This is a genomic window from Bacteroides reticulotermitis JCM 10512, assembly GCF_000517545.1.
In the GTDB taxonomy this organism is placed as follows: domain Bacteria; phylum Bacteroidota; class Bacteroidia; order Bacteroidales; family Bacteroidaceae; genus Bacteroides; species Bacteroides reticulotermitis.
Genome location: NZ_BAIV01000004.1, coordinates 1 through 115,343 on the forward strand (window position 1 = coordinate 1; position 115,343 = coordinate 115,343).

Consider the following 115,343-nt stretch of genomic DNA (forward strand, 5'->3'; position numbering starts at 1 on the left):
GTTTGAATCCACCTTCTCCGCGTGGTTTAAAGTCCCGGTCACCTCTCGGTTTGAATCCACCTTCTCCGCGTGGTTTAAATTCACGGTCACCTCTCGGTTTGAATTCCCGATCACTGCGTGGCTTGAATTCACGGTCTCCACGTGGTTTGCCTTCGGTATCCGATTCATTCTCAGCTCCTTCTTCCTGACTTTTGAATTCTTTGTATTTTCCGTCGAAGATCTCGTATTTGCGGAATTCACACTCCAGCGGACCATTGAACAGTGGAACGCGTTGGCTGGCTTTCAAACCAATCTGGTCGAAGCATTCGTCGCGGTAGGAGAGTACCCAGGCTTCATTGCCGACAAAAGCGTGCTTGAGACGCTCGCCGATCATCTGGTAAAGTCCTAATAAGTCGTTTGTGGAAATACGCTCTCCATAAGGAGGATTGGTGATGAGGACGGATTTCTCTGTCGGCTGTTCAAACTGTTGGAACGGCTGTAGTTTTAAGATTACGTCTTTGGATACACCGGCAGCTTTCACATTGTGTGTTGCTATCTCATTGGCTTTCTGGTTGTTGTCATAGCCAAATATCTTATGCTCGAATTCACGTTCTTGTGAATCGTCGTTGTAGATTTCGTCAAACAGATCGGAATCGTAATCCACCCATTTCTCGAAAGCAAATCCTTTGCGGAATACTCCCGGAGCAATGTTGCGGGCAATCAGTGCTGCTTCAACGGGGATGGTTCCCGAACCACACATCGGGTCGATCAGGTTGCACTCTCCACGCCAGCCGCTCATCAGGATCATGCCTGCAGCCAACACTTCGTTCAGCGGAGCTTCTACCGCTTCCTGACGGTAGCCACGACGGTGGAGTGATTCACCGGAAGAGTCCAGCGATAGGGTACAAGTGGTCTGTGCGATGTGAATATTGAGCAAAACGTCCGGATTGTTGATGCGGACTGACGGACGCTTGCCGGTCTTTTCACGGAAATAATCCACAATCGCGTCTTTTACTTTATACGAGACGAACTTCGAGTGGCGAAACTCTTCGCTGAATACCACGGCGTCTATGGCGAAGGTCTTGTTTTCATCCAAATGCTTCTCCCAAGGAATTGCCTGGATCTGCGCATATACTTCATCTGCGTTTTTGGCTGTGAAGTGTTTGATCGGCTTCAGAATACGGATTGCTGTACGCAGGCAGAAGTTGGCTCTGTACATCATCCGCTTATCTCCGGTGAAGGATACCATGCGGCGTCCTATCTGGATATCGTTGGCTCCTAATGCGGTAAGTTCCTCTGCAAGTATCTCCTCCAGTCCCTGGAAGGTCTTGGCAATCATTTCGAAATGTTCACTCATATATTTAAACTTGATTTTATTTCTTTGCTTTTGTTTGTACTATTCTGCCTCCGGAAGGGACGTCTTCAGTTACCCAGATATTGCCTCCTACCGTTGCGTCGCGACCAATTGTGATTCTTCCCAAGATGGTGGCGTTGGAGTAGACAATGACGTTGTCTTCCAATATCGGATGGCGAAGGTTTCCTTTGATAGGTTTACCGTCAGCGTCGAGGGGGAAGCTTTTGGCTCCCAATGTGACACCTTGGTAGAGTTTGACATTGTTACCGATGATGCTGGTGGCTCCGATAACGACGCCTGTCCCATGGTCGATGGTGAAATAACTGCCGATCTTCGCTCCGGGATGGATGTCTATACCGGTTTCGCTATGTGCCATTTCGGTGATAATGCGGGGAATCAGGGGAACGCCAAGCTCCAGTAATTCGTGTGCGATGCGGTAGTTGCTGATGGCTCTGATAGCCGGATAACAGCAGATTACTTCACCGTAGCTTTCGGCTGCCGGATCTCCGTTGTAAGCAGCTTCTACATCCGTAGCCAATATCATTCTCATGGAGGGTAATCCGCTGATGAACTTGGCTGCCAGGTGCGCAGCTCTTTCTCGCCTTTTTTCTGTACTAGGTGTGCACGCTTCTTTCGGTGTCCCAAAGCAGAGTCCGGCAAGAATCTGATCAGAGAGGAGGTCGAACAGTTTCTCAATATTTACACCGATATGGTATTTTACTGTGCGACTGTTGATGGTTGAATTTCCAAAATATCCGGGAAAAAGAATAGAGCGTGTCAGCTCGATTATTTCGTGCAAGACTTTAGCAGAAGGCAGTGGTTCGCCATCTTTGTGTTGATGAAACAGCCCTTTGTATGATTCGCTTTCCGATAGCTCATCGACTGCCTGTGTCAGGATGTGGGTGAAGTTCAGTGGACTCATTGATAGATTCCTTATATTATGTGGCTGCAAAGGTAGAAAAAAACGTTTATATAGCAAGACGATTTAGTTGATAAAGTGGAAGATGGAGCATGTAGAGTGGAAACTTTATTATTGAAGGAGAAAACAGTTTCGAAAAGAGGGCGTAGAAATCGGTGTTTCACGTGGCACAAATATTCCTATTTTTTTAATCGGAAGCTACGATCTCGTCGGTAGAGAGTCTTTCTTTTGCCCCGGGCTTTTTAAATTTTGCCCGGCTCTATGGCTCCTCTTCCCCTGGGCTCTTGCCCCCTTTGCCCCGGGCTATTGTTTTGCTTTCCCCTTTCTTTCGTTTGCACAGTTCCGGGGGGCTTCTTCATCTCTACAAATTGGGAGCTACGCATGGGTGTAATGGTATCAGACGAAATCCAGCCTGATCCCTCGTTAATACCTTCTGAAAATCTCTCTATATTATGTTTCCTTTTTGGCTTTCAGCCCTTCAGTTTCTGATTTAATTAGTTGGTAGCTAGTGTGATAATCCTGAAATCAAGGACCTGAAAGTACAGTATATAGCCTTCAGCGCTTTCATTCGATGCGCGCTGCATACTAGCTGCTGAATTTGCTGCGGTATGGAAACAGCCTCCATGGTTGTATGAAGCAGACTCATGCGTAAGTCTTAGGCAATCTAATTGGTTGCAACCGGGAAGAACTGAAAGCTGAACCCTTCTTTGAAGTGTTGCTTTCAGCCTAAAAGTGTTGTTTATCAGCATTATATGTTCGAAACTGAAACCTGAAAGCAAAAACTCAAACCTTATTTACTGGCTGTTTGAACCGGAATTTTCAAGTAGTTTAAGTGCTTGGTTGCCTGATCAGAACAAAAAAACGAGAAGCTACTTGAAATGGTAGCTTCTCGTTGGTTTAGTAAGATTGTAAGGTAATTAAAGATTTGCTTCTAGCGTTGTTTCTTTGATTATAGATAATCAGGGTGTGTTTTTCTATATAAGTTGCATTGAATCAGGGTATCAATACTAAGAACTCATCACTCGGACAATAACGTTTTATCACCCGAGTGATGAGCTGAGACAGAAGCTGTTTTGCTGTGAAGCAATTAATTCCTTTCCTTCCACAAGCGGTGCTCTTCACTGAGCCAGAGACTTCTGTTCTTACCCTTTGTGTGTGCTCTCTTTGTGTGAGAGTAGGTTGTTATACCCGAAAGGTGTTCGCTGTTACCGGCTTTGGATGCATACATTGTTGGCAGTAACTCGCAACAGCTTCTTCTTCAAACTGAAATTATGAGAGTCGAGAGATCTTATAAGTTTGGATCGTCCATTGTTACAGTCATTTCGGGTACGATCACGTATTCTTTCTTTTTATTGTTCCACTTATAATAGTTAGTGGTAACGGTTTTACCCTCATAGGTGTACTTAACAAGCAAGTCATTGTTCCATGTACTCTTATTGCTATTCCATTTTAGCGTTTCACTTTCGGTCATTCGCTTGTTTGCATCGTACTTGTAATTGTACTTCATATAATTGGTAAGTGTGGCACCGTCTTTCTTGAAGACAGTCTGTCCTACCATTACTCCATTTTCCTCTATTGGATTGTAGATTAACTGCCCGTCGTTACTTCGTGCAAAAGTAGAGAGGGATATGGCAAACATAAATACGATGGATAATACGATCTTGGTTAAAGAAACTTTTGTTTTCATGGCTATCTGGTTTTTAAATTATACTTTCTATTTGCTAACTCTAGGATTGATTTCCTAGTACAAACATACATAATAAATTGGAATCTACATAGTAATCTATTAAAAATATATCATAATGTCAAAAACGTAGGCTTTCCGAAGTTTCTTTTTGGCAACTTATTCGATAAAAAAATATCCGGCAGATCATTTGCCGGATATTGGAGGATTCACTTAGCGTACAAACTGCATATTTTGCTTTCTTCGTGTACGCGTAGTTAAATAATGTTAGGGCGTTTATTTGTCCTTATGTCGCTGGTCCCTAGTAGGTTAATGAGCCTCTAGCCAGTTCTTTCCCCAGCCGCAATCAGCCTTTAGGGGGACGTGCATGCGGTAGGCATTTTCCATTTCGGTGATAACAATTTCTTCTACCCGCTCTTTTTCATTCATGGGGACGCTGAAGTTCAATTCATCATGTACCTGAAGGATCATTTTGGCCTGTATGCCTTCCGCCTGGAACCGTTGATAGATGCGTGCCATCGCTACTTTAATGATGTCGGCGGCACTTCCCTGAATCGGAGCGTTGATGGCATTTCGCTCTGCATATCCACGTACGACTGCGTTGCGTGAATTGATGTCGGGCAGGTAGCGCTTGCGGTGGAAGATGGTTTCTACATATCCCTTCTCTTGGGCTACCTCCACACTTTTGTCCATATAGGTTTTCACACCCGGGTAGGTTGTGAAATAGCCGTCGATTAGTTCTTTGGCTTCTTTGCGGTCTACGTTCATGCGTTCGGCGAGCCCAAAGACTGATATGCCGTAGATTATGCCGAAGTTAGCGGTTTTAGCTTTGCGGCGCATGTCGGCGTCTACGGTTTTCAGATCAATCTGGTATATCTTCGCAGCTGTGGCAGCGTGGATATCGTGATTGCTGAGGAACGCGTCGATCATATTTTTATCTTCGCTCAGGTGTGCCATGATGCGCAACTCGATCTGCGAGTAGTCGGCCGAGAAGAAGAGACATCCTTCATCGGGGATAAATGCTTTCCGGATCTCTTTTCCGTTTTCGTCACGGATCGGGATGTTTTGTAGGTTCGGATTACTCGAACTAAGCCGTCCCGTGGCGGTTACTGTCTGGTTGAAAGAGGTGTGTACACGGCCTGTGCGCGGGTTGATCAACTGAGGAAGCGCATCGATATAGGTGCCCAACAGTTTTTTAAGTCCCCGGTGCTCGAGTATCTTTTCTACAACGGGATGTTTGTGGCGGAGGCTCTCAAGTACTTCCTCGGAGGTGACGTACTGGCCGGTCTTGGTCTTCTTTGCCTTTTCTACGATTTTAAGTTGATCGAAGAGTACTTCGCCTACTTGTTTGGGCGAGGCGATATTGAACTCGGTCTCGGCCAGCGTATAGATCTCTTGTTCGATCTGCTCCATCTTTGCGGTGAAGTGAGCGGACGATTGCTTAAGTGCTTCTGTGTCGAGTAGCACGCCGTTTCGCTCAATGTTAACCAACACGGGGACGAGTGGCATTTCGATATCGTAGAATAAGCTCTCCGTATCGTTCTCTTTCAGTTCTTTTTCCAATACGTTCTTTAGCTTCAGCGTTATATCGGCATCTTCACATGCATAGAGGTATACGTCCTTCGGATCAAGGTCGCGCATGTTCTTCTGATTTTTTCCTTTCGGGCCGATAAGCTCTTCAATTGGGACGGTTCGGTAACGGAGATAAATCTCTGCCAGGTAATCCATCCCGTGACGAAGTTCGGGTTGCAATACATAGTGTGCTACCATCGTATCGAAAAGAGGACCTTTCACTTCGACTCCGTAATTTTGGAGAATGATCATGTCGTATTTGATATTCTGTCCGACTTTCATCGATTTCTCATTTTCGAAGACCGGACGAAACTCATTCACAATTTTTAAGGCTTCTTCTCTTTCGGGAGGAACCGGAATATAGAAAGCTTCGTTTTCCTGTGTGGAGAAACTCATTCCGACCAATTCGGCTACCATGGGTTCGGTTCCGGTGGTTTCTGTGTCTAGCGCAAGAATTTCGGCTGTAAGCAACTTTTGAATGATTTTGTGTCTTTTTGTTTCATTATCAATGAGTTGATAGTTTGCATTCAGCGTTTCTAAGCTCTCTAGATTTGAATTTTTAGCTTCATCTGCCCCGTTGCCCGCAAATTCTGCAAACAAATCGCCTTGAGTTGGAGTTGTTTCTTCTGCGAAGAGTGGGAGAGGAGGAAGCGCGGCTTTTGTCTGTGTAAACGATCCCGGCTGATTTTCATTTTTCAAAACCCGGTCGATTAAAGTCCGAAATTCCAGTTCTTCAAAAATTGCCCGAAGTGATTCCGCATCCGCTTTTTCGCGAACAAGTGAATTCATATCAAGTTTGATAGGAACATCAATTTTGATTGTTGCCAAGAATTTGGAGAAAACAATTTGTTCCTTGTTGGATTCTACTTTTGTTTTCAGAGCTCCTTTTAATTGGTCGGTATGTTCCAGTAAGTTTTCGGTGCTTCCAAATTCGGCGATTAATTTCTGGGCTGTCTTTTCTCCCACACCGGGACATCCCGGAATATTGTCCGATGAGTCGCCCATCAATCCGAGTAAGTCAATCACCTGGTCGGGCGATTGGATGTTGTACTTGGCTTTGATTTCTTCCACACCCATCACTTCAAATCCTCCGGTGTGCTTGGGGCGATACATGAATACGTTGTCGGTGACTAGTTGTCCATAGTCTTTGTCCGGCGTCATCATATACGTTATAATGCCTTGTTGTCCGGCTTCGGTCGCGAGGGTTCCGATAACATCATCGGCTTCATAGCCCGGAACTTCCAGAATCGGAATTCGATAGGCACGGATTATATCTTTGATGATAGGTACGGAGAGGCGGATTGCTTCCGGCGTCTCTTCGCGTTGTGCCTTATATTGTTCGTATGCTTCGTGACGAAATGTAGGGCCGGCGGGATCGAAAGCAACTCCCAAGTGACTGGGGTTCTCTTTCTTCAATAGTTCCTCCAGCGTATTGACAAACCCCAGTATAGCGGACGTATTAAATCCTTTTGAGTTGATTCTGGGGTTTTTGATGAAAGCGTAATAAGCACGGTATATCAATGCATATGCATCTAAAAGAAACAATTTATTGTTTGGATCCATAGAATTTATTAATTTTTCATGGTAAAAGTACAAAAAAATACGGTATTAATCGTTTTATTATTACTTTTGTGCCCAAATTGTGTATACATGGATCGTTTATCTCTTATAAGGTTTCCGATTGCGGCTGAACTAGAAGAATTTAAGAGACTTTTTGATAGTTCTCTTACCTCTTCCAATCCATTGCTCGACAGCGTAATATCTCATATACGTCAGAGGAATGGTAAGATGATGCGTCCAATTCTAGTGCTTTTGGTTGCCCGGCTTGCCGGAACTATCGGCCCTTCAACCCTCTACGCGGCTGTTTCTCTGGAACTTCTTCATACGGCAAGTTTAGTGCATGATGATGTAGTAGACGAAAGTACGGAACGTCGGGGACAGCTCTCTGTGAATGCTATCTATAATAATAAGGTATCAGTGTTGTCGGGCGACTATCTGTTGGCTACAAGTCTGATATATGCCGGACGGACGAAGAACCTGGATATTATTCAGGTTGTCTCTAGGCTGGGGCAGGACTTGGCTGACGGCGAATTGCTACAGCTTTCCAACGTAAGTAATCATAGTTTCTCCGAAGACGTTTACTTCGATGTAATTCGTAAAAAAACGGCTGCGCTTTTTGCTGCTTGTACGCATTCTGCTGCCCTTTCGGCAGGGATGGGTGTGCCGCATGCCGACGCTGCTCGTTTGTTGGGCGAATATATTGGAGTTTGCTTCCAGATTAAGGATGATATCTTCGATTATTTTGATAGTGAAAAGATTGGTAAGCCGACCGGAAATGACATGATGGAAGGTAAATTGACTCTTCCCGTTCTGTATGCGCTGAATACCTATGGTGATGAGCAGGCGAAATCCGTGGCTATTAAAGTTAAGGATGGGTTGGCTACTCCCGATGAAATCGGCTATTTAATAGAATACGCTAAAGAAAAAGGTGGCATTGAGTATGCAGCTAAGGTTATGGGTGAGTACAAGCAGAAAGCGCTGAACATTTTGGCGGAATTGCCGACCTCAGAAATCCGAAGCTCGTTGGAAGCTTATTTGCATTATGTTACCGATCGCGAAATCTAATTTCTTTCTACGCTCATAATTCTCCGCTGGTATTGGCCCCCGTGTTTATAATCCGTGTTTCGAACTGCTCTTATTTTTTATATCCTTACTATTCGCTAATCCCGATTCATTAATCCCCATTTCTTCGCTAACGATGGAGTAATGCACTGTGTCATTTGCCGGGTAGCTTGTAACCGGAATTGAAAAGTTTGTACTAAAGGTATACGGAATTGCTCTGCCTTCCGGATTCTCTATTAAAACAATACCTGCAAGTTCTCTGCCTGGAAAGGCAAGATCTTGCAGGTATCGCTACCTATAATCAGGACCTTCTTTCGTTGAAAAGGCCATTTGTTGACGGTTCGGTATTTAGAAGAACTTGATTTCTTCGCCTTTGATTTCGGATAATAGGAGGTTAGCCAATCGGCTCGTACCTAAACGGAATAGTTTATTGTTCAACCACTCTTCGCCTAATATCTCTTTGACGATGGTATAATAAACGAGCGCGTCGTTTACGGTATTAATTCCTCCGGCTGGTTTGAAGCCGATCTTATTGCCTGTCTTTTGATGATACTCTTTGATGGCTTCGCACATCACATAAGCAGCTTCCGGGGTAGCAGCGGGTTGTTGCTTTCCGGTAGATGTTTTGATGAAATCAGCTCCCGCATACATCGATAGAATGGATGCTTTTTTAATATTCGAAGCCGTTTGAAGTGCTCCTGTTTCGAGGATAACTTTCAGGTGATGGTCGTGGCAAGTCTCTTTGATTTCCTGAATGTCGTCACACATAGTTTCGTAGTCGTTGTTCAGGAACTGGCCAACTGAGATAACAATATCTATTTCGTCGGCTCCATCGACAATTGCTAGTGCGGTTTCGGCTATTTTTATTTCGGTGAAGGTCTGCGAAGAGGGGAACCCACCTGCTACGCAAGCAATATTGACACCTTCTACTTCGAGCGTATTCTTAACGATTGCAGCGAAATTGGGATATACACAAATGGCTGCTACATTCTTTAAATCGGGGAATTCATCGTCGAACTGATTCACTTTTTCAGTGAAACGCATTACACTCTCATCACTGTCGGTGGTGTTGAGTGTTGTCAGGTCAATACAATTGAATAGAAGTTTCTTTACTTCTTCGGTATTGTTTTCGGGAACTTTTTTCTCGATTAAAGTAGCTACCTGAGCTTGTATGTCTGCATCATTCAGATTCGTTTTGTACTTAGCCAATGTGGTTTTGTACTTGTTTCTTGTAGAGTTATTCTCTTCCATGATCGTTCAGTTTTGGGTTATTGATATGTCTTTTATTATCTCGTTCAGTTTTTTTCTCTAAGCTTTTCCGGAACGCACTGGTTACGTCTACGCCTGTTTGGTTGGCTATGCATAAAAGCACCCAGAGCACATCGGCTATTTCTTCTTCCACATTGTCTTTCTCGCCGGCTTTGAATGACTGGTCACCGTATTTGCGTGCCATGACCCGTGCCAATTCTCCAACCTCTTCAGTAAGCACCGCCATATTGGTTAGCTCGCTGAAATAACGCACTCCGTACTGTTTGATCCATTGATCCACCTGCTTTTGGGCTTCTTCAATTGTGATTTTATCCGATTCCATCGTTCCTATTTCCTTTCTACTCTTTGTTTTTTGAATCTATGCAAATGGTTACGGGGCCATCATTTAAGAGTTCAACTTTCATATCCGCTCCGAATTCGCCTGTACCTATCGCTTTCCCCAGTGCGCGACTCAACTCTTGGCAGAACTGCTTATAAAGTGGAATGGCGATTGCCGGACCGGCGGCTTTTATATAGGAAGGACGGTTGCCTTTCTTGGTCGAGGCGTGTAGTGTGAATTGGCTGATTGCTAAAATCTCCCCTTCAATGTCTTTCACCGACTTGTTCATTACCCCGTTTTCATCGTCGAATATGCGAAGATTAATCGCCTTTTTGCAAAGCCATTCTATGTCTTCGGGAGTGTCTGCCTCTTCGATTCCTACCAGAATTAGCAACCCTTTTTGAATGGCTGCCTTGCATTGTCCGTTGATGGTAACTGAAGCGTGGCTTACGCGTTGTATAACTATTCTCATTGTTACTCTTTTGAGTCATTATATTCTTTGGATAGGCAAATTTACAAAATTCGAAAGAGATTCCATCTGTTTTTTGCAGATAAATAATGGATTGGCTCTTCGTCTGTGTAAGAGTTGCTTGGATATTCCTTGTCTTATTCGCTTGTATTGAATCATCCTTCTTTTGTTTGTTGCCTGTTTGTTTTGTGATTTACCCGGCTGCTAGTTGCTGTTTTTGGGCTATAACAAGTCAGCCGACGGGGAGTTGGGGGACTCATTGTGTTTCGCTGCTCTTTGCATAGCACAGGCTGTGTCGTAAATAAACCGTTTTATGGCTGTTTTATTCGATTAATACATTGATTGTCAATTGAGTATGCTTTTGGGGATTGATGGGTTTATTGATTTCGCTGCACGAAGAGCAGCCAAGTATAGGCAAACTTGATTGCATCTATTCTATTTTTGCTTTATTTAAATCAAGTGTCTGATAACCAGGATGATATAGTCGTATTTGTCGCTTAGAAAGAGGCTTTCAATTCTGTTATGCTACTCACTCTTACAGCTTTTCGCCTCTTTGCTGCATTAGATCGCAATTCCGGTACTTGCCAGTCATGTGCATATCGTACTCTTTATCGTAAGCGAATTGGCAAAATTAGCTTTTCGAAAGTTCCTCTTTGAGCATTTGAGCTTTGGCCGGACCGATGATTGCGGCAATATCTTCTACGGATGCTTCCTGAATGCGTTTGACGCTTTTGAACTCTTTCAGTAAGGCTGTCTTTGTCTTTTCTCCAATGCCTTTGATGGAGTCCAATGCCGATGCGACCTGACGTTTGCTACGTTTATCACGATGGAAACTAATCGCAAATCGGTGCACCTCGTCCTGTATCTGAGTTAGCAAGCGGAATAGCTGACTTTGCTGCTTGATACCGATCGTTTGCGGAGGGAAGCCGAAGAGTAGCTCCGACGTGCGGTGGCGTCCATCTTTAGCAAGTCCGGCAATAGGTATATCCAAGTGGAGTTCATCTTCTATTACTTGTCTGACAACTTCCATTTGTCCCTTTCCACCGTCAGTAATAATCAAGTCGGGCAGGGGAGTCTGTTCTTCGATTGCTCGTTGGTAGCGACGTCGAACGATTTCTTTCATCGATGCATAATCGTCCGGTCCTACTACCGTTTTAATGTTATACTTCCGGTAATCTTTCTTCGAGGGTTTCGCCTTTTTGAAGACTACACAGGCGGCTACCGCATCCGAACCTTGAATGTTTGAGTTGTCGAAGCACTCGATCTGCATGGGGAGTCTGTCGAGATGAAGTTCTTGCTGTATTTCCTTCATCAATCGCATGCTGCGTTGTTCCGGATTTAGCTTTTCCGCCTGTTTCATCCGGTCCGCTTTGTATTGCTTGACATTTAGGATCGAAAGTTCCAGAAGCTTCTTCTTATCTCCCCGTTGAGGTACGGTGAATACGACGTTATTCAACTCAAAATCCACTTCAAACGGCACAATGATTTCGCGCGAAAGACTCTTATATCGCTCCCTCATTTCGATAATACCCAGTTCCAATAGCTCTTCTTTCGATTCGTTTAATCGCTTTTTATATTCAAAGGTGAATGCTTGCGTGATGGCACCGTTGGTGATATGCAGATAGTTGATGAAAGCAGAGTTCGAGTCATCTTCTTCGATTGAAAAGACGTCGATATTATGCAAAATAGCGCTCACAACTTCCGATCTGGAACGGTAATTCTCTATCAGCAAGTATTTTTCTTTAACTTTCTGTGCCTCTTCAAACTTCATATCTTCAGCCAGTTCCTCCATCTTCTGTTGAAGCAGCCGGCTTATATCCTGCGTATTTCCCTTTAATATTTCCTTGATTTCATCGATGTTTCTTGCATAATCCTCCTGTGTCTGGAGTCCGATGCAAGGGCCGGCGCAGTTCTTTATATGATATTCCAGACATACATTGAACTTGCCCGCATTGATGTTCTCCGGCGTTAAATTCAAGTTGCACGTGCGTAACGGATAGAGATGTTTGATCAGGTCGAGTACTGCCTGCATGGAAGGGGCATGGCTGTAGGGGCCATAGTAGGCCGAACCGTTTCGTATAATCCGTCTGGTTTTGAATACCCGTGGAAAGTATTCGTTCTGTACGCAGATAGAAGGATAGGTCTTGTCATCCTTCAGTAGTACATTATAGCGTGGCTTGTATTTCTTGATTAAGTTGTTCTCGAGCAGCAGTGCATCCTCTTCCGTGTTTACTACAATGTAGCGAATGTCGGCAATCTTACTAACCAGCACCCTGGTTTTGCCTGGTTCGTGCTCTTTGCTGAAGTAGGAATAAACCCTTTTCTTGAGATTTTTAGCCTTTCCAACGTATATAATAGTCCCTTCCGTATTTAAATACTGGTATATTCCAGGTTTTTCCGGGAGGTTGGAAACGATACCTTTCAGGTAATCATCGCCTTTTAAATCTGTATTTTCATTCATGGCCATACGAATCATTCAGGAATAAAAAAGGGTGTAGCATTAACTACACCCTGCAAATATAAGCATTTAGTTTATAAACTCAATATAGATTCTACTTCTACATCATCTCCGAATAATGCTTTTCCATTCAGGTCTTTTAGTTCGATGATAAAGTTCACATAAACCTTCTTCGGATTCAACCTTTTCACAAGTTCACAGGCTGCTTTCATGGTTCCTCCGGTTGCCAGTAGATCGTCGTGAAGCAATACGATGTCGTTCTCATCGAGCGCGTCTTTGTGAATTTGTACGGTATCTTGGCCATACTCTTTATCATAGCTTTCTTCAATTGTCTCAGCGGGTAGTTTACCCGGTTTGCGAATTGGGATAAAGCCGGCATTGAGTCGGGTAGCCAGAATAGGGCCCATGATGAATCCACGGGATTCGATTCCTATAACCTTCGTGATACCTTTTTCTTTATAGGTTTCAAACATAATATTCGAAAGCTCTTGTAGGCACCAAGGATCTTTGAATAGCGTGGTAACATCGTAGAATAAAATTCCGGGGATTGGAAAATCCGGTACTTCTCGGATGCTTTTTATTAATGTTTCTTTGCTCATAATCATATCTTTATATTGTTTTTCTAAATGTTTTGTTTCACGTGAAACGTTGCCTCTCTAGCGGCCGCAAAGGACCAGTAGCACGTTGATGTCGCTCGGGGATACTCCGGGGATTCGGCTCGCTTGTGCGATTGTTTCCGGGTCTATTTGCGTTAGCTTTTGTCTGGCTTCGATCGAAAGAGATTGGAGCGAGGAGTAATTGAACTTACCTCTAATCTTAATGCTTTCGAGACGAGCTAGCTTTTCGGCAATCATTCGTTCGCGATCGATGTAGCCTTGATACTTCAGAAGAATTTCCGCTGCTTCAAGTACTTCTTCTTCACGCCCCGGAGTTGCGCTTGTTGCTTTCGCCAGCAATTCTTGGAATGCGGGAATATGCTTGGTTATGTTGTCGAACGTAACTTGTGGACGATTGAGTATCTCGATCAGTTTGCATCCCTGACGAAGGGGCGTAGTGCCTATCTGTTCGAGAGCACCGTTTATTAAGTCCGGTTTCATCGAGTAGTTTTGAGCGAATGCAATAATCTGCTCTACGGCTTCTTGCTTCGTCTTCAGTAGATCGTAGCGTTCGCGAGTTGCCAATCCGAGTTGATAGGCTCGTTCCGTCAGGCGAACATCGGCGTCATCCATTCGCAATAGTATGCGGTACTCGGCGCGTGATGTGAACATACGGTAGGGTTCGTCGACTCCTTTGATAACTAAATCATCGATCAATACGCCGATATAGGCTTCATCGCGTGCCAGCGTGAATGGTTGTCCTCCGTGACAGTTGATGTGTGCATTGACACCCGCCACGAGTCCTTGTCCTCCAGCTTCTTCATATCCGGTGGTTCCATTCATCTGTCCGGCAAAGAATAGGTTCTTGATAATCTTCGATTCCAAGGTATGCGTAAGTTGTGTAGGGTCGAAATAATCGTATTCGATCGCATAACCGGGGCGATAGAGTACCAAGTCTTTGAATGCCGGTATTTTCTTTAAAGCGGCAATCTGTATATCCATCGGGAGTGACGATGAGAACCCGTTTAAGTATAGCTCGTTGGTGGTTTCACCTTCCGGCTCCAGGAAAAGCTGATGTTGGTTCTTATCGGGGAAGGTGACGATCTTCGTTTCCACACTTGGGCAATAGCGAGGCCCTATACTGGTGATCTGTCCATTGTACATGGGGGAGTCAGCAAGTCCGCTCCGTAAAACCTGATGCGATTCTTCGGTGGTGTAACATGTCCAGCAATCAAGTTGTTTGAGTTGCCGCACCTTATTATTCATAAACGAGAACTTATGAAAGTCGATTTCTCCCGCTTGATTTTCCATGAGGTCGAAGTTTACACTCCGTTTGTCTACCCGGGCAGGCGTACCGGTCTTCATGCGTCCGTACGTGATTCCGTGGCGTGCGATCGATTCGGTAAGGTGATACGATGCCGGTTCAGCCATTCTTCCTCCGGGAAGCTGGTTGCGTCCAATGTGCATCAAGCCATTCAAGAAAGTTCCTGCGGTCATAATAACGCATTTCGCATGGAAGGTTACCCCCCAAAGTGTGATGAGTCCTACCACTTCTCCATTCTCTACAAGCAACTCGCGTACGGTGTCTTGCCAGATATGAAGATTGGGTGTATGGTCAAGTTTCTCTCTCCAGGCCCAGATAAACTTTTCCCGGTCGCATTGAGCACGCGGACTCCACATGGCCGGCCCTTTCGAGCGATTCAGTATGCGGAACTGGATTGCTGTTTGGTCTGTCACTAAGCCATCTGTCCGCCCAGTGCATCTATCTCTCGTACTATTTGTCCTTTGGCGATTCCTCCCACAGCGGGATTGCAGCTTATTTGCGCAATCTTGTTCATATCCATGGTGATGAGGCAAGTCTTCGAACCTAAGTTTGCCGCTGCCACTGCTGCTTCACAGCCTGCATGTCCGGCACCGATTACAATAACGTCGTACTTAAAATCCATCCTATTTTATTTATTATCAAAACGGTGCAAAGTTACGGAAAAGTTGCGAGAGTTGTCGATGTCTGATGCTTTTTGCTTTAGAAAATCACGTAGAAGGGGCTGGAAGGGGCTTAAAATCGCAAGGAATTCGCCTTACGTTTTGAGTGTTTGTCTAGTGGATGTCTTTTTGTTGTGCCTAATTGTTGCTGAAAGAGTGTCGGTACTCTCTATTTGTTACTTAATATTTGAGTGGGGTGGCTATCTGTTGTTTTCGATTTGGCCGCTTTCTGCGAGCAGCTAGGCCTGAAACTTGATTTACATCAATAAATAAGCGAGAAATATGTTTTTTAGCATACAAACTATTGTGTTTCTCTAAAACAGCTTTACCTTTGTATCGTAGTTGTGAAACTACTTAGATTTTTAGATATTAGAAAAAGGTAAAAGAAAGATTTCAAGGTATTAGTTTAAAAAATAGGAATCAGTTTCAATTAGGTTAGTTTTTAGGAAAAGATTGTTTCATTTAGGTATTAGTAAAAAGTAGTTTTCAGGAAATGAAGTAGAGATGAAAGGGAATCCCATTGGGGGATTCTTCTTAAGAAGTAGGGGCGGAGAGATTCGCTCTTTTTTTGTGTCTCTACATCTGGGTTTACTCCGCAATGTATTTCATTCAGTTCCTTCTTTTATATAATCGCTCGCTTGGTTCATTGCTTGATTTAAGGGCAACTGCAAAGATCGACTTCTTTCGGGTTGCAACAAACTCCCTGCAGAATTTTACGTTGCTCTTGAAAGTTGGACGCTGACGTGATTTAATTCGCACTACCGGGTATGCGGAGTTGGGATGAATCGAACGATCGTTTTAAGTCAATCGAGAACTTGGATGAAGTAGCTTGAGTACTTGATTCGGGTTACTTACATACTTGCTCAAGGCAACCGAAGCGCTTGAGTAAGGTAAGTTGATTGCTGATGTATTAATACTTGTCCGGTGGACTATTAATACGTAAGATGCGGGACGTTAATACTTGGTAACTTGACTAAAATAGACTGAGTGCCCGGTAATGTCAGACATAGGAGCTCTTCATTGCCACTAAAAAAGAAAGAGAATCAAGAGCGGGTTATTTAAAATGAAAGCGTTGCGCTGGCACAGTTTAGCTTGCACTACTCTTCTTTCAGGAAGTGGAGTAGATGAGTGTAAGTTCCGCGGCATGCAGGGTGAAGAAGATTGAAACGCTATACCTATTTCTGGACAATTAGTGGACGTGTTCGGTAGAAACGCTGATTGAAATGGGCATAAAGGTGGCGATTGTCAGTAAACTGCTCTTTTTATTTAATGGGTTCGGGCGTAGTGTGTTGGCAGTCAGCGAGTAAGGACGATTTTACTCATGGGGATATGCTTAGATTCCGCAATTTCCACTGACACAAGAAACGTTCATGTTTTTCAAACGAAGGGCGATTGCGTTTCTACCCGAAATGCTAGCCGCCCAAAGATTTTGCTCTTTGGGTAGCGTGTAGTAACTCTAGCTCTATGGAGGTTGATTTATATTTGGGTTCTTAACGCAAGAGCTTTGTTTTCCGCTGCTTCCATGATTTCACGTTCACCCGGCCCCTTGTCGTTAATGCCGCAGAGATGCAGAATTCCATGAATGATGACCCGGTGCAGTTCGTCGGCATATAGCGTACCGAACTGTTCGGCATTTGTCCGGATGGTGTCCAGGCTGATAAATAGATCACCCGATAAGCGGTCGCCTTCGCAATAGTCGAATGTGATGATATCCGTGTAATAATCGTGTTGCAGGTACTCCCGGTTTACTTCCAGAATCTTTTCGTCCGAACAAAAGATATAGGCAATCTCGCCCAACCGTTTTCCGTGCGAAGAAGCTACTGCTTTGATCCATTCCGTTGTTTCCCGTTTCTTTATATCAGGCATTTTCACGCCTTCCGTCTGATAAGTTACTGCCATAATTGATGCGTTCTGTTTTTAAAAGAAAAATAAATAGCTGACTAAGATTGCGGCTATGATACCGGAGAAGTCTGCGATCAGTCCGCAAGTAACCGCATTCCGTGTTTTCGAGATACCGACGCTGCCGAAATATACGGCTAGTATGTAGAAAGTCGTATCCGACGCTCCGCGTACAACACAACTTGTCCGTCCCACAAAAGAGTCGGGTCCCATCTCTTTCATCGTATCGATCATTAATCCGTTCGCGCCACTGCCACTGAGTGATTTCATCAGTGCCGTAGGAAGCGCACCTACAAAACCTGTGTCGAGTCCACATAAGCCTACCAGGTAACCGATTCCTCCTACAAGATAATCCATGGCTCCCGAGGTGCGGAATACGGCAATACCCACCAGAAAAGCGACCAGATAAGGTATGATTCGCACAGCAGTCGTAAAGCCCTCCTTGGCACCCTCTACAAATGAGTCGTATACATTGATCCGCTTGCGTATTCCGGTTAGGATAAAGACGATGATAACTCCGAACAGGAGGACGTTGGCTATCAGCGTAGAATAAACGCCCATTTCCTCACGCGGGATGTGCAGAAATAGATAAATGAGTCCGGTGAAGAACAGAGAGATAGAGCCTATGAGTATGAGGATCGGTTTGTTGATCAGGTTGATTCGCTGGGCAATGCTGACCGCGATAACTCCCACCAGCGTAGATACAAACGAACTCAGCAGGATGGGGATGAATACATCCGTCGGTTGCGCCGCCCCCATCTGCGCCCGGTAGACCATGATGCTGATCGGGATGATAATCAGTCCCGAAGTATTGATGACCAAAAACATGATCATCGGATTGGAAGCGGTATCTTTCTTCGGGTTTAGTTCCTGAAGTTCCTTCATCGCTTTGAGTCCCATGGGAGTAGCCGCGTTGTCCAAGCCAAGCATATTGGCGGACATATTCATAAAGATGGCTCCCAGCGCCGGATGTCCTTTCGGAATATCGGGAAAGAGTCGGCAAAGCACCGGCTCAGAAAGCGGGCCAGCGCGTTGATCAGCCACTGTTTTCACCGATCTTCATGATTCCCAACCAGAGCGACAATACACCTGTAAGCCCCAAGGATATTTCAAAAGCCGTTTTAGACGAGTCGAATGTGGAGTTCATGATGGCGGTAAATATTTCCATATCTCCGAAGAAGATCACCTTGACAAGGGCAATGATGAAAGCTATCAGAAAGAAAGCTATCCAGATGTAATTTAGAACCATAAGTGACGTATTATACGATAAACGTGACGCAAATGTAGTTATAAGTTTCGGTTTCGCGGATGTTTTTATTCGGTTTTACAATAAAAGCGACACATCTTATCTCTTTCGAGTGAAAATCCTTATCTTTGCCCGACGGTATGAACGTATACACTCATCATGGAACAAGAAGATTTTAATATACGCGATCATCAGCTTACTTCCCGGGAACGTGACTTTGAAAATGCGCTCCGTCCGTTAAGTTTCGAAGACTTTAGCGGGCAGGATAAGGTGGTGGAGAACCTTCGCATCTTTGTGAAGGCCGCTCGCCTGCGGGGTGAGGCACTTGATCACGTCTTGCTACACGGCCCTCCCGGGCTGGGGAAGACAACGTTGTCGAATATCATAGCCAACGAATTGAATGTGGGATTTAAAGTTACATCCGGGCCTGTGCTCGACAAACCCGGCGATCTGGCCGGTGTGTTGACCAGCCTGGAACCAAGTGACGTGCTCTTCATCGACGAGATCCATCGGCTTTCGCCTATCGTTGAAGAGTACCTGTATTCGGCTATGGAGGATTACCGGATTGATATTATGATCGACAAAGGCCCGTCCGCCCGTAGCATTCAGATCGACTTGAATCCGTTTACGTTGGTGGGGGCAACAACCCGAAGCGGTTTGTTAACAGCACCTCTCCGGGCACGTTTCGGTATCAATCTACACTTAGAATATTACGACGACGACGTGCTGAGTAATATCATCCGTCGTTCCGCCGCTATCATGGACATACCGTGCTCTATAAGGGCAGCAGCGGAGATCGCTTCCCGTAGTCGGGGAACCCCACGTATTGCCAACGCTTTGCTGCGCCGTGTGCGCGACTTTGCCCAGGTGAAAGGAAGTGGCTCTATCGATACGGAGATCGCTCAGTTTGCCCTTGAAGCGTTGAACATCGATAAGTACGGATTGGATGAGATAGACAACAAGATACTCTGCACCATCATCGATAAGTTTGGCGGTGGCCTGTCGGGTTGACTACCATCTCTACCGCCTTGGGTGAGGATGCGGGAACGATTGAAGAGGTTTACGAACCTTTCCTGATCAAGGAAGGCTTCCTGAAGCGGACGCCTCGTGGACGTGAAGTGACCGAACTGGCTTACAAGCATTTGGGAAGGAGCATTTATAACAGTCAGAAGACTTTGTTCAATGATTAACGTGGAACGAAAATATGCGTATGGAGAAGGGCGATAGACGGAGATTTCGGGCAATCTTATGGTTGTTCTTGAGCCTCACGATCTCAGTCTGTGCACAAAACGCCTATGAGAAGCGAGTCTTTGTTTCTCTCGAAGGAGATTCTTTACCTTACCGCTTCCTACGTCCTGACTCCGAAAAGTCCGGCGAGAAATATCCGTTGGTGCTCTTTCTACACGGAGGAGGTGAGCGGGGAGAGGATAATGAGAAACAGTTGACGCATGGAGCGCAGATGTTCCTCAATCCGGTGAACCGGGAGAAGTATCCGGCTTTCGTGCTATTTCCTCAATGTCCGTCGGAAGGTTATTGGGCGTATGCCACTCGTCCGTCCTCATTCACCCCTGCCGGAATGCCTGTCGGCCAATCGGAAAGTCCACTCTTTCGTTCGCTGAAACAGTTACTTGACTCCTGTATGAAAATGCCGAATATCGATTCCCGCCGGATCTATATAATCGGGCTTTCAATGGGCGCTATGGGAACGTATGATCTGGTCGTCCGTTACCCTCAACTATTCGCGGCTGCCATTCCAATTTGCGGAACAGTGAACTCTATACGCCTGCAAAATGTTAAGGAAGTGTCTTTCCGTATATTTCACGGAGATGCCGATCCGATTGTGCAGGTTGACGGTTCGCGTGAAGCTTATAAAGCTCTGAAAGAAAAGGGGGGAAGTGTTGAATATATCGAGTTTCCCGGCTGTGGACATGATAGCTGGACACCCGCTTTTAATTATCCCGGATTTATGGACTGGCTGTTTAAACAGCGTAAGAATCCGTAACCCGGCATCTCGTTAGCAAATAATAAAATAAATGGCTGGATTAAAATCATTAGCAAAAGATACTGCGATCTATGGAGCGAGCAGTATTATCGGCAAGTTTCTCAACTATCTTCTGGTACCCATATATACCATTTCACTGCCTGCATCCAGCGGAGGATACGGCGTAATAACCAATATGTACGCGATTGTGGCACTTCTGTTGGTGCTGCTTACCTTCGGCATGGAAACAGGCTTTTTTCGTTTTGCCAATAAAGGCGACGACGATCCCGGGCGGGTCTATTCCGTTTCCCTGCTCATGGTGGGCGGTATTTCAATCGCCTTTCTGGTCCTTTGCCTGCTGTTTCTTGACCCGATAGCCAACCTGTTCGGTTATGGCGAATACCCTTGGTATTTGGGTATGATGCTGATTGTAATTGCGATGGATGCCATTCAGGCCATCCCGTTTGCCTACCTGCGTTATAAGAAACGTCCAATCAAGTTTGCCGGACTGAAACTTTTATTCATCTTCATCAGCATCGCGTTGAACATTCTTTATTTCGTGGTGCTGAAAGGAACCGATGTCGGAGCCGCCTTCCTCATTAATCTGATCTGTTCGTTTGTGGTGATGCTCGGTCTTATCCCGGAGTTCCGGGAATTCCGCTATTGCCTGGATCGTCCGTTGATGAAACGGATGATGCGCTATTCATTTCCGATCCTGATCCTCGGCATTGCCGGCATTTTGAATCAGGTAGCCGATAAAATCATCTTCCCGTTTGTCTACCCCGACAAAGTGGAAGCGTCCGTCCAACTGGGTATTTATGGAGCTACGAGTAAGATTGCCATGATTATGGCCATGTTCACGCAGGCTTTCCGCTTTGCCTACGAACCATTCGTCTTTGGCAAGAGTAAGGAGAAAGACAACCGGCAGGTGTATGCGCAGGCGATGAAGTTCTTCATCATCTTTACCCTACTTGCTTTCCTGGCGGTGATGTTCTATCTCGATATTCTGCGTTACGTCATCGGACGCGATTATTGGGAAGGCTTGCGGGTTGTTCCCATTGTAATGATTGCCGAGATGTTTATGGGGGTCTATTTCAACCTGTCGTTCTGGTACAAACTGACCGACGAAACGAAATGGGGGGCTTACTTCTCCCTAGTCGCTTGTTCGATTGTGATCCTGATGAATATATTCCTGATACCTATTTACGGCTATATGGCTTGTGCGTGGGCGGGATTCACCGGTTATGCGGTAGCGATGCTTCTGTCTTACGTAGTCGGTCAGAAGAAATATCCGATTGCCTACGATCTTCGTGGCATAGGCTTGTATGTAGGGTTGGCAGCTCTCCTATATGTCGTTGGTGAATGGACACCGATCGAACATCTGGGACTTCGAATGGCATTCCGTACCGCACTTTTATTGCTGTTTGTTGTTTATATCATGAAAAATGATTTACCTTTAAGGCATATTCCTTATATAAACCGGATGATAAAGAAGAAATAGCCATGAAAACAGACAGCCGAAACCTTTTTGCTATTAAGTCTTTCCTGAAAGAATACTTAGACTTGAAGAAAGACAAGGAGAATGAACTGGAAACCGTAGAAAACATTCGCAGGGGAGTAGAGTTCAAAGGAGCCAGTTTGTGGATTCTGATTTTTGCGGTCTTTATGGCTTCGTTGGGATTGAATGTGAATTCCACTGCGTGATTATCGGAGCGATGCTCATCTCCCCACTTATGGGGCCGATCATGGGCGTAGGGCTTTCGGTCGGGTTGAACGATTTCGAACTGATGAAACGTTCGCTGAAAAGCTTCCTCATCACGACTGCCTTCAGCGTGATAACCGCTACAATCTATTTCCTGTTTACTCCCATAGCCGAAGCTCAGTCGGAGCTGTTGGCACGTACTTCGCCAACCATTTACGACGTATTCATCGCCTTGTTTGGCGGTTTGGCGGGAGTCGTGGCGTTATCCACCAAAGAGAAAGGGAATGTGATACCAGGTGTTGCCATTGCCACTGCCCTCGTGCCACCGCTTTGTACGGCCGGTTACGGATTGGCTACGGGCAATCTGATTTATTTCCTCGGAGCGTTCTATCTTTATTTCATCAACTCAGTCTTTATCAGTCTGGCTACCTTTATCGGCGTACGGCTGATGAACTTCAAGCGCAACGAATTTGTTGATAAGACGCGTGAGAAAACGGTACGCAAATACATTATCCTGATTGTGGTGCTGACCATGTGTCCGGCCATCTATCTGACGGTGGGCATTATCCGCAGCACGTTCTACGAGTCGGCTGCCAACCGCTTCATCAGTGAGCAGCTGAACTTTGAGAACACCCAAGTGATTGATCGGAAAATCAGTTACGAGCAGAAAGAAATGCGAGTTATCCTGTTGGGCCCGGAGGTCTCGGATACTGCTATCAGCATAGCCCGTGATAAGCTGAAAGAATACAAACTGGATGATACCCAACTGACCATACTTCAGGGGATGAATAATGAAGCGGTGGACGTTTCCTCGATCCGTGCCCTGGTCATGGAGGACTTTTATAAAAACAGCGAGCAACGTTTGCTGGAGCAGCAGAAGAAGATCGGTGAGATGGAAAAGAACCTGCAACGCTATATCGCTTATGATGAGTTAGGGCGTACGTTGGCTCCCGAATTGAAGGTGCTTTACCCCACCGTCACTTCACTTTCTATTGCCCATTCGCTCGAGACCCGGATCGACTCGATGAAGACGGATACCGTGACGCTGGCCGTGATGAAGTTTGCCAAAAACCCGTCGTCGACGGAGAAAGAGAAGATAAGCGACTGGCTGAAAGCGCGTATCGGAACAACGAAACTAAGGCTGATAACCGAATAAGAATAAATGTCCTAAGCATTTCAGATGAAAGGATACGTTTCCTTTCATAAAGCGTTATAGGGCGAACTTGAATAAATAACAAACAAAAGAATGAGAATCAAACTGGCTGCAACCATCTTCTTCGCTGCCTGCATGGCAGTGGCGCATGCCGATGAAGGGATGTGGATGATTGGGAACCTCAACAAGAATAAGCAAGCGAAGCAGGTCATGAAAGAACTTGGTTTGCGAATGCCCGTGCAGAAACTGTATAATCCGAAGAAACCCGCACTTACCGATGCCGTGGTAAGTTTTGGCGGCTTCTGTTCCGGGGTAGTCGTTTCCGAAGACGGGCTGGTATTTACCAACCATCATTGTGGTTTTAGCAGCATACAGCAGCACTCATCCGTTGAGCACGATTATTTGAAAAACGGGTTTATTGCCCGTAGCCTTGCCGAAGAACTACCCAATCCCGAACTCTTTGTCCGCTTCCTGCTTCGTACGGAAGACGTCTCCAAACGTGTGTTGGCGGCTACTACCCCTGTCATGAAGGAGAGCGAACGACGGATGGCAGTCGATTCGATGATGCACGTTATCGGCATGGAGGTCTCCGATAAAGACTCTACGCTCGTTGGAGTGGTGGATGCTTATTACGGTGGAAATGAGTTCTGGCTCTCTGTTTACCGCGATTTTACCGATGTCCGGTTAGTCTTTGCGCCGCCTTCTTCCATTGGGAAGTTCGGATGGGATACTGACAATTGGATGTGGCCCCGTCATACAGGCGATTTTAGCGTCTTTCGCATCTACTCCGACAAACAGAACGCTCCGGCCGATTACTCGCCGGAAAACGTCCCGTATCACCCTAAATACGTAGCTCCGATTTCCCTGGATGGTTACCAAGAAGGTTCGTTCTCGATGACGTTGGGTTATCCCGGTAGTACGGAGCGTTATCTCTCGTCTTACGGCATTGAAGAGATGATGAACGGGCTTAATCAGGCGATGATCGATGTACGCGGAGTCAAACAGGCTATCTGGAAGCGGGAAATGGATCGGCGTCCCGATATACGGATCAAGTATGCTTCCAAGTATGATGAAAGCTCCAATTATTGGAAAAACAGTATCGGTACTAATAAAGCGATCCGCCACCTGAAGGTTCTGGAGAAGAAAAGGGAAGCGGAATCCTCACTTCGCGATTGGATACAATCGACTCCCGGTGAACGGGAAAAGCTATTGCGTCTCTTCTCATCCCTCGAATTGAATTACAACAAACGGAAAGAGACCAATCGGGCTTTAGCCTATTTTGGCGAATCGTTTATCAATGGCCCGGAGTTGGTGCAACTCTCTTTGGAGGTGCTGAACTTTGATTTTGAAGCGGAGGAGAAGCAGGTTGTCGCCCGCTTGAAGAAGTTATTGGCCAAATACGAAGGCTTGGATCTGGCTATCGACAAGGAGGTGTATGCTGCTTTGCTCAAAGAGTATAAAACGAAGGTTACATCCCGGTACCTTCCTGCCACGTATGCGAAGATAGATACCCTTTATCACGGAGATATACAGGCGTATGTCGATACACTCTATAAAACCTCGGCACTGACGTCTCCCATGGGGCTAAAACGCTTTCTGGAACGTGACTCGACCTTCAACATCTTTGAAGATCCGGCTGTTTCACTTTGCCTGGACCTTATCGTGAAGTATTATGATATGAATCAGGAGATGGTGGAATCTTCCGAGCAAATAGAACAAGGAGAACGTATGTTTAATGCGGCTATGCGACGGATGTATGCCGATCGTAACTTCTATCCGGATGCCAATGCCACCATGCGTCTCAGCTTTGGTTCCGTACGCAGCTATGCCCCTTTCGACGGTGCACGCTACGACTACTATACAACGGTTAAGGGGATCTTTGAGAAAGTGCGGGAGCATGCCGGAGATCCTGACTTTGAAGTACAACCGGAGCTACTGAATCTTTTCTCTTCCCGTGATTTTGGAAGATATGCCAATGCAGAGGGCGACATGAACGTTTGTTTCATCTCCGACAACGATATAACCGGGGGGAACTCGGGTAGCGCCATGTTCAATGGGAAAGGGGAGTTGCTGGGACTTGCCTTCGACGGTAACTGGGAAGCGATGAGTAGTGATGTCGTTTTTGAGCCTCAACTACAACGTTGCATCGGGGTAGATATTCGTTATGTGCTCTTTATGATCGATAAATACGGGAAGGCCGGCAATATCATGAAGGAGTTGCAGATTGCGCGTTAAGCACGCATTATTTAAGAAATAGCATTTCTCTTCCTGAGAACTCGGGAAGTACGCAAATGTACAAGACGGAAGGTGGTCCCTAAAAAAGATCACCTTCTGTCTTGTATGGGGGCGATCTACCCTCATGCTTGCTGAGTACTAGCTAAATTTCGACACCTTTTGCAACTCGTATAATATCCCTGCCTCCGATCTACGTCAATATTTTCATCTCTGCACAATAATACAACACTTTCATGTCATAGTCACTTTTTTGCATATCATTCAGTATATCAATAAATTACAATGCGCCTTCTTTTTGGGGATCATTTTATTCCGGTGAACGATAGCTATTGCTTACTTTCCTCCGGAACAGAGCCTTCAATTCACCAAACAAGTCCTTTCTTGAACCGTATTGTGCGGAACTATTCGTGGATTTAAGCAGTCTTTTTTCAGGTTTATTCCCTTCTATTTCCTGTTTCACATTATGTGCGACGCCTGTTCCACATTATGTGCAACAGCTGTTCCACAATAGTGAGTCAGCCGTTCCACAGATGTGGAACAGGAAATGTAATGGACAAAAATGTCTTTAACTAGTTGTTTACTACTAGCTAATGGGAGGTTTTTGCTAAGTACACAGCCTTCGGAAAAAGGTATTATCTATTGAGTAGATCAGTCTGAGAAAAGAAGGCGCATTGTATCGGATTGTCAATCAACTGTTTACGGCAAAAAGTGACTATGACGAGATGTCGTTTGCATTTTGTCGCTCGCTTCAGTTTCATGTTTTACCGGTTGATTAGTTTATAGATGCAGGCTATCGCCCTAGATACTACTGATCTTAGCTAAGGGAAGAAATGGGCACTCTCTGATTCCTGCATGGCTTAGCGAAGACTGAAGTACAGTCCCCATACTTTTGCAGGTGATCCCTAAGAGACCACCTGCAGTCCTATTCAAAAAGGAAAGGGGCTGCCCGATAACTCGGATAGCCCCTTTGTCTTATAATTTACTGAATAGTCTCTTTTACCCAGCGATTGAGTAATATTCAATCGGTAGTTAAGAGATTAATCTTTTTTCGGTTTTCTACGTGCCCATCCTTCTTCGCTGAAGTCAGGTTCGACATCTTTGAAGAACTTCTGCCAGTCTTCTTTCTTCTTAGGACCGCGTGTATCGGTATACCCACGTTCTGCACGGCTCGGCTTCTCGGATTTGCCTCCTCTTGGAGAGAAATTGTTACTTTCGCTTCTTGGCTTATCGTTGCTGTTGCCATAACGAGAAGGGCGATCTTCGCTTCTACCGTATTTTCTGCCTTCTTTATTATATCCTTTGGATGGGCCATTGTCGCGGCTTCTGCCACTCTCTTCACCGGCAACTTCAACTACGACCTTGCGTCCGTTCCATTTGGCGTTGTTCAGTGACTTAAGAACGTTGTTAGCCTCTTTCTCCGGTACTTCGAAGAAGGAGAAGTTCTGCATCAGGTCGATGCGTCCCAAGTCTACACGTCCGCGTGTATTGTTATTTAGTAGTCCGATAAGTTCGCTCGGGAAGAAGCTGTCTGTTTTTCCCAAATTGATGAACAAACGGGTAAAACCGGCAGATGCTTTACGGCTTCTTTTATCTTGGTTCCCTTCCCGGGGGTTGCGACTGTCGGCTGCTGTTGGCTGCTCAATCTCCGGACGGTTGTGATAATACTCCTCAAAGCGGTTGAATTCATGCGAAACCATTCGCTTGATCAGGTCTTCTTTGCTCAACCATTCCAGTTTACGATAAATTTCGGGCATAAAGGAGGCGATTTCTTCTTCATTAACCTTCACCTTTTCCAGCTCATCGATCACTTTCATCAATTGTTTCTGGCAGATACCTGCTGCGGTAGGCATTTCTCCTACAATAAACTTCTTGCTGATGATGCGTTCGATCTCTCGCAATTTACCTCTCTCACGGAGGTTGATAATGGCGATCGATGTTCCTGTCTTACCGGCACGTCCGGTACGACCGCTACGGTGCGTATAGCTTTCCGTATCGTCCGGCAAGCCGTAGTTGATGACATGGGTCAGATCGTCAACATCAAGTCCACGGGCTGCTACGTCTGTGGCTACCAATAACTGGATGTTGCGGATACGGAACTTCTGCATCACAGTGTCTCGTTGAGCCTGCGACAGTTCTCCGTGCAAGGAGTCGGCACTGTAGCCTTCCTGCATCAGCTTGTCGGCTATCTCTTGCGTCTCTTTACGTGTACGGCAGAAGATGATTCCGTAAACTTGCGGATAATAGTCTACGATACGCTTCAACGCTTCGTATTTATCTCTGGCTTGTACGGTATAGACCACGTGTTTAACGTTGCTTGTACTCTCGTTCTTACGTCCGATGGTAATCTCTTTCGCATTGTTGAGGTACTTTTTGGATATCCGCGCGATTTCCGGGCTCATTGTAGCCGAGAATAACAGGGTGTTACGCTCTTTGGGTACATCGGCCAGAATGGCGTTAATACTGTCAGTAAATCCCATATTTAGCATTTCGTCTGCCTCATCCATCACTACATTGTGAATGGTTGATAATGAAACAGTCCTTCTCTCCATCAAGTCGAGCAATCGACCGGGAGTAGCTACAATGATATGTACACCGCGTTTCAAGCTACGTATCTGGCTGTCAATCGAGGACCCACCATATACCGGCAGTACTTTTAAACCGTCAATGTATTTGGAATAATCGTTTAGATCGCCTGCGATCTGTAGACAAAGCTCACGTGTGGGGCAGAGAATCAATGATTGGGGGATTCGGTTCTTTATATCAACCTGCTGCAACAAAGGCAATCCAAATGCGGCTGTTTTACCTGTTCCCGTCTGTGCAAGAGCTACCACGTCATTATTTTCTCCTAAAAGGTACGGAATCACTTCCTCTTGTACCGGCATGGGATTCTCATATCCCATTTCTTCAATTGCTCTACGTATCTCCGGAGAAACGCCAAGCTCTTCAAATGTCTTCATTAAATCTCTGTATATCTTTTAATTCGGGTGCAAAGATATAGATTTCCTGTGGAATATGAATTACGAATGACTAATTATTCGAGTAGGATATTACGTAAATGTTTGATCTCATCGTCCGACAGTCCGATTGCTTTTCTCAGATATGTTCTGGTGTCGTCGTATCTTTTTTCGATTTCGTCTTTAGCAGCGTTCAGGTAGCTTTTTCTGGCCGAATAAATGGTTGTGATTGCTACTTGTGCGCTGGTAGGCAACCCGTAGGCGTATTTGGATGCTCGAGGGATGTTGAAGTAATCGTTGGTGAGGCAGTAATCTTCCATAATTACGTCTTCGTTTACTCCCAATGAGGCTAGAATAAGCGCGGAGATAATGCCCGTGCGATCTTTTCCTGTCGTACATTGAATAACTACCGGATAATTCTTCTCATCGAGTAACAGGGTAAACACCTCTTTGATTTCTTTTTGGTATTTCAGCACGATATCTCGGTTGATACGCTCTACCATGCGGTAGATTGTGTCGGTCGTGATCTTTTCCTCCAGTACATTTTTCAGGATTGTATCGAGTTTGGCAGAGGCGATGGGAATGTGTACGGTATGGAATTTATCGTCCAACCGGGGAAGGTTAAGACGTTCATCTGCGGTACGGAGGTCGATAATGGTTTTATATCCATGTTGCCAAGCTCGTGATAGGTGTTTGGCGCGATACTGTCTATCTGCGCCGATCGGTAGAGCATTCCCCAGCGAATGCTTTTGCCATTTTTAGAGGATTTGTATCCACCGAGATCACGGAAGTTCTGAATACCCGTAATATTCAGGTTGCGTGAAGCTACTTTGATGCGGTATTTGTTGTCAAATACCATTAGATAATAGTTACGACGGAGCGGGTCACGATTTAAAATCGTGATCATGCCATCCGAAATGTTAGCCAGTGCTACGGGGGAGTCTTCCCGGATTGCATTCGGTTGGATGGAAGCATACACTTTAACCTGACCCTCCATGGAAGGAGCCGTTTCCCATTTAATAATGTAGTTCTCCTGGCTGTTTTCTTCGCAAACCACGGATATATTGGGAGGGGTACTAGTACATGACGGGAGTACTAATAGGAAAGTCAGCCAATTTAAAAGGTTCTTACACATAGTTTCTTCGTCTATAAACACTATATGCAAAGATAGGAAATCTCAGCAGATGCGGTAATTCCTTTGCGATAATTAGTCAATGTTAATATTAGTTTGTAAGTAACGGGCAGCGAAGTCCTTCGATATCGAGTTGTTGAGGCTTGTACAGACTGTAGCGGCAAAATCTTTTCCACACTGGATCACCTTGTCCCAAACCTCTTCACTCAATGAATCCAAGTCCCGGTAGCGTACATCATATTTCAGTAGGCCGTAGATGATGCCTGCGTTGAAGTTATCGCCGGCACCAATAGTGCTGACAGCTTTCAATGGCTCAACCGGATAGTCTTTGTTGGTATTATTGGTGCGTAAAGCCACTTTGCCTGCACCCGATGTGCAGATGAAGCGTTGGCAATAGAACTTTATTTTATCCTTATAGATCTTGTCTACATCTTGCATATTGTACATATAGAGAAAGTCCTCGGCCGATCCGCGTACGATATTGGCGTATTCCAGATTATCGATGATCGTCGGTGCCAGTTTCATCGCCTCGTCTTTATGCGAAGAACGGAAGTTCGGATCATAATAAATGATGGCTTTCTTTTCGCGGGCTTGATCGAGAAGCTCCACTACTTTTTCCCGTAGCACCGGATTCAGTGCATAGTATGATCCTACCATCACGATATCGTCTTCTTGCAACTGTGGATAGAGCACATCCAGGCGTTGCTTGGGATAGTCTTTATAGAAAATATATTCAGCGTCGCTCTGCTTGTTCAGGAAAGCGAGTGAGACTGGTGACTTTCCATCGGGGAATACATTGACATGATCGGTCGGAATATTGTTTTCGCGCATGAATTGCAGAATCATATTACCTACCCGGTCGTTGCCTGTTTCGCTGATGAAGCCAACCTTTACGCCCATCCGGCCTAGTGAGACAATGCCATTGAATACCGATCCTCCCGGTACAGCGGCAGAGGGCTGTTCTCCTTGGAATATAATGTCGAGAATCGTTTCTCCGATTCCAATTACTTTTCGCATAACGATCTTGATTTTTCGCCCAGATAACCACCGTGGTGGCGTTTGGAATATTCGGCAATGGTAAATCCTGTTTCCTTCATCGTTTGCACCACTAGAATATCACCGATCACGGTCATAGCGGTAGTCGATGTTGTGGGTGTCATGCCCAAGGTGCAGACTTCGGCAGGATGTCCGGTACTTAGGCATACGTCCGATTCGCTTGCCAAGGGGCTGTCCGGACTACCGGTAATTACGATGAATTTTAAGTCGGGGTTCAGGTTATGAGCCAGCCGGGTTAACTCGACAATCTCCCGCGTCTTTCCGGAGTTGGAGATGAGTAGTAGTAAATCATTCTCTTGCAGAATACCCAGATCGCCATGTTGGGCTTCGCTGGGGTGTAGAAAAACAGAAGGAATACCTGTAGAGCAGAAAGTCGTGGCGATATTCATGCTATCTGTCCGGCTTTTCCCATACCGGAGGTACCAGCTTGCCTTTTTTTTGATGTATTTGTTCTACAATCAGGTTCACGGCCTTTTCATAGGCATCTGTAACGGGAATGTTGAGTACAGCTTGCGCTTCCTGTTGCAAGAGTTGTTGAATGGAATTGATCATAATTGTTGGGTGCTAATGGGTGCGTCTATTCTATGTCTCAGACGGCTCTATTTTATTTTATCTTTTAATTCTTCCAAAGAATTGGCCACGTCATAGTACGTAGAGAAGGGGTGACGGGCAAAACCTTTTTGTTCGAGGGTGTCGAGTGTGTTTAACAGTTCGGTATAGAATCCGTATTCATTGTAGAAAATCACTTTCTTCTGATGGTATCCGATAGAAGCCGCGGCAATTACGTGGAAGATCTCATCGAATGTGCCTACGCCACCGGCCAAAGCCACTAGTACGTCGGACTTTTCCAGTATGATGTCTTTGCGGTCGCTCAGGTTACGAGTACGGATCACTTCATCCAAGTAGGTGCTCACGCGTCCGTTCTCTTCTAATTTGGAAGGAACGACTCCGATTACCGTACCGCCATTTTCTTTCACTGCCTGAGCAATGCATTCCATTAGTCCGAGGTTGGCTCCTCCGTAGACTAACGTTTTGCCAGTTTCTCCCAGCCATTGCCCTAGTTTGCGGGTGCTTTCGAAGTACATTTTGTCAATGTTTTCTGAGGCAGAGCAGAAAATTCCTATCTTTTTCATACACGTTGTTACTGTTATAGTGCACAAATATCTGCAATTTTCTATAAACGACAATAAGTTTTATTGTATTTTTGCGGTCTCTATCTAATAAGGAAGTATAAAACAATGCATTACAACGAATATACATTACCCAATGGCTTGCGTATTATCCACGAACCCCTTCTCTCGAAGGTGACTTATTGTGGTTTTGCCATTGATGTCGGTACGCGTGATGAGAACGACGATGAGCAAGGAATGGCTCATTTTGTGGAACATCTGATTTTTAAAGGAACAACGAAACGGAAAGCCTGGCATATTCTGAATCGTCTGGAGAATGTGGGAGGCGATTTGAACGCCTACACCAACAAGGAAGAAACGGTAGTCTATGCTGCTTTTCTGAATGAACATCTTGACCGAGCGTTGGAACTGTTGGGGGATATTGTATTTCACTCCACTTTTCCGCAGCATGAGATGGATAAAGAGGCCGAAGTGATTATCGACGAGATTCAGTCGTATGAAGACACTCCTTCGGAATTGATCTTTGATGATTTTGAAGATATGATCTTCCGCAATCATCCGTTAGGACGCAATATTCTAGGTAATCCGGAGCAGTTGCATAGCTTTCGTACGGAGCATGTGCTCTCTTTTACCCGGCGTTTCTATCAACCGGAGAATATCGTCTTCTTCGTGCAAGGACAATATGACTTTAAGAAGATTGTGCGGTTAGCTAACAAATACCTGGCCGATATTCCGATGGGGACAGTGGACAGGCACCGTACGCCTCCTCTCCCTTATATGCGAGAAAATCTGGTTGTCCATAAAGAGACCCATCAGGCACATGTCATGATCGGTAGCCGGGGGTATAATGCTTATGATGATAAGCGTACCGCTCTTTATCTGCTGAACAATCTGTTGGGAGGCCCCGGAATGAATAGTCGCCTCAATGTGTCGCTTCGGGAGCGGAGAGGCTTGGTTTATAACGTAGAATCCAACCTGACCTCCTATACCGATACTGGAGCTTTCAGCATATACTTCGGGACTGATGTGGAAGATTTGGACACCTGTATGCGGCTGACCTATAAAGAACTGAAAACGTTGCGTGATTTGAAGCTGACCACTTCACAGCTCACAGCAGCCAAAAAGCAACTGATTGGACAAATAGGGGTAGCATCCGATAACTTTGAAAACAATGCTTTGGGAATGGCTAAGACTTTTTTGCATTATCGTAAATACGAGTCGCCGGAAGTTATATTCCAACGCATCGATGCATTGACGGCGGAGCAACTGCTGGAAGTGGCCAATGAAATGTTCGCGGAGGAATATCTGTCGACCTTGATTTACAAATAGTTTAGTAAAGCTATGATGTTTTGAGCGGTGGAACGACCTTTGAGTTGTTCCGGGACGAAACGTGAAGTAGTTTGACCATAGGCTTCATCGATGTGTGTAAAATCTTGCAGGAATAGTACATCGTTATACTTTTAATTTCTATCTGTTTTATTCTTTAGAATACGAAGATTTTCTCTACATTTGTCATTCTATAACCGAGAATCTTTTACTAAAGCTTAATCTTCAGATGAGAAAAACAGTTCTATTAATATGGTTGCTAGCCTCTTTTTCAACGGCTGTATGGGCAGATAAGGCATTTGATTCCTTGCTGAATGTACTCGATCAGACTATTCAGAAGCATGAGACTTATGTGGTGCAGCGTGAATCGCGAATTCGACATCTCAACGAATTGGCGCGGGGAGTGGTATTCAACTCGGTAGAACATTACAATTTAAATAACCAGCTTTTTAAGGAATATAAGTCCTTTGTGTGTGATTCGGCCATTCTCTACCTGAATGAGAATATACAAATCGCTGAGGCTTTGAAGGATCGTGAGCGGCAGGTTGAAAGTAAACTGTTACTTTCCCTGCTGCTATCCGCTTCGGGCATGTATACCGAGTCGATCGATGTGCTGGATATGGTCAAGCGAAGTGAAGTCTCTTCCCAACTCCTGCCCGAATATTACTCGTGCTTTGGTCATGTATATGGTGAGTTGGGCTTCTATACCCAAGACAAGACGCTCGCGAAGAAATACTGGAATATTGCGGAAACGTACAAAGACTCTCTGTATGCAATCTTGCCTCCCCAGTCGGAGGAATTCCTGCTCATGCGTGAAGATCGGTTACGCGAACAGCATTTGTATGCGGAAGCGTTGAAAATTAACGATCTCCGTTTGTCTCAGGTAGAGTCCGGTACTCCGCAATATGCGCTGGTCACTTACCATCGTTCGCTTATTTATAAATACAGCAACGACAGCATCAACGAGAAGAAGAACCTTTGCTTGTCGGCCATCTCCGATATACGTTCCGCCATTAAGGATCATGCCTCTTTGTGGATGCTCGCTCAATTGCTGTATGAAGACGGTCACATCGAACAGGCATACCGCTATATGCGCTTCTCCTGGAATGCGACCAAATTCTACAATGCCCGGCTGCGTAGCTGGCAGAGTGCCGATGCGCTTTCTCTGATCGATAAAACCTACCAGGCGATGATTGAGAAGCAGAATGCACGCCTCGAACAGAACCTGTTGCTGATCACGGCTTTGCTTCTGCTGTTGGTCGTAGCCCTCGGCTATATCTACCGGCAAATGAAGAAATTGCGTCTGGCACGGAATCATTTGCAGGTGGCCAATGGGCAGCTGAAAGAACTGAATGAAGAGTTGCGCCAGATGAACGACTGCCTGACTTTCACGAATGCGGAACTCTCCGAATCGGATCAGATTAAAGAAGAGTATATCGCCCGTTTCATCAAACTGTGTTCTACGTATATCAACCGATTGGATACATACCGCCGCATGGTTAATAAGAAAATATCGGCGGGACAAATTGCCGATCTATTGAGAATCACCCGTTCGCAGGATGCTCTGGATGAGGAGTTGGAAGAACTTTATGCCAATTTTGATACGGCCTTCCTCCATCTTTTTCCCGACTTTGTGAGAAAGTTCAATTCTCTCTTGCAAGATGACGAACATATCTCACTGAAGAAAGACGAACTGCTGAATACGGAACTACGTATATTCGCTTTGATACGTTTGGGGATCGAAGATAGCTCCCAGATTGCCGAATTCCTACGCTATTCGGTGAACACCATCTACAATTACCGGGCGAAAGTGAAGAACAAAGCCTACTCCAGAGACGACTTCGAAGAAAAAGTGAAGAAGATACGTTAAGCGTCTTCGCCTTCCAGCCTGATTACTTATTTGGGGATAAGTCAAGCTAGCTGTGAAAACAAGTATAGTTTGACTCTAAAACATGATTACTTTTTCTTCAAAACATTACTTGTTTTGCTTCATTGAAACGGCTTCATTCAACCTCAACGCTAGCTTCTTAGCCCGATCCGTAGGGTGTGTGGCGTTTCGGTGGTGCTCCTCTTTCGTTCGTTCCATCACGGGTGGAATCGTCGGTCCGGTGGCAGGGGTGTGTCTCAGGTGTGCCAATAGGCATGCAGTGCGGGCTGTTCCGAAACTGATCGAGGAAATATGCCATACGAAGCTGGGCAATCATTTCCGAATAATCGCAGTAGCAACTCATCTCCATCTCTCGCTCGTTATACTTGGTTGGACTCATGTGTTAACGTCATTTAATTTATTTGCAATCAATCCCTTCCGATAGTGCTGAGGTACTTTCGTTGGGGGCTCGGGTGTAAAGGAATCGATTTTTTCCGAGAAACCAAAAACGTTAAAATGGCTCTTTTTGGGCGAAAATGACGTAGTTAGCACTTGATGCTCTATAAATAAACGCGGAATGATTAGCTTGTCGTGTTGTATTTCCTTGATAATTAAGCGGATAGCATCTGCCTTTTCTTTGCTTTTACGGCTTCGCCAACAGGGACAAAACTCCGGAAAGAGGACCGGAAACAGACTTGCTTCAAGCCTGATTTTGATCCATATCTCCGTTCTGGGCGCTGTAGAGGGGAATTGCTGTTTTCCCTCTGCAGCACTGAAAAACGTTAAAATGCCCCTTTTTGGGCAAAAACAACGTAGTTAGGAAGCCATGAATTAACCTTTTTTATCCAAACAGTCTCTTATTTCTCTTTATATTCTTATTTTCTATATAATCGAAGGGGGGGGGGGTTAGTAGTAGTCCACTACTAAAAAAACGCGCCCCCTTCTTAATAATTAAATTTGTAACGCGCGCGTACACGCGTGATAAGGCAGGCCTGTTTAGCAAAACCGGAGCTGAAGTAAGGCAAAATACGTCAAAGTAAGACAAAGTAAAGCACAGTACGTATCAGTACGTACCGATACGTCAAAGTACGTACCTGTAGACTTGTCATAGAGCGTATCTTTGCATTGTTTTGAAAGAGCAAGTCGTACAACTCGCACTTTGTTCGATGGAATGGTGCAAAATGGAAGATTGGTCGAAATATATCATCCACTTTTTGGGACTCTTTGGATTGTGTTAATAGTCTGAAATATAGGTGTTTATGTTTTTGGGTAATCCACTTATTCCCCCCTCATTTTCTAGCCGAACATATTTTCGAATAAATTTGTTCTAAGCTTCCAGAGCAGTACTCAGAGCAGTGCTGTGGGCGGAAACCTAATTATTAACTTTAAAACTTAGTACGCATGAAAAAGAACAAGCGAAAAATCCTTTCGGGGAGTCGCAAGATTCTCTTCGCAATCTTAGCTATGATTTTCTCTTTGAGTGCATTTGCACAACAGAACACTGCGTCGGGGCAAGTCTCAGACGCCCGTCAGGAACCGTTAATCGGGGTTAGTGTGCTGGAAAAAGGAACCACAAACGGGGGCATTACCGACATAGACGGTAATTTCAAGCTCAACGTTAAACCCAATGCCACTTTAGTCTTTTCGTATGTAGGGTATAAATCACAAGAAGTGAAGGCAACTCTCCAGATGAAAGTAACACTTCAGGAAGATAGTGAAATGTTGGAAGAAGTAGTTGTTATCGGCTATGGTTCGGTGAAACGTAAAGACGTGACAACCGCCATTTCTACCGTATCCACCAAAGATTTGGATATGCGGCCCATTGTTTCGGCCGGACAAGCCATTCAGGGTAAAGCAGCTGGAGTTTCGGTCATCAGTCCCAGTGGAAAGCCGGGAGAAGATATGTCGATCCGTGTGCGTGGTACTACTTCAATGAACGGAAGTAACGACCCGCTCTATGTAGTCGATGGTGTACCTGTGGATAACATCAAGTTCTTGGCTCCGAACGATATCGAGAATATGCAAATCTTGAAAGATGCCTCTTCGGCTGCTATTTACGGTTCGCGTGCGGCAAATGGTGTAATCCTGATTACGACCAAAGCGGGTGCGGCCGGGAATGCTAAGATCTCGCTGACAGCCCAGTTCGGCATGAACAAGGTGGTTGATAAGATGTCGTCCTTAAACTCCGTGCAGTATAAAGATTTGCAGGATGAAATCGGTATGGTATCGCTGCCCGACGGATTACCCGATCGCACCGACTGGTTCGATGAGGCGTATACCACCGGAACCACACAGAACTATCAAGTGGCTATTTCGAATGGTAACGAGAAGATGAAATACTATCTCTCCGCCGGTTATCTGAACGAGAAAGGTGTACTCGACATCTCGTATTACAAGCGTTACAACTTCCGTGTGAATCTGGAAAACCAAATTCGCAGCTGGTTGACGGTGGGTGCCAACATCTCTTATTCGGACTATTCCGGTAATGGTGGAGGAGCCATGGGCACCGGTGCGAACCGTGGTGGAGTAGTACTGGCAGTTATCAACACGCCGACCTTTGCTCCGGTATGGGATTCTCTCAATCCGGGTCAATATTACAACAACTTCTACGGAGTCAACATCACCAGTCCGCTGGAGAATATGGCACGGTCCAAGAATAATAAAGACAAGGAAAACCGTTTGCTGGCTTCAGGCAATGCCCTGTTTACGATACTTCCGGAGTTGAAGTTCAAGACGGCGCTTACGCTCGACCGACGGAGTGCGGTTAATACTACGTTCCTCGATCCGATTTCTACCTCTTGGGGCCGTAACCAACATGGTGAAGCGTCCGATAATCGGAATACGAATACGGTTATAACCTTTGATAACGTGGCAACCTATAACAAAAGCTTCAACCTACACGGGTTGGAAGTGATGGCCGGTTCATCATGGACCGATTCCGACTATTCAAACAGTTGGATCAACGGTTCGCATTACCGCAACGACCTCATACAGACCTTGAACGCCGCCAATAAGATTGCATGGAACAATACCGGAACCGGTGCTTCGCAATGGGGTATCATGTCGTTCTTCGGTCGTGCGTCTTACAATTATGACGGTAAATACTTGTTCACGGCCAACATCCGTGCCGATGGTTCTTCCAAGCTGCATCCCGATCATCGTTGGGGCGCTTTCCCTTCCTTCTCCGCTGCCTGGCGTATCTCTTCCGAGAAGTTTATGAAGAATCTGACGTGGATCGACGATTTGAAATTACGTGGTGGCTGGGGACAAACCGGTAACCAATCAGGTCTTAACGATTACGCCTATCTGGAACGTTATAATATCGGACGTATCGAATGGTTCAAAGTAGGCGAGGCAGGTGATACAACCGATTATGCCAACGCTGTTCCAACCATTACGCAAGCCAACCTGCGTACCCGTGACTTGACTTGGGAGACCACGACGCAGACCAATCTGGGGCTTGATCTAACCGTTTTGAACGGTCGGTTGACATTCAACATGGACTATTACTATAAGAAGACCAAGGACATGTTGATGAAAGTCGATCTACCTTATGGTGGGGCTGGTTCTAACCAGATCTCCCGTAATGAAGGTGAAATGACCAACAAAGGTTTCGAGTTCTCTGTCAGTTCGAAGAATTTCCGGGGAGGAGACTTTACCTGGGATACGGACTTCAACATCTCTTTCAATCGCAATAAGTTGACGAAACTATCCTTGAAAAAGATCTATTATGATGCTAAAACAGCGGATGTAATCAATGATTATGTGGTACGCAATGAGCCCGGACGTGCTTTGGGAGGTTTCTTCGGTTACATCAGCGATGGTGTAGATCCCGAAACCGGTGAGCTGATGTATCGCGACCTAAGCGGAGATGGTAAGATCTCGACTTCCGACCGTACCTATATCGGTGATCCGAATCCTGACTTTACCTATGGTTTGACTAATGCGTTCTCTTGGAAAGGGTTCAACCTGAGCATCTTCATACAAGGTTCGTATGGCAATGACATCTACAACGCCTCTCGCATTGAGACGGAAGGTATGTACGACGGAAAGAACCAGTCCACGCGTGTGTTGAACCGTTGGAAGATACCCGGACAGATTACCGATGTGCCGAAAGCTAACTTTAAGATGTTGAACTCCACCTATTTCGTGGAAGATGGTAGCTACCTGCGGGTGAAAGATATTTCTTTATCGTACAACTTCAGAGGGAAACTGTTGAAGAAATGGGGCATTAGCCGCCTGCAACCTTACTTCACCGCCACTAACCTGTTGACATGGACCAGCTATTCGGGCATGGACCCGGAGGTGAACCAATGGGGTAACAGCGGAACGGTGCAAGGCATTGACTGGGGCACATACCCTCATGCTAAATCATACGTATTCGGTATTAATGTAGAATTCTAATGAAAGGAAAAACTATGAAACTAAAATATATATTTTGCGGATTAACCTCCTGTTTCTTATTGGGACTTTCCTCCTGTTCCCTCGGTTATGATCCGGTGGATACCTATTCCGATGTGACGGAAGGTGTAACAGAAACGGGTAAGAAGGTAGTCTTTAAAGACAAGGCTGCTGTTGAGAGTCATATGACTACACTCTATAAGCAGATGCGCGACCGTCAGGAACACTGGTATGTCGATTTGTTGCTGATTGCCGATGCTCACGCTGATAATGCGTATGCAGGTACTACGGGTGCTGAGGTTGTACCTTTCGAGAATAATAGCATCGAAGGTTCTAACTCGGTGTTGGAACGCGACTGGAACCGTTATCTGGAAGATATAGCTCGCGCCAATCTCTTGATTACCAACATTGATCTGGTAACTGATAATGCGCTGACTACCGTTGAACGGGCACAGTATAAAGCCGAAGCGAAGATATTCCGGGCTATGATTATGTTCGACATGGTTCGTTTGTGGGGAGATTTCCCGGTGATCACGACTATTGCCGACGATATTACGGCGGAGAATATTGAAGAGGTATACGATCAATACTTCCCTCCGCAGAATACGGAGTTGGAAGCCTATCAGCAGATCGAAAAGGATTTGCTGGATGCCATCAAATCGGCACCGAACAATACACCGGGTAATAAAACCTTGTTTACCAAATCGGTAGCCCGTACCTTGCTGGCCAAGATCTATGCAGAGAAACCTTTACGCGACTATACAAAAGTAATTCAATATTGCGATGAACTGAAAGCCGATGGCTTCGAACTGGCTGATCATTACAGCGACCTGTTCGGAATGAATGCCGGAGTGACAGATATCAAGATGCGTAACACGAAAGAATCGATTCTGGAAGCTCAGTTCACAGCCGGATCAGGTAACTGGTGTACCTGGATGTTCGGACGTGACTTGGTGAATTGGAATACACAGTTCTCTTGGGCGAAGTGGGTTACACCATCGCGCGACCTGATCAATGCTTTTACGAAAGAGGGAGACAACACTCGCCTGAACGAATCTGTAGTCTATTATGCCTGTACCTGGAGCAACTATTATCCTTCGGATCACTATGCGTTCATGTACAAATGTCGTTCGGCTTATAGCAGCTTGATCAAATACCGCTATGCCGATGTGTTATTGCTTAAAGCCGAAGCGTTGATTCTCAAGGAATCACCCGATTTAGGCGCGGCGGCCGACATCATCGATCAGATTCGGGAACGGGTAGATCTGGGTAAATTACCCACATCCGTTCGTCAGAACAAAGATGCCATGGTGAACGCATTGCTCAATGAACGACGTCTGGAGCTGGCTTTCGAAGGGCAACGGTGGTTCGACTTGGTTCGCCTCGACAAGGTTGAAGAGGTTATGAATGCAGTCTATGCGAAGGATAGCGGCCGTAAAGCGCAGGTGTATGCTTTCGGTAAGACTTCTTATCGCATGCCTATCCCACAGTCTATCCTCGATGCGAATGATAAGATTCATCAGAATCCCGGATATTAATACTACGTAAGGAAACAGATAATTATGAATATGATAAATATGAAAAATATAGCTTTGAGATTTTTAGGGTGCTTTGCGCTATTGGCTGCATGCAGTAACAGTGACGATGCCGAGAAACCGGTTGTTCCTGTTCCCACCGGAGATGTGACGATTTATGCTACGACAACCAGTCTGACTCGCGACTTGACCCGAGATGCCGTTAATTTCAGTTCGAAAGATAACCTGGCACCTACAACGATCAGTCTGGATCCTACGGTACGCTATCAAACGATGGACGGCTTTGGAGCGGCTATTACAGGTTCCACCTGTTTCAACCTTTTCCAGATGAAGCCGGCAGACCGTCAGGCATTCCTAACGGAAACCTTCTCGGATAAAGATGGATTCGGCTTTAGCTACATCCGCATCTCGATCGGTTGTTCGGACTTCTCATTGAGCGAATATACCTGTTGCGATACCAAAGGGATCGAAAACTTCGCCTTGCAGAGTGAAGAGAAGGAGTACATTCTTCCGATATTGAAAGATATTCTCAAAATCAATCCGTCCATCAAGATTATAGCAGCTCCCTGGACATCCCCGAAATGGATGAAGGTGAACAACCTGACCGATCTGGCACCACTGGATTCGTGGACGAACGGACAGTTGAACCCTGCCTACTATCAGGACTATGCGACCTACTTCGTGAAGTGGATACAAGCATTTAAAGCTGAGGGGATTGATATCTATGCGGTAACTCCGCAGAACGAGCCGTTGAACCGTGCTAACTCCGCTTCGCTTTATATGAGCTGGGAAGAGCAACGGGACTTTGTGAAAACCGCTTTAGGCCCGAAGTTTAAAACTGCCGGACTGGCTACCAAGATCTATGCGTTCGATCATAACTATAACTACGACAATATCGCATCGGAGCAGAACTATCCGGGTAAGATTTATGAAGACGAGGGTGCTTCGCAGTATGTAGTAGGAGCAGCTTATCACAACTATGGCGGCAACCGGGAAGAGTTGTTGAATATGCACGAAGCATATCCGAACAAAGAATTGCTGTTTACCGAAACATCGATCGGTACCTGGAATAGCGGACGCGACCTGTCTACACGACTGATGGAGGATATGAAGGAAGTAGCTTTGGGAACAGTCAACTATTGGAGTAAAGGGGTGATTGTATGGAACCTGATGCTCGACAACGACCGGGGTCCTAATCGCGAAGGTGGCTGCCAAACTTGCTATGGTGCGGTGGATATTAACAATAGTGACTATAAAACGATCATCCGTAATTCGCACTATTACATCATCGCCCACCTGTCGACTGTTGTTAAACCGGGTGCGGTACGTATTGGTACCGGTGGTTATACGGATAGCGGAATCACCTGTAGTGCATTCGAAAATACGGACGGAACGTACGCCTTTGTCTTGCTGAACAACAATGAGAAGGCAAAGAAGATAACCATCAGCGACGGCAAACGCCATTTCGCTTATGATGTTCCGGGTAAATCAGTGACTTCATACCGTTGGGCGAAGTCGAAGTAAGAACCTTAAAACTATCAAGACAATGAAAAATAGTATCTATATCACATTGGCATTGGCAGGGTTGTTAAGCATGGGCTCATGCAACGACGACGATTTCCTGCCCGGCAACCCGAGTATGGAGATCCAAGCAGAGAATGCGGATGCCCTTTTCGGCGATAGTCTGCCGTTTACCATTAAAGCATCGGATGTGGATGTACCTCTTTCTACGTTGAAAGCACGACTTTTCTATGGAGAAGAGATGGTTTCCGAAACAGTGATCCGTACCAAAACGAGCGGTTCCGATTATACGGGAAAGATATTCATTCCTTTCTATCCCAACATATCGAATGGAAAGGCTACATTGAAGTATGTTCTCCAGAATATAAACTTTACAACGACGGAGGTGGAGAAAGAACTCACCGTAGCACGTCCGGACTTCCCTTATCTGACGTTGGTCGATTCGGAAGGACACGAGCATCGGATGGATAAACAATCGCTTTACAACTATAGCGCAACGGGCGACTTCTCGCAGCAGATGAAAGCGTATATCAAGACTCCGAAAGTAGGAGCGCATGGCAATGAACTCACTTTCGGTTGGGAGAGTAATGCGATCACGATAGGCTCTACCACATCGATCCCGTTCTCCAGTACCGAGCCGGGAAGTTATAGCATCACCTTTAATACCTTTACCTACGAAGCGAGTCCGTTTGCCAAACTTCTACTCAATGGTAAGGAGATGGAATTGGTTGAAAATGATATTTATACTCTCAAACTAGCCTTGAAACAGAACGACATCCTGACGTTTGAAGGCGTGTCTGGTTATGATGAGTGGTGGATCGACCCGGACTTCTTTGCTAAACAGGAAGATGGAACCTTGAAGTTCTTGCCGATTGACGGTAATTACCAAATTACGGCAAACGGGAAATTACAATACTTCTCCGCAATAACGTTGAAAGATGGTAATCCGGCTAAGTTGCAGGATGATGGAAGCGGTGCTATCTGGGCTATTGGCGAAGGAATCGGCAAACCATCGACTGCGCAGCGCGAAGTGGGTTGGACGCCTGAAAACGGTCTTTGTATGCCGCAGCTTACTGCGAAGAAATACCAACTGACCTTTACGGCGGGTGTGTCTATGAAGACAAATGCCATCAACTTTAAGTTCTTCCACATCAATAAGTGGGACAACGGTGAGTTCAAGGGCGATGCTATCTCCACAACCAGCGAACTGGTTAAGATCAGCGAGTCCGGTAATATCGAACTTCAGACTGGGCAGAAGTTTGAAAGAGGAGGCGTCTACAAGTTTGTAGTCGATGTCACGAAAGGAAATACCAAAGCGGTACTCACTGTCGAGAAAGTGGGACAGGTCGAATTGCCGATGCCAGACATTACTGTCAACGGTGTGAAACTGGAAGATGGCGGGTCCGATCTATACCAGGCTCAATTTGCGTTGACACAGAATCAGGAACTCGGAGTTGTTGGAATTGAGGATTGGGCAGCATGGAAAGTCGATCCCGACTACCTGACCAAGACAGCGAGCAATACCTTGAAGTTCTTACCGCTGGCGGGTAGTTACCGCATCATCGCCGATGCCGCGCATAAGTATTTCTCGGCTGTGCGTATGAATGGCAGTGCTACAGCCTCTTTGGGTGCAGACGGTCACGGAGCAATCTGGTTAATGGGATGGGGCGTAGGTTCGCCTTCGCTTGACTTCCAATTTGGCTGGAACTCCGGTCGCAACTATGGTTTGGCTGAAGTTGCTTCGAAAGTTTATCAGTTCACAGCTATTGCCGGACCAGAACAAGGCTCAACGATCGGACAGCGAATCCGGGCGGATTATGTAAGCTGCAAGTTCTTTTTCCAAGATGGTTGGGGCGAAGAGTTTTCCGGAACAAACGCTTTGACACTGACTACCGGCGCCAAGCTATATCTGGCCGATAAAGGTAATATAGAACTTGCTGACGGTGTACAGTTGACGGTAGGAGCTACGTATGTGATTACCGTGGATCTGACTGCCGGGAATGACAAAGGGGTACTTTCTGTGGTAAAGAAGTAAAGAAACTAATGACAATAGATATGAAGTTTAAAAGAATGTTATTGGGCTTCTCATTCTTGATAGGTGTGCCTGTGCTTGCACAGACACCAACCTATCAGGATGTCAGCAAGCCTATCGAAGAACGGGTAAAAGATGCGCTCAGCCGGATGACGCTTGAAGAGAAGATTGCCATGACACACGCACAGTCGAAATTCAGTTCACCGGGTGTTCCCCGATTGGGAATCCCCGAAGTATGGGCGACTGATGGGCCGCATGGAATTCGCCCGGAAGTGTTGTGGGATGAATGGGAGCAAGCAGGTTGGACGAATGACTCTTGTATCGCCTTTCCTGCGCTGACCTGTCTGGCAGCGACGTGGAACCCCGAAGTATCTCACCTATATGGCAAAAGTATCGGTGAAGAGGCACGTTACCGGAAGAAAGATATTCTGCTCGGTCCCGGGGTTAACATCTATCGCACTCCGTTGAATGGGCGTAATTTTGAATATATGGGCGAAGATCCGTATCTATCCGCCACCATGGTGGTTCCTTACATCAAAGGAGTACAGGAGAACGGAGTAGCTGCCTGTGTGAAGCATTATGCACTGAATAATCAGGAATTCAAACGTCATACGACCAATGTGAACCTGAGCGACCGCGCTCTTTATGAAATCTACCTGCCCGCCTTTAAAGCGGCTGTGCAAGAGGGTGGCACCTGGTCCATTATGGGTTCCTATAATCTGTATCAGGGCATACACGCTTGCCACAACAAACGACTGCTTCAAGATATACTCCGTGACGAATGGGGATTTGACGGCGTAGTGGTTTCCGACTGGGGTGGTGTGCATGATACTGAGCAGGCTATATTCAACGGGTTGGATCTGGAGTTCGGTTCGTGGACAAACGGCCTTTCGGATGGTACACGAAGTGCTTACGATAACTACTACCTTGCAGACCCATACCTGAAGCTGATTCGGGAAGGGAAAGTGGGCACGAAAGAGCTCGATGAAAAGGTGGGTAATATTCTCCGTTTGATCTTCCGGACGTCGATGAATACGGGCAAACCGTTTGGTTCGTTGGGCTCACCCGAACACGGAAAGGCGGGACGTACGATTGGTGAAGAGGGAATTGTCTTGTTGCAGAACACGAACAATCTACTGCCTATCGACTTGAACAAAGCGAAGACGATTGCCGTTGTCGGTGAGAATGCCATCAAGATGATGACCGTGGGTGGTGGAAGCTCTTCACTGAAAGTGAAATACGAGATATCTCCGTTGGACGGTTTGGTGCAGCGCATCGGCTCAAAAGCGAAGGTTGTATATGCTCGTGGTTATGTGGGCGACCCTACCGGTGAGTACAACGGTGTGAAATCCGGTCAGGATTTGAAAGACGATCGGTCGGAAGACGAACTCTTAGCTGAGGCTTTAGCAGCTGCTAAAACGGCGGATTATGTCATTTTCATCGGTGGACTAAACAAAAGTAACAACCAGGATTGTGAAGATACCGACCGGGCAGCCTTGGAATTACCCTATGCACAAAACAGAGTTATCAATGAGTTGGCTAAAGTGAATAAGAACCTGATTGTAGTCAATATCTCCGGTAATGCGGTTGCCATGCCTTGGGTGAAGAGCGTTCCTGCCATTGTGCAAGGTTGGTATCTGGGATCAGAAGCAGGTACGGCACTTGCCTCCGTATTGGTTGGCGATGTAGCCCCATCGGGTAAACTACCTTTTACTTTCCCCGTTCGGTTGGAAGATGTAGGCGCGCATAAGTTGGGCGAATATCCCGGAAATGCCGGTGAATTGGCACAGTCTACTCATGCGGGCGATACGATTAATGAAACGTATCACGACGATATATACGTAGGCTATCGGTGGGCGGATAAAGAAAAGATCCAACCCCTCTTTCCCTTCGGACATGGATTGAGCTATACCACCTTTGCGTATGGCAAGCCGACAGCTGACAAGCAAACGATGACAGCCGATGCTACCATTACCTTTACCGTCACGGTGAAGAATACAGGTACTCGTGAAGGACAGGAAGTCGTTCAGCTTTATATCAGCGATAAGAAATCCTCTCTGCCCGTCCGGTGAAAGAGTTGAAAGGTTTCAAGAAAGTGAAACTCGCTCCCGGTGAAGAGCAAACTGTAACGCTGACAATTGATCAGAAGGCATTGAGCTACTTTGATGATGCCAAGCATGCGTGGATAGCCGAGCCGGGTAAGTTCGAAGCCTTGGTCGGAAGTTCCTCTAGAGATATAAAAGGGGCGGTTCCCTTTGAGTTGAGATAGGTCAGTTTTGTTTTAGGTAAAAAGGAAGAGGCAGCCCGTGTATGGGCTGCCTTTGTTGTTCTTGCACTTTGCCTTGGGCAGTACTGATACTGTGTTGTTTTAGGAAACTTTTTCTTTATTCTGGATTAATGTAACCAATAGTAAAGCATCTGTAACCTAGCAAATAGAAAAGCCCTGACGGAGTTGAGGCTCCTTTTCTTTATTCTTGTAACTTTGTCAGCAAACAAATGAGCTAAAACTGTACGGTATGAAAAACGCATGCTTTTGGATTCTTCTTCTTTTCGTTTGCCCGCTTCAGGCGCAACAGAGTCTTTCACATTTACAGAAACAGGGAACGGCCACGCAACTGGTTGTCGATGGAAAGCCATTCTTGATTATTGGCGGTGAATTGGGCAATTCTTCGGCTTCTTCGCCTGCTGATATCGAACGTATCTTCCCGAAACTGCAACGGATGGGACTCAATACGGTACTCGTTCCGGCGTACTGGGATCTGACCGAACCAGTGGAAGGACAATTCGACTTTTCGCTGACCGATAAAGTCATCCGGCAAGCTCGGGAGAATAAGTTAAAGGTGGTCTTCCTGTGGTTTGGTGCCTGGAAAAACTCCATGAGTTGTTACGCTCCGCTTTGGTTCAAAGAAGATTATAAGAAGTATCCCCGTGCGTATACGAAAGCCGGGAAGCCGCTCGAAATAGCCAGTGCCTTCTCCGAAAATGTATTCAAGGCAGACAACCGGGCTTTCTCGGCATGGTTGAAGCACGTGGCGTCTGTGGATGCCAAGGAAGGAACGGTGGTCATGGTTCAGATACAGAATGAGATCGGTATGCTGGAAGATGCACGCGACTACTCCAAAGAAGCGACTAAGCTCTTTAATGCGCCTGTTCCGTCCCATTTCATCGACTATTTACTCCAAAATAAGAAGCTGCTGCATCCTGAGATGCTGGCTAAATGGGAAAGCCGGGGATGCTTGAAGAAAGGAACCTGGCAGGAGGTGTTCGGTGGCGATGTGTATACGGATGAAATCTTTATGGCGTGGTCGTATGCTTTGTATGTGGAACGGATGGCCAAGGAAGCCCGTACGATTTATAACGTCCCGCTATATGTCAATGCGGCGATGAATAGCCGGAATCGTAAGCCGGGTGAATATCCTTCGGCAGGACCGTTGGCTCATCTGATCGATGTATGGCATTGTGCCGCTCCAACGATTGACTTTCTGGCTCCCGACTTGTATGATAAAGGATTTGTAGATTGGGTAGCCAAGTATAAACTGCACAACAACCCGCTTTTCATTGCTGAGATTCGTCTTGAAGACAATGATGGTGTCCGTGCCTTCTATGTGTTTGGTGAGCACGATGCGATCGGTTTCTGTCCGTTCTCTATCGAAGATGGTTCCGATAAACCGATGCTCCCTTGGTACAGAGCTATGCTACCCTCAAAGAATTGATGCCTCTGCTCACGAAATATCAGGGGAAAGCTTCGATGAATGGGCTGCTATTTGATCAGGATAACCAAGAGCGTATACTCTCTTACGACGATCTGCGGATAACCTGCCGACATAATTTTACGCTGCCTTGGGATCCGCGTGCAAGCGACGGAAGTGTATGGCCCGAAGGAGGAGGTGTATTGATTCGCCTAGCCCGGAACGAGTACATTGTGGCTGGTAGCGGCCTTGTGCTTGAGTTTAAGAAAGAGGGCGAAGAGAAAGCGAAGCATACGCAGGCATTGGGTGAAGATGGCTTTGTTAGTGTCGGTGGAAAGGGGCAAAAGGTTGAATCCGGCTGGCAGGGTGGTATGCGGGCTGGGATTGGTTCTGTAGACGAGGTCAATGTGAACGAAGATGGTTCTCTACGTTATATTCGCAGACTGAATGGCGATCAGGATCATCAGGGGCGTCATGTCCGCATCTCTGTCGGACAATTCAGCATCTTGCACGTCAAACTGTACGATTATAAATAGGTTTTGGGGTAATGCTCCTTTGTTTTCCGCGTATCCTTATTTGATAGTTTACCGATGAACCGAAGTGACAGGTTATGCCAATGCCTTGGCACAGCTGTGCCACTACGGTGGCACAAGCGTTACATGGGGGTGGCACTGTTACGATAACGGGAAGAACTCCTGTGAAAGTTCGGGCGCATAATGGTGACAACGTATTGAGACAAACCAATACATTAGACAACCTATCTAAAAGAAGCGGGCTTTTGACCGGTCCTCTTGCTTCTTTTCAACTAAATCGTGTGTTAAGGCAAGAGTCCCGGATACTATTATTCGTAGCTTACGGATAGTGTAATATCGTTTGCATTCGATTTAGGCAGGATATAGGCTATGCACCAAGATCCATAACCGTTTGGAGAGTTAGTAGGACGGTTATTTTGAACCGAGTCTTTTTGTTAGCTACTCTTGTGATCTCTTTCTTGATTTTGTCAATCCCATAATGAGCGGTTCCTTTGATCACCAGAAGTGTATGCGTTTCGAAATTAATGGCTTCTAATTCAGGGTAAGCCGAAAATATTCGCTGAAACTCTTCGATATCATTGATTATAATCGGTTGTTCATCCTCTCCTTCTAACTGGGCCCGCTCTGGCAACGGATACTCGTCATAGTTGAGGTACTCGATCTTCTCTTCATTATCACAACCGGATAGCAATAAGGCGTATCCAGATAGGAATGCCAACAAAAGAAAGGGTAAAAACTTTTTCATAGTAAGGTCTGTTTGAAGGGGTTAAACAATATGTCGCAATGACTTTTTGCAAAGTTATTAATTAAAGTGAATAAATCAACTTTTTTGTCTTTATGTTTTACAAATACCGGGACTGTCGTTTTCCGAGTTCAAGACAAGCAAGCTTTCCGGTCCCATATTGAAGAGTAAGTCAATGATGCTTAAGTTAGGGAGGAAGCCCAGTTTTGATTCAAAGACTTGATAATAAGGACGTGGAGTAAACTCCGGATCGACCAAACGAAAGTCCTTTTTGGGATGGATAATCTCTCGGAAGTCGGCCTCGTTGGAGGCAAACTCCAACTTGTACTCCGAAGTACGTTCTATGACAGGCGTCATGTCAACCAATTCACAAACCATTTGAGTCATTTCTTCGTTGAAATCGGCTAAAAACTCATATCGCTTCTCATAGAAGGGACGGAAATCATCCTTATAATATTCAAAGAAAGGCGTGTTGTTGTAGGCCGATTCGATGGCATTCCAATGCAGATGCCGCCAGTTGCCATGATCGGAGATACGGATATCTTTCATCGGGCATTTCAAGGTATCAGGCTTTACCGTTGGGATCGAGAGAGCCAACTCACCATCAGCCCGGCAATGGTGCAGCGGTTGCGATACGTCTGCTTCATATAATGGTCGTATTGTTCCACGTACACTTTGTCGTATTTCAATAACTTGGTATAATACTCGACCGGTGGCAGATAGGCTGAAGAAAGATAAGCTATTCTCATAGGGTAAAGACTGAAAAATAGAGTTGAATACTCATTTATTGGTTTATAATTCGGATAGATTCTTAAAATAACTCCAAGAAGTTTGCTTATAACTTCCACTCGTTCCGACAGGAACCCATAAGCGGATGCTGCTATTCTGCTCCAATCCTTTGAATGTGCTTGCTTCCACCTTGGGAGGAGTCGGGTTCGAACAGTAGATCTCCGTCAGATTCTTGCAATTGTTGAATACATTCTCGCCCATCTTCTCCAATTTCGCCGGAAGATAAACTTTCGATAGGTTCTGGCAGCGGGTGAACGAACTTTCAAGTATGCTAGTCACACTTTCAGGGAAGCGGATCGTACGGATTGCCGGACAATTAAAGAATGTATTTCTAGGAATTGTTTGGACCTTGTCGGACAATTGTATCTCTTGCAGAAAAAGAGCTTGATTAAACGCATACGTACGCAATTGAGTGACTGTCGACGGCATGATGTAGACCGAGTCGGTCTTGTAAGACGGATAATAAATCAGCGTGGTAGCGTCTTTGGAGTAAAGCACCCCGTCTTTGTCCATGAAGTTGGCGTTGGCAGTATGAGCTTTGACAGCTTTTAAGGAGAGACAGCCCCGCCAAGCATTCGGATGAACGTCTGTGGTCTTTGCAGGAAGTTCAATTTCCTGTAAGGAACTACAGTTATTGAATGCCATTTGTAGGATCGATTGCGTCTGCTCCGGCAGTATGAGTTTAGCCAGATTGGTGCAATCACTGAATAAATAGGGGCTAACTGTTTTGTTGTCAGTCATGAAGTACTGAACATAATAGTTATCTCCCTCCTTGACGTACTTCCAGCTGTGGTTCTTATAATCCCTGTCTCCTTTAAGCTGGCATAATTGTTCCCATTCCTTGTCAGTCATCGTTTCGAAGCGGAAGGTTTGCGGAGCCTGCCCGGACGTCTTGCTTCGCATGGTATGTGTCCGCTTGACGGTTCGAGCATTCAGCGTTGTATAAGGGTGCAGGGTATCTGACATGATTTCGGCTTTCGATAAATCCAACGTACGCAGGTCGCCTCCCTGTTCCCAGACCGAACTTGTGGCACCCGCCATTTTCCGCATCAGGCGTAAATCCTGCGTATTGATCTTCCCGATAACACGTAAAGAGGTTAGTTTTTGTGCCTCTTCATCGGATAAATGCTGCTTCAGACTGCCCGCTTCGGTTAGCGTAACCGTCTTAGACAGTTCCTCCTTAATCGTTCCCGGGCGTAGGTTGACTATAATGTTATTGAACATCCGGAAATTGTCTTTGCCGGCTTTCAAGGCGGATAATTTGAAGAATCCGTTTAGATTGCCTTCCCAGCCCCAATTGAAGTGGAAAAAGTCGTCAATGAAACCGTCGCAGACAAAGGCGTGCCGGTGTCCGCTGCAAAGAACCGGACGCTTCGCTTCCAGTTCCCTGTAAAGGAGTTGCTGTAATTCGCTATCCGTTAACTCTTTCTTCGATATGTTGCGGATGGAAGGATGAAAACCGAAATGCTTCAGCAGCGCATTGGATGCATTGTTTATAACCGCGCTCGTGGCCTCCGAAGAGAATTTAGCTTCTGCCGAATAAGCACAGTAATAGAGCAATTCGCAAATACTTTCGGATGTTTCTTTCGAACTTGTCGAGGTCACCTTCTTCTCTATAGGCTCCCAATCAATGCGTAAAGCGTCATAATTTACCCGGGCAGAGACCTCTTTATCGTTTTGATCGATGTACGTATAATAATTCTCTCCCGTACCGCGATCGGGGTATTGGTAATATTTCATAATTTGTCCCATGGCGATGGGTGTACATCCTACCAACGACCGTTTGCCCTTTTCGTCCAGAGGCATATGTCCGTTATAAGGCTCCTTTTGTCCCCAGGCAATCTGTTTGAGCAAAGGAGGGCAGATGTTGTGTTTGAATGTGTAACAAACCGGTTCTTCCGTTGTGTCCGTTGCTTTGCCTTCCTGCCATTCCTTGATTTCCGTACAATATTCAGCCAATATTGATTTGAATGTGTTGTTTTCCAATTGGATGTTGCCTTGCACGTCGAAAGCCAGTATGGGGTAAGGAAGTGCATCGTCACCCGATACGACAACGTAGCCCAACGGTCCCTTATCCCAACGATAGTTGACTACATAGATTTGTTTTAAATTCAGCACTTCATGCTCAAAATCCCGTGGAAACTGTTTCCGGATGGAAAACATGTACTTATCAGCAACTTTAACAGCCTGCTTACTTGTAATAGGAGCAGCCGCAAGAACCGAGGTGAGTAATGTTGCGCCTACTAGTAAGCATATGCGTATAGTTTTCATAGATTGTATGGTTTATAGTAGAAATTAGGATACATATACTAAGTCATGTCATTGCACGGATGTAAAGAAACGTTCCCAACGGTAACCCTCCAAGTAACCGGTGCTTTTCTTCTTCGAATACCAGATAAGTGAAGCTTTCCCGATGATATGGTCTTGCGGTACGAAACCGAATAAACGCGAATCAGAGAGGTTGGCGGCATGATTGGCGCCCATCCAGTAATAGTTTTTGGTGAAATAGCAATGCTGTGTCGGCTGTCCGTTTACATAGAGCGTGTCGTTCTTTATTTCAGCCTGCTTGCCTTCGTGCATCACCAGGGTGTTGCGTAGCAATGTGATATTCCAGGGATATACCCGGAGCGCTTTCCCTTTGCTGGGAACAACGAGCGGGTGTGCTTTGCAAGCGGTATTTGCCTTTGCCGGGTGTAGCCACTTCTGTCCATGTAACGCCTGCTTTAAGAGATGATATTGGTAGAAACCGAAACGACGGGTATGCAATGTGTCGTTGCTCTCCACAATGCCCTCGTTGGGGATGGAAAGTGTCTGCATCAAGGTGGTGAGGAGAGCTTCCTTGGCAGGCGGATAAGCAAAGAGTCGGCGGTGTTTGGGACAGAGCGTATCGGTAGGGGAAACAACTGAAAACAGAGAGTCTACCAGTAAAGTGTCTCCGGGAAGACCGATGCAACGGCTTATGTAAACCTCCCGGCGGTCAATGAGTGGTTGCTGGATGGCGAACGGATTGTTGAATACCACAATATCCAGATCCTTTACCGGACTTTCGCCCCAACGGTGGTAAGAGAAGATCGACATGAACGGAATTCGCAAACCATAGCTCCATTTATTGACCAAGATACGCTCGCCCGGCAGAATTGAATCTTCCATGCCTGCGGATGGAATAAGGCAAGAGGTAAAGGCGAAACCACGAAGTAGGAGCACAAGAATGACCACAATAGCGAGTTTTACTCCAGTCCTCTTCCAGGGAGTAGAGGATGAGCTTCTACCATTTTGCCTGCGCTTTCCCATATGCTTACTGTTTCTTTCCATTCAGCTCTTCTAAGTTTGCTATTCCTTTTTGCTCTTCACATCCTTTCCCTTCATTAGCCGGTTAGCGGTGAGTAGCTTTAAAACCGCCTATTCACCGGAAGAAAGTTAGGAGAGAAGTACAAGACGATGGAATGCCGGAATGCTCGCATAGCAGCCCGGCATCACTCGTATGTTAGTGTACCCATTTAAAGATACGATTCCAGCGAATCCTGCCGTCAAACCAGTCGCGGTCTTTGTTGAGCGAAAGCCATACGACAATCGGTTTGCCAACGATATGGTCTTCCGGTACAAATCCCCAGTAGCGGGAATCGGCTGAGTTATGGCGATTGTCACCCATCATCCAGTAGTAATCCAGTTGGAACGTATATTGGTTGGTCTTTACACCGTTGATGTAGATACCATCCGTTTTTACCTCCAACTCATTGCCTTCATAGGCTCGGATGCAGCGTTCGTAAATGGGCAGGTTGTCGCTTGTCAGCGTGATTGTAGCCCCCTTAGCCGGAATCCAGATCGGACCGTAGTTGCTGCGATCCCATTGGGTGTAGAGATTAGGCGGATACATCTGTCCGGCATATATTTCCGGTTCGATTACGATCTTGCTAATCAGTTTCTTATTAGCCGATAGTGCTTCGTGCATCTTCTTGGTCAGCGGGAGGTGATAAACCGGATTCAGTCTGCCTTCCGCATTGCGGCTGTCCAGTCCCATTTCGATGAATGCACTGTTTCCTTCGATGTCTTCATACAAAGACTGATCATCTTTGCTGATCTCCAATTCACGGAAAAGATTCTCCGGAATATACGGGCCGGTTGTTTGAACAAAGTAGTTGAATTGCAGATTTTCCGGGTTTTCAACCGCTTTACCGTCGATCATCACTTGCCCGTTTACAATCTTAAGTGTATCTCCGGGGAGCCCTACGCAACGTTTTACATAGTTTTCGCGGCGGTCTACCGGTCGGTAAACAACTTTTCCGAAGCTACGCTCGTTGGCAAGTATCTGTTTGCGCCCACCGTTATAGTATAAGTCGTAGATAGCACGTTGCTGTTCGCGTGTCAGGCTATCCATGGCGATATGCTTTGAATACAGGTGTTGTCCCTCCTCGTAAGCCATTGAATAGAAATCCCGGGCTTGCATGTTGAGCGCTACGGTGTCTCCTGCGGGGAAATTGAACACAACGATATCATTCAGTTTCACCTTTCCGAAGCCGGCAACGCGTTTGTACTTCCATTGCGGCCATTCGATGTATGATTTGGTGTTGAATATCGGCAACGTATGTTGTGCCAGCGGCATGGAGAGCGGCGTGTTAGGCACACGGGCGCCGTAACTCATTTTGCTGACATATAAGAAGTCGCCTACCAACAGCGATTTTTCCAGTGAAGAAGATGGAATCTGGTAGTTCTGAAAGATGTAGATATTGACAAAGTAGACGGCTACCAAAGCGAATAGGATGGCGTCCACCCAACTCATGACTCCACGTATAATCGGATTCTTCGATTTCTTCCAGAATGCCCAGGGGACAATCTTGGTGATGTAGATGTCGAATATAAAAGGAACGACAATTAGCCCCCACCAGCTCTGTATCCAAACGAGGAAGGCGAGATAAAGAAGGGTCACAATGGTGCATTTGATCCACTGTTTGCGTGTGGCTTGTCTCATAATTGAAATGTTTATTGGGTTTGGCTACGGAGCCTTATTCATTTAAAAACGGAAATAGATCACTCATGCCTAAATAACCTTGGTTGCCCGCTGTGTATTCGGCGGCCAATACAGCGCCCAAAGCAAAACCACCCCGGTTCTTAGCATCGTGCGTGATTGTAATACTGTCTACATCAGACTCGTAACGGATGGTGTGAATACCGAATACTTCACCTTCGCGGATGGAGTGGATCGGGAGATCAGCCGGAGTAGCGGCAGTTTCTTTTACCCAATGATCTTTGCGGTCCATGTTTTCCAGAATTCCTTCGGCCAACGTAATGGCTGTTCCGCTGGGAGCATCCAGCTTATGTACATGGTGTGTTTCACTCATGGTAACATCGTAGGACGGAAATTGGTTCATGATTTTAGCCAGATACTTGTTCACGGCAGCAAAGATGGTCACACCCAGGCTGAAGTTAGACGACCAGAACAGCGTCTTGCCTTCCTCGGTACAGAGCCTTTTGATCTCATCGCCGTGTTCGGACATCCACCCGGTACTACCCGACACCAGTTTGACCCCCGCTTGAAACGTACGGATGTAGTTGCTATACGCCACCATGGGATTGGTGAACTCGATGGCTACATCTGCCGACTTGAATGCTTCCGATTCAAAATCTTGCGGGTTGTTAATATCGATGATGCAGACAATTTCGTGTCCGCGACTGTGGGCTACTTTTTCTATTTCTTTGCCCATCTTACCGTAACCGATCAATGCTATTTTCATTGTTTTTTGACTTATATTCAAAATAATAGTCGCAAAGATAAGATTTTTATTACATTTGTGGTACACATTAACGTCTTGTTAACATGGAACATTTACTCCACTATGTGTGGAAACACAAGCTGTTTCCTTTGAAAATCCTGCAAACCACCCATGGCTTACAAGTTGAAGTGATCGACCCCGGTCTTCGGAATACCGATTCCGGCCCCGATTTTTTAAGCGCGAAACTGAAAATAGACAATTTCATGTGGGTAGGAAATATCGAAATCCACACCCATGCTTCCGATTGGTTCCGTCACGGGCATGACCGGGATAAGGCTTATGACACCGTTGTACTCCATGTAGTTGAAGAAGCCGATGTCGAGGTTGCCCGTTCCAATGGCGAGGAGATACCGCAAATGCTGTTGGCGTGCCCCGACCAAATAAAGGAACACTATCAGGAATTGGCACAGTCCGATCGCTTTCCCGCCTGTCACTCCGTACTCCGTTCGCTACCAAAATTGACCATTCACTACTGGCTCTCAGCACTGCAAACCGAACGGTTGGAACAGAAAGCCCAACAGATTACCCAGCGTCTGGAACTTTGTAATCAAAACTGGGAGGATGCTTTTTTCATGACTCTTGCCCGGAATTACGGCTTCGGGCTGAATGGAGATGCCTTTGAGACTTGGGCGAAGTTGATCCCTTTGCAGGCGGTAGCCAAACACCGTGACAACCTGACTCAGGTAGAGGCTCTCTTCTTTGGTCAGGCCGGATTGCTGGAAGAATCCAATTATCCGGAGGAAGAAGATGCCTATGTTCTTAGCCTTCGTAAAGAGTTTCGCTATTTGCAACATAAGTTCGAAACCGCGAAAGTTATGGAGTCTTCTCTCTGGCGTTTCCTGCGACTTCGCCCGGAGAACTTTCCAACGATTCGCCTTGCCCAGTTGGCCTATTTATACCATCAGGGAGACAAACTCTTCTCTCGCCTCTTGGAAGTGGAAAGCCTGGAAGCGGTGAGGGCGTTGTTGACTACACAGACTTCTTCCTATTGGGAAACTCATTTCATGTTTGGGAATACCTCTCCGCAAAGGCAAAAGACACTCGGTGAACGCTCCAAAGATTTGGTTGTTATCAACACCGTAATTCCGTTTTTATACACCTTTGGCTTGCACAGAGAGGATGAAGCCCTATGCAACCGCGCCGAACGTTTGCTGGAAGAGTTGAAGGCGGAAGACAATCACATTGTTCGTTTGTGGGATGAAGCGGGCGTGGCGGTCACCAGCGCGGCGGATAGTCAGGCGCTTATCCAATTGCAGAAAAACTACTGCGATAACCGTAAGTGTTTGTTTTGCCGGTTTGGTTACGAGTACCTGCGGCGGAAATAACGATTCTTCCGCATGCATAATACCCTGCTGAGCCACCCCTTACGCAAGGTTCACTTTTTGCTTTCAGTCTTTCAGTTTACTCTGTAATTAATTGATGTATAGAAGTATAAGGCTGAAAGCTGGGGCTGAAATGTGTGTATTTTGCTTTCAGTCCTTTCAGTTTGTTTGGCAATCGGCTTGTGTATCGTTGAATAACGCTGCAAACTTTGGTTGGAAAGTAGCAGATAGTGCTTTCAGCTCTTTCAGTCGAAATGACTTGTCTGATAGCTGATTACCTCTGAAACTGAAAGCTGAAAGACAAATTCGGAAACTAGGTTTTCTAGCTGTTTCTGCCCGGATTTTCCAAAAAGTTTGTTCCATGGGATGGCTTATAATAAAGATTGTCGTTTCTCAATCGGTGGCAATCGAGTTGGCTCCCGTGGGTATCCTGTCGGTAGCCCCGGGCATTTGGACGACAGCCCTGGGCAATTGGGTAAAGAGCCCCGGGCATTTGAGCGAAAGCCTGGGGCATTGACTCACCTCTCCCTAGGAACATGCGGATCAAATCGAGCGGGCGATTATCTCCAAAAGGTCGTGTCGGATGGAGAAATGCGCGCTCTTGCTTCTGCTGATCCCTTTCAACTCCATCGTAAAAGAGGTGGAAATGAGCGGTGGATTCCTCTGCAAACGCTGCTTATAAGGGGCTGTGTTGAATCGGACTATCAAATTAGAGAATTATTTTACCTCTTTTGCATCAAGATATTGAACTAGTCCTTATATTTGCATCGTGAATTAAATACCTAATTTATATAATCTTATGAGAGCTAAAAGGTTTGTATGCTGCTTGTTAGTCACCGCATTGCTGGGTGGCATTTCATTAATCTCCTGTGGCAATAGTTCGAAGGCGAAGGCCAATAGCGAAACGGCTGCGCAGGCGGAGGAAGATTTTAAGACGTTTCTGGATAAGTTTACTTCCAGTGCGGCATTTCAGTATACTCGTATCAAGTTCCCATTGAAAACACCCATCACCCTGATGACCGATGATGGTAACAGTGAGAAAACATTCCCCTTCACCAAGGAGAAATGGCCATTGTTGGATAGTGAAACGATGAAAGAAGAGCGTATCACACAGGAAGAAGGAGGGATTTATGTATCGAAGTTTACGTTGAACGAGCCGAAGCATAAAGAGTTTGAGGCTGGTTATGAAGAGTCGGAGATCGACCTACGCGTAGAATTCGAATTGCAAGCCGATGGAAAGTGGTACGTAGTGGATTGTTATACGGGTTGGTATGGCTATGATTTGCCCATCGGCGAATTGAAGCAGACCATTCAGCAAGTACAGGAAGAAAATGCAGCTTTTAAGGAATTGCATCCTTAAGGCCGAGGTGCTGAGCTTCCGCTGATATTTGATAAAATAGTAAGGGCTGTCTGATATTCAGGCAGCCCTTATTGTTGGGATATGTAGTATCATTTTGCAGGCATAGGCATTTCGTTATGCAACGACTGCGGTTATGCTACGAGGTAGATGCCTTAGAATGTGAACATGGCAACTGCTACAATGCGATTGTTGCAAACCGCATGCGTGTCCTGGATTTTCCCACTGCTGTGTTTTAGATCGCCGTACCAGGCCGAGGTCAATGTATATTCCAGTCCGAACTTCCAATGAGCTACATTGTAAGTCATTTCGGCACCGGCTGTTACCAACTGATCCAAGTCTGTGCCCGTTCCGTAGAGTTTATCTGAAACCAGTTCATTACTTGTTCCTAAGTTCTTGGCATAGCCTAGAAAGATACCCGGTTTCCATTTCTGTCCATAAACCACATTGAACCATGAGCTAGAGAAGCGGATCGGTGTATATTCCTGCTCGCCGGTACGTTTGTCGATCGATTTGATACCGAAGCCGCCCAGTCCGGATGCCTGCGTGAGGTTGGAGCCCAATACGCTTTTCGCTCCGACAAACCAATTCTTGTCCGTGTACTTCACGTGAGCTTCGTATGAGAGAGTTGTAATCCGTTCGTCTACTTTGTATAGATGTCCATTCTGGCCAGTAGCTTCCGTGCGAGGTTTTAGCGAAAGCAGCTCGATACCGGCACCGGCCAATAGCCCGCCCGATTTATAATCTGCTCCGATATAAACTTCGGGGATACAGCTCTTTTTGATGTATTCCTGGCTCTTGCCGGCAGGACCTTGCGAAAGATACTGTGACTGCCATACCAATGCTCCCGTCAGTTGGAAGTTCTTGTCGGTATACCGGTAACGGATTTGCGGTGCCCGGCTGAAAGGTTGAAAAGGTGCTCCTACGGAAAGATTCAGAATCTGTGGCGATACATCTCCGAATAGTGGATGCCATGCCTGCCCGGCCAATAAAGCCGATTTTCCCCAGTCTAGGTTGAAATAGGCGTGGCGAAGGCGGACTACGGAGTAGGATGTGCCCGAACCCCGGAAGTCAATTTCCACTTTGGCGGATGTCTTGGCATTTCCCAGTTTCGGCCCGGCTACATCTACGCCCAGGCGTGAATACAACGTGTAGAAACTCCCGTTAGCGGTTGCGTTCAGATCCTTCCCGTCATCATCGCGTACTTTGTCCTTGGGATACATATAGAACAAGCCGTCTACTGTTTCCTCGTTAGCTCGGCTGTTGTAGTAAAGGTCGGTGCGGATTTGTCCGTAGAAATTTAAATTAAAGTCTTTCATTTGCGCAAAGCTGCCCGATACAGTAAGCAGGCAGATTGCAGATACCATGTATTTTCTCATAATGTGCTTGTTAATAAACGAGCGCAAAAATACAAAAAATACGGGTAATCGGACTATCGTTGGTTGAAAAAGGCCAAAACTGCCTGATTATATTTGCTTAAGTTACTGCTCTTATGGATTGCTTTCAATAGTTTGCGATCAGCTTCCGGCAGCAGGTATTCCCAGAAAGGCTTCATCTTACTTAGTAGTTGGGCGTCTCCACCTTGTAACCTTTCGGTATATTGTTCGTATACGGATGTGTGCAGCATCTGTACTTTTTGCCTCAATTCATCGGGTGTTAGCTGACTCTTTTCTTTGTATTCCCAGGCCAGAGCCGGTTGGCGAGCAGGCCGCGCCCAATCATAACTCCGGCCAATGCCGGGAACTGTTCCTGAATGCGGTGGATATCTTCCAGTTTCCGAATGTCCCCGTTGTAGATAAGCGGATGGCGGCAAGCTTCCATAAAAGCGGCGAATGCTTCCAGATTCACCTCGCCTTTATACTGTTGCTTACCTACGCGTGGGTGCATTGTGACCTGTCTTAGCGGCAATTCATTCAGTATCGGCAGCAGTCGCATGCACTCTTCCGGATTCTCCCAACCAAGCCGCATCTTTACCGAGAAACTGATTTGCGGATACTTCTTCACCAGGCTTAGCAAGGATTCGACTTCTTCCGGATAAGGGAGAATGCCCGATCCGTTATGGCGTCCGGCTAAAAGAGGGAAGGGGCAACCGAGGTTAATGTCCGCTTCTTGGTAACCTTTTTCGATGAAAAGGGCTAAAATAGCTTCCGCTTTTTCGAACGAAGAAGCGAGCAATTGTGGGATGATATGGGGCACTCGATTGTTGCCGGGTTCGATTTCCCGCACATCTTTATTGCGAAAACCTCCCTTTTCCAAACGGATAAATGGCGTATAATAAGATTCTATACCACCGAAGTAAGTAGCGTGCGCATTTCGGTAGAATGCTTCTGTATATCCTGTAGCGGGGCAAAATGAATGGGTAGTGTAGATTGCATATTTCTAATTTTGCTGCAAAGATAAGGGAAAAGTATAAAGAGGAGAGGGATAGCCGAGTTTTCTTCAGAGTTTTTGACTATATTTGTATCGCTAAACAATGAGTTAATATGAAAGTAAAGAAAATAAGTAGTGCCAATATAGACGCAACCGCTCTTCCCGGATTGTTCGATAAAGAGAAGATCGATTTCACTCCGATCGGCTGTGCGAATTGGGCTGATTATCCCTACAAACCGAAGGTGAATTTTAGAATCGCTTATACCGAAGAGGCTATTCTTCTGCACTTTAAGGTCAGGGAAGCAAGTGTAAGAGCAAAATATAAAGCCGACAATAGTGCTGTTTGGACAGATTCTTGCGTAGAGTTCTTTTCGATCCCGGCAGGTGATGGGATCTATTATAATATAGAATGCAATTGCATCGGCACGGTATTGGTTGGCGTCGGGCCGGTCAGAGAAGGGCGTGAACACGCTCCTCTTGAGGTGACGTCGCTTGTACAGCGTTGGGCTAGCCTGGGAACTGATACTTTTGACGAACGAATTGCGGATACCGACTGGGAAGTCGCGCTGATTATTCCGTATGCGGTCTTCTTCAAGCATCAAATCAGCTTGCTCGATGGTAAGGATATTAAAGCTAACTTCTACAAATGTGGGGATGAGTTGCAAACACCGCATTTCCTTTCGTGGAATCCGATTGAAATTGAGAAGCCGGACTTTCATCGTCCCGACTATTTCGGACTGCTATCGTTCGAGTCGTATGGCTGATTATTGATTATAAGACATACAGGGGCGCCCTATCTCTAGAAAAGTAGAGAGGTGGCGCCCTTTTTGTATTCGGACGTCACCTCTCATTTTTATTGAAAAGTAGTTCTTTTATCTCACAATTCCTCTTTTAGAGTTCTTTATGAAATTGACAATTGTTTCAATCTCTTCACTCATCGGAACTTGATCTACAATCTTTTGCACGGCATCCTGAACGCTGAAGTTTCCTTGGTATATCAGGCGGTATGCATTGACAATGTGCCGAAGTATTCTTTCGGTCGTGTTATGATGCTGTGATAGAACCACCGCATTCACTCCATGGTATGCTACCGGATTGCCGGACATGATGATATAAGGGGGCACATCTTTGGAGATGCGGCATCCGCTTTGTATCAGTGTCCAACGGCCGATGTGACAGTATTGATGCAGGGTGACATTGCCACTCAGAATCACGCAATCGTCCAATATGCATTCCCCTGCGATGGTAGTGCCAATGCCTACTACGCAGTTGTTGGATATATGTACGTCGTGGCAGAGGTGTACCCTGTCCATCAGAAAGTTTCCGTTTCCAATTGTTGTTGCATTTCCGGTGAATGTCGCCCGGCTGATTACTACATTCTCGCGGATGTCGTTGTTGTCTCCAATAACCAGGTTGCTGTCCTCTCCCGTAAAATGGAAGTCTTGTGGTTCAGAACCCAGAACAGCATTCTGATGAATTCTGTTCCCTTTTCCCATCCGAGTCCCTTTCAGGACATTGGCATGCGGCATGATGATGCAGTCGTCGCCAATCTCAACATCTTTTTCGATGTACGCGAAAGGCATGACTGTAACATTTTTGCCGAGTTTCGCCTCGGGATCTACGTAAGCTAATGGACTAATCATAATCTTATATGTTTAAAGTTAATCTTCTCTTCCTCCACCCAGTGCCTGGTAAAGGCTGACAACAGCCTGCATCAGGTCAAAGCTATCGGAAACCTGTGCAAGTTGCGCGCTCAGGTATGACTGTTGCGCTGACAAAACTTCCAGATAGGTTGAGTTCCCTAAGTTAAACAATTCTTTTGTATCTGTTGCAGCTTTGCGAGAAGATTCTAGTTGCATCTTACGCGCTTCTGTCTTTTCACTCGTTTTTTGGTATTGGCTCAGTAGGGTGCTGATCTCACTTCCGGCATTCAACAAAGATTGCTGGAATGCGAGTTTAGCTTGCGCTTCCTGTGCTTTAGCCATTTTCAGTTTAGCAATATTCGCTCCGTGATAGAAGAGTGGTTGCGTTAAAGAACCAACTGCACTGGCTAAGAACTTAGCCGGGTTGAATATGGCACCACCTGCGCTGTTTGTCCAACCGGCTGATCCGCTAAGCGTGATCTGCGGATAAAAGGCCGAACGAGCTGAGTTTGTATTGTAGTAAGATGCTGCCAAAGCCATTTCAGCCGCTTTTACATCCGGGCGATTTGACAATAGTTGCAAAGGTATACCTGTGGAAAACTCGGCAGGCAATACTTGTCTTTCGATAACACCCCGGCTGATAGCCTGCGGAGCTTGTCCCAACAAGGTAGACAAAGAATTCTCTACCTTGCGGATGCTCTGCTCGATGTCGGGAATAGAAGCCAGAACTTGTGCATAGGCTGCTCTGCTTTGTTCTACACCGGCCGAGTTGATGTTATTGATGGCAGCATTCTTCATAGCTTCCATCGTTTCGGTATTCCGCTTCAGGATCTGGGCTGTTTCTTTCGAAATTTCCAACTGGCGGTCGAGCATCAACAGGGTGTAATACATATTGGCAATGTTCGAAACAACTTGTGTTTGTACAGCTTGACGATATGCTTTGGCTTGCTTAACCGCAACATCCGCACCTCGTTTGGCATTCAATAGTCCTCCAAACAAACTAATATCCCAACTGGCGGTAACCGGAAGTGAATAGGTTTTGGTTGCTTTGTTGTGGTCAAAACTACTGATTGTTCCTTGTGGTGACAAAGCTAAAGCGGGCGCATAAGCCAGCTTAGCGGCAAGCAAAGGAGCTTGTGCTTCTTTTACTTTAAGTATGGCACTTTGTAAATCGGTGTTTTGCGCAAGTCCCAGTTCAATGAGGGCTTGGAGTTGTGGGTCGGTGAAGACTTCTCTCCAAGGCAGATTTCCGAAGTTAGCTGTGTCCGAAACCAAGGTATCGTTCTCCGTTAGGGGATCGCGATACAGGCCGGAAGCATTGATGTCTTCGGGTCTGTCATACGACTTATAGATGCGGCAGCTGCTCAAAAGAGCAGTTGCACACAGCATATATAGAATTTGTTTCTTCATATCGAGTTTCATTATTTAGAGTATTGTTCAATCTCTGTTACGGCATCTGAGTTGTCGATATCGTCCCATTCCATCGGTTTCACCTTCTCTTGTAGGTATTGGAAGACTACAAACAAGGCGGGAACAATAAATATCTGACAGATCATACCGATGAACATACCACCGATGGAGGCGGTACCCAGCGTACGGTTACCGTTAGCACCTACGCCGAATGCGAACATCAACGGAAGCAGACCGACTACCATAGCCAAGGAGGTCATCAAGATCGGACGCAGACGAGCACCTGCACCTAAAACGGCTGCCCAGGTGATGCTCATACCCATCTTACGACGGTCGAGGGCAAACTCTACAATCAAGATCGCGTTCTTCGCCAAAAGTCCCATCAACATAATAAGGGCAATCTGCATATAGATATTGTTCGACATCGTCCCGATAATCATTTTTAGAGCCGGGATACTGCCGAGGGCACCCATTCCGTTTACGAACAGGAAGCTACCTAATAGCCCGAACGGTATGGACAACAATACGGCAAGCGGCAAGATGTAGCTTTCGTACTGCGCACTCAGTAGCAGATAAACGAATACGAAACAGAGAAGGAAGATCAATCCTGTTGCACCGCTACTGCTCTGTGCCTCTTCACGTGCCATACCACCCAATTCGTAGGTATAACCGGTCGGAAGATTCTGTTGGGCTACTTCAGCCAAAGCTTTCAGAGCCTGGCCGGAAGTATAACCAGAACCAGGAGCAACCATTACTTTCATAGAAGTGTAGAGGTTGAAACGGGTAATGATATCCGGGCCATATATCTTGTCGACGGAAATGAACTGAGAGATAGGAGCCATTTCGCCGACGTTGTTGCGTACTTTGATATTTTTCAGAGATTCCAAGTTCTTACGAGACAATGGGTCAGCCTGAATCATAACGCGGTACATCTTACCGAAACGGTTGAAGTTAGAAGCATACAAACCTCCATAATATCCTTGCATGGTGGTAAGGATCTCGTTGGGGCTGATACCTGCTTTCTTACAAGCAGCGGCGTCGATATCGATCATATACTGCGGGAAGCTCGGGTTGAAGTTCGTTCTTGCTGAACTGATTTCCGGGCGTTCTTCCAACGCCTTCGTGTAGTTGTTGACTACTTCGAAGAATTTATCCAAGTCGCTACCTGTCTTATCCTGCATGTTCAACTCGATATCCGAAGAAGCTGAGTAACCGGGGATCATCGGAGGAGCAAAGAACAGTACCTGTGCTTCTTTGACAATCTTTTGAGCACGCATATATAAGGAAGCGAGCACAATGTTGGAGTTCTGCTTCATGGAGCGTTCGTCCCAGTCTTTCAACTTGATAATACAAGAACCATACGAAGGGCCTTGGCCTCCAATGAAGCTAAAACCGGATATGATGGTACGTGAAGCTACTGCCGGGTCGGAAGCGATCAGGCTGTCTACACGGGTAAATATCTTTTCGGCATGGTCTTGAGATGTTCCCGGTGGTAGGGTAATAGCTCCCATCAAGATACCTGCGTCTTCATTCGGCACCATACCGGTTGGTGTGGTATTCATGAAAACAATAAGCAATACAATGGAGATAGCTACCAATCCCAGGGATAACCATTTCTTATGGATAAAGAACAGCACACGTTTCTTATACCGTTTCAGTATCGAGTCGTAAGCTGTGTTGAAAGACGTATGGAAGCGTGAAATAATGGTCTGCTTCTTTTCCTTGTGGTCGGTACTATGCGGTTTCAAGAAGATGGCGCATAATGCCGGGCTTAGCGTTAAAGCGTTCAAGGCCGAGATACCGATTGCAACGGCCATAGTCAAACCGAACTGACGGTAGAATGTACCTGCAGTACCTCCCATGAAACTTACGGGGATAAACACGGACATCATGACCAGCGTAATGGATACGATAGCACCACCTAATTCGCGCATGGCATCGATAGATGCCTGGCGGGCAGACTTATATCCTTGGTCAAGCTTGGCATGTACCCCCTCGACGACGACTATGGCGTCGTCGACCACTATCGCAATGGCCAGCACTAACGCACAAAGAGTCAACAAGTTCAAACTGAAGCCGATCAATGAAAGGACGAAGAACGTACCGATCAACGCCACCGGAATGGCGATGGTAGGAATCAGTGTGGAGCGTATATCCTGCAAGAAGATATATACCACGATAAATACCAGCAGGAAGGCCTCGATCAATGTCTTAACAACCTCGTGAATAGAAGCAAACAAGAAGTCGTTGGTATTCATTGAGATGTTCAGCTGCATACCGGCCGGTAGCACCTGAGAAGCCTCATTCAGTAATTCCTCAATATCTTTAATCGTTTGTGTAGCATTGGTTCCAGCCATCTGATAAACGATACAAGTCACAGACTTATGTCCGTTTACCTTATTGATGAAACTGTACATCAAACGGTCGAGTTCTACTTTGGCAATGTCTTTCAAACGAAGTACTTCGCCGTCGGGAAGCGATTTGATAACGATGTTCTCAAATTCTTCGCTCTGTTGCAAACGTCCTTTGTACCGGATTGTATATTGGAATGTCTGGTCGCTACGTTCACCGAATTGTCCCGGAGCAGCTTCGATATTCTGTTCGGCCAAGGCAGCTGAAACGTCACTTGGTATCAGCTTATACTGTGCCATTACCTCCGGCTTCAACCAGATACGCATGGAGTAGTCGGCACCGAAAACGTTGGCGTCACCTACTCCCGGTACACGTTGAACCTGGGGAATCAAGTTAATCTTGGCGTAGTTCTCAATAAATGCGTCGCTATAGGTGTCGCTCTCATCATAGAGGGAGAATACAACCAACATGGAGTTCTGACGCTTCTGGGTGGTTACACCGACCTTGGTAACCTCGGCAGGCAGCAAGCCTTGTGCCATAGCTACACGGTTCTGCACGTTTACAGCAGCCATGTCGGGGTCTGTACCTTGTTTAAAGAAGATGGAAATATCACCTGATCCGGCGTTCGAGGCGCTGGAAGTCATATACATCATGTTCTCTACCCCGTTAATCTGTTCCTCCAACGGAGCAATAACGGAATTCAATACAGTTGACGCACTTGCCCCCGTATACGTGGCCCTTACCGAAACGGTAGGAGGGGCAATATCCGGATACTGGGTGATGGGCAGCGTTGCCAGCCCAATGCCTCCCAGAATTACTATTACGATAGAGATTACCGTTGATAGTACCGGACGGTTTATAAATTTATCTAATTTCATACGATTTGTCTAATGTCTGATGATTAGTTGAAAGCTGTGGCTAGGTTACCATCATGCTGATCTTGCAAAGCTTGTTTATAGTTAGCTTCTTTTTGAGCAGGCGTGATCGGTTGAATCTTTTGTCCGTCTTTCAGGTTCTGGACTCCTTCGATTACAATTTTATCTCCTGGTTTTAAACCGGAAGTTACCAGATACTCTTTTCCGTTATCCAAGTTAAAGATTGTAATCTCCGTATATTTTACAGTATTGTCCGCTTGGAGAACGTAGACGAACTTCTTGTCCTGAATTTCTACCGTTGCAGCTTGTGGCACATTTATTACATCGTCCATGATATACGGGATCAGGATGTTGGCTGTTCCACCACTGCGCAGGATATGTTCCGCATTGGGGAAAAGAGCACGCATACTTACCGAACCGGTTGCCTGGTCGATAACGCCTGTTATGGCATCGATCTTACCCTCTTTGTCATAGATGCTTCCATCGATCAACTGTAGTTTCACCATTGGCATTTTATCTATTTGAGCCTGAATGTTATCGCCGGACTTGGTTAGGCTAGCAATTCTTTCTCTGTCATTGAGAAATAAACGTAAACGTCGGCAATCTCAGATACCGTAGTCATCGGAACCTGGATAGACGGGCTAACCAATGCTCCCAAACGATAGGGGATGCTGTTGATGAAACCGCTGGACGGGCTTGTTACTTGTGTAAATGACAGGTTTTGTTTAGCAGAAGTTAACTGCGCTTTGGCTTGTGAAAACTGTGCTCTAGCTTGTGCGAGTGTGTTTTCTGCCATCGCCAAATCGTAGTCGCTGATAATCTGCTTCTTGTTCAATTCGCGTTTGTTGTCGACAGTCATTTGTTGGGTGTTAACTGCCGCAGCGGCAGTTGCTACCGCAGCTTCTGCTGTATGAACCGCAGCTTGGTACTGAGTAGGATCAATTATGAATAAAACCTGCCCTTTACGAACAGCCGCTCCTTCATCCACACACAGCTTGGTGATGAATCCGGAAACTTGCGGACGGATTTCTACATCTTGTTTACCCTTAATTGTAGCTGGATAGGCAGTCGTTAAGTTTGCCGAGCTCTTTTGTAGCTCCTGTACTGCAAACTCGAGGACTTTTTCGCTTCCTGTGTCGTTTCCCTTGTTGCCACAGCTGGACAAGAGGGCTACGCAAAATGCAAATAAAATAATTCTACTTTTCATATGTTCTATATTCATAAATTGTAAATTGCACTATTATATTCTTTCATATTGTAGTGTCACATAGCATAGAGATTAAACAAAAATAATAGGAAACTGGTTTTTGTTCTAGGGTTTTCCGCGCAAAAATAGTTTAATTTCCATAAATATGGTGATATGGTAATATGTTTTTAACTATGTTTCTCTTTCCTTAATAGGAAATGGGCTTAAAAATAGACTTTAGCTATCAAAAAAGCAACTCTCCCGCCTACTTATCAAAAAGCAAACAGGAGAGTTGGAGTTTATAGTTGGCACGTTTGTCGAAGCAAACGATTTTCGGCTATGCCGCTGTGCAAAGGAACGCTTTCATTATCGGTTATTAGCCTTTTACACTTATTTTTAGACGAATCGGCTGATGCCCGTTCATTCGCTTATTTTTGGGTTGCCTTATGATGAGTTGGCATCATAATGAAACTGAATTCATAATCCTGATAGGGTAGGCGATACTTCTCCAACGGAAGAGCTCCCCAACTGTTCTGGCAACCAAGTCCCATTTGTACTTTATCGATACAGAAGTTGGTGAATTTTGCCTTGCTTACCTCGGGAGAGTGGCGTTGCGTCTTATCGCTGCCATCGTCCAGAGACTCAATGGTATAGTTCAGTGCAGATGCTGAGAATGGAGCATCTCCCACGAACTGTAATCCGTTGCCGCTTTCGTTGAGTTGTTTCCACCAGCGTATATCGGTTTTAGTACCTGTTTCCTGCGGACGTACATAGGGGTGGAACTGTTCGGCAACCGTCTGGCTGTACTTTCCGACTAATGTTCCGTTGTTTCGGTCCGAATAGTTTTCGATTGGTCCGCGACCGTAATATTCGATTTGACTGAAAGCTATGGGCATACGCAGTTGCATACCGAAGCGGAACAGGTTAGGCACTTCCTTGTTGTCGCCGGCTATCATCTTCTGTGTTACCTGAATAGCTCCCTTATTATTTATTATATATATAAGGTATAGCTTCGCGCCGACCGATTTTATTTCATACTCGGTTTTGATAACGGCTTGTCCGTTCTCGATGTCTTTTTGCAAAGAGGTGAGTTTCAACTCCGGATTTCTCCATACGGCGTATTTATTCTGTAGGTTGGCTCCAAAATCGTTATCGGTTGGAGCTCTCCAGAAGTTAGGAGTCAGTTCACTGCCTGCTTCCATCAGTTCGGTTCCATTGATCTGATAGCGAGATAGGTAGCCGCTGTACTTGTTGAACTCTACGTCAAAGCCTTCGCCGGATACAATGAGGAAGGTTCTGTCATTGTCTGTGATAGTGGGTGCGAGGGTAGCCAGATTGTTAGTCGGTTGATTAGCCAGTTTCAAGTCCGGTGCTTTGTATTCGCGGACGCTGAGTTGGTCGTAGGCAATCGTGTGTCCCGCGAGAAGCAGGGTTTCAGCGGCCTTCAACTTATAGCTTACGTTTAGCAATAGCTCTTTCTGCGGGCAGATGCCTTGCGTGCTAACGGGTAATTGGATGGTTGCGGTTTGTTGAGGCGCTACGTTCAAATCCCAAACCATACCGGTTTGTACCGCTTCTCCATCAGCCAGTAACTGCCATTCCATATAATAGGCTGAGAGATCGCGGAAGAAGTTCTCATTGTATACCTTGACTTCTCCGTTGGCCAGGTTGCCGGCGGTAGTCCATATAGACTGGTAGTAGTAGAGTACTTCGGTTGCGTGTGGATTAAAAGTACGATCGGGACTGATTACTCCGTTGTTGCAGAAGTTATTGTCCGAAGCATCATACCGGTTGAAGTCGCCTCCGTAGGCTAAGATCGACAGTCCGTCTTTGTTTTTCCAGTGAGGCGATTGGTCGACAAAGTCCCAGATAAAACCTCCCTGATATTTCGGTATTTGCGTGTTAGGTCCCAATACTCTTTGAATCCGCCTTGCGAGTTTCCCATCGCATGCGCGTATTCGCATTGAATAAGAGGTTTGTTGATGTCGCCTTCGCAATACTTCTGGCTACGGTTGTAGTCATAATACATCGGACAGAAAATATCGGTGAATTCGCTGGTTCCGGCTTGTTCGTATTGTACGGCACGTGTTTTATCTTCTTGCTTGATCCAGGTATAGCACTTTTCGAAGTTTGGCCCCATGCCGGCTTCGTTACCCAGCGACCAGAAGATGATGGCGGGGTGGTTGTAGCTGCGTTGCACGTTGCGTTGGTTGCGCTCCATATGTGCTTTGGCATAGATCGGATTCTTGGCAAGCGTCTTCTCGCCATAGCCCATTCCGTGCGATTCGATATTGGCTTCGGCTACCATATAGAGCCCGTATTGATCGCATAGATCGTACCATAGGTTATTGTCCGGGTAGTGACAGGTACGTACGGCGTTGATATTGAGTTGCTTCATTAGCATAATATCCTGCACCATGCGTTCGGGAGAGACAACATAGCCGTAGTCAGGATCCATCTCGTGGCGATTGACTCCTTTGAAGAGAACGGCTTTCCCGTTGACCAGTATTTGTGCGCCTTTCAGTTCTATTTTGCGGAATCCTACTTTGATTGGAATCACTTCGACGATCTGGTTGCCATCTTTCAAGGTGGCGGTCAGGGTGTATAGGTTCGGTGTTTCGGCTGTCCATTTGGCAGGGTTGGCTACCGATAAGGTAGAAACCAATTTACCGGAGCCTTTCAGGCTGCCTGTAGCAACACTGTTTCCTTGTTTGTCGAGTAGGTTGATGTCGACGGTAGCACTTCCTTTTAGGTCTACACTAACATTCAGGGCTGCGTCTTTATATTGGCTGTCCAGATCCGGAGTAACGCGGATGTCTTGTATGTACTTTTTGTTGCGTGCGTAGAGATAGCAGTCACGCGCTACACCCGAGAAGCGGAAGAAGTCCTGGTCCTCGAGATAGGTACCGTCGCACCAACGGAAAACCTGAAAAGCGATCAGGTTTTTACCCGGCTTGAGGTAGCTGGTCAGGTTGAACTCAGCTTCCAGTTTGCTGTCCTCGCTGTATCCTACGTAGCGTCCGTTTACCCAAATGTACATATTGGAGGTTACCGAACCGAAATGGGCGAATACTTCTTTGCCTTTCCAATCGGCAGGAATCACAATCTCTTTCCGGTAGGAACCGACGTGGTTGTTGGTAGTAGGGACGAGGGGAGGATTGCTTTGGTATTGGTTGCGCCAAGCATAGCCGGCATTGACGTATATCAGGTCGCCATAACCGTTATGTTCCCAAACACCGGGCACTTGCATATTGTCCCAACCTTTATCGTTGAAGTTGGTTTGGAAGAAGTCGGTGGGGCGGGAATCCGCATCTTTTACCCAGTTGAACTTCCAGGTTCCGTTCAGGGTCATAAAGTTTTTGGAATCTTCTTTTACTTCTGTCTTTGCTTCGTCCGGAGTGGCGTAAGCGAAATAATTGGTGTGCATCGGAGAGCGGTTGACGGCATTTACTTCCGGATCTTTCCACTCGTTGAACGTTTGTGCTTGCATTGCTGTCAAGCTTAATGCAGCGAGGCAATAAGTAGCCAGTTTCTTTCTCATGGGTTTCTTGTATTAGGTTTGAATTTGGGAGTCAAAGATAGCGATTTATTGATCAGACGAGGGCTAATATTCATTCATTTGTAGCTGTTATTAATTAAAAAGTACTCGAAGATGTTGTCTTTTACTCATTTGTAGACTCTTTGTACCGAAACCCGGATGGGGCGTACGAATTGATGATAAAGCCTGAAGCTGAATCATGGGGCCTGGTACGGGAATTATGATGCTGAACGAGGCGAGTCTTATTGTGTCTTCTTCGCATAAACGACCAGTCTGCCTGTTCCGTAGCGTATGAGCAAACCTTGTTCGATGAAGCTGTTCAGTTCGTTGAGGGCGCGCTGCTTGTCGTGCCCGGTCATCCGGCAGTAATCGGCACGGGTTAGGCAGGGATGTTTGCTAAGGTGGGTGTTGATTATAGCCAGGCATTCTTCTTCGGGATGTCCCTTTCTACGTGGACGGGTAATCGACTCTCCGCGCTCCGGCCTTAGTTGCGAGCTTATCTTTTGCCTGAATTGGCGGCCTATCCGAAAATTGACATTCTTAAGTTTGATCGATTGTGCGTGCACGTCTTTTTTATTCAGGACGGGTGGCCCTTGCAGAGATACCGAAAAGTAGCCGATGTCTCCCATTTCCACAATCCAGCCATCAGCCAGCAGATCTTTTAGCTCATTCTGAAAAGATTCCATGGAGCCAGCCAGCAGGCTGCGACTGATTCCGGTAAACTTGTGCACACGGTCCAGGAACTCTTCCTGATTGATGGTTCCCTTGAAGACTACACGGGGGTGAAGCGGTTGTTCTTCGCCTGTCTGTCGGATATCAGGCGTTTCATAAAGGTCGTAATGTATGCTCATATTCGTAAACGTTTGGTGTCGGTTAGTTGATTGTTCCGTTTGGTTATCCGGATCTGCTTCGTTGGCTACTTTTACTTCGTATAACTAGAGTTTCCCTTTCGTATAACTATAGTCATACGAAAGGGTGACTATAGTGTCTCTTTCGGATAACTCTAGTTATACGCAATAAACTTAGGTAACAAAGGTAATAAAAACAGAGAGAAAAAGAAATAAAAACGTCATAGATAATGTTTCTTGATAGTAGTTGTCCGTTTGTTTTTTAATAAATTAGCTAGAAAGTGTGGTGTTTATTGATAAAGAACGTTTATTTTTGCAACATGTTACGTTTTAAAAGTCATACAATAAGACAAGGGTTCCGCCAAGCGCTTCCGGTAGTAGCGCTAGTCGCCTTGTTATATTCCTGCGCCAGCTCGGTCGTCCGGATGGTGGGGAGATCGATGAAATACCTCCCCGTTTTATCGGAAGTACTCCTGCTGCCGGTGCTCTCAATACGAATAAGAGCAAGGTTACGCTGCTTTTCGATGAGTTTATCAAGCTCGAGAAGGCTTCGGAAAAGGTGGTGATTTCTCCGCCTCAGATCCAACAGCCGGAAATCAAAGCGGCTGGTAAGCGCATACAAGTCAACCTGCTTGATTCGTTGAAGGACAATACAACGTATACCATTGACTTTTCCGATGCGATTGTCGACAACAATGAAGGCAATCCGATGGGGAATTTTACATTTACTTTCTCTACCGGCGCGCAGATCGATACCATGGAAGTGTCGGGTACGGTGCTCGAGGCATCCAACTTAGAGCCAATTAAGGGAATCCTTGTCGGCCTGCATTCAAACCTGAACGACTCGGCATTTACCAAACTACCCTTCGATCGTGTATCCCGGACAGATAGCCGGGGCCGTTTCTCTATTCGCGGGATTGCTCCCGGTACATACCGTATTTTCGGTCTGATAGACTCCGACCAGAACTATGCGTTTACCCAAAAGAGTGAAGTGCTGGCATTCAACGATTCCTTGATTATTCCGCGTATGGAAGAGCGTTTGCGTATGGATACGGCTTGGATTGACTCGCTGACCTACGACACCATTGTCGAGAAAGCCTATACGCATTACCTGCCGGATAATGTGATTCTCCGTGCATTCAAAGAACTGAACTATTCGCAATACTTAATCAAGAGCGAACGTCTGGTTCCGCAGAAATTCTCTTTCTATTTTGCTGCCAAAGCTGATACGCTGCCTACGCTGCGGGGATTGAATTTTGATGAGAAAGATGCGTTTGTAGTTGAAAAGAATTTGCGTAACGATACCATTCACTATTGGGTGAAAGACTCACTCCTTTATAAGAAAGATACGTTGGAGGTGAGTCTCAGCTATCTGTACACGGATACGCTCAATCAATTGGTTCCCCGTACAGATACGCTCAATCTGGTGTCGAAGCAGAAAACGCTGACTAAGGAAGAGCCTCAGAAAAAGAAAAAGAAGAAAAAGAAAGACGAAGAAGACGAACCGATACCAACCAAGTTTTTGCCTGTCAATGTCAAAGCACCTTCTTCTATGGAGGTCTATGGATACATCTCCTTGTTGTTTGATGAGCCGATAGCCGCCTATGATAGTGCTGCGATTCATCTCCGGCATAAGGTAGATACCTTGTGGAAAGAGGTTCCTTTCGATTTTGAGCAGGACTCACTGGAGCTGAAACGATTTAATTTGTATTACGACTGGGAGCCCACGAATGAATATGAATTTACCGTCGACTCGACGGCGTTCAGGGGTCTTTATGGACTGTTTACCGATAAGATAAAACAAAGCTTCAAGGTGCGTAGCGAGGACGAATACTTTACGCTTCACTTTAGCATTACCGGCGCTTCGTCTGAGGCGTTTGTGGAGTTACTGGATGCGCAGGATAAAGTGGTTCGGAAGCGGAAAGTAGTCGATGGAATGGCCGATTTCTACTTCCTCAACCCGGGTAAGTATGCCGCCCGACTGATTAATGATACCAACGGAAACGGAGAATGGGATACCGGTAGTTATGAAGATAATCTGCAACCGGAAGAAGTGTTCTACTATCCGAATATATTAGAATATAAGGCTTTATGGGATATAACGCAGCCGTGGGATATTCATGCGACCCCTGCCGACAAGCAGAAGCCGGATGAACTTAAAAAACAAAAACCTGATGAAAACAAGAAAAAACAAAACCGCAATCGCGACCGCGACCGTCGGAACTAACTTCCGACGTACGCTTCTAATAATAGTTTCTGCTATTTTAATGGGGAATTTCGCTCTTTCTGCCGTGCTCAGTGTGAGTCGAAGAATGATGCGTTCCAGTCCGGTGAGCACGTAATGTACGATCTATATTTCAACTGGAAGTTTGTGTGGGTTAAAGCAGGACTGGCCAGCTTAACCACCAACGCCACCACCTATCACTCTCAACCCGCCTATCGGATGAATCTGCTTGCCATCAGCGGCAAACGGGCGGACTACTTCTTCAAGATGAGAGATACCCTGACCTGTGTGATGGGACAGAAACTAGAACCCCGTTACTTCCGTAAAGGTGCTGAAGAAGGTAAACGCTATACCGTCGATGAAGCTCGGTTCTCCTATAAAGACGGACTTTGTTTTGTCAACCAGAAGCGCACACACCGTGATGGAGAAGTGCAGGAGATGGAATATAGCGACAGCCGTTGCATCTATGATATGCTCACTATTCTGGCACAGGCTCGTTCATATGATCCTGCCGACTATAAGATAGGTGATAAAATCAAATTCCCGATGGCTACCGGACGTAAGGTTGAAGAACAGACATTAATCTATCGGGGCAAGGAAAATGTGAAGGCAGAGAATGGCGTCACATACCGTTGCCTCATCTTCTCACTGGTGGAGTATGATAAGAAGGGCAAAGAGAAAGAAGTAATCACGTTCTTTGTTTCGGATGACAAGAACCACCTTCCGGTTCGATTGGATATGTATCTTAACTTCGGTTCGGCCAAAGCGTTCCTGCGTAGTGTAAGCGGCAACCGCCATCCGCTGACCTCGGTCGTTAAATAATCGATTCTGTATTGAAAATCCGCTGAAGATCAGTTATAAGCCTTTGAAAGGAACCTGCTGATCTTTTCGGAATACGCTCGACTCAAACGTGGCGATCAGTTCGCCGTGTTGGTTCGTTATGTCCACTTGGTAACACCCGGTGCTTCGTCCGATGTATCGTTCGCGCGCCTCGGCATACAAGGTATCTCCGCTTCCGCTGGCGCGTAGGAAGGTGATATTGGCTGAAAGTGAGAAAGCCAATGTACCGTGTGAATTGGCTGCGGCAGCCAGTGTCAGATCGGCCAGTGTGAAGATTGCCCCTCCTTGTGTCCGCCCACCTGCGTTGAGGTGTACGGGCTTTATTTCCATTTTGGCTTTACCATAGCCTTTGCGTATCTCTACTAGTTCGACACCCGCCTGCTCGGCAAAGGTATCATGCTGAAAGAATTCGTGTGGAGTCATGTCTGCCATATTTACTCGATGTTTCTGCAAATGTATCTATTTTGTCGCAAACGCGTGCAAGCTATCTCTTTTATTGTGAGCGCGGAGCGTGCTGTAATTCGCGCTTTTTACCTGCATAAAGAGAAAGGGCCGATACATATTCATATACTGGCCCTTTCTCTGCGAGATGTGTCTCGTCTATTTATTCAGTCTCCACTCAAAGCCGTCTTTGGTGTCCTTAACTTCGAAACCAAGTGCGGTGAGGGTGTTGCGTATTTCGTCGGAAGTAGCCCAATCTTTATTGGCTTTTGCCTTTACGCGTTGTTCCAACAGCATATCTACTACTTTTCCATAAGCAGCTTCGCGGCCGTCTGAAGACCCTTTCTCTTCTTTCAATCCCATAATCTCGAAACTGAATGTATGGAAGATGTCTTTGAGTTCGTTCAAGTCGTCGGCAGAAATCGTGGCGTTTCCGGCAATCACATTGTTGATAATGCGTGCGCCTTCAAAGAGTTGTGCGATAACGATCGGCGTATTCAAATCGTCGTTCATAGCTTCGTAGCATTTGGCACGGAGCTCTTTCACGTTGATAGTATCCGAAGTAGCTGCGGCAGGAGAGATTTTGTCTAATCCGTCTATGGCTTCCATCAAGCGTTGCAATCCTCTTTCGGAAGCCTGCAAAGCTTCGTTGCTGAAATCGACCGTGCTGCGGTAATGAGCCTGTAGGATAAAGAAGCGTATGGTCATCGGGCTATAAGCCTGAGTCAACAACTTATGGCTTCCTTCGAAGAACTCGTCCAGCGAAATGAAGTTGTTGAGCGACTTGCTCATTTTCGTACCGTTGATGGTGATCATGTTGTTGTGCATCCAGTAGCGAACCATGTCGTCGCCTTGGGAAGCTACCGACTGAGCGATTTCGCATTCGTGGTGTGGGAAGATTAGATCCATTCCCCCTCCGTGTATATCGAAGTGTTCGCCCAGATACTTGCGGCCCATAGCCGTACACTCGGCATGCCAACCGGGGAAACCGTCGCTCCAAGGTGATGGCCAGCGCATAATATGTTCGGGTTGGGCTTTCTTCCAGAGAGCAAAATCGGCCGGATTATGTTTTTCACTTTGCCCGTCGAGTTCGCGTGTGGTGTTCAGCACATCATCGAGGTTGCGTCCGGAAAGTTTCCCGTAATGATAGTCTTGGTTGTATTTAACCACATCAAAATAGACAGAACCCTCGCTTACATACGCGTATCCGGCATCCAGAATCTTCTGTACCAGCTGGATCTGTTCGATGATATGTCCCGAAGCATGAGGCTCGATGCTGGGAGATAATACATTGAGAGCTTCCATGGCTTTGTGGTAGCGATTGAGATAATACTGCACCACTTCCATAGGCTCTAACTCTTCCAAACGAGCTTTTTTGGCAATCTTATCTTCTCCTTCGTCGGCATCGTGTTCCAGATGGCCTACGTCGGTTATATTGCGTACGTAGCGTACTTTATATCCTAGGTGGGTGAGGTAGCGGAAGAGCACATCGAACGTGATGGCCGGGCGTGCGTGTCCCAAATGACCGTCGCCATAGACAGTAGGCCCGCAGACGTACATGCCACATGCGTGCATGAAGCGGGACAAACAATTCCTTCTTTCTGTCTAACGTATTGTAAATGGTAAGTTGATGTTCCATAACATTTTGCTGTTTTTTTAGTTAGAAATGCAAAGTTAGAATAAATTCCGAATATGCGTGATAACTTTCGACTGATTGTTCAGCGAAGAAGTGTACGAAATTGCAGTTTCCGGGCTATAGGCTGTGGAAGCAGAACCGTTCGATCGCTTCGGCTACCCCGTCTTCGTCATTACTCAGCGTAATGTAATCAGCTGCAATCTTTACCGGTACTTGGGCATTTTCCATGGCAATTCCGAATCCGGCAAACCGAATCATGGACAGGTCGTTGTACCCGTCACCTATGGCCATAATTTCCTCGCGCTGAATTTGCGTCTTCTCCAGCAGAACGGCAAGTGACAAGGCTTTGTCGATACCCTGCGGAACTAGCTCCAGAAAGTAGGGCTCCGATCGGAACACATTGATGCGTCCTTGCAGACGGATCGATAGTTCGGATTCGACTTGGATCAGTTGGGTCGGTTCGCCAACGATGAGGCATTTGGGCACGGGGAGTTTAAGCTCCGTAAGGAAATTGTGCGCTTTGCGTATGTTCATTTTATTGAGAGAGGCCTCTTTAATGACATAAGGGTCTTCCGGGTTTTCGGTGACTATTTCCGTCCCGTCGTACGAAAGGATGCTGAGTTGATGAGTATGCGCGCATTCATAAAGTATCGGGATGATTTCATCGGGCAACACATTCTCGTAGACGATATTTCCGGTCTGCCAATCGATAATTTCTCCGCCGTTGTAAGAGAGGATAAAGCCGCCAAATTGCTCCATTTGCAATTCGGTGGCCAGCGGTACTATGCCATAAGTCGGTCGCCCGGAAGCCAGAACCAGCCGGATTCCTTTTTTCTGCGCACGTATCAATACTTCCCGGTTGCGGGAGATATTTCTTTCTGAGAGTTGGTAAGTGTGCCGTCGAGATCGAGCACAATAAGCTTGTATTTCATGCCGTATGCTTAAAATTTGCGCGCAAAGATAGGGCAAAAAAACGGTGCGGCAAATGGGGCAGGGAAAGTTGCTCTGTTTTCTTACTTATTCACGTTTTCCGATAGGGACTCTTCTTCTTCGCTCCATACGGTTTCGACTAGGTTTTCTATCAGGAGCTTCTTCTGGGTTTTGTCAAAGCGCAGCGTGAATTTGTAGTGTTTGTGTAGGATGCGGCTAATCTGCTTCATCCCATGCTTGAACGGGGAAGCTGTTGACAAATACATTCAAAAGATTGGTTTGATCCCGAACGCTTTACAAAAAGATCAGGCGAATTGTTCTTTCTTAACCAGATTGCTTCTCTCAAAGAACTTTAGTCCAACAGGCTAGCCCACTGTTTATCAGTCAATACCGGAGAGGCGTCGTTGTCAGTAATGAATATTTCCGCCAGCTTTTTCTTATCCTCCTGTAGATGAAGTATTTTTTCTTCGATACTGTTTTGCGTAATGAAACGATAAGCGATCACCTGCTTGTCTTGTCCGATGCGATGGGCGCGGGCGATAGCCTGTGATTCGGCAGCGGGATTCCACCACGGGTCGATGATAAACACATAATCCGCCTGCGTAAGGTTAAGCCCCACGCCGCCGGCTTTGAGCGAAATAAGAAACGCCTGCACATCGTCTTGATCGGTGAAATGGGCAATTTCCGTTGGTCGGTTGTTGGTCGATCCGGTTAGTAACGCATACTTCCATCCCCGCTGGCGGAACGTTTCCGCCAATATCTCCAAATGCTTGACGAAGGAGGAGAAGATCAATACTTTGTGGCCCTCACTCCGTAGGGTACCAAATGTCTCGATTATCTGTTCCGCTTTCCCGGAAACTCCGGTGAAATCGGGTAAAATGAGCTGTGGGTGGCAAGCCAGCTGACGTAGTCGCAAGATACCGTTGAGGACACTGAACGTATGCAGCCGGTCTACATGCGCGGGACGGTTTAATAGTGTGTTGCGCAGACTGTTTTTCTCTTGCTCATATTGCGCTTCCTGCTCTCGCGACATATCACAATAAATAATCTCCTCGGTGAGCGGAGGAAGTTCCGGTGCCACTTCACTTTTGCTTCGCCGCAGGATGAAAGGAGCGACTAACTGCTGCAACTGCCCTTCCAAGCGTGTATTCCCTTGACGAATGGGGGTAATGAAATGCCTTTGGAAAGTGGACTCGTCTTCCAGTAAATCCGGTTGCAGGAAACGAAACTGCGACCATAAGTCCTTAAGTGAGTTCTCGATCGGAGTGCCCGTCAATACAAGTCGGTGATTGCTTTGCAGCTGAATAGCCGACCGGAACGTAAGCGAATCACTGCTTTTAATGTTCTGGCTTTCGTCCAAGACCACATACTCGAAGCGGTAGGAACTGAATATGTCGATGTTGTTCCGCATCATTCCGTACGAGGTGAATATCAGGTGATATCGCTTGAAAAACAATTCGGGACGTTTCTTGGGAATAACGGTTGTGCTGTTGTACTCGCCCATGCTGAGCGTGGTGAATCGTTTGGCCTCTCTGCGCCAGTTATGCAGGAGCGAGGTGGGGACCACGATCAGGCTGGCAGGTTTGCGGCAGGCTTCTTCGGCTGGTTCCGCCGGCTTGGTGGGGAGAGATGTGTGCTGTTCTCTGATTTCACGTGTACCCGGTAGAAGCGAGTCGGCGGAGTCATCCGAGAATAAAGCATATTGTCCGTTCGATTCTACGACGGCAGGGACAACAATTGGGCTGTCCGGTTGCCGGACGGCTTCCGAAGGTATGCTTGCAGGCTCTTGCGGTTTGTAGATGTGTTGCAGCAAAGTCAGGGTTTGGAGAGTTTTGCCCAGTCCCATGTCATCTGCCAAACATCCGCCAAAGCCGTATTCGTGCAGTTGCATCATCCAGGAGAAACCTTTCTGTTGATAGGGGCGTAATTTCGCTTTCAGTCCTTGGGGGACGGGAATTGCTTTGATCTCACTTTTTGCCGGAAATTCCTTTAAGCTCTGCTCGTTTAAAGCAGAATAAACCGCTCCCACGTATGTGCGCTTTATCCGGATTCCTTTTTCCGATTGGTCGCCGATCTTTACCAGGTTTCCGTATTTGCTAAACCACTCCTCCGGCAATAGGAACATGCGTCCGTCGGGGAGTAAGTACTCTCTTTTTTCTTCAAGGATATGTTTGCGAAAGCGCGAAAAGGGAATCCGCAACTTACCAATAACCACGGTGATATGTAGTTCAAACCAGTCCGGCTCATTGCTGTAGCTCTGCTCGATACGGATCTCGTCCAGGCAGTAGGGGGCGTTCTCTCTATTCCCCGTAAGCCGGAAAGAATTCTGTAGCATTTCCCGATGGTGGCTAATCCATTCGCTGATTGTTTTCTCAGTGGTGGCAGGTGCTAATTGAAAGTGGGCTTCGCCGAAGCGTTGTAGCCCGGCATCTGCTAACATCTGAAGCCGGTTCTCTTCAAAACCTGCGTCGCGCAGAAAAAAGCAGATTTCATCGGTCCCTTTCCGGTAAATGATCTTTTTCATTTCGTCTGCACTGCCGGGTGTGAAATTGTACGTGCCGTATCGGTAGTTCAAGCGAATCATCTGTTCGCCGTACACGGTATCTTCGATCGTAAGCAGGGCTTCGCCTGAGAGCTTTTCTTCAACGATAGTCAGCCCGCGTGTCGTGATGTCGTGGTAGCGGGCTACCGGAATGACAATGTTATCGATATACTTCTGCGTCTGAGACGCGTCGACACTTATAGAGCGCTTCTTGGTGAAAGGCAAAATGCGCATACTTTCGATGTGCGGAAAGAAGTACAGGTGCATACCTAGAAATAGGGTGGTAGGCGATGAGGTTAGTGCGATCACCGGCTTTAGCTCAGTCAGCGAAAGATCTTGTTTCTCGTATCGACACTTCAACTCATAGCGGAAATTGTGCGGGTCGGCTTGGAAGGTGAAGTGAATCTCTACATCATGCGGATGAACCTCGCAGGCATGATGGGCATACAGTAGTTTACTCCTTGCCTGCTTTTGATACAGTGGTAGGTTGTTGCTACGGATTAAAGCGAGTATTTCGAGTAGTTTTTTCTCAATAAACGGACGGATTACCGTCTTGAACCTTTCCGGCTCTTCCGACAGCTTTCTCAGGAAACGGGCAACTGTTTTCTCGCGCGAATACACCTCCATTAAATATTTCTCCGCATAATGAGAGGCGATCTCAATGGTCTGTCGTTCCGCTCGCTCATTTTGGCAAATCGCTCGGGCGAAGCGTGGAAAGCTTGCTCCATAAGATGATACGTACCGTTCTCGTCCCTCTCTGCCAGATAGGGAGTTAACAAGGGACCAAGCACAGGGTGCTCGGTGAAGACGATAATAACTTCTTCGGTAGATGGTTTCTCTCTCATCCTATTTACGCTTTAACCGACAAAGATATAGGAAAAACCTTAATTCTGCAGCATGATAAAGGAAAACAAATGTGTACTGCTAGGAATAGCGGGCAATTTATACCCGACTTGCTAAGCGGCTAGCTAAGGTCGACCGTCCAGTCAACTTAGGTCGGCTTATTGGACAACGAAGGTCGGCTGTTGAGCAACCCGGGTCGGCTATGTAGCTTGTCGCCGCACTAAAGCATAAACGTTTAGCGTATTCATCTCCTGTGATTTTCGGAAATTACGCGATTACCGGAGAAAGTCTGAAGGACTCTTCGTCACGTTAGGTGCAAATTAGCGTTTGTTTTGTTCGATAGTTGTCAGATATCCAGGTGACTAATGGATAAGAAATGACTCTAGGATTACTTGAATATGGTCTGTTTTCGCTAGGCTTTCAAGTGTTAATGGTTTGGATTTGAAGCATTAATAGTCTATGGGATAGGTATTAATAGACTGTCACTCAGGTGACTTGAGTCAAGAACTCCGGTTGCTTAGATCAAGTACTCAAGTTAGTCCACTCGCATGTCGGTTTACCTCACTCAAGTACTCCAGTTGCTCGGGATGAGTACGCAGCTTACTTGAAAGGAGCGGTCGATTCTTCCGGATATCTTACGAAATACTATCTTTGAGAAAACAGGCCTGCATCTAAATGGGTAAAGAACCGGCTGAAGGCTAGAAATATTCAATCAGCCACAGGTTTCAGCTTAAAGTCTTTATAAACCAGCAGGTTGTCCTTGAAGCTGAAAGCTGAAAGACAAATCCCAAACATTGTTTTCAGTCATTTTACCCGGAATTTCCCGTCGATTCACTCCCAAGGAAAAGGAGTGATCCGACTTTTTACTTCACCAAATTGGGCTTAACGGGATTTGCTCTTGGTTACAACTTATCGTTGTTGTTGAGTGGCAACATCGCTTCGATGTATTCACGCGTATTGCTTAAGCGAGGAACCTTGTGCTGTCCGCCTAGTTTTCCTTTCTCGGCCAACCAGTCATGGAACAGGCCCGAACGAGCTACAATGATCTCTAAAGGTTGCAGAGCGATGTCTTTCCAACGCTTAGCTTCGTAGTCGGAGTTCACTTCTTTCAGGGTGGCATCGAGTATGGCGGCAAACTTCTCTACCGAATCCGGCATTTTGGCGAATTCGATCAACCATTGGTGTCGGCATTTGGCATGTTCGTCCATGAATACGGGTGCAGCCGAGTATTCGCATATCTGGGCTCCTGTCTCTGCGCAGGCTTTAGCTAGTCCCTTCTCGGCATTATCTACAATCAGCTCTTCGCCGAAAGCATTGATGAAATGTTTGGTTCGTCCGGTGATCACGAACTTATAGGGATTCTTACTGGTAAACTTAACCGTATCACCAATCATATACCTCCATAATCCGCACGAGGTGGAGATTACCAACGCATAATTCTTGTTGAGTTCGATTTCCTCCAGGCAATATACTTGCGGGTTTTCTTTGCCGACCTCTTCCAACGGGATGAATTCGTAGAATATTCCATAATCAATCATGAGCAACATCGCCGGATCGGAAAGGTCGTTCTGTGTGCCAAAGTAACCTTCAGAGGCATTGTACGTCTCCACATAATGCATCTTGGGTGAGCGAACAACCTGTTTGTATTGCTCCCGATACGGAGTGAAGGCTACGCCGCCGTGGAAGAATACTTCCAGATTGGGCCATACTTCTTCCAAACTCTGTTTGCCGGTCTTTTCCAATACGCGTTTGATAAGTACGAGCATCCACGATGGTACACCCGACAGGCTGGTTACATTGACTGGGATTGTGCTGTTGGCTATCGCTTCTATTTTGGTCTCCCATTCGTTCATCAAGGCGATTTTCTTACTTGGCACCCGGACAAAGTTAACCAACGGGTTGACGTTCTGGATCAGGATGGCCGATAAGTCACCCACTAAACTGTGATTGGAGTTGAGGTTCGGACTGTGGCTACCACCCAGAATCAGCCCTTTACCGGAAAAGAAATGGCTTTCCGGATTCATGCGAAAGTAGAGGGCTACCGCGTCTTTTCCACCTCGGTAATGGATGTCTTGTAACGCTTCCTTGCTGACAGGCAAGAATTTGCTCTTATCATTGGTTGTCCCGGAGGATTTGGCAAACCAGCGTATTTCGGATGGCCAAAGCAGATTCTGCTCTCCGGCACGTAGCCGTTCTATATAAGGTTTTATTTCTTCGTAGGTTTGAATAGGCAAGCGATTGCGGAATGTTTCATAGTCTTTAATTGACGAGTAGTCATACTTTTGTCCCCATTCGGTATGAGCTGCTTCATTGATCAGACGTCTCAGCACCTTTTGCTGAATATCGCCGGGCTGGGTAGCATAAAGATCTATTTCTTTTAAACGCGAATTGAAAGTCTTGCTTATAATCTTAGTAATATTCATTTTTGCTATCACATGATAATGTTTATTCGTGCAAAAGTAACCCTATTTATCTTTTTTTTCTATCTTTACGTCGGAAATATTTGTTAAAACGGATGACCTCGAAAGCGATATACGAGTTTTGGGCTAAAAAAAACGACAATGAGAATCGGAATCCTGACAGCGGGGGGAGACTGCCCCGGCATTAATGCTACGATCCGTGGCGTATGTAAGACGGCTATTAATCACTATGGAATGGAAGTGATTGGTATTCACAGTGGCTTTCAGGGACTATTGACGAAAGACGTCGAACAGTTCACTGAGAAGTCTTTGTCCGGCCTATTGAATCTGGGAGGTACGATGCTGGGAACTTCTCGTGAAAAGCCATTCAAAAAAGGAGGGATCATGACCGATGTGGATAAGCCATCTCTTATTATGCAAAATGTAAAAGAGATGGGTTTAGATTGTGTGGTTTGTGTCGGTGGAAATGGAACCCAGAAAACAGCAGCCAAGTTTGCGGATTTGGGACTGAATATCGTTTCGATACCTAAAACAATTGATAATGACATCTGGGGGACGGATATTTCTTTCGGATTCGATTCGGCAGTTAGCATTGCAACAGATGCTATCGATCGCTTACACTCTACGGCAAGTTCTCATAAACGTGTGATGGTTATTGAAGTGATGGGTCATAAGGCCGGTTGGATTGCTTTATATTCCGGGATGGCCGGAGGTGGTGATGTTATACTGGTGCCGGAAATACCATATTCGATGAAGAAGGTCGGAGAGACTATTCTGGAACGGCTGAGAAAGGGAAAGCCTTATTCAATCGTCGTGGTGGCCGAAGGTATTCAAACGGATGGGCACAAGCGTGCAGCTGAATATATAGCGCAAGAAATTGAATATGAAACAGGTATCGAGACTCGTGAAACGGTGTTGGGGTATATTCAACGCGGAGGATCGCCTACACCTTCTGATCGGAATATCGCAACCCGTATGGGTGGGCATGCAACCGAACTGATCGCTAACGGACAATTCGGGCGTATGATCGCACTTAAAGGAGATGATATTGTATCTATTCCCCTCGGAGAGGTCGCAGGAAAACTGAAATTGGTGAATGAAGAACACGACCTTGTCGTACAAGGACGTCGAATGGGGATCTGCTTCGGATAGGCTTCTTGTTTGCTGAGGCTGCTTGGACTTATTCGATCAAACCTTTCTCCTCACTTGAAACTTCGGTTTCTTTCACCTCGGTATTAATAAGTGATTCTTTATTTTGTTCGACTTCTGCCGGCAGCACATCCGTTGGCGCGGATTCTTTTTCCGGAACGAGGTGCTCTTCCTTGGCTTTATGAACGATGGCCATAAATGTGTTATCTTTAATCTTCTTAATGGCCATTTGAGCCGCATTTTGCTGCGATTCTTTTTTGGAATATCCGGTTCCGGTTCCGGCAGGTAGCCTCTCGATGCGTATCTCTGTTTGGAATACAGGATTACTCTCCTGATCGAAGAACTGTTCGATAAGCTCAAAGGAAACCTCTAGCTTATTCTTTTGGCTCCATTCAATAAGCTTGGATTTGAAATTCACCTCCTTGCGGGATAGCTTTTCCAGATCAATATACCGATTGATAATCTTCTGCTCCATGAATTGCTTACACCGCTCATAACCTTGATCGAGGTAAATGGCTCCGATGAATGCTTCAAAGGCATTGCCGTACATATAACTGTTGTGTGACGAAGAACGGGTGGAGTACTTGATTAGCTTGTCAAGACCAATCTCAACAGCTAGTTTGTTCAGCGTTTCCCGTTGCACGATTTTGGAACGGGTATTGGTTAGAAATCCCTCGCGCTTACCCTCGAAATGCTTATAAACGATATCTCCTACGATGGCGTCCAAAACGGCGTCACCGAGAAACTCCAGTCGCTCGTTGTTGAGTGGGCGTCCTTTTTCCGAACGGATCGAGGTTGATTTGTGTAGCAGAGCTTGCTCGTAAATATCGATGTTGCGTGGGTAAAATCCCAGAATCCGATAAAAACAAAGATAAGACTCTTTGTCCTTGCGGAAAAAGAGCCTTATCTTATCTATTTGATTGCGTAACACGACTTACTCTGCAAATTTCTTGAAGATAACACATGCGTTATGACCGCCAAATCCAAATGTATTGGATAAAGCTACCTTAACGTCGCGTTTTTGAGCTTTGTTGAACGTAAAGTTGAGTTCGTAGTCAATCTTTTCGTCTTTGTCATCTTCTTCATGGTTGATAGTCGGAGGAACAATGCCGTTCTGAATGGCGAGGATACTTGCGATGGATTCTACCGCACCGGCAGCGCCAAGTAAGTGTCCTGTCATTGATTTTGTTGAACTGATGTTCAACTCATAAGCATGATCGCCGAATACTTCCTTAATGGCTTTCACCTCGGAAATATCACCAACCGGAGTTGATGTACCGTGTACGTTGATGTAATCTACCTCATTCGGATCCATTTCTGCATCTTCCAAGGCATTTAGCATTACAAGTTTGGCACCGAGCCTTCGGGGTGAGAAGCAGTCAGGTGGTGTGCGTCAGCAGACATGCCCACACCGGCTACTTCTGCATATATTTTTGCACCACGAGCTTTTGCATGTTCCAACTCTTCCAATATCAAACAACCACCACCTTCGCCCATGATAAATCCGTCGCGGCTTGCGCTGAACGGACGTGAGGCTCTGGTAGGATCGTCGTTACGGGTTGATAGAGCATGCATAGCATTGAAACCGCCTACACCGGCTGGGAAGATTGCAGCTTCCGAACCACCGGATACAATTACATTTACTTTGCCTAATCGAATCAGGTTGAAAGCATCTGCTATCGCATTGGTGGAAGTTGCACAAGCTGAACAAGTCGCATAGTTAGGACCATGGAAGCCATACATAATTGAAATCTGTCCGGCAGCAATATCCGAAATCATCTTGGGGATGAAAAACGGATTGAACTTAGGACCCATTTCCAAATGAGTATAGTAATTGCTTACTTCTTCCTCAAATGTATGTATTCCCCCAATACCGGCGCCAAAAATAACACCGATCCTGTTCAGATCTTCTTTTTCTACATCAAGACCGGAGTCTTCTACCGCCTCTTTAGCAACGGCAATCGCATAGTGAGTATAAAGATCCATTTTTCTGGCTTCTTTACGGTCAAGGTATTGATTGATATCAAAGTCCTTTACCTCACATGCAAATTGGGTCTTGAATAGTGATGCGTCGAAATGAGTAATAGGCCCTGCTCCACTAACCCCGTTCACTAGGTTTTCCCAGAATTCCGGTACACCGTTGCCAACGGGAGTAATGGCGCCAAGGCCAGTTACTACCACTCTTTTTAATTCCATATTGATGAAATCGATAATTACTTAGCGTGTTCTTCTATATAAGATACAGCATCACCTACAGTGCCAATCTTTTCAGCTTGGTCATCAGGAATAGAAATACCAAATTCTTTTTCGAATTCCATGATAAGTTCTACAGTGTCGAGAGAATCTGCTCCCAGATCGTTAGTGAAGCTTGCTTCGTTAGTAACCTCTGATTCTTCTACGCCTAATTTATCAACGATAATCGCTTTTACTTTTGATGCAATTTCAGACATAACTTTAAGTTTTTAATTAATAATTAGTTTTATTTCTTTAAATTTGCGGTGCAAAGGAATGAATATTTATCGTTTTGCGCAAATATTTGACTAATTAAATGCAACTAATTGCACATTTTTCACTGTTTTGTGCATAGAAACACTCTATAATGAAGAAAAACATCGCAATTTTCGCTTCTGGCTCCGGAACGAACGCCGAGAATATTATTAGGTATTTCCAAGGGAATGATTCGGTTAGCATATCGTTGGTACTCTCCAATAAGCGTGACGCTTATGTTTTGGAGCGCGCTGAGCGTTTACAGGTGCCCGGATGTGTATTTTTGAAAGAAGATTGGGTAACAGGCGATAAAGTGCTGGCTATCTTACAGGAATATGGTATCGACTTTATTGTGTTAGCCGGATTCTTAATCCGTGTACCCGATTTGCTTTTGCATGCATATCCGAATAAAATTATAAATATACATCCGGCTCTTCTGCCCAAGTTTGGTGGAAAAGGAATGTATGGCGATCGTGTGCACCAGGCAGTAATTGCTGCCGAAGAAAAAGAAAGCGGTATCACTATACATTATATTAATGAGCATTATGATGAAGGCGATGTGATTTTTCAGGCTGCTTGCCCTGTACTGCCTTCCGATACACCGGATGATGTGGCCAAAAAAGTGCATGTTTTGGAATATACGCACTATCCTATATTAATAGACCGGATTGTAGCCGGTCTTAAAGAGGAATAGGAGTCACATACTATCTTTTCGGTATTTCTAGGGGAGCTTATATGCATTGGCTTCCCTGCGCAAGGGGTAGTCACCTCGGAGTGTTTCAAAAAGTTCCGGATTCGACTTTAATCGTTCGCTATCTTCGAGCGGATTGTAAATCTGCAATAAAGCATCCTCGCGGCTCTTTGTATTAATAATAGGAGAGGTCGGTTCAGGTGGATTGATGCTGTATGTGGCCTCTATGTTGAAAAAACGACAGATAGCTTCCAGAGACATGCGAGTGGCGTTCGCTTTTCCATCAGCGGAATATCCGGCAATATGTGGTGTGCCGATAAAAGCCTTTTTCAATAAGTCTCGGTTTATATCCGGCTCATGTTCCCATACATCTATAACTACATCCGAAATAAGTTCCTGATCGATAGCGGCGAGTAGCGCTTCCGTTTTTATAACTTCTCCTCTTGACGTGTTTATGATGATAGGCTTGCGACGTAACGACTTGAAGAAGTCTGTATCAGCCAGATGAAATGTTTTATATTTTCCGTCTCTATATAAAGGTACGTGAAAGCTGATGATGTCGCATTCCTCGGCAATACGCTTCAGTGAAGAGAAATTACCGGAGCCTTCCTTCTCCTCTCGCGGTAAATCATTCAGTAGTACTTTAATGCCAAGCTCTTGGGCGATCTTTGCAACTTTGCTTCCCACATTCCCAACTCCTACAATGCCGATCGAGAGCTTGCTGAGATTCTTGAGTCGCATCGATTGCAAGAGCAATAAAGTCGATTGGATATATTGGGCAACAGAACCGGAATTGCATCCAGGTGCATTTGTCCACTCAATGCCCGCCTGCCGGCAATAGTCAGTATCTATATGGTCATAGCCGATGGTGGCCGTCGCTATAAACTTTACGCGACTGCCCGCTAATAATTCTCTGTTGCAGTGAGTGCGAGTTCGTATAATGAGCGCGTCAGCATCACGTACCAATTCAGGTGTAAAGTCTTTCCCCGCAACATAGATAACTTGTTCTGCTATTTTGGTTACAGCATCTCTGATGTAAGGGATTTTATCGTCTATAATAATTTTCATATACAATTGGACTTTTGATGAGACAAAGGTAGAAAATAAAAAAGGAAGAAACGGTTGCTTGTCTGAAATATATTACATAGCTTTGTTCATTATATATTTATTAAATATTCAAAATTATGGCGTTTAGTAATCTTTGCAACGGTATTTTTGAGAAGTCTGTAATAGACTATCATGTAACGGATAGTGTGGACGCTTCGATGAACAATCCTTACGAGTTGAAGTCAATTGAATACTATTTGTATTTGAAAAATTGGATTGATGCTGTACAATGGCACTTCGAAGATATCATTCGTGACCCTCAGATTGATCCGGTCGCAGCGTTAGCTTTGAAGCGTAGAATAGATAAATCCAATCAAGATCGCACGGATTTGGTTGAGTTGATAGATAGCTATTTTCTCGATAAATACAAAGATGTTAAATTGCAGGCTGATGCGATAATTAATACGGAGAGTCCTGCATGGGCTATTGACCGTCTTTCAATTCTTGCATTGAAAATTTATCACATGCAGCAAGAAGTGAACCGCACAGATACAACACCCGAGCACAAGGCACAATGCCAAGCAAAACTGAATGTATTATTAGAACAGAAAGAAGACCTATCTGCTGCTATTGATCAGTTGCTAGCTGATATCGAGGCAGGAAAAAAATACATGAAAGTATATAAACAGATGAAAATGTATAATGACCCGGCATTGAATCCGGTGCTTTATGCTAAAAAATAACGGATGGCGCATATTCTAGTTATTCGGCTTTCGGCTCTTGGTGATGTAGCATGGCAATTCCTGTAGTTTATTCGTTGGCGGTGCAATATCCTCAGCATGAGATAACCGTACTAAGCCGTACGGTGTGGCAACCTTTGTTTCAGGAACTACCTCCTAATGTACATTTTATTGGTGCTGATCCTACCGGACGGCATAAAGGATGGTGGGGCTTGAACAGCTTTATGCCGAATTGAAAGCCAAACGTTTCGACTACATAGCCGATTTCCACAATGTGCTTCGAACCAAATACCTGGATTTGAGATTTCGGCTGGCCAACAAACCGGTGGCCTCTATCTGCAAAGGAAGAAAGGGCAAAAAGATGCTTGTTCGTCGGCAGGATAAAGTCTTGGAAAATCAAAAGAGTTCTTTCCGTCGCTATGCAGATGTGTTAGAAAGGCTAGGCTTTCCCGTGCTGTTGAACTTCTCCTCAATTTATGGAGAGGGTAAGGGCGATTTTGCAGAAATAGAAACAATTGTCGGACGGAAAACGCAAAAATGGATCGGGATAGCTCCCTTTGCCAAGCATATTGGTAAAATCTACCCGCTTGAATACCAAGAGCAAGTAGTCGCTCATTTTGCTGCTGACCCTTCGGTCAAAGTCTTTCTCTTTGGCGGAGGTAAAAGTGAGCAAGAGGTGTTCGAACGATGGACAAGTAAGTATCCGACCCTCACGTCTATGATCGGCAAGTTAAATATGCGCACCGAGTTAAATCTGATGAGTCACCTTGATGTAATGCTGTCGATGGACTCAGCCAATATGCATTTAGCTTCTTTAGTCAACATTCCTGTTGTCTCAGTTTGGGGAGCTACGCATCCGTATGCAGGTTTTATGGGATGGAAGCAACTTCCGGTAAACACCGTACAACTCGATCTGGAATGTCGTCCTTGCTCTGTGTATGGCCAAAAACCTTGTTGGCGAGGCGATTATGCTTGCTTAAGAGAGATTACTCCCGAACAGGTAATAGCGAAGATTGAAGGGATAATAAGTTAAAAGAGACCGATAAACCCGATACATCGAACGAGAATGAAAAATAAATTCTTATATACGCTACGTAGTGGGAAAAACCCTAAATTTATTTACTATGCGGTAAATCTATGCAGGTTCTTAGTACCAAAGATTTTCTTTCAGATGCGTCTTCGCCATCGATTAGCAACTCTATCTCGGAGAAATGATAAAGCATATATAGAACAACGTGTCGACTATTATAATAAATTGACCGGGCTTATAGAACTTCCTTCTACTGCACTTCATTTGGCAGATCATAAGATGGGAAGGCAAAAGGTCTATTTTTTTGATACCTATCAATATACTCGTTGGTTTCCGGATCGCTTTCAATGGGGCTTTTGTCCCGGCGATGTAACTTATATTCCGGAATATCCTTCCATCGTTAAGAGCCGTCCCTTGGCTGCTGATAACGAGAACTCAATTGTAATGAAGTTGGATAAGGTGCGTCACTTTATCTTTGTTAATGATAAAAAGCCGTTTGCTTCTAAGAAGAACATGGCTATTTTTCGTGGGAAAGTGAAAGGCAAATCTTCGCGCAGACAATTTATGGAGATGTATTTTTATCATCCGATGTGTGATCTGGGTGATGTGAGCAAAAATACCACCGATCCTGAAGAGTGGCAGACTGAAAAGAAAACAATTCAGGAGCATCTGGATTATAAATTTGTGATGGCCCTTGAAGGAAATGACGTTGCGAGTAATCTGAAATGGATAATGTCCTCCAACTCTATTGCTGTGATGCCGCGTCCTACTTGCGAAACCTGGTTTATGGAAGGCACGCTGATCCCTGATTATCATTATATTGAAATAAAACCGGATTTCTCAGACTTAGAGTCTCGTTTACGGTATTATATAGAACATGTTGATGAAGCACAACAAATAATCGAACATGCCCATGACTATGTTGCTCAATTCAAAAATAAAAGGCGAGAAAATTTGATCTCGTTACTTGTATTAGAGAAGTATTTTAGAGCAACGGGACAGTATAACGATAAGATATGAAGAAAGATATAAATTCCGCGCACAAACATTTACGTGATTTGATAGACAACACCCCTCTGATCTTTGAGAAAGAGAGGCGGGTGATTTATTCAGGCGGATTCTGATAAAACGTTAGTTCGTCTGTGACGCCTGCCAAAATAGCTAAAGCTACGCTTAACTGATTCGGTATTAAATACCTGCAGCATCACCTTGTGGACGTATGGTCAATGCGCTCAGTGTAGAGGTTTATGCTGGCTATTCTTATAGACTTTTTGCTAGAATGTTATAATTGTTTCATTATGAGGTTAAAGTTAACACAAACACACAAAAACTTAGGGTTGTTTATTGGTTTCCTTTTTTTTAAATTCATCTTATTTGATTTAGACTGGTGCCTGCATACAACTTTTTCGTCTTTTTCTTTTCCACAGACCTATCTGACGAAGTTCCTGCTCGCTTCTTTATTAGCAGTACCTTTTTTGTATATACGTTCTAGATGGTATCCGGTAGTAGTCGGTACGCTAGTTGATATTTTGTTAATAGTTAATTTGATGTATTTCAGAACCTACTATACATCAATTCCATTTGATAGCTATTTCTTAGCCGGTAACCTGGCCGATTTTACTGCCAGCGTCTTCGACTCACTTCAATGGACAGATTTGGGATTTCCGATGTTGACAGTCTTGTATCTATTTCTTATTCGGAAGCAGAATCTATCCGTTTTATTTAAAGAGAAGGCTAGACAATGCTTACAGTTCTTAATCTGGTGTATTTGTATACCGGCATTGTCGTTAGGAGGCATTTTTATTTATCACGGAGGTTACAAAAAAGCTTATGAGTCATTGTTGGTTCATTATCAGACTTGTGGTACTCCTATCTATACGATTATGGGATCTCTTTATTATGAATGTATACAAGATAAAATAGAGTATACACCTCAGGTAAAGCAAGAAATAGAAGATTGGTTAAGTAAGCAACCTAAAAGACAACCTCTTCCATTCCAAATAGAAGCTCGTGACAATTGTATCATTATTTTAGCAGAGTCTTTTGAAAGTTGGGTGCTCGAAAAGAGCGCTGAAGGTCAAGAAATCACTCCTAATTTAAACAGATTATTGAAAGAAGAGAGCGTTTTGTATGCTCCTTATGTGCAAACACAGGTAAAAGGTAGCCGGTCAATCGATGGACAGTTGTTGTTGCATACAGGGCTCTTGCCTATTAATTATGGCGCTTTTAGTGCTCGTTTTCCTCATCATACTTATTATAGCATTGATAAGGCATTTAAAGAAAAACATGCGGGCGGTGGTACCTGCTGCCTGACAGTGGATAAGAAAGTAGTATGGAATGTTGCGATAGTAGCTCAGGATTTTGGCTACGATAAGCTTCTTGATAAGCCATATTTTGTGTTAGATGAGAAGACCGGCCCATGTCATCGTCTCGGAGATGTTTCTTTCCTCAGACAATGTGGTGAGAAGCTGGCTACGGAAGAATTATTCCCCGCTAATGGACACACATTGGCTCAATGCGTCACTTATTCCGGGCATTCTCCATTTACGATTCCGGATGAGAGTAAACGCATTCATTTCTCCGATAAGCTGCCTGCCCGGTTGAGGGATTACATGGTTGTAGCCAACTATACGGATCATGCTATCGGGAAGTTTATCTCGTTCTTGCGCTCACAAAAGAAATTTGAAAATACAATGATTGTGATAACAGGTGATCATGAGGGTTTTGGCTTGACAAGAAAAGCCGTTTATGAACATCCTTTAGGAAAAGATATAATATCGTCAGGGTGTTTTACTCCTTTCATGGTCATAAACTCCCCTGTACACCTTCGTTATGAAAAAGTAATGGGTCAAGTAGACATGTACCCTACTTTGTTAGATCTGCTTGGAATTGATGATTACCCATGGAGGGGTGTGGGGCAAAGTATTCTTTCACCCGATAAGAAAGCCTTTGCGATAACTGCTCAAATGGAAATTGTCGGTGATACGGTTGGTGTCTCTCCGGTTGAGATTCAACATGCCAAAGACGCGTGGAAAATCTCAGATTTAATCATTAGTTGTGATTATTTTTCTAAAGAACAAATCACTAATTTTTAGTGAAATAGATAAAAAGATAAATTGTTTACACTTATAGCTAAAAGAAATGTGTTACATTTGTATAATTTATCTCTTTTTGATTGAAAATGGATATTGTTTTTTCCATTGGAAAAACACAGGGTGAAAATATAAAGGTGAAGTATGAAGATAGTAGTAAATTCCGCATATGAACATTTGCGTGATTTTATAGAAAAGATTCCGACGACTTTTGAAAAGGAAGGCCGAATTATTTATTCGGGGCGGAATCTTATCAAAGTATTGAATGTGGGCGGGGTGGAAATTAACGTAAAACGTTATGGAATACCGGCTTACGTCAATCGCATTGTTTATTCATTTTTTCGCGTTCCCAAGGGGAAACGAGCTTTTGAATATCCGGAGCTATTACTCGAAAAAGGTTTTGAAACCCCGGCTCCCATTGCATACATTGAAGAACGACGTTGCGGATTGATAAACTATTCTTATTTTGTAAGTATGCAGTGTCCCTATCCCCGAAACTTTTATGAGTTTGGTAATGCCGATGCGGAACAATATAGAGATGTAATTGTTGCTTTTGCACGCTATACTGCAGATTTACACCAGGCGGGTATCATGCACCGCGACTATTCTCCCGGCAATATTCTTTTTGATCAGGTAGACGGTGAATACCACTTTATGTTGGTAGACATTAATCGAATGACATTTGGAAGAATCAGTATAGATATGGGTTGTGCGAATTTTGCTCGTTTATGGGGGCAGAAAGCATTCTTCGAAATACTTGCCAAGGAGTATGCACAAGCACGGCAAGCTGATGAAAAGTATTGTATCGAACGCGTGTTGGCATGCCGAAAGAAGTTCTGGACTTATTTTTCGAAGAAGCACATAGTGAAATATAAATTAGAACTGTGAAACTATGCGCATAGTCTTATTTTGTGAGAATAAATATGCTATTGATATATTATATCCTATTTATCAAGAAGCTATAAAATCAGCAGAGAATCAATTGTTGTGGTATGTGCATCTTTTGAAGATTCCCGATTTCCCATTGCAAGGGAAAGTCGATTATACGCATGACATGCAACAGGTTTATGACTTTTCTCCGGAAGCAATATTCGTTCCGGGCAACATTGTTCCCTATTATTTGCCGGGAGTGAAAATACAGGTTTTTCATGGATATGCTGCTGAGAAAAAAGATCATTGGATCATTCGACGCTATTTTGATACCTACTTTACCCAAGGTCCTTATTTTACAAAGAAATTTAAAGAACTTTCTGCTAAATATGGCGATTTTGAAGTCGTTGAGACAGGTTGGCCCAAGCAAGACTGGATAAAAGCCCACATGGCTGATTTTGACCAAGAACGTGAAGAACTCTTGAAAATGCATGGGAAAAAGCAGATAGTCTTGTATGCCCCCACATTTTCACCATCTTTAACGTCTGTTTGCGCATTAAAGTCAGCTCTTTTGCATTTAGTAAAAATGGAGGATATCGTTTTGCTGTTAAAGTTCCATCCACTGATGCGTAAAGAGTGGGTGGATGAGTATAAACTCTTTGCAGAACAGAATGAACATATCGTGTGGGTGGATGGGTTTAATGTTACTAAATATCAGTTGATGTCTGACTTGATGATAAGCGATACATCATCTACCGTATATGAGTTCTTACTCTTAGGACGTCCGGTTATAACTTACCGCACAATTGCGAAAGATATATATTGGACAAATATAACTGATGCAACTCAATTACCGAATGCTTTTGAAAATGCTTTGTATAATGAAGAAGATATAGTTAGGCGGCGTTGGATCGTAGACAACTATGACCCCCATCTGGATGGCATGGTATGTAAACGGATGCTGGATGCGGCTGCTGACTATATTCGTCGGCATGGTGTGCCAAAGGAGCGTAAGCTTAATTTATGGCGGAGATACACAAGTATAAAGACATTTGGAAAGATAAAGAGAAGAGGTGAGTGACAACAATAAAAATAAATTTTTGATTGAGTAAAAATATGAAATCATATGTTTTTCCAGGAAATATAGAAGACTCGATCCTCCAGATTGGTGGTAAGCCTTTTCCTTATATGCGTACGGAACAGTTTTCGGAGTTGGTTAAAGACTCTGAGAAAATGCTACGAAGTTTAATAAACTGTCCAAATGGACGTGTCATTTCTTATACAGCTTCCGGAACCGGAGCTATGGATGCGGTTGTTACGAACTATGTAACATTGTTCAGTAAAGCTTTTATTATTGCCGGAGGCTCATTTGGCTACCGTTGGAAAAGTCTTTGCGACTATTACCAATGTTCGAGTGAGGTTTTTGAAGTTCCTTTTGCACGCGATATCAACTATGTAGAACTGGAAGATGCCATAGCCTCTTCACGTCCCGGTGTTCTACTGTGTCAGCATAATGAAACGTCTACGGGGCAACTTTATAACTTAGAAAAAATAGCTGCAATTTGCAAGAAATACAATGTCTCCCTAGTGGTAGACGTGATTAGCTCTTTCTTGTCAGATGAATTAGATATGGATGCTTTAGGGATCGATATTTGTATCACAAGTAGCCAGAAGGGACTGAATATTGCCCCGGGGTTATCATTTATCTTTCTCTCGTCGAAAGCACTTCAGCTTGACTTTGCACCTAAATCCTATTATTTTGATTTTGCTGAGAACCTGAAAAATCTGGAACGTGGGCAGACACCATATAGTCCGGCTACAACTCTTTTCATGCAGTTGCATGCCCGGTTGCAAAAAGATGTGGTTCTTGGTGTGGAAGCAATAATAGCTTCTGTCCGCGAAAAGGCACTTTATTTCCGTGAATTATGTAAGAAGAACGGATGGGAGGTTCCTGCAGAAACCCCTTCAAATAGTATCACCGGCTTTTTTGTTCGAAGAAATAGTGATATTCTTTTTAAAGAACTGATAAAGCAAGATATATTTATTATGCCTGGGGGTACACCCGGCTACTTCCGGGTATCCCATTTAGGAATTCAAAGTAAAGAAGATCTGGATAATTTGGCCGAGCGCATAAAGGAAATTGAAAACCGTTAAATCTATACTAAGTTATGAAAGAGAAGAAGATCAGAGTATTTACATCAGGCAGTTTCGATTTGTTTCATATTGGACATCTCAATATCCTGGAAAAATCGGCTGCATTAGGTGATGAGTTGATTGTTGGTGTAAGTACGGATGAATTAATTCAACACTATAAGGGAATGCCACCTGTTATACCTTTTGAACAACGCATCCGAATTGTCTCATCAATTAAATGTGTAACTAAAGTGGTGAAGCAAGTAAAGTTAACGGAGATAGCTCAGTTACAATCCGAAGATATTGACATCGTAACGATAGGAGACGATTGGGAGAATAAATACCTAGAAGGGTTGGAATGGATGAAGCAACAACCAGAAAAAGAAGTAATTTACTTTCCGTATACCCCGGGGGTCAGTACAACTGGCATAAAGAAACATATTATAGAGAGCACAAATGAGATTATTGCTGCTGCGTTGCAACGCGAGGCTGAGTTGGATTATAACTGGCCGGAAGACGAGAAAAAATAACTGAGGTAGAAGTAAAATCTTTGTATGATGAAAATTTCTTTATTGATATCCACCTATAACTGGGAGAGGGCATTGGAGCTTTGTTTGTACAGCGTATTTGCACAAACAGTAAAGCCTGATGAAATCTTGATTGCCGATGATGGCTCGCGTGACGAGACGCGCCAACTCATTGAGCGTCTGCGAAAAAAGGCGGATATACCCATTATACATGTGTGGCATGAGGATGATGGCTTTAGAAAAACGGTTATTTTAAATAAGACACTTCTTAAAGCTTCCCATCCTTATATTATCCAAATAGACGGTGACGTAGTTTTGGATAGAAACTTTATTGCCGACCACTTGGATTTGGCAGCGAAGGGATATTTGGTATGTGGCAGCCGTGTTCTATTGGGACGGCATTCTACCACTCGTGTCTTGCGAGGATGGGAAACCTATCCTCGTTTTTTTAAACATAGTTTAGGCTTTATGCTCAATGCTTTTCGTTCCCGAATTCTTCGCAAGTATTTGGCCGAACGCTATGCTAAGAACAGCATGTGGCGAGTTCGCGGTTGCAATATGGCCTATTGGCTTGACGATTTCTTGCGAGTAAACGGCTATAATGAGTCGTTAGAGATGTGGGGACAGGAGGATGTGGAACTTGCTTATCGTTTGGTACACTCAGGAGTGAAGAAGAAACAATTAAAAATGGGTGGAGTGGAGTTTCATCTGTACCACACACTTGCTTCGCGTGCCAATTTGCACTATCACGAAGAGGTGTTACATCAAGTTATTCGAGATAAAATAGCTTGGTGCGAGAATGGGATAGTAAAAACAAAATAAAGTGTTTTTTGTGACCCTATTGCATAGGCTAAAACGTAGTTTATGCAATAGGGTTATCAATGTGTTGACTTATTCCTTTAGCGCACCGTATGGCCCTCGTGTTAACAGATTGCCTTAAAATTAGATCGTTTTTGTTGAGATTGGTTCTAGGTCGTAATGAATGATGAAGATGATATACAATTCCTGCGAATTTAATAATTCTCTTTTCAATCCCTGCGTTAATGAGTCTGCTTGCCAATTCATTGTCTTCACGTCCCCAGCCGGTCATCTCCTCGTTGTATCCATTAACTTTTAATAGGTCTTCTCTCCAGAAAGCCATATTGCATCCTCTTACATATAGGATGTCGTTGCGACGGTACTTTTCTTGTAGAAAACTCAAAAAAGGGAGATGTATTCCGTTTAGCCTATTATGGATACCTTTAGAGTAAAGTGAAAGGTTGAAGTCTTGTGTTTTCAGAAGCTTATTGGTCATCTCTTTTTCTACTGTTACTCGGCTCCCACTGACAAAACTTCCTATTCGTGCAAAACGAATGTGGTCTTTAATGAAGTCTTTGTGAAGGATCACATCCCCGTCTATCTGGAGTATATACTCTTTACTGCTTTTTGCTATTGCTTTATTGCGAATCTGTGTAAGTCTAAATCCATTATCCTCTTGCCATACATGAATAATTGGAACGCTAGACTGTTGTTGGCTTATGTTGTTGATTAGTTCAGCTGTATCTGATCTTGAGCCATCGTCTGCAATAATTATTTCGTCAGGAAGAATCGATTGGCTTAGGACACTCTGTAAACACAAGTTTAGAGCTTCCGGCCAATTATAGGTTGGGATAATAACTGATACACTAATGTCTTTCTTCATTTTTTTAACTATTCAGTTTTATGCATCTAAAGAACTTTACAAATTTACATAAAAATATCCAATCTATGGAATTTATATTTCTTTTTAGGTCTTATAAGGTTATTTTTGGATAGATCATAGCTGACTTGTTTTCCATATTATGTAAATTTGTGCTATAATCATTTTTGAAGTAAAAAGTGGAGGGTAATACCTAATGACAAAAGAAAAAATAGCTTTAGTGGTTATTAGATATGGTGAGGATATCAATGGGGGGCAGAATACCATTGCCGAATGTTAGCAGAAAGACTTGTTGATGGCTATGATGTTGAAGTTTTGACAACGTGTGTTCGTAATTATAATACAGGAGTTAATGAGCTTCCTGCTGGCTGCGAAATATGTAATGGGGTTTTGGTCCGTCGTTTTAGTGTTGCGCCAATTGATGGGCTAAAACATAGGCAATACTCCAAGGAAGAGAAGCCTGCGCGGAAATGGAGGCGCTTTTTATTTCGCTTAGGTATCTTGAAATACTATTCTGGCATATTTCCGATATGGAGACTGAAGCGGGAAGCTGAATTAAAGTCTTTTTTAAGTTCCCCTTTTTACTCTCCTGATATGTGTAATTATGTGCGAGAAAATAAAGATCAATATAAAGTCTTTATACCTATAAATATGGCTGAATCTACAACCTATTTTACAGCAATGGAGGTACCGAGTAAGACTCTTTTGATTCCGACAATGCACAACCAAGGTGTCTTTTTTAAGGCTATTCAAACAGATGTGATGACAAGGGTTGCTTATATTGGTTTTAATACGAAAGCTGAGCAGGTGCTTGCTGAGAGAGTTTTTGGGAAAAAAATGGCTCCCCACGGCATTATTAGTGTTGGGATAGAGGTCTCTGAACCGGCTTCTTGGGAGACCACTCGAGAAAAATATAAGATTCCTTCGGATTATTTGCTATATATGGGGAGGATTGATCCGGGTAAGGTGGGAGATGTTTTTGACTACTTTGTCAGTTATAAAAAGAAGTATCCTCAGTCATTACTTCAGTTGGTAATGGTAGGGGGACTTAACTTTGAGCAAATACCCTTTTTACATAAAGATATAGTGTATACTGGTTTTGTAAGTGAGGCAGAGAAAATCTCGATATTGCAACATGCTAAAATAGTAATAAACCCTTCAAAATTTGAGAGTCTTTCTTTAATATTGCTTGAGGCAATGAATCAAGGAAAACCAATGCTTGTAAATGGTAAATGTGCTGTCTTGAGAGAACATTGTATAAGGAGTAATAATGCAGCTTTACCTTATGTCGGGAAAAAAAAGTTTATCTCTAAACTTTACAGGTTAGATATGTCTAAAAAAACGAGAGATGAAATGGGGGAAAAGGGCAAGCAATATGTGGCTTGTAATTATGATTGGGTAATTGTAATGTCTCGATTGAAGAAATGTATAATAATGTTTGATTAAGAATTATATGGAAGCGGTGAACGTAAAACGACGGATACTCTTTTTTCACTATGAGTTTCCTGGTGGCGGTGGAGAACGAGTTACTAGAGATATTGCACACTATTTGCAGTTGTTTAAATTCGAAACTTATGTGGTTACTTGTCATAAAAGAACGAATGTACCTTCAGGCATTAATGTACTGGAGTTGCCTAGTCAACATCTTAATTCCGATAAAAATGCAGATGCTATTATTCAACTGATATCTTCTTTATCAATTGATATCTTTATTATACCAGGATTTTTGCTGACACATTTGGGGCATATCAGAGACCGGACTAGTTGTAAGTTTGTTTATGTGCTTCATAATCTTCCTTTTTGGGAGGCTATTGCTAAATTGGAACGTAGGAAAAGACCTCAAAAATCATTACTAAAAACGTTGGAGTGGTATTTTCTGGGATATCCTAAAGCAGTCTGGTTTAAGCGATATAAAAAGGATTGTATTAGAAATTATGAAAAAGTTTATAATATAGTTGATGCTTATGTCGTTTTGTGTGAGGGTTATAAGGAAGAGTTAATACAAACTCTCAAACTTCCAGAAAAACATAAAGTCCATGTTATATCTAATTCTGAGGGCAGAGTTGACTCTGTAAACCTGAATAAGAAGAAGCAGGTCTTGTTTGTTGGAAATTTGATCTATGAGAATAAGAGAGTGGACAGATTACTGGATATCTGGGAAATGATTTATAAAAAGCTTCCTGATTGGGAGCTTGTGTTAGTTGGAGGAGGTAAAGAAAAAGAACCATTGCAAAAACGAGCCTCTCGTAAGCACTTGAAACGTGTGATTTTTGCTGGAGGTACTCAGGATGTTCGACCGTACTATCAAAATGCTTCTGTATTGTGTCTAACATCTACCTTTGAGGGTTGGCCTCTTTGTTTGACAGAAGCTCAGGCTAATGGTGTTGTTCCTATTGCTTTTAACTGCTGTGCTGGAGTTCAAAAAATATTATCCCCTTCTGGGACTAATGGAGTACTTGTTCCCCCTTTTGATAAAGTGAGATTTGCAAGTGAACTTTATGATCTGCTTACATCTCCGGATAAAATTGAACGAATGCGTGACAATGTGTTGTTGAAATCACAGGATTACGCGATGGATATTATTGGCCCCCAATGGAACGCTCTTTTAGAATCGTTGTTGATGGACTGTAACTCTAAATAGTTTTTATATGAAGTTGGTTTTTCTTTCTCATGATAGTAATCATACTGGAGGAGCTCAAAAATGCTTGGTTGATTTATTTAAGGGGTTGAAATGTAAGTATCCACACTGCGAAATTTATGTTATATTTCCGAGTGAAGGGGAACTAATTGAAACTTGTGCGCCTTATATTGATGGATATAAGGTGATTCCTATGCCTTGGTGGTTGTTGGATAATAATAGAGTTATCTCTTTTAGGAAGAAAGTTTCATTTGCTTTTAAAACTATTAAAAGAGTAATGAAAGTGGTACGCTATCTCCGGTTAATCAAGCCAGACTATGCTGTTACTAATACAATTGTATTGCCTTATTTGGCTTTGTCCTGTAAGATTTTGTCCGTAAAGCATATCTGGTTTATCCACGAGATCCCTACTACATGGGGTGATCGTAAATTCGTTTTCTCTCTGGAAGGCATATTGAAGTTTATTGATTCTTTTTCTGCAAAGGTTGTAGTACCATCCAATTTCGCAAAATCTTTTTATACACAGGCAATTAGGATAAATAAAATAGATGTAATTACTCAAGCTGTTGATCTGGATGTGAGTTGCTCTTCTGTACAGGCCGAGCATAAACGATATACGATACTTTTGGTCGGCACCTTTGATTCTAATAAGGGACAGATGGAGTTATTGCAAGCGATAAAAAGCATAGTTGATTCTGGTAGAGATATAAGTTGTTATTTGGTGGGTTCTGATGCCGGTAATCTTTCAATCTGTAAGAAGTTTATTTCCACAAATGAGCTAGAAGATAATGTCACAATCGCTCCTTTTACAAATGACATATATGCATATTACTTATTGGCTGATATACTTGTTGTTTGTTCCGGTTTTGAAACGTTTGGTCGTGTAGTGGTTGAGGCTCAGAAGTGTGGCTTACCTGCGATTCTTACTGATGTAGGAGCTAATCCAGAGCGGATACAGGATGGCGTGAATGGTTTGTTGTATGCGAAGGGAGATATTGATGACTTAGTCTGCAAAATAGAAGTTTTGAGAGATAAATGTAAGCGCGATGAATTTGTAAAGCAAGTAAAACAAATCAAACTCGAGAAGTATAGTCTTGTCAGCTTTGCTTCTCAATTCTATGATTTGTTGAAATAGAAGAACGTTTTTATTGGTTCCTATTGCGATGTTTCATATATGATTTGACTCTTTGTCCAATAATGTAGGAGCAGAACGTAACATTAGCCTGTTGAGAAGATATTTTATATAGCTCTTTTCTTCTTTGTTTTGATACTGGATAGTACTTTATATGGCGATAAAAACTACTCTTGTCTATGATTTTCTGAGCCCAATTCAGTTGAATGTTTTTATATAAGAATCCTTTGATGAAGGAGATCTCGATAATAGCGTTCCCGTTTTCATCTCCTTTGAGAGTCGTGTTTTTATCATGTTTTCTGAAATAGTTCAGTTTTTTTCTAATTTCGATTACATCTCCTTTTCTGCATTGTTCTATCCAAAAAAGCCAGTCTCCCGCATAACGCATTTTTTTGTATTCAGTCGTGATTGCAGATAGGCAATGCTCCTTTTTAAATAGAACCATGCTGGCATTATAGATTGAATTATGATGAAGTAAATGAGATTTAATGTATTCATGGCTATTAAAAATATATGAAAGCCCATCTTCTTCCCATTTGTCAAATCCTTCAAGTTTAATTGGACTACTTGTTGCATCAATAATATGTGAACCAGTATAGCAAAGCTGTGCTTCTGGGTGTGTTTCTAATGCGTTAACTGTATATTCCAGAAATAAAGGGCTGGCATAATCGTCACTTTCTGCAATCCAGATGTACTTACCTTTAGCTAGGTCTATTCCTTTTTCCCATTGAACGAAAGGGCTACCGCTATTCTCTGAATTTAATATGATATGAGAAATATGAGGATTGCTTTGATAAGATGATAGAATTTCTTGACTATCGTCTGTGGAATGGTCATCTAATAAAATAATTTCATAATTAGTAAATGTTTGTTCTAAGATGGAATCTATTCTTTGGTGGAGATACTTTTTATGATTATAATTAGGGACAATAACACTTACTGTGGTTTTGTGGTTAACTTTTATCATGCTTTTGAAATAGAATATTAATTAATGCTTGCAGTTTTCCTGATTGTTATTAATGTGTGCAAATATACAAGAGTTTTATTGTATTTCTTTGAGCGGTACATTGTTTTTTATACATTTGTTGAAATTATCGTTATTTAATTAAGTATGGAGAATACACTTCCATTAGTTTCTGTAGTCATTCCTGTTTATAACAGTGAACAGTATTTGGATAGATGTCTGCAGAGTGTTACTAATCAAAGCTATAAAAAACTAGAGATTATTGTTGTTAATGATGGTAGTGTTGATAGTTGTCCATCTATAATAAGAAAGTATGCCAAACAAGACTCTCGAGTGGTAATAATTGATAAAGAAAATGAGGGGCTTGTTGAGGTAGGAAAACTGGCGTAAGTGGTGCTCATGGCAAATATATCCAGTATTTGGATAGTGATGATGCATTGATAGAAAATGCGATTGAACTTTTGTTGGACAAGGCAGAAAGTGTACAAGCAGATATGGTTGTTGCTCCTTTTAATTTTATTGAAGAGGGGAAAAGAAGGACGTCTGATATCTTTGAGTTTGAGCTGATGTCTGGTATACAATATTTGAAACAGATACTTAAATCGGAAGCGTATTGGACTGTTTGGTCGAAATTTCATTTGCGCTCTTTGTATTTTAATAATATTGAGAGTCTTGATATTGCTTTTGGAGAGGATGTTGTGCTTTCTAGTCAATTATTAATAAATTCGGATAAGGTTGTTCCTATAGGCTCCCCTATTGTCGATTATTATGTATATCCATCCTCCATGTCTCATTGTCTTAATGATAAGGCATATCAAGATTTTGCTACCTACGTATCATGGTTTGATGACTATATCAAACGAAGAGAGCTGAGTGAAGAACTTGCTGAGGAGCTAGCTTTTTTTCATATAAAGAATACTATAACGCGTTTGCATTGGAGGAAAAATAAAGATACTGACAGAGAAATGAAACGTCTTGTGGAGGAAATACAGACCTATCCAAAGTTGACTCAAATATTATCAAGGCGCGAGAAGAAAATTGTATCTATTTATAAAGTATCAAGTTTATTGGGCTATTTGAAACTTTTATATTATAGTAAATGCGGCAAAATTTAAAGGAGAAGTATGCGAACAATTAAAAGATGGAAAAGGAGCTTATATAAGAAGCTAGTAAAATATAAAGTTATAGCCCCTAAGGTGATAGTGCTTATGGACGGTGGTATATGCTCCCAAATGTTTCAATACCTAATTGGGCGAATATTTGAGGAAAAAGGTTATAAAGTTGTGTTTGATTTGACCTTTTATAAAGAGTGGGGAAGTGATATGAATAACCATTTTGTTCGAAACTTCGATCTTTTAAAAGCGTTCCCGAACTTGAAAATGGAGATAGCTTCTGATCTAATGATCACTGTATATAAGCAGAAATATTTTAATCTGGGAAATAATACGTATGGTAAAGTTGATGACTTTTCATTTCTACAAAGAAAACCTCCTATTTATCTAGGTGGATATTATCATTTACCGTCTAGGATTTGGCTGCCGACTTTTAAATCAATATTTAAGATTTTGGCTTCTGGCTTTGATGATTCTAATCAGCGAATGTGTTCTGAAATTGGGCAGCGTCATGCTTCTGTGGCTGTGCATGTAAGGCGTGGAGACTTAAAGAATGAGATCCCGGCATATGGAAAGCCTGCGTCAGTTGAATATTTTCGGCTAGCAATTTCCTATTTGTTTGAAAATGTAGAATCTCCATTCTTTTATTTTTCTCAGATGAACCGGAATGGGTATGTACTGATTTGATACCATGTTTAAACCTTGCTTTAAGTGAAGATTGTAAGGTTGTAGATATTAATGGTTCCGATAAAGGCTACATGGATTTATTTCTTATTTCTCATTGTACACATCAAATAACAAGCAAAGGAACATTGGGGAAATATGGCGCTCTATTAAATGATAATATACGTAAAATAGTCGTATTATGTGATGATGAAATAGAATATCCATGGAAGGATATCTTTTGTAACCCAATATTTCTATAGCTGGCTTCCTCATTATTGGTTAAAGTGATAATGAGGATCTTTAATTAGGGGAGAGGGAAAAGCGTTTTCTTGATAATTTTTAGAATTTTGTTTCTCCATGATTCTTTTTTTCGTAAAAGGATATGGCCTCCATATTCTTCCTTGTTTTTGTCTCTTATTGTTATGATTTCTTCAAATGGGATGGACCATCCTTCTGGGTATAAATAGCCTGGCGATAGAGTGAGTGGTGGGTTTTTAAGAAAATATCTGTTAATATGTGATTCGTCATGCCATATTGCTACAATCTTATTGGACTTATCTATATCTACCCATGATTTAATGGTTTCACAGAGTTGTAAATATGCTTTCGTGTATCCTCCGGAAAATCCTCCAGCATAATAATGTACTCCTTCTCCTTCGGGGATATATGCTTTTGAATTGTGGCGGCGTTCATATGTAAAATCATAATTATGCGAGTTGTAGAAACCTGGGTGTATTGTTCCCACAAATTGGTTCTTTCCTTTTTGAGGGATAATTTCATGCCCAACATTTTGCTTAAAGAGCAGGTTTGCATTGCAAAAGATCAAAAAATCAGTTTCTTGTAATAACTGTTGTTTTATTTGAAGAAACATGTGGAAGCGTTTTAATGTATTATCGGGCCATCCTAAATTTTTTTGTTTTATTCGATGAATATGCTTATTATTCTCTTCGTCATACAATTTAAGGCTGTCTGTAAATACATAATATTCACGCGTGTAAGCTGGGGACTGCATGAGGTAGCGTTCTGCACTTAAATAAAAATCTTTCCAAAAAATGCTGTATTTACCTGTGCAGATGTATAATATACCAATTCTCATTATATATACTTGTATGTTAAATCTATATTTTCAACAAATATATAAAGAATTGTTTGGATAAGATTATTGTGTCTACCTTTTATTTTTCGTATTAACTCATTACATACATTTATTAGGTTTTTTATTATTTTGTCTTGATTGCTGCTTTGTTGATGATTTTGCATTGTTTATCTTTCAAAAAAACTATTTTATTTGGCTTTTCATATGCTTAGTTGTATATTTGCAGACTAAATAAAATTAACAAATGGGTTATCTGTATGTTTTTCTAACCGTTTTGTTTACCGTTTATGGCCAAATTGTTCTAAAATGGAGAATTACTGATTTAAATTGGTCGCTAAATGTGAATGATGGGGGTATGCAAATGCTGTTTTCATATTTGAAATTTTTGTTTGATCCATTAGTTTTTTCAGGATTTGCAAGTGCATTTATAGCTTCTATTTTCTGGATATTGGCCATGACTAAGTTTGATATAACTTATGCTTATCCATTTATGTCTCTTTCCCCAGCATTGGTTTTTGTTCTTGGTGTTTTTGTTCTTGGTGAACCTTTTACAATCGGGAAACTTGTAGGATTAGTCGTTATTATAATTGGTATTTATATTACAGTGAAATTATAAATATTTTGTTGAGCAGTACTAAACATATATTGATAAAAGATGGAAATCAGTGTTGTATCTCCTGTTTATAAGGCAGAAAATTTTGTCATGGAATTGGTCAGGCAAATTATTGACAATGTGGAAAGGCTGTCTTCTGATTTTGAAATTATACTAGTCAATGACGCCTCTCCTGATAAGTCGTGGCAAGAAATCTCAAAAATCTGCAAGAATGATAAACGAGTAAAAGGAATTAATCTGAGTCGTAATTTTGGGCAACATTATGCTATTACGGCTGGATTGAATTTCGCTCAAGGTGAATGGGTGGTTGTGATGGATTGTGATTTGCAAGATCGGCCAGATGAAATTCCTAATTTGTATAGACAGGCATTAGAGGTTGGGATTCTGTATTTGCTCAAAGGACAGAGCGGAAGGATTCTTTTTTTAAACGAATGTCATCAAAATGCTTTTATGCGCTATTTAGTTATTTGACAGAGACACGGCAGGATAGTAGTGTTGCTAATTTTGGGATTTATAATCGAAAGGTAGTAACTGCTATTTTATCTATGCAGGATAGCGTGCGTTATTTCCCGACAATGGCACAGTGGGTTGGATATAATAAGTATTACTTGCCGGTTCGTCACTCTGAGCGATTGGAGGGGGCTTCAAGTTACAGTATGAGGAGATTACTTAAATTGGCATTTGACAATATTATAGCTTTTTCGGATAAACCTTTAAGGTTAGTCGTGAAATTTGGCTTTATACTCTCGTTCTTGTCTCTGTGCATAGCTTCTTATTTTCTTGTAAGATATATGTTGGGTGACATTAATGTAATTGGGTTTGCGAGTCTAATCGTTTCTATTTGGTTTTTATCGGGTATGATAGTTATGTTGATTGGAATTGTGGGCATATATATAGGAAAGGTTTTCGATAACACAAAAAAAAGGCCTGTGTTTATAATAAAAGAGGAGTTGAATATATGCCAATCGAACGATTAAGCTGGGATAGTCAGTTCTTTGGAATAGAGGTCGGAAGTACTAGTCGAAAACAATTACTAGCCGTATCAGATGATGAGATTAATAAGTATGATTTGTTGTATCTTATGGAAGAGAATCCTGTAGAGGGAGATACATTTCTGTTGGATAGGAATAATCTATTAGTCGACTGTAAACTGATTTATTCAAAGCGGGTATCAAACTTAGCCTTTTTTACTCATTATGTAATAAATGAATGTAAGGATTATTGCATGGTATCTGAACAGTTATATCAGCTTGCATATCTTAGTGGGGAATACTCTCGATATAAATTAGACACAAACTTTGCTCTAGATAAGTTTGAAAAAATGTATAGGATGTGGGTTGATAATTCTATCTCTGGAGAAATGGCGGATTATTTATATTATATAGAAGACAGAGGAAGAATTTGTGCTTTTGTTACTTTGAAAATAACGTCTGAAAAAGGTGTAATTGGATTAATCGCGACTGATGAATATGCTCGTGGTAAAGGATTTGGAAAAGCGCTTGTGTTGAAATGTGAGCAGACTTTGAGATTGAAAAGAATTAGACTATTGGAGGTCGCTACACAGATCAACAATCATATAGCGTGCAAATTTTATGAAAAATGTGGCATGAGTGTGGTAGAGCGAACTTTCATCTATCATAGTTGGAAATATTAAACAGAGATTGTTATGACTAAAGTTCCATTTAATAAACCTTATTTAACCGGGAAGGAAGCGCATTATATTTACCAAGCTGTATATAGTGGTAAGATCTCAGGCAATGGTATATTTACAAAAAAATGTCAAGAGTTTTTTGAAAATCGCTACGGATTTAAGAAGTCATTATTGACAACTTCTTGCACTGATGCTTTGGAGATGTGTGCTATATTGGCTGAAATTCAGCCAGGTGATGAAGTAATAGTTCCTTCATATACTTTTGTGTCAACGGCGTTGGCCTTTGTTCGACAGGGAGCCAAGATCGTGTTTGCTGATAGTTGCCCTGATAATCCGAATATTGACGCTTCACACATTGAAGAGTTGATTACTCCTAATACAAAAGCAATTGTTCCTGTACATTATGCAGGAGTAGCTTGCGATATGGATCCTATTATGGACTTGGCTCGGAAATATAATCTTTTAGTTATTGAGGACGCTGCTCAGGCCATTGATTCCTATTATAAGGGAAGGCCTTTGGGGAGCATCGGGCATTTGGCAGCTTTTTCATTTCACGAAACCAAAAATATTATATCAGGCGAGGGAGGAATGTTGGCTATTAATGAAGAGCGTTTCATTCGTCGTGCAGAAATTATTTGGGAGAAAGGGACTAATCGTGCCGAATTTTTTCGTGGAGAAGTTAATAAGTACGGTTGGGTCGATACGGGAAGTTCTTTTTTGCCTTCAGAGGTTATTGCAGCATTCTTGTGGGCTCAATTGGAAAACCTAGAGAATATTCAACAGCGTAGGAGGGAGCTTTGGAATCGGTATAATGATGTCTTTTCAGCAGTAGTCTTACCGCGGATCACTTTACCCAATATTCCAAGTTACGCAACTAATAATGCTCATATGTACTACTTGATTTGTCAGTCGTTAGAACAGCGTACAGAATTAATCAAGAAGCTAAAGGAAAAAGGAATTCTGGCAGTATTTCATTATTTATCACTACATAGTAGTGAGTATTATCGAGATAAGCATGATGCAGAGTGTTGAGTAATGCGGATCACTTTGCCGAATGCTTGGTGCGTTTACCAATGTTTTATGAATTGACAAACGATGAGGTGGACGAAATTGCCCATCTTGTTAGCGGTTAATATAAAATTTCTGATGAAGAAGAAGCTAATTCTGCTATTTCTAGTAGCATTTGCTATTAGATCTGTGTTTTGCTTATCTTATAACATTAGTGAATTATATCCGGATGTTATAGGATATCATATGTATGCATTCAACTTGATTGATAATGGTCATTATTCGCCTTTACATTCGCCAACAGAAGATACGTTTTTTAGAGAGCCTGCCGGACCTTATATTCTGAAAACGGCCTATCAGATTGCATCCTTTTTTGATGTTGACATTTCTCCGATTTGCAATTATTCAATGACTGAATATGCAGTATTAGAATATCATCCAGAATTTTATTGGGGAAGGTTAATGTTCTCTCTAATAGACTCAGTATCGATCTGCTTCTTTTTTTTAACCCTTCTGTATTTTACTACACAAAAGAAAGCAATGATTGTTACTACAATATATTTGTTATTCTTTCCGTGCTTTTTTTTCTTGCAAACATTGTTAAGAGATTCCTTTCAAGTAAGTTTGCTGTTAATTCTCAACTATTTTTTTGTTCGTTATTTATTTAAAGGCAGTAGGTATGCTCTATTGATCGTAGGATTATTGCTTGGTATTGCTATTTTGACTTTGAAAGCATTAGCTGTTATTGGATTGGGAATCATTGTATTTATATTTTGTGCTCATAGGAAATCGTTTAAAAGGTTTTTTGTAGATGCCGTCTTGGTAACTGTTGTTTCTTGTCTGACAATAACTCCTTGGATGATAAAAGTGTATAACTCATATCCGAGCATTGATGTCTTTAAAGAACTTGGAACTTCTTTGACATTCGATTTGGGTGAATATTGTACTGCAATAAGGGTACTCCGTTTTTCCGGAGAGGTATCTGTTGATGATTCTGAGAAGATGTTAGTTGATATTTGGGCTATGGATAGCAAGAAGCAATTTGCTTTTTCATTTGATAACACATTCAAGCAACGTGCAGATTCAGTTTATGCGCTTATGGGTGATAAGAAAGAGTATTATTTAATGAGATACAATTTTAGCTCTTATTGCAGAGCAGCTGAAAATTTAATTTATCCGAATTCAATTTGGGGTATATTGCCAACCTCAGTTGTTTTTAAAATAAACACTTTTGTCTCACCACTATTTATTTTGCTAGGTATACTAGGCTTGTTGGGCTTCTTTGCCTATTTTAAGGCATACTGGAAAGGCGTGATGGTCTATACATCTTTAATGGTAACTCTTGTTTTTCTGCCTTCATTTGGGGATGAAGGTCGAAGATTGTTATTGTTTTATTCAGCATGGATTCCTTTCTCTTTATTGTTAGTTAGTAAGATGATTTTTTATTTGAGAAAAAAATGGTGGGGTATATGATTAAAAATGCTAGGATGATGTTAAGAAAATATAGTTATATAGTATTTGTTTTTATTTTGGCCTGTGCCTATCTTTTTAGCCTAACAATAGCCCCTGTAAATGCCGACTACGGATATTATGTAGGTGCGGCGAAAAGTATTGCTCATGGCTTAGTTCCATATCGGGATGTAAGTTTGGGGTATCCTCCTTTTGTTTTTTATCTTTTAAGCATCCCTTATGTGCTTTGTGGGATGGAAATCTCTCCACTTGTACCAATGTATATAGCTTTCTTTTTTAATTTGGCAAGCGGATGTTTAATATGGCAGATACTAAAAAAACTTGAAGTTAATAAAATAACAAGGCAATATACAATTATATTATATATAATATACCTTTACTCAGTAGAGTCTGTTTTTCTAGGATTGGAACCTTTTGCTACTTTTTGGGGATTATTGGGAACTTACATTTTACTGAGAAATAAAAAACATCTAGGAATAGCTGGACTTTGCTTAACGTTGGCCTTCTTGTGCAAGCAATATGCATTGTTATATGCACCAGTTTATGTTTTGCTGATTTTATTATTAAGGTTAGATCAAACAATAAAAGAAAGGCTTTTGGCGGTTTTTCAGGTCGCTTTGTGGTCGTTTATTTCCGTTCTGATTGTTCATTTGTTTTTTGTGTATTTTACAGGACAAGGAGATTATTATACTCTTTTATTGGGTACGGGGTATGGTCGAAGAAGCTTTCTAGGAGTTATTGATGTGCTTCAGAAAAGATTCTTTCATATGTTTTTTATTGTGTTGCTGATTCCGATTATTTGGAGAAAGGCCAATCAATGGGATAGGAGAAGAATGATTTTTCTGGTTTTTTCTATATTCTTTCTGTTATTGCAAAATTACTATGACACCTCACCCCACTATTTAATTTTTATAGTTCCTTATATTGTGATATTGAATGCGATTGTGATTCGAAATATTTCATCTACTTGGTTCCGTATTTCGTTTTACTGGATAGTTTTACTTTTTGCTGTTCTTTTTTTTAAAAGGGCTACAGAGGATTATCAGATAGTACGAAAAAATGAGAATAATCTTCGTGAATTAACTAGAAATCAACAGCTTGATGTCGTTGGATTTTTGCAAGAGGTGATTCCACCTAAGTCAAAAACGGTTGTGGCACGCCAATGGAACTATCTTGTTACTCCTCACCTTTATGGGTTAGTTAATATTGCCCCTGTCAATTATCGGAACACGCGTTTTGGCTTCGAAGATGATTCTCAGCTAATTGAACAAGTTAAGGATGCGAATGTACTAATCATTGAAACTTCTCATCCTTTGTATGATGAGTACCTCAATCAAATAAAGTCGCCATGCCAATCTTATTCGTACAAGAATGTGCGTGTTTTTCTATATCCCTAATTGCTATTTTGCTTCTCAATACTCTCATGAATAATCAATGTGAAAAGTGATGAATGGTTAATATACTAAATTATAAGGATTCCGATCTACAGTTTATATGTTAAATATCGTGCATGTGACTATGCATAAGCTTTTTGAAATCGTGTTGACTGGTAGAATTGAATTTTACTTTGTTTGTAGAGGTAGTGAATGTGTATTTAATATAAATAACAGACATAATATTTATAACACAGTTGAAGTGAATCATTGGCGCATGGAAACTCGCCTCACATCCTCTCGGAATAGAAAGGTAAGTTAAGTGTTAGAAAAAGGCCATAAAAACGGTATTGTGTATATTATGCTTTGAGGAAATATTGAAAATTTGATTCATTTGCCAGTGTCTTATGTCGTCGTCGAAGTTTATTTGGACGAATTAATTATCTTTGCTAAAAATATGAGTGACATGAAATTGAAAGTGAAATTTGTAGATTTTTGGGATGGCTTTGATGAACATTATAATACTTTCGTTAATGTTCTATCTGAGAAATATGAAATCGAAATTTGTGATCATCCTGATTACTTAATATATTCGACTTTTGGATATAAGAACTTAAAGTACGAAAATTGTGTTAAGATATTTTATACGGGTGAAAATATAACTCCAGACTTTAATCTTTGTGATTATGCGATTGGCTTTGATATAATGGAATTCGGAGATCGCTATATGCGCCTACCATTATATGCCTTATATGGTATTGAAGAGTTGCGTAAACCTAAAGTCTTTAATTCACAGGAAGCTCTGAATCGGAAATTCTGTAGTTTTGTTGTCTCTAATGGAGCTGATGCTCCTGAAAGGACCCGTTTCTTTCATTTACTTTCAGAATATAAGCAGGTAGATTCAGGAGGAGCATATGAGAATAATGTTGGTGGGCGAGTTGTTGATAAGAAATTTTTTATTTCTAACTATAAATTCAATATTGCTTTTGAAAATAGTGCTAAAGACGGATATACTACAGAGAAAATTATGGAGCCGATGTTGGTAAACTCTCTGCCGATATATTGGGGAAACAGATTGGTTGAGTTGGATTTTAATCCTAATTCTTTTATTAATGCTGCAGATTACCCATCTTTAGAAGCTTTGGTAGAATATATCGTTGAGTTGGACACAAATGATGATAAATATCTGTCAATTTTGTCAAGACCTTGGCTTAACAAAAGTAATTATTTGGATTGGCAAGAAAGGCTTTTTAGCTTCTTTGAGAATGTTTTCAATAAACCATTGAATGAACAGAAATATTTATCACCTTATGGGTACGGTAAGCTATATAGAAGAAGATTAATGGAAATGTATATTGCGAAAAGAAAATTGAAAAAATGGAAAATGGTTTGTAACCCTTGTCGTTGGTTTAGATGACTTTTTTGAGTTTGCATTCTAATTAGTTTATAACAATGCCATCGGTTATGATGAGGTATGGTGAAAT

The 115,343-nt window shown here is 43.9% G+C and carries 68 protein-coding genes and 21 pseudogenes; 44 read left to right on the forward strand and 45 right to left on the reverse strand.

The window, feature by feature from the left end; translation table 11 throughout:
* From JCM10512_RS02945 to polA, 4 genes are all read right to left on the reverse strand, one after another.
* Window positions 1-1,336, reverse strand: a 1,336-nt coding sequence (locus tag JCM10512_RS02945) for a THUMP domain-containing class I SAM-dependent RNA methyltransferase (protein ID WP_044160321.1), incomplete at its 3' end; no start/stop codon positions are given.
* Between the two features lie 16 nt (window positions 1,337-1,352).
* Window positions 1,353-2,255, reverse strand: a complete 903-nt coding sequence (locus JCM10512_RS02950; RefSeq protein ID WP_044160325.1) for a serine O-acetyltransferase — start codon at window positions 2,253-2,255, stop codon at window positions 1,353-1,355.
* 1,285 nt (window positions 2,256-3,540) lie between these two features.
* Window positions 3,541-3,939, reverse strand: a complete 399-nt coding sequence (locus JCM10512_RS02955; protein WP_044160326.1) for a DUF3836 domain-containing protein — start codon at window positions 3,937-3,939, stop codon at window positions 3,541-3,543.
* 306 nt (window positions 3,940-4,245) lie between these two features.
* Window positions 4,246-7,071 (reverse strand): DNA polymerase I, encoded by a 2,826-nt coding sequence (gene polA, locus JCM10512_RS02960; RefSeq protein WP_044160331.1) that lies wholly within the window; start codon window positions 7,069-7,071, stop codon window positions 4,246-4,248.
* An 87-nt stretch (window positions 7,072-7,158) separates the two neighbouring features.
* Between polA and JCM10512_RS02965 the strand changes: the two genes are divergently transcribed.
* Window positions 7,159-8,133, forward strand: coding sequence for a polyprenyl synthetase family protein (locus JCM10512_RS02965; RefSeq protein WP_044160537.1), 975 nt, complete (start codon window positions 7,159-7,161; stop codon window positions 8,131-8,133).
* 345 nt (window positions 8,134-8,478) lie between these two features.
* Here JCM10512_RS02965 and deoC read toward each other — a convergent pair whose 3' ends face one another.
* The 8 genes and pseudogenes from deoC to JCM10512_RS03005 all read right to left on the reverse strand — a co-directional run bounded on the left by deoC (window position 8,479) and on the right by JCM10512_RS03005 (window position 18,372).
* Window positions 8,479-9,381, reverse strand: coding sequence for a deoxyribose-phosphate aldolase (deoC, locus tag JCM10512_RS02970; protein ID WP_044160334.1), 903 nt, complete (start codon window positions 9,379-9,381; stop codon window positions 8,479-8,481).
* Complete coding sequence (locus JCM10512_RS02975; RefSeq protein ID WP_044160539.1) at window positions 9,368-9,706, reverse strand: nucleotide pyrophosphohydrolase; 339 nt, start codon at window positions 9,704-9,706, stop codon at window positions 9,368-9,370. The genes deoC and JCM10512_RS02975 overlap by 14 nt, the downstream gene beginning before the upstream one ends.
* Before the next feature lie 31 nt (window positions 9,707-9,737).
* Window positions 9,738-10,190 (reverse strand): D-aminoacyl-tRNA deacylase, encoded by a 453-nt coding sequence (gene dtd / locus JCM10512_RS02980; RefSeq protein WP_044160337.1) that lies wholly within the window; start codon window positions 10,188-10,190, stop codon window positions 9,738-9,740.
* A 628-nt stretch (window positions 10,191-10,818) separates the two neighbouring features.
* The gene (gene uvrC / locus JCM10512_RS02985; protein ID WP_044160542.1) at window positions 10,819-12,648 is read right to left on the reverse strand and encodes an excinuclease ABC subunit UvrC; all 1,830 of its coding nucleotides are present in this window, start codon (window positions 12,646-12,648) and stop codon (window positions 10,819-10,821) included.
* 71 nt (window positions 12,649-12,719) lie between these two features.
* Window positions 12,720-13,250, reverse strand: coding sequence for an adenine phosphoribosyltransferase (locus tag JCM10512_RS02990; RefSeq protein WP_148298241.1), 531 nt, complete (start codon window positions 13,248-13,250; stop codon window positions 12,720-12,722).
* 51 nt (window positions 13,251-13,301) lie between these two features.
* Window positions 13,302-15,187, reverse strand: a pseudogene (mnmG, locus tag JCM10512_RS02995) (tRNA uridine-5-carboxymethylaminomethyl(34) synthesis enzyme MnmG).
* 1,513 nt (window positions 15,188-16,700) lie between these two features.
* Window positions 16,701-17,123, reverse strand: a complete 423-nt coding sequence (ybeY, locus tag JCM10512_RS03000; protein WP_044160341.1) for an rRNA maturation RNase YbeY — start codon at window positions 17,121-17,123, stop codon at window positions 16,701-16,703.
* An 18-nt stretch (window positions 17,124-17,141) separates the two neighbouring features.
* Window positions 17,142-18,372 (reverse strand): annotated as a pseudogene (locus tag JCM10512_RS03005) (nucleoside recognition domain-containing protein).
* A gap of 156 nt (window positions 18,373-18,528) precedes the next feature.
* Between JCM10512_RS03005 and ruvB the strand changes: the two are divergent.
* From ruvB to JCM10512_RS03030, 5 genes and pseudogenes are all read left to right on the forward strand, one after another.
* A pseudogene (ruvB, locus tag JCM10512_RS03010) lies at window positions 18,529-19,559 on the forward strand (Holliday junction branch migration DNA helicase RuvB).
* 20 nt (window positions 19,560-19,579) lie between these two features.
* Complete coding sequence (locus JCM10512_RS03015) at window positions 19,580-20,371, forward strand: carboxylesterase family protein (protein WP_044160546.1); 792 nt, start codon at window positions 19,580-19,582, stop codon at window positions 20,369-20,371.
* 31 nt (window positions 20,372-20,402) lie between these two features.
* Window positions 20,403-21,851, forward strand: a complete 1,449-nt coding sequence (locus JCM10512_RS03020) for a lipopolysaccharide biosynthesis protein (RefSeq protein ID WP_044160344.1) — start codon at window positions 20,403-20,405, stop codon at window positions 21,849-21,851.
* Window positions 21,852-21,853: 2 nt separating this feature from the next.
* A pseudogene (locus JCM10512_RS03025) lies at window positions 21,854-23,208 on the forward strand (TIGR00341 family protein).
* A gap of 90 nt (window positions 23,209-23,298) precedes the next feature.
* Window positions 23,299-25,440 carry a S46 family peptidase gene (locus tag JCM10512_RS03030; protein WP_044160345.1) on the forward strand — a complete coding sequence of 714 codons (2,142 nt, stop codon included), beginning with the start codon at window positions 23,299-23,301 and terminating at the stop codon, window positions 25,438-25,440.
* Between the two features lie 1,037 nt (window positions 25,441-26,477).
* On the opposite strand, the gene JCM10512_RS03035 is transcribed toward JCM10512_RS03030, so the two are convergent.
* The 5 genes and pseudogenes from JCM10512_RS03035 to JCM10512_RS03055 all read right to left on the reverse strand — a co-directional run bounded on the left by JCM10512_RS03035 (window position 26,478) and on the right by JCM10512_RS03055 (window position 31,715).
* Window positions 26,478-28,397 carry a DEAD/DEAH box helicase gene (locus JCM10512_RS03035; protein ID WP_044160348.1) on the reverse strand — a complete coding sequence of 640 codons (1,920 nt, stop codon included), beginning with the start codon at window positions 28,395-28,397 and terminating at the stop codon, window positions 26,478-26,480.
* Window positions 28,398-28,471: 74 nt separating this feature from the next.
* Window positions 28,472-29,529: pseudogene (locus JCM10512_RS03040) on the reverse strand (tyrosine-protein phosphatase).
* Between the two features lie 72 nt (window positions 29,530-29,601).
* Window positions 29,602-30,543, reverse strand: a complete 942-nt coding sequence (locus tag JCM10512_RS03045) for a carbohydrate kinase family protein (RefSeq protein ID WP_044160351.1) — start codon at window positions 30,541-30,543, stop codon at window positions 29,602-29,604.
* Window positions 30,531-31,134 (reverse strand): annotated as a pseudogene (locus JCM10512_RS03050) (SIS domain-containing protein). The gene JCM10512_RS03045 and the pseudogene JCM10512_RS03050 overlap by 13 nt, the downstream one beginning before the upstream one ends.
* Before the next feature lie 47 nt (window positions 31,135-31,181).
* A complete protein-coding gene (locus tag JCM10512_RS03055; RefSeq protein ID WP_044160354.1) occupies window positions 31,182-31,715 on the reverse strand; it encodes an LOG family protein in 534 nt (177 codons plus the stop codon).
* Window positions 31,716-31,820: 105 nt separating this feature from the next.
* On the opposite strand from JCM10512_RS03055, the gene JCM10512_RS03060 reads away from it, so the two are divergent.
* Window positions 31,821-33,041 carry a M16 family metallopeptidase gene (locus JCM10512_RS03060; RefSeq protein ID WP_044160357.1) on the forward strand — a complete coding sequence of 407 codons (1,221 nt, stop codon included), beginning with the start codon at window positions 31,821-31,823 and terminating at the stop codon, window positions 33,039-33,041.
* A 226-nt stretch (window positions 33,042-33,267) separates the two neighbouring features.
* The gene (gene susR, locus JCM10512_RS03065; protein ID WP_044160360.1) at window positions 33,268-34,908 is read left to right on the forward strand and encodes a SusR family glycan utilization regulator; all 1,641 of its coding nucleotides are present in this window, start codon (window positions 33,268-33,270) and stop codon (window positions 34,906-34,908) included.
* Between the two features lie 157 nt (window positions 34,909-35,065).
* Here the strand turns inward: susR and JCM10512_RS22360 are convergent, their stop codons facing one another.
* Window positions 35,066-35,305, reverse strand: coding sequence for a hypothetical protein (locus JCM10512_RS22360; RefSeq protein ID WP_148298242.1), 240 nt, complete (start codon window positions 35,303-35,305; stop codon window positions 35,066-35,068).
* Window positions 35,306-36,306: 1,001 nt separating this feature from the next.
* Here JCM10512_RS22360 and JCM10512_RS03070 point away from each other — a divergent pair.
* The 6 genes and pseudogenes from JCM10512_RS03070 to JCM10512_RS03095 all read left to right on the forward strand — a co-directional run bounded on the left by JCM10512_RS03070 (window position 36,307) and on the right by JCM10512_RS03095 (window position 48,619).
* Window positions 36,307-39,309, forward strand: coding sequence for a SusC/RagA family TonB-linked outer membrane protein (locus JCM10512_RS03070; RefSeq protein WP_044160362.1), 3,003 nt, complete (start codon window positions 36,307-36,309; stop codon window positions 39,307-39,309).
* Window positions 39,309-40,844, forward strand: a complete 1,536-nt coding sequence (locus tag JCM10512_RS03075; RefSeq protein WP_081741207.1) for a RagB/SusD family nutrient uptake outer membrane protein — start codon at window positions 39,309-39,311, stop codon at window positions 40,842-40,844. Before JCM10512_RS03070 ends, JCM10512_RS03075 begins: the two co-directional genes overlap by 1 nt.
* A 30-nt stretch (window positions 40,845-40,874) precedes the next feature.
* Window positions 40,875-42,365: an endo-1,6-beta-glucanase gene (locus JCM10512_RS03080; RefSeq protein WP_044160549.1), complete on the forward strand. Its 1,491-nt coding sequence runs from the start codon at window positions 40,875-40,877 to the stop codon at window positions 42,363-42,365.
* Between the two features lie 22 nt (window positions 42,366-42,387).
* Window positions 42,388-44,397 (forward strand): DUF5125 domain-containing protein, encoded by a 2,010-nt coding sequence (locus JCM10512_RS03085; RefSeq protein ID WP_044160365.1) that lies wholly within the window; start codon window positions 42,388-42,390, stop codon window positions 44,395-44,397.
* Between the two features lie 20 nt (window positions 44,398-44,417).
* Window positions 44,418-46,663, forward strand: a pseudogene (locus tag JCM10512_RS03090) (glycoside hydrolase family 3 C-terminal domain-containing protein).
* Window positions 46,664-46,910: 247 nt separating this feature from the next.
* A pseudogene (locus JCM10512_RS03095) lies at window positions 46,911-48,619 on the forward strand (GH35 family beta-galactosidase).
* Between the two features lie 364 nt (window positions 48,620-48,983).
* On the opposite strand, the gene JCM10512_RS03100 reads toward JCM10512_RS03095, so the two are convergent.
* From JCM10512_RS03100 to dapB, 6 genes and pseudogenes are all read right to left on the reverse strand, one after another.
* Entirely contained in the window at window positions 48,984-49,361 is a 378-nt protein-coding gene (locus JCM10512_RS03100) for a hypothetical protein (protein WP_148298243.1), read from the reverse strand.
* Between the two features lie 90 nt (window positions 49,362-49,451).
* Window positions 49,452-50,107: pseudogene (locus JCM10512_RS03105) on the reverse strand (WbqC family protein).
* 43 nt (window positions 50,108-50,150) lie between these two features.
* The gene (locus tag JCM10512_RS03110; protein ID WP_044160371.1) at window positions 50,151-52,418 is read right to left on the reverse strand and encodes a C10 family peptidase; all 2,268 of its coding nucleotides are present in this window, start codon (window positions 52,416-52,418) and stop codon (window positions 50,151-50,153) included.
* Window positions 52,419-52,466: 48 nt separating this feature from the next.
* The gene (gene lepB / locus JCM10512_RS03115; RefSeq protein WP_081741209.1) at window positions 52,467-53,438 is read right to left on the reverse strand and encodes a signal peptidase I; all 972 of its coding nucleotides are present in this window, start codon (window positions 53,436-53,438) and stop codon (window positions 52,467-52,469) included.
* Window positions 53,439-53,631: 193 nt separating this feature from the next.
* Window positions 53,632-55,113 (reverse strand): S26 family signal peptidase, encoded by a 1,482-nt coding sequence (locus JCM10512_RS03120; protein ID WP_044160374.1) that lies wholly within the window; start codon window positions 55,111-55,113, stop codon window positions 53,632-53,634.
* 34 nt (window positions 55,114-55,147) lie between these two features.
* Window positions 55,148-55,876: a 4-hydroxy-tetrahydrodipicolinate reductase gene (gene dapB, locus JCM10512_RS03125; protein ID WP_044160376.1), complete on the reverse strand. Its 729-nt coding sequence runs from the start codon at window positions 55,874-55,876 to the stop codon at window positions 55,148-55,150.
* Window positions 55,877-55,959: 83 nt separating this feature from the next.
* On the opposite strand from dapB, the gene JCM10512_RS03130 reads away from it, so the two are divergent.
* From JCM10512_RS03130 to JCM10512_RS03145, 3 genes are all read left to right on the forward strand, one after another.
* Window positions 55,960-57,240: a DUF2851 family protein gene (locus JCM10512_RS03130; protein ID WP_044160378.1), complete on the forward strand. Its 1,281-nt coding sequence runs from the start codon at window positions 55,960-55,962 to the stop codon at window positions 57,238-57,240.
* A gap of 358 nt (window positions 57,241-57,598) precedes the next feature.
* Window positions 57,599-57,754: a hypothetical protein gene (locus JCM10512_RS22690; protein ID WP_158332176.1), complete on the forward strand. Its 156-nt coding sequence runs from the start codon at window positions 57,599-57,601 to the stop codon at window positions 57,752-57,754.
* A gap of 282 nt (window positions 57,755-58,036) precedes the next feature.
* Complete coding sequence (locus JCM10512_RS03145) at window positions 58,037-58,597, forward strand: hypothetical protein (RefSeq protein WP_044160387.1); 561 nt, start codon at window positions 58,037-58,039, stop codon at window positions 58,595-58,597.
* Between the two features lie 152 nt (window positions 58,598-58,749).
* Here JCM10512_RS03145 and JCM10512_RS03150 read toward each other — a convergent pair whose 3' ends face one another.
* Both JCM10512_RS03150 and JCM10512_RS03155 read right to left on the reverse strand, forming a co-directional pair.
* Window positions 58,750-59,973 (reverse strand): DcaP family trimeric outer membrane transporter, encoded by a 1,224-nt coding sequence (locus JCM10512_RS03150; protein WP_044160390.1) that lies wholly within the window; start codon window positions 59,971-59,973, stop codon window positions 58,750-58,752.
* 53 nt (window positions 59,974-60,026) lie between these two features.
* Window positions 60,027-60,969: pseudogene (locus tag JCM10512_RS03155) on the reverse strand (tRNA-dihydrouridine synthase family protein).
* A 108-nt stretch (window positions 60,970-61,077) separates the two neighbouring features.
* Here JCM10512_RS03155 and JCM10512_RS03160 point away from each other — a divergent pair.
* On the forward strand, window positions 61,078-61,728 hold the full coding sequence (locus JCM10512_RS03160; protein ID WP_044160393.1) for a carbohydrate-binding family 9-like protein: 651 nt from the start codon (window positions 61,078-61,080) through the stop codon (window positions 61,726-61,728).
* A 108-nt stretch (window positions 61,729-61,836) separates the two neighbouring features.
* Here the strand turns inward: JCM10512_RS03160 and lpxA are convergent, their stop codons facing one another.
* The 6 genes and pseudogenes from lpxA to JCM10512_RS03190 all read right to left on the reverse strand — a co-directional run bounded on the left by lpxA (window position 61,837) and on the right by JCM10512_RS03190 (window position 72,819).
* On the reverse strand, window positions 61,837-62,607 hold the full coding sequence (gene lpxA, locus JCM10512_RS03165; protein ID WP_044160396.1) for an acyl-ACP--UDP-N-acetylglucosamine O-acyltransferase: 771 nt from the start codon (window positions 62,605-62,607) through the stop codon (window positions 61,837-61,839).
* Between the two features lie 18 nt (window positions 62,608-62,625).
* Window positions 62,626-64,017, reverse strand: a complete 1,392-nt coding sequence (locus JCM10512_RS03170) for a TolC family protein (protein ID WP_044160553.1) — start codon at window positions 64,015-64,017, stop codon at window positions 62,626-62,628.
* Window positions 64,018-64,028: 11 nt separating this feature from the next.
* Window positions 64,029-67,247, reverse strand: a complete 3,219-nt coding sequence (locus JCM10512_RS03175; protein WP_044160399.1) for an efflux RND transporter permease subunit — start codon at window positions 67,245-67,247, stop codon at window positions 64,029-64,031.
* A 23-nt stretch (window positions 67,248-67,270) separates the two neighbouring features.
* Window positions 67,271-68,451 (reverse strand): annotated as a pseudogene (locus tag JCM10512_RS03180) (efflux RND transporter periplasmic adaptor subunit).
* A 407-nt stretch (window positions 68,452-68,858) separates the two neighbouring features.
* Window positions 68,859-71,971, reverse strand: a pseudogene (gene lacZ, locus JCM10512_RS03185) (beta-galactosidase, LacZ type).
* Window positions 71,972-72,210: 239 nt separating this feature from the next.
* Window positions 72,211-72,819 (reverse strand): HU family DNA-binding protein, encoded by a 609-nt coding sequence (locus tag JCM10512_RS03190; RefSeq protein WP_044160401.1) that lies wholly within the window; start codon window positions 72,817-72,819, stop codon window positions 72,211-72,213.
* 317 nt (window positions 72,820-73,136) lie between these two features.
* Here JCM10512_RS03190 and JCM10512_RS03195 point away from each other — a divergent pair.
* Both JCM10512_RS03195 and JCM10512_RS03200 read left to right on the forward strand, forming a co-directional pair.
* Window positions 73,137-75,043 (forward strand): annotated as a pseudogene (locus tag JCM10512_RS03195) (Ig-like domain-containing protein).
* A pseudogene (locus tag JCM10512_RS03200) lies at window positions 74,991-75,862 on the forward strand (DUF3108 domain-containing protein). The pseudogenes JCM10512_RS03195 and JCM10512_RS03200 overlap by 53 nt, the downstream one beginning before the upstream one ends.
* Before the next feature lie 33 nt (window positions 75,863-75,895).
* Here JCM10512_RS03200 and JCM10512_RS03205 read toward each other — a convergent pair.
* The 6 genes and pseudogenes from JCM10512_RS03205 to JCM10512_RS03230 all read right to left on the reverse strand — a co-directional run bounded on the left by JCM10512_RS03205 (window position 75,896) and on the right by JCM10512_RS03230 (window position 84,695).
* On the reverse strand, window positions 75,896-76,303 hold the full coding sequence (locus JCM10512_RS03205; protein WP_044160556.1) for a PaaI family thioesterase: 408 nt from the start codon (window positions 76,301-76,303) through the stop codon (window positions 75,896-75,898).
* Between the two features lie 177 nt (window positions 76,304-76,480).
* Window positions 76,481-77,960 (reverse strand): annotated as a pseudogene (cysS, locus tag JCM10512_RS03210) (cysteine--tRNA ligase).
* 114 nt (window positions 77,961-78,074) lie between these two features.
* Window positions 78,075-78,889, reverse strand: a pseudogene (locus tag JCM10512_RS03215) (Cof-type HAD-IIB family hydrolase).
* An 81-nt stretch (window positions 78,890-78,970) separates the two neighbouring features.
* Window positions 78,971-79,153 (reverse strand): hypothetical protein, encoded by a 183-nt coding sequence (locus JCM10512_RS03220; RefSeq protein WP_044160403.1) that lies wholly within the window; start codon window positions 79,151-79,153, stop codon window positions 78,971-78,973.
* 86 nt (window positions 79,154-79,239) lie between these two features.
* Window positions 79,240-82,274, reverse strand: a pseudogene (locus tag JCM10512_RS03225) (DEAD/DEAH box helicase).
* 900 nt (window positions 82,275-83,174) lie between these two features.
* Window positions 83,175-84,695, reverse strand: a complete 1,521-nt coding sequence (locus JCM10512_RS03230; protein WP_044160405.1) for a GH3 auxin-responsive promoter family protein — start codon at window positions 84,693-84,695, stop codon at window positions 83,175-83,177.
* A gap of 138 nt (window positions 84,696-84,833) precedes the next feature.
* On the opposite strand from JCM10512_RS03230, the gene JCM10512_RS03235 reads away from it, so the two are divergent.
* Window positions 84,834-85,844: an ATP-dependent 6-phosphofructokinase gene (locus JCM10512_RS03235; protein ID WP_044160408.1), complete on the forward strand. Its 1,011-nt coding sequence runs from the start codon at window positions 84,834-84,836 to the stop codon at window positions 85,842-85,844.
* 28 nt (window positions 85,845-85,872) lie between these two features.
* Here JCM10512_RS03235 and rnc read toward each other — a convergent pair whose 3' ends face one another.
* The 3 genes and pseudogenes from rnc to JCM10512_RS03250 all read right to left on the reverse strand — a co-directional run bounded on the left by rnc (window position 85,873) and on the right by JCM10512_RS03250 (window position 88,291).
* The gene (gene rnc / locus JCM10512_RS03240; protein WP_044160411.1) at window positions 85,873-86,772 is read right to left on the reverse strand and encodes a ribonuclease III; all 900 of its coding nucleotides are present in this window, start codon (window positions 86,770-86,772) and stop codon (window positions 85,873-85,875) included.
* A gap of 3 nt (window positions 86,773-86,775) precedes the next feature.
* Window positions 86,776-88,037, reverse strand: a pseudogene (gene fabF / locus JCM10512_RS03245) (beta-ketoacyl-ACP synthase II).
* Window positions 88,038-88,054: 17 nt separating this feature from the next.
* A complete protein-coding gene (locus JCM10512_RS03250; protein WP_044160413.1) occupies window positions 88,055-88,291 on the reverse strand; it encodes an acyl carrier protein in 237 nt (78 codons plus the stop codon).
* 149 nt (window positions 88,292-88,440) lie between these two features.
* Between JCM10512_RS03250 and purN the strand changes: the two genes are divergently transcribed.
* Window positions 88,441-89,022, forward strand: a complete 582-nt coding sequence (gene purN, locus JCM10512_RS03255) for a phosphoribosylglycinamide formyltransferase (protein WP_044160415.1) — start codon at window positions 88,441-88,443, stop codon at window positions 89,020-89,022.
* A gap of 27 nt (window positions 89,023-89,049) precedes the next feature.
* Here purN and pdxB read toward each other — a convergent pair whose 3' ends face one another.
* Window positions 89,050-90,087, reverse strand: a complete 1,038-nt coding sequence (gene pdxB / locus JCM10512_RS03260; RefSeq protein WP_044160417.1) for a 4-phosphoerythronate dehydrogenase PdxB — start codon at window positions 90,085-90,087, stop codon at window positions 89,050-89,052.
* 116 nt (window positions 90,088-90,203) lie between these two features.
* On the opposite strand from pdxB, the gene JCM10512_RS03265 reads away from it, so the two are divergent.
* The 9 genes and pseudogenes from JCM10512_RS03265 to JCM10512_RS03305 all read left to right on the forward strand — a co-directional run bounded on the left by JCM10512_RS03265 (window position 90,204) and on the right by JCM10512_RS03305 (window position 99,280).
* Entirely contained in the window at window positions 90,204-90,809 is a 606-nt protein-coding gene (locus JCM10512_RS03265) for a DUF4254 domain-containing protein (protein WP_044160419.1), read from the forward strand.
* Window positions 90,810-90,812: 3 nt separating this feature from the next.
* Window positions 90,813-91,839 (forward strand): annotated as a pseudogene (locus JCM10512_RS03270) (glycosyltransferase family 9 protein).
* A 33-nt stretch (window positions 91,840-91,872) separates the two neighbouring features.
* Window positions 91,873-92,856, forward strand: a complete 984-nt coding sequence (locus tag JCM10512_RS03275) for a glycosyl transferase family 90 (RefSeq protein WP_044160420.1) — start codon at window positions 91,873-91,875, stop codon at window positions 92,854-92,856.
* Window positions 92,857-93,383: 527 nt separating this feature from the next.
* Complete coding sequence (locus JCM10512_RS03280) at window positions 93,384-94,931, forward strand: LTA synthase family protein (RefSeq protein WP_244436863.1); 1,548 nt, start codon at window positions 93,384-93,386, stop codon at window positions 94,929-94,931.
* Between the two features lie 141 nt (window positions 94,932-95,072).
* A complete protein-coding gene (locus tag JCM10512_RS03285) occupies window positions 95,073-95,816 on the forward strand; it encodes a lipopolysaccharide kinase InaA family protein (protein ID WP_044160422.1) in 744 nt (247 codons plus the stop codon).
* A 4-nt stretch (window positions 95,817-95,820) separates the two neighbouring features.
* On the forward strand, window positions 95,821-96,879 hold the full coding sequence (locus JCM10512_RS03290; RefSeq protein ID WP_044160423.1) for a CDP-glycerol glycerophosphotransferase family protein: 1,059 nt from the start codon (window positions 95,821-95,823) through the stop codon (window positions 96,877-96,879).
* A gap of 35 nt (window positions 96,880-96,914) precedes the next feature.
* Window positions 96,915-97,952 (forward strand): pyridoxal-phosphate-dependent aminotransferase family protein, encoded by a 1,038-nt coding sequence (locus JCM10512_RS03295; RefSeq protein WP_044160424.1) that lies wholly within the window; start codon window positions 96,915-96,917, stop codon window positions 97,950-97,952.
* Between the two features lie 14 nt (window positions 97,953-97,966).
* Complete coding sequence (locus tag JCM10512_RS03300) at window positions 97,967-98,461, forward strand: FAD synthase family protein (protein ID WP_044160425.1); 495 nt, start codon at window positions 97,967-97,969, stop codon at window positions 98,459-98,461.
* A 27-nt stretch (window positions 98,462-98,488) separates the two neighbouring features.
* Complete coding sequence (locus JCM10512_RS03305; protein ID WP_044160558.1) at window positions 98,489-99,280, forward strand: glycosyltransferase family 2 protein; 792 nt, start codon at window positions 98,489-98,491, stop codon at window positions 99,278-99,280.
* A gap of 40 nt (window positions 99,281-99,320) precedes the next feature.
* Here the strand turns inward: JCM10512_RS03305 and JCM10512_RS03310 are convergent, their stop codons facing one another.
* On the reverse strand, window positions 99,321-100,139 hold the full coding sequence (locus JCM10512_RS03310) for a glycosyltransferase family 2 protein (RefSeq protein WP_148298246.1): 819 nt from the start codon (window positions 100,137-100,139) through the stop codon (window positions 99,321-99,323).
* Window positions 100,140-100,409: 270 nt separating this feature from the next.
* On the opposite strand from JCM10512_RS03310, the gene JCM10512_RS03315 reads away from it, so the two are divergent.
* From JCM10512_RS03315 to JCM10512_RS03325, 3 genes are read left to right on the forward strand one after another with little or no spacing between them, the layout of a single operon-like run.
* Window positions 100,410-101,582, forward strand: coding sequence for a glycosyltransferase (locus JCM10512_RS03315; RefSeq protein ID WP_044160427.1), 1,173 nt, complete (start codon window positions 100,410-100,412; stop codon window positions 101,580-101,582).
* Window positions 101,583-101,589: 7 nt separating this feature from the next.
* Window positions 101,590-102,777 carry a glycosyltransferase gene (locus JCM10512_RS03320; RefSeq protein WP_221240126.1) on the forward strand — a complete coding sequence of 396 codons (1,188 nt, stop codon included), beginning with the start codon at window positions 101,590-101,592 and terminating at the stop codon, window positions 102,775-102,777.
* A gap of 7 nt (window positions 102,778-102,784) precedes the next feature.
* Window positions 102,785-103,909, forward strand: coding sequence for a glycosyltransferase family 4 protein (locus JCM10512_RS03325; protein WP_044160428.1), 1,125 nt, complete (start codon window positions 102,785-102,787; stop codon window positions 103,907-103,909).
* A 10-nt stretch (window positions 103,910-103,919) separates the two neighbouring features.
* Here the strand turns inward: JCM10512_RS03325 and JCM10512_RS03330 are convergent, their stop codons facing one another.
* The gene (locus JCM10512_RS03330) at window positions 103,920-104,873 is read right to left on the reverse strand and encodes a glycosyltransferase family 2 protein (RefSeq protein WP_044160429.1); all 954 of its coding nucleotides are present in this window, start codon (window positions 104,871-104,873) and stop codon (window positions 103,920-103,922) included.
* Window positions 104,874-105,017: 144 nt separating this feature from the next.
* Between JCM10512_RS03330 and JCM10512_RS23350 the strand changes: the two genes are divergently transcribed.
* From JCM10512_RS23350 to JCM10512_RS03340, 3 genes and pseudogenes are all read left to right on the forward strand, one after another.
* Complete coding sequence (locus JCM10512_RS23350) at window positions 105,018-105,260, forward strand: glycosyltransferase family 2 protein (protein WP_244436864.1); 243 nt, start codon at window positions 105,018-105,020, stop codon at window positions 105,258-105,260.
* Window positions 105,261-105,289: 29 nt separating this feature from the next.
* Window positions 105,290-105,985, forward strand: coding sequence for a glycosyltransferase family protein (locus JCM10512_RS03335; protein ID WP_244436866.1), 696 nt, complete (start codon window positions 105,290-105,292; stop codon window positions 105,983-105,985).
* Window positions 105,986-105,994: 9 nt separating this feature from the next.
* A pseudogene (locus JCM10512_RS03340) lies at window positions 105,995-106,908 on the forward strand (alpha-1,2-fucosyltransferase).
* A gap of 44 nt (window positions 106,909-106,952) precedes the next feature.
* Here JCM10512_RS03340 and JCM10512_RS03345 read toward each other — a convergent pair.
* Window positions 106,953-107,744, reverse strand: coding sequence for a family 6 glucosyltransferase (locus tag JCM10512_RS03345; RefSeq protein ID WP_044160430.1), 792 nt, complete (start codon window positions 107,742-107,744; stop codon window positions 106,953-106,955).
* A gap of 244 nt (window positions 107,745-107,988) precedes the next feature.
* Here JCM10512_RS03345 and JCM10512_RS03350 point away from each other — a divergent pair, with 244 nt between their 5' ends.
* The 7 genes and pseudogenes from JCM10512_RS03350 (at window position 107,989) to JCM10512_RS03380 (ending at window position 115,276) form a co-directional block, all read left to right on the forward strand.
* Window positions 107,989-108,360: an EamA family transporter gene (locus tag JCM10512_RS03350; RefSeq protein ID WP_044160431.1), complete on the forward strand. Its 372-nt coding sequence runs from the start codon at window positions 107,989-107,991 to the stop codon at window positions 108,358-108,360.
* A 39-nt stretch (window positions 108,361-108,399) separates the two neighbouring features.
* A complete protein-coding gene (locus tag JCM10512_RS23015) occupies window positions 108,400-108,828 on the forward strand; it encodes a glycosyltransferase (protein WP_200869088.1) in 429 nt (142 codons plus the stop codon).
* A gap of 487 nt (window positions 108,829-109,315) precedes the next feature.
* Entirely contained in the window at window positions 109,316-110,011 is a 696-nt protein-coding gene (locus JCM10512_RS03360; RefSeq protein ID WP_044160432.1) for a GNAT family N-acetyltransferase, read from the forward strand.
* Between the two features lie 12 nt (window positions 110,012-110,023).
* Window positions 110,024-111,141: pseudogene (gene rffA / locus JCM10512_RS03365) on the forward strand (dTDP-4-amino-4,6-dideoxygalactose transaminase).
* Between the two features lie 13 nt (window positions 111,142-111,154).
* Complete coding sequence (locus JCM10512_RS03370; protein ID WP_158332177.1) at window positions 111,155-112,489, forward strand: glycosyltransferase family 39 protein; 1,335 nt, start codon at window positions 111,155-111,157, stop codon at window positions 112,487-112,489.
* Window positions 112,486-113,883 (forward strand): ArnT family glycosyltransferase, encoded by a 1,398-nt coding sequence (locus JCM10512_RS03375; protein ID WP_044160434.1) that lies wholly within the window; start codon window positions 112,486-112,488, stop codon window positions 113,881-113,883. The genes JCM10512_RS03370 and JCM10512_RS03375 overlap by 4 nt, the downstream gene beginning before the upstream one ends.
* A gap of 433 nt (window positions 113,884-114,316) precedes the next feature.
* A complete protein-coding gene (locus tag JCM10512_RS03380; RefSeq protein ID WP_244436868.1) occupies window positions 114,317-115,276 on the forward strand; it encodes a glycosyltransferase family 10 domain-containing protein in 960 nt (319 codons plus the stop codon).
* Window positions 115,277-115,343: the final 67 nt, after the last annotated feature.

Coding starts and splice junctions, on each gene's coding strand:
- JCM10512_RS03045 (WP_044160351.1), bottom strand. CDS start 30,543: ATGCGAAAAGTAATTGGAATCGGAGAAACGATTCTCGACATTATATTC.
- JCM10512_RS03295 (WP_044160424.1), top strand. CDS start 96,915: ATGAAATCATATGTTTTTCCAGGAAATATAGAAGACTCGATCCTCCAG.
- JCM10512_RS03265 (WP_044160419.1), top strand. CDS start 90,204: ATGGCGTTTAGTAATCTTTGCAACGGTATTTTTGAGAAGTCTGTAATA.
- JCM10512_RS03170 (WP_044160553.1), bottom strand. CDS start 64,017: ATGAAGAAACAAATTCTATATATGCTGTGTGCAACTGCTCTTTTGAGC.
- JCM10512_RS03110 (WP_044160371.1), bottom strand. CDS start 52,418: ATGAAAACTATACGCATATGCTTACTAGTAGGCGCAACATTACTCACC.
- JCM10512_RS03075 (WP_081741207.1), top strand. CDS start 39,309: ATGAAAGGAAAAACTATGAAACTAAAATATATATTTTGCGGATTAACC.
- dapB (WP_044160376.1), bottom strand. CDS start 55,876: ATGAAAATAGCATTGATCGGTTACGGTAAGATGGGCAAAGAAATAGAA.
- JCM10512_RS03250 (WP_044160413.1), bottom strand. CDS start 88,291: ATGTCTGAAATTGCATCAAAAGTAAAAGCGATTATCGTTGATAAATTA.
- dtd (WP_044160337.1), bottom strand. CDS start 10,190: ATGAGAATAGTTATACAACGCGTAAGCCACGCTTCAGTTACCATCAAC.
- JCM10512_RS22360 (WP_148298242.1), bottom strand. CDS start 35,305: ATGAGTCCAACCAAGTATAACGAGCGAGAGATGGAGATGAGTTGCTAC.
- JCM10512_RS02965 (WP_044160537.1), top strand. CDS start 7,159: ATGGATCGTTTATCTCTTATAAGGTTTCCGATTGCGGCTGAACTAGAA.
- JCM10512_RS03070 (WP_044160362.1), top strand. CDS start 36,307: ATGAAAAAGAACAAGCGAAAAATCCTTTCGGGGAGTCGCAAGATTCTC.
- deoC (WP_044160334.1), bottom strand. CDS start 9,381: ATGGAAGAGAATAACTCTACAAGAAACAAGTACAAAACCACATTGGCT.
- JCM10512_RS02955 (WP_044160326.1), bottom strand. CDS start 3,939: ATGAAAACAAAAGTTTCTTTAACCAAGATCGTATTATCCATCGTATTT.
- lepB (WP_081741209.1), bottom strand. CDS start 53,438: ATGGGAAAGCGCAGGCAAAATGGTAGAAGCTCATCCTCTACTCCCTGG.
- JCM10512_RS22690 (WP_158332176.1), top strand. CDS start 57,599: ATGGGATGGCTTATAATAAAGATTGTCGTTTCTCAATCGGTGGCAATC.
- uvrC (WP_044160542.1), bottom strand. CDS start 12,648: ATGAATGAAAATACAGATTTAAAAGGCGATGATTACCTGAAAGGTATC.
- JCM10512_RS03305 (WP_044160558.1), top strand. CDS start 98,489: ATGAAAATTTCTTTATTGATATCCACCTATAACTGGGAGAGGGCATTG.
- JCM10512_RS23350 (WP_244436864.1), top strand. CDS start 105,018: ATGGAGAATACACTTCCATTAGTTTCTGTAGTCATTCCTGTTTATAAC.
- JCM10512_RS02950 (WP_044160325.1), bottom strand. CDS start 2,255: ATGAGTCCACTGAACTTCACCCACATCCTGACACAGGCAGTCGATGAG.
- lpxA (WP_044160396.1), bottom strand. CDS start 62,607: ATGATTAGTCCATTAGCTTACGTAGATCCCGAGGCGAAACTCGGCAAA.
- JCM10512_RS03020 (WP_044160344.1), top strand. CDS start 20,403: ATGGCTGGATTAAAATCATTAGCAAAAGATACTGCGATCTATGGAGCG.
- JCM10512_RS03330 (WP_044160429.1), bottom strand. CDS start 104,873: ATGATAAAAGTTAACCACAAAACCACAGTAAGTGTTATTGTCCCTAAT.
- JCM10512_RS03320 (WP_221240126.1), top strand. CDS start 101,590: ATGGAAGCGGTGAACGTAAAACGACGGATACTCTTTTTTCACTATGAG.
- JCM10512_RS03055 (WP_044160354.1), bottom strand. CDS start 31,715: ATGAAAAAGATAGGAATTTTCTGCTCTGCCTCAGAAAACATTGACAAA.
- JCM10512_RS03175 (WP_044160399.1), bottom strand. CDS start 67,247: ATGAAATTAGATAAATTTATAAACCGTCCGGTACTATCAACGGTAATC.
- pdxB (WP_044160417.1), bottom strand. CDS start 90,087: ATGAAAATTATTATAGACGATAAAATCCCTTACATCAGAGATGCTGTA.
- JCM10512_RS03315 (WP_044160427.1), top strand. CDS start 100,410: ATGTTAGCAGAAAGACTTGTTGATGGCTATGATGTTGAAGTTTTGACA.
- JCM10512_RS03350 (WP_044160431.1), top strand. CDS start 107,989: ATGGGTTATCTGTATGTTTTTCTAACCGTTTTGTTTACCGTTTATGGC.
- JCM10512_RS03230 (WP_044160405.1), bottom strand. CDS start 84,695: ATGAATATTACTAAGATTATAAGCAAGACTTTCAATTCGCGTTTAAAA.
- JCM10512_RS03130 (WP_044160378.1), top strand. CDS start 55,960: ATGGAACATTTACTCCACTATGTGTGGAAACACAAGCTGTTTCCTTTG.
- JCM10512_RS03100 (WP_148298243.1), bottom strand. CDS start 49,361: ATGAAAAAGTTTTTACCCTTTCTTTTGTTGGCATTCCTATCTGGATAC.
- JCM10512_RS03370 (WP_158332177.1), top strand. CDS start 111,155: ATGAAGAAGAAGCTAATTCTGCTATTTCTAGTAGCATTTGCTATTAGA.
- polA (WP_044160331.1), bottom strand. CDS start 7,071: ATGGATCCAAACAATAAATTGTTTCTTTTAGATGCATATGCATTGATA.
- susR (WP_044160360.1), top strand. CDS start 33,268: ATGAGAAAAACAGTTCTATTAATATGGTTGCTAGCCTCTTTTTCAACG.
- JCM10512_RS03285 (WP_044160422.1), top strand. CDS start 95,073: ATGAAGATAGTAGTAAATTCCGCATATGAACATTTGCGTGATTTTATA.
- JCM10512_RS03190 (WP_044160401.1), bottom strand. CDS start 72,819: ATGAGCATACATTACGACCTTTATGAAACGCCTGATATCCGACAGACA.
- JCM10512_RS03280 (WP_244436863.1), top strand. CDS start 93,384: ATGTATTTCAGAACCTACTATACATCAATTCCATTTGATAGCTATTTC.
- purN (WP_044160415.1), top strand. CDS start 88,441: ATGAAGAAAAACATCGCAATTTTCGCTTCTGGCTCCGGAACGAACGCC.
- JCM10512_RS03275 (WP_044160420.1), top strand. CDS start 91,873: ATGAAAAATAAATTCTTATATACGCTACGTAGTGGGAAAAACCCTAAA.
- ybeY (WP_044160341.1), bottom strand. CDS start 17,123: ATGGCAGTAACTTATCAGACGGAAGGCGTGAAAATGCCTGATATAAAG.
- JCM10512_RS03205 (WP_044160556.1), bottom strand. CDS start 76,303: ATGACTCCACACGAATTCTTTCAGCATGATACCTTTGCCGAGCAGGCG.
- JCM10512_RS03235 (WP_044160408.1), top strand. CDS start 84,834: ATGAGAATCGGAATCCTGACAGCGGGGGGAGACTGCCCCGGCATTAAT.
- JCM10512_RS23015 (WP_200869088.1), top strand. CDS start 108,400: ATGGAAATCAGTGTTGTATCTCCTGTTTATAAGGCAGAAAATTTTGTC.
- JCM10512_RS03060 (WP_044160357.1), top strand. CDS start 31,821: ATGCATTACAACGAATATACATTACCCAATGGCTTGCGTATTATCCAC.
- JCM10512_RS03120 (WP_044160374.1), bottom strand. CDS start 55,113: ATGAGACAAGCCACACGCAAACAGTGGATCAAATGCACCATTGTGACC.
- JCM10512_RS03145 (WP_044160387.1), top strand. CDS start 58,037: ATGAGAGCTAAAAGGTTTGTATGCTGCTTGTTAGTCACCGCATTGCTG.
- JCM10512_RS03310 (WP_148298246.1), bottom strand. CDS start 100,139: ATGAAGAAAGACATTAGTGTATCAGTTATTATCCCAACCTATAATTGG.
- JCM10512_RS03015 (WP_044160546.1), top strand. CDS start 19,580: ATGGAGAAGGGCGATAGACGGAGATTTCGGGCAATCTTATGGTTGTTC.
- JCM10512_RS03160 (WP_044160393.1), top strand. CDS start 61,078: ATGAAAGTAAAGAAAATAAGTAGTGCCAATATAGACGCAACCGCTCTT.
- JCM10512_RS03325 (WP_044160428.1), top strand. CDS start 102,785: ATGAAGTTGGTTTTTCTTTCTCATGATAGTAATCATACTGGAGGAGCT.
- JCM10512_RS03085 (WP_044160365.1), top strand. CDS start 42,388: ATGAAAAATAGTATCTATATCACATTGGCATTGGCAGGGTTGTTAAGC.
- JCM10512_RS03380 (WP_244436868.1), top strand. CDS start 114,317: ATGAGTGACATGAAATTGAAAGTGAAATTTGTAGATTTTTGGGATGGC.
- JCM10512_RS03150 (WP_044160390.1), bottom strand. CDS start 59,973: ATGAGAAAATACATGGTATCTGCAATCTGCCTGCTTACTGTATCGGGC.
- JCM10512_RS03345 (WP_044160430.1), bottom strand. CDS start 107,744: ATGAGAATTGGTATATTATACATCTGCACAGGTAAATACAGCATTTTT.
- JCM10512_RS02990 (WP_148298241.1), bottom strand. CDS start 13,250: ATGATTATGAGCAAAGAAACATTAATAAAAAGCATCCGAGAAGTACCG.
- JCM10512_RS03035 (WP_044160348.1), bottom strand. CDS start 28,397: ATGAAGACATTTGAAGAGCTTGGCGTTTCTCCGGAGATACGTAGAGCA.
- JCM10512_RS03080 (WP_044160549.1), top strand. CDS start 40,875: ATGATAAATATGAAAAATATAGCTTTGAGATTTTTAGGGTGCTTTGCG.
- JCM10512_RS03360 (WP_044160432.1), top strand. CDS start 109,316: ATGCCAATCGAACGATTAAGCTGGGATAGTCAGTTCTTTGGAATAGAG.
- JCM10512_RS03220 (WP_044160403.1), bottom strand. CDS start 79,153: ATGTATTTGTCAACAGCTTCCCCGTTCAAGCATGGGATGAAGCAGATT.
- JCM10512_RS03300 (WP_044160425.1), top strand. CDS start 97,967: ATGAAAGAGAAGAAGATCAGAGTATTTACATCAGGCAGTTTCGATTTG.
- JCM10512_RS03375 (WP_044160434.1), top strand. CDS start 112,486: ATGATTAAAAATGCTAGGATGATGTTAAGAAAATATAGTTATATAGTA.
- JCM10512_RS03290 (WP_044160423.1), top strand. CDS start 95,821: ATGCGCATAGTCTTATTTTGTGAGAATAAATATGCTATTGATATATTA.
- JCM10512_RS03030 (WP_044160345.1), top strand. CDS start 23,299: ATGAGAATCAAACTGGCTGCAACCATCTTCTTCGCTGCCTGCATGGCA.